The organism is Luteimonas dalianensis (assembly GCF_049339425.1).
Lineage (GTDB): Bacteria > Pseudomonadota > Gammaproteobacteria > Xanthomonadales > Xanthomonadaceae > Luteimonas > Luteimonas dalianensis.
In genome coordinates, this window is the sequence record NZ_JBMPPO010000003.1 from 220,823 (window position 1) to 329,957 (window position 109,135).

General features: G+C 71.0%; 112 protein-coding genes and 2 pseudogenes (2 of these 114 cut by a window edge). 57 read left to right on the plus strand and 57 right to left on the minus strand.

Annotation, left to right across the window (positions count from 1 at the left end; genetic code table 11):
• The 3 genes in view from ACOZ90_RS05525 to ACOZ90_RS05535 are tightly spaced (at most 26 nt apart) and all read left to right on the plus strand, a layout consistent with a single transcriptional unit that may run on beyond the window.
• A protein-coding gene (locus tag ACOZ90_RS05525) for a 3-hydroxybutyrate dehydrogenase (protein WP_422892642.1) crosses the window boundary here: on the plus strand, window positions 1–416 show its 3' portion. The gene continues 370 nt to the left of window position 1, outside the view; the window shows 416 of its 786 coding nt (coding positions 371–786); its start codon lies off the left edge, out of view; the stop codon is at window positions 414–416.
• The gene (locus ACOZ90_RS05530; RefSeq protein ID WP_422892643.1) at window positions 413–1,594 is read left to right on the plus strand and encodes a patatin-like phospholipase family protein; all 1,182 of its coding nucleotides are present in this window, start codon (window positions 413–415) and stop codon (window positions 1,592–1,594) included. The genes ACOZ90_RS05525 and ACOZ90_RS05530 overlap by 4 nt, the downstream gene beginning before the upstream one ends.
• Before the next feature lie 26 nt (window positions 1,595–1,620).
• Window positions 1,621–2,919 (plus strand): MFS transporter, encoded by a 1,299-nt coding sequence (locus ACOZ90_RS05535; RefSeq protein ID WP_422892644.1) that lies wholly within the window; start codon window positions 1,621–1,623, stop codon window positions 2,917–2,919.
• A 6-nt stretch (window positions 2,920–2,925) separates the two neighbouring features.
• On the opposite strand, the gene ACOZ90_RS05540 is transcribed toward ACOZ90_RS05535, so the two are convergent.
• Complete coding sequence (locus tag ACOZ90_RS05540; RefSeq protein ID WP_422892645.1) at window positions 2,926–3,372, minus strand: CopD family protein; 447 nt, start codon at window positions 3,370–3,372, stop codon at window positions 2,926–2,928.
• Window positions 3,373–3,479: 107 nt separating this feature from the next.
• Between ACOZ90_RS05540 and ACOZ90_RS05545 the strand changes: the two genes are divergently transcribed.
• Together ACOZ90_RS05545 and ACOZ90_RS05550 are read left to right on the plus strand one after the other, a co-directional pair.
• A complete protein-coding gene (locus tag ACOZ90_RS05545) occupies window positions 3,480–4,073 on the plus strand; it encodes a class I SAM-dependent DNA methyltransferase (protein WP_422892646.1) in 594 nt (197 codons plus the stop codon).
• A gap of 99 nt (window positions 4,074–4,172) precedes the next feature.
• On the plus strand, window positions 4,173–5,501 hold the full coding sequence (locus ACOZ90_RS05550) for a polyhydroxyalkanoate depolymerase (RefSeq protein WP_422892647.1): 1,329 nt from the start codon (window positions 4,173–4,175) through the stop codon (window positions 5,499–5,501).
• A 21-nt stretch (window positions 5,502–5,522) separates the two neighbouring features.
• On the opposite strand, the gene ACOZ90_RS05555 is transcribed toward ACOZ90_RS05550, so the two are convergent.
• Window positions 5,523–6,431 carry a sensor domain-containing protein gene (locus tag ACOZ90_RS05555; protein WP_422892648.1) on the minus strand — a complete coding sequence of 303 codons (909 nt, stop codon included), beginning with the start codon at window positions 6,429–6,431 and terminating at the stop codon, window positions 5,523–5,525.
• Window positions 6,428–6,805, minus strand: coding sequence for a PadR family transcriptional regulator (locus ACOZ90_RS05560; protein WP_422892649.1), 378 nt, complete (start codon window positions 6,803–6,805; stop codon window positions 6,428–6,430). Before ACOZ90_RS05560 ends, ACOZ90_RS05555 begins: the two co-directional genes overlap by 4 nt.
• 409 nt (window positions 6,806–7,214) lie before the next feature.
• On the opposite strand from ACOZ90_RS05560, the gene ACOZ90_RS05565 reads away from it, so the two are divergent.
• Both ACOZ90_RS05565 and ACOZ90_RS05570 read left to right on the plus strand, forming a co-directional pair.
• On the plus strand, window positions 7,215–8,132 hold the full coding sequence (locus ACOZ90_RS05565) for a peptidylprolyl isomerase (protein ID WP_422892650.1): 918 nt from the start codon (window positions 7,215–7,217) through the stop codon (window positions 8,130–8,132).
• An 82-nt stretch (window positions 8,133–8,214) separates the two neighbouring features.
• A complete protein-coding gene (locus tag ACOZ90_RS05570) occupies window positions 8,215–8,508 on the plus strand; it encodes a hypothetical protein (protein ID WP_422892651.1) in 294 nt (97 codons plus the stop codon).
• A 23-nt stretch (window positions 8,509–8,531) separates the two neighbouring features.
• On the opposite strand, the gene ACOZ90_RS05575 is transcribed toward ACOZ90_RS05570, so the two are convergent.
• The 10 genes from ACOZ90_RS05575 to ACOZ90_RS05620 all read right to left on the minus strand — a co-directional run bounded on the left by ACOZ90_RS05575 (window position 8,532) and on the right by ACOZ90_RS05620 (window position 22,095).
• Window positions 8,532–9,374, minus strand: coding sequence for a DUF4349 domain-containing protein (locus ACOZ90_RS05575; protein WP_422892652.1), 843 nt, complete (start codon window positions 9,372–9,374; stop codon window positions 8,532–8,534).
• 81 nt (window positions 9,375–9,455) lie between these two features.
• Window positions 9,456–11,261 (minus strand): carboxypeptidase regulatory-like domain-containing protein, encoded by a 1,806-nt coding sequence (locus ACOZ90_RS05580; protein WP_422892653.1) that lies wholly within the window; start codon window positions 11,259–11,261, stop codon window positions 9,456–9,458.
• The gene (locus ACOZ90_RS05585; RefSeq protein ID WP_422892654.1) at window positions 11,258–13,474 is read right to left on the minus strand and encodes a hypothetical protein; all 2,217 of its coding nucleotides are present in this window, start codon (window positions 13,472–13,474) and stop codon (window positions 11,258–11,260) included. The genes ACOZ90_RS05580 and ACOZ90_RS05585 overlap by 4 nt, the downstream gene beginning before the upstream one ends.
• On the minus strand, window positions 13,471–14,637 hold the full coding sequence (locus ACOZ90_RS05590; RefSeq protein ID WP_422892655.1) for a BatA domain-containing protein: 1,167 nt from the start codon (window positions 14,635–14,637) through the stop codon (window positions 13,471–13,473). The genes ACOZ90_RS05585 and ACOZ90_RS05590 overlap by 4 nt, the downstream gene beginning before the upstream one ends.
• A complete protein-coding gene (locus tag ACOZ90_RS05595) occupies window positions 14,634–15,530 on the minus strand; it encodes a DUF58 domain-containing protein (protein ID WP_422892656.1) in 897 nt (298 codons plus the stop codon). Before ACOZ90_RS05595 ends, ACOZ90_RS05590 begins: the two co-directional genes overlap by 4 nt.
• A 13-nt stretch (window positions 15,531–15,543) precedes the next feature.
• The gene (locus ACOZ90_RS05600) at window positions 15,544–16,551 is read right to left on the minus strand and encodes an AAA family ATPase (protein ID WP_422892657.1); all 1,008 of its coding nucleotides are present in this window, start codon (window positions 16,549–16,551) and stop codon (window positions 15,544–15,546) included.
• A 29-nt stretch (window positions 16,552–16,580) separates the two neighbouring features.
• Window positions 16,581–17,279 (minus strand): DUF4159 domain-containing protein, encoded by a 699-nt coding sequence (locus ACOZ90_RS05605; RefSeq protein ID WP_422892658.1) that lies wholly within the window; start codon window positions 17,277–17,279, stop codon window positions 16,581–16,583.
• Window positions 17,280–17,331: 52 nt separating this feature from the next.
• Window positions 17,332–18,660, minus strand: coding sequence for a TldD/PmbA family protein (locus ACOZ90_RS05610; protein ID WP_422892659.1), 1,329 nt, complete (start codon window positions 18,658–18,660; stop codon window positions 17,332–17,334).
• Window positions 18,661–18,684: 24 nt separating this feature from the next.
• Window positions 18,685–20,319, minus strand: coding sequence for a TldD/PmbA family protein (locus tag ACOZ90_RS05615; RefSeq protein WP_422892660.1), 1,635 nt, complete (start codon window positions 20,317–20,319; stop codon window positions 18,685–18,687).
• A gap of 141 nt (window positions 20,320–20,460) precedes the next feature.
• Window positions 20,461–22,095 carry a TldD/PmbA family protein gene (locus tag ACOZ90_RS05620; protein ID WP_422892661.1) on the minus strand — a complete coding sequence of 545 codons (1,635 nt, stop codon included), beginning with the start codon at window positions 22,093–22,095 and terminating at the stop codon, window positions 20,461–20,463.
• A gap of 144 nt (window positions 22,096–22,239) precedes the next feature.
• Between ACOZ90_RS05620 and ACOZ90_RS05625 the strand changes: the two genes are divergently transcribed.
• The 3 genes from ACOZ90_RS05625 to ACOZ90_RS05635 all read left to right on the plus strand — a co-directional run bounded on the left by ACOZ90_RS05625 (window position 22,240) and on the right by ACOZ90_RS05635 (window position 25,530).
• The gene (locus tag ACOZ90_RS05625; RefSeq protein WP_422892662.1) at window positions 22,240–24,594 is read left to right on the plus strand and encodes an FdhF/YdeP family oxidoreductase; all 2,355 of its coding nucleotides are present in this window, start codon (window positions 22,240–22,242) and stop codon (window positions 24,592–24,594) included.
• Between the two features lie 4 nt (window positions 24,595–24,598).
• A complete protein-coding gene (locus ACOZ90_RS05630; protein ID WP_422892663.1) occupies window positions 24,599–24,832 on the plus strand; it encodes a hypothetical protein in 234 nt (77 codons plus the stop codon).
• A gap of 95 nt (window positions 24,833–24,927) precedes the next feature.
• Entirely contained in the window at window positions 24,928–25,530 is a 603-nt protein-coding gene (locus ACOZ90_RS05635) for a nitroreductase family protein (RefSeq protein WP_422892664.1), read from the plus strand.
• Window positions 25,531–25,551: 21 nt separating this feature from the next.
• On the opposite strand, the gene ACOZ90_RS05640 is transcribed toward ACOZ90_RS05635, so the two are convergent.
• The gene (locus ACOZ90_RS05640; RefSeq protein WP_422892665.1) at window positions 25,552–26,607 is read right to left on the minus strand and encodes a GGDEF domain-containing protein; all 1,056 of its coding nucleotides are present in this window, start codon (window positions 26,605–26,607) and stop codon (window positions 25,552–25,554) included.
• A 97-nt stretch (window positions 26,608–26,704) separates the two neighbouring features.
• Here ACOZ90_RS05640 and ACOZ90_RS05645 point away from each other — a divergent pair, with 97 nt between their 5' ends.
• The gene (locus tag ACOZ90_RS05645; RefSeq protein WP_422892666.1) at window positions 26,705–27,253 is read left to right on the plus strand and encodes a LemA family protein; all 549 of its coding nucleotides are present in this window, start codon (window positions 26,705–26,707) and stop codon (window positions 27,251–27,253) included.
• The gene (locus ACOZ90_RS05650; RefSeq protein WP_422892667.1) at window positions 27,250–29,040 is read left to right on the plus strand and encodes a DUF2207 domain-containing protein; all 1,791 of its coding nucleotides are present in this window, start codon (window positions 27,250–27,252) and stop codon (window positions 29,038–29,040) included. Before ACOZ90_RS05645 ends, ACOZ90_RS05650 begins: the two co-directional genes overlap by 4 nt.
• Window positions 29,041–29,103: 63 nt before the next feature.
• On the opposite strand, the gene ACOZ90_RS05655 is transcribed toward ACOZ90_RS05650, so the two are convergent.
• Both ACOZ90_RS05655 and ssb read right to left on the minus strand, forming a co-directional pair.
• Window positions 29,104–29,601: a DUF4019 domain-containing protein gene (locus ACOZ90_RS05655; protein ID WP_422892668.1), complete on the minus strand. Its 498-nt coding sequence runs from the start codon at window positions 29,599–29,601 to the stop codon at window positions 29,104–29,106.
• A 108-nt stretch (window positions 29,602–29,709) separates the two neighbouring features.
• A complete protein-coding gene (gene ssb, locus ACOZ90_RS05660; protein ID WP_422892669.1) occupies window positions 29,710–30,192 on the minus strand; it encodes a single-stranded DNA-binding protein in 483 nt (160 codons plus the stop codon).
• Window positions 30,193–30,379: 187 nt separating this feature from the next.
• Between ssb and ACOZ90_RS05665 the strand changes: the two genes are divergently transcribed.
• The gene (locus ACOZ90_RS05665) at window positions 30,380–31,375 is read left to right on the plus strand and encodes a polyprenyl synthetase family protein (protein WP_422892670.1); all 996 of its coding nucleotides are present in this window, start codon (window positions 30,380–30,382) and stop codon (window positions 31,373–31,375) included.
• Between the two features lie 7 nt (window positions 31,376–31,382).
• Here the strand turns inward: ACOZ90_RS05665 and murD are convergent, their stop codons facing one another.
• The 6 genes from murD to ACOZ90_RS05695 form a co-directional block, all read right to left on the minus strand.
• Window positions 31,383–32,786: a UDP-N-acetylmuramoyl-L-alanine--D-glutamate ligase gene (murD, locus tag ACOZ90_RS05670; protein ID WP_422892671.1), complete on the minus strand. Its 1,404-nt coding sequence runs from the start codon at window positions 32,784–32,786 to the stop codon at window positions 31,383–31,385.
• Window positions 32,761–34,119 (minus strand): UDP-N-acetyl-alpha-D-muramoyl-L-alanyl-L-glutamate epimerase, encoded by a 1,359-nt coding sequence (gene murL / locus ACOZ90_RS05675; protein ID WP_422892863.1) that lies wholly within the window; start codon window positions 34,117–34,119, stop codon window positions 32,761–32,763. Before murL ends, murD begins: the two co-directional genes overlap by 26 nt.
• 5 nt (window positions 34,120–34,124) lie before the next feature.
• Window positions 34,125–36,725, minus strand: coding sequence for a bifunctional aspartate kinase/diaminopimelate decarboxylase (locus ACOZ90_RS05680; RefSeq protein ID WP_422892672.1), 2,601 nt, complete (start codon window positions 36,723–36,725; stop codon window positions 34,125–34,127).
• Between the two features lie 77 nt (window positions 36,726–36,802).
• Window positions 36,803–37,912, minus strand: a complete 1,110-nt coding sequence (locus ACOZ90_RS05685; RefSeq protein ID WP_422892673.1) for a DUF5694 domain-containing protein — start codon at window positions 37,910–37,912, stop codon at window positions 36,803–36,805.
• Between the two features lie 103 nt (window positions 37,913–38,015).
• The gene (locus ACOZ90_RS05690) at window positions 38,016–39,719 is read right to left on the minus strand and encodes an amidohydrolase (protein WP_422892674.1); all 1,704 of its coding nucleotides are present in this window, start codon (window positions 39,717–39,719) and stop codon (window positions 38,016–38,018) included.
• 67 nt (window positions 39,720–39,786) lie between these two features.
• Complete coding sequence (locus ACOZ90_RS05695; RefSeq protein ID WP_422892675.1) at window positions 39,787–40,221, minus strand: OsmC family protein; 435 nt, start codon at window positions 40,219–40,221, stop codon at window positions 39,787–39,789.
• 260 nt (window positions 40,222–40,481) lie between these two features.
• Here ACOZ90_RS05695 and fusA point away from each other — a divergent pair, with 260 nt between their 5' ends.
• The 4 genes from fusA (at window position 40,482) to ACOZ90_RS05715 (ending at window position 44,104) form a co-directional block, all read left to right on the plus strand.
• Entirely contained in the window at window positions 40,482–42,545 is a 2,064-nt protein-coding gene (gene fusA, locus ACOZ90_RS05700) for an elongation factor G (protein WP_422892676.1), read from the plus strand.
• A gap of 8 nt (window positions 42,546–42,553) precedes the next feature.
• Window positions 42,554–42,979: a DUF2784 domain-containing protein gene (locus tag ACOZ90_RS05705; RefSeq protein WP_422892677.1), complete on the plus strand. Its 426-nt coding sequence runs from the start codon at window positions 42,554–42,556 to the stop codon at window positions 42,977–42,979.
• 117 nt (window positions 42,980–43,096) lie between these two features.
• The gene (locus tag ACOZ90_RS05710) at window positions 43,097–43,486 is read left to right on the plus strand and encodes an HU family DNA-binding protein (RefSeq protein ID WP_422892678.1); all 390 of its coding nucleotides are present in this window, start codon (window positions 43,097–43,099) and stop codon (window positions 43,484–43,486) included.
• A gap of 186 nt (window positions 43,487–43,672) precedes the next feature.
• Complete coding sequence (locus tag ACOZ90_RS05715; RefSeq protein ID WP_422892679.1) at window positions 43,673–44,104, plus strand: hypothetical protein; 432 nt, start codon at window positions 43,673–43,675, stop codon at window positions 44,102–44,104.
• A 17-nt stretch (window positions 44,105–44,121) separates the two neighbouring features.
• Here ACOZ90_RS05715 and ACOZ90_RS05720 read toward each other — a convergent pair whose 3' ends face one another.
• Complete coding sequence (locus tag ACOZ90_RS05720; RefSeq protein WP_422892680.1) at window positions 44,122–44,622, minus strand: SET domain-containing protein; 501 nt, start codon at window positions 44,620–44,622, stop codon at window positions 44,122–44,124.
• Window positions 44,623–44,815: 193 nt separating this feature from the next.
• On the opposite strand from ACOZ90_RS05720, the gene ACOZ90_RS05725 reads away from it, so the two are divergent.
• The 8 genes from ACOZ90_RS05725 to ACOZ90_RS05760 all read left to right on the plus strand — a co-directional run bounded on the left by ACOZ90_RS05725 (window position 44,816) and on the right by ACOZ90_RS05760 (window position 53,474).
• Window positions 44,816–45,280 carry an SUF system Fe-S cluster assembly regulator gene (locus ACOZ90_RS05725; protein ID WP_422892681.1) on the plus strand — a complete coding sequence of 155 codons (465 nt, stop codon included), beginning with the start codon at window positions 44,816–44,818 and terminating at the stop codon, window positions 45,278–45,280.
• A gap of 21 nt (window positions 45,281–45,301) precedes the next feature.
• Window positions 45,302–46,783, plus strand: coding sequence for a Fe-S cluster assembly protein SufB (gene sufB, locus ACOZ90_RS05730; RefSeq protein WP_422892682.1), 1,482 nt, complete (start codon window positions 45,302–45,304; stop codon window positions 46,781–46,783).
• An 84-nt stretch (window positions 46,784–46,867) separates the two neighbouring features.
• Window positions 46,868–47,629, plus strand: a complete 762-nt coding sequence (gene sufC / locus ACOZ90_RS05735) for a Fe-S cluster assembly ATPase SufC (protein ID WP_422892683.1) — start codon at window positions 46,868–46,870, stop codon at window positions 47,627–47,629.
• A complete protein-coding gene (gene sufD, locus ACOZ90_RS05740) occupies window positions 47,626–48,864 on the plus strand; it encodes a Fe-S cluster assembly protein SufD (RefSeq protein ID WP_422892684.1) in 1,239 nt (412 codons plus the stop codon). Before sufC ends, sufD begins: the two co-directional genes overlap by 4 nt.
• Window positions 48,861–50,117 (plus strand): cysteine desulfurase, encoded by a 1,257-nt coding sequence (locus ACOZ90_RS05745; protein ID WP_422892685.1) that lies wholly within the window; start codon window positions 48,861–48,863, stop codon window positions 50,115–50,117. Before sufD ends, ACOZ90_RS05745 begins: the two co-directional genes overlap by 4 nt.
• A 9-nt stretch (window positions 50,118–50,126) precedes the next feature.
• Complete coding sequence (locus ACOZ90_RS05750; RefSeq protein WP_422892686.1) at window positions 50,127–50,666, plus strand: GNAT family N-acetyltransferase; 540 nt, start codon at window positions 50,127–50,129, stop codon at window positions 50,664–50,666.
• A gap of 23 nt (window positions 50,667–50,689) precedes the next feature.
• Window positions 50,690–51,019 (plus strand): non-heme iron oxygenase ferredoxin subunit, encoded by a 330-nt coding sequence (locus tag ACOZ90_RS05755; protein ID WP_422892687.1) that lies wholly within the window; start codon window positions 50,690–50,692, stop codon window positions 51,017–51,019.
• A gap of 190 nt (window positions 51,020–51,209) precedes the next feature.
• Entirely contained in the window at window positions 51,210–53,474 is a 2,265-nt protein-coding gene (locus ACOZ90_RS05760) for a TonB-dependent receptor domain-containing protein (protein ID WP_422892688.1), read from the plus strand.
• On the opposite strand, the gene ACOZ90_RS05765 is transcribed toward ACOZ90_RS05760, so the two are convergent.
• Window positions 53,458–54,060 carry a HutD/Ves family protein gene (locus ACOZ90_RS05765; RefSeq protein ID WP_422892689.1) on the minus strand — a complete coding sequence of 201 codons (603 nt, stop codon included), beginning with the start codon at window positions 54,058–54,060 and terminating at the stop codon, window positions 53,458–53,460. The genes ACOZ90_RS05760 and ACOZ90_RS05765 overlap by 17 nt on opposite strands.
• A 166-nt stretch (window positions 54,061–54,226) precedes the next feature.
• Window positions 54,227–54,556 (minus strand): ComEA family DNA-binding protein, encoded by a 330-nt coding sequence (locus tag ACOZ90_RS05770; protein ID WP_422892690.1) that lies wholly within the window; start codon window positions 54,554–54,556, stop codon window positions 54,227–54,229.
• Between the two features lie 203 nt (window positions 54,557–54,759).
• Between ACOZ90_RS05770 and ACOZ90_RS05775 the strand changes: the two genes are divergently transcribed.
• The 3 genes from ACOZ90_RS05775 (at window position 54,760) to ACOZ90_RS05785 (ending at window position 57,451) form a co-directional block, all read left to right on the plus strand.
• A complete protein-coding gene (locus ACOZ90_RS05775) occupies window positions 54,760–56,202 on the plus strand; it encodes a M20 family metallopeptidase (RefSeq protein ID WP_422892691.1) in 1,443 nt (480 codons plus the stop codon).
• A gap of 70 nt (window positions 56,203–56,272) precedes the next feature.
• A complete protein-coding gene (locus tag ACOZ90_RS05780; protein ID WP_422892692.1) occupies window positions 56,273–56,536 on the plus strand; it encodes a GlsB/YeaQ/YmgE family stress response membrane protein in 264 nt (87 codons plus the stop codon).
• Between the two features lie 27 nt (window positions 56,537–56,563).
• Window positions 56,564–57,451 carry a serine hydrolase gene (locus ACOZ90_RS05785; protein WP_422892693.1) on the plus strand — a complete coding sequence of 296 codons (888 nt, stop codon included), beginning with the start codon at window positions 56,564–56,566 and terminating at the stop codon, window positions 57,449–57,451.
• A gap of 67 nt (window positions 57,452–57,518) precedes the next feature.
• On the opposite strand, the gene ACOZ90_RS05790 is transcribed toward ACOZ90_RS05785, so the two are convergent.
• Window positions 57,519–58,922, minus strand: a complete 1,404-nt coding sequence (locus ACOZ90_RS05790) for a mannose-1-phosphate guanylyltransferase/mannose-6-phosphate isomerase (protein ID WP_422892694.1) — start codon at window positions 58,920–58,922, stop codon at window positions 57,519–57,521.
• An 82-nt stretch (window positions 58,923–59,004) separates the two neighbouring features.
• On the opposite strand from ACOZ90_RS05790, the gene murU reads away from it, so the two are divergent.
• Complete coding sequence (gene murU, locus ACOZ90_RS05795) at window positions 59,005–59,706, plus strand: N-acetylmuramate alpha-1-phosphate uridylyltransferase MurU (RefSeq protein WP_422892695.1); 702 nt, start codon at window positions 59,005–59,007, stop codon at window positions 59,704–59,706.
• Between the two features lie 57 nt (window positions 59,707–59,763).
• Here murU and hda read toward each other — a convergent pair whose 3' ends face one another.
• Genes hda through ACOZ90_RS05810 form a run of 3 tightly spaced genes read right to left on the minus strand, consistent with a single transcriptional unit; the run spans window position 59,764 to window position 62,734 of the window.
• Entirely contained in the window at window positions 59,764–60,483 is a 720-nt protein-coding gene (hda, locus tag ACOZ90_RS05800) for a DnaA regulatory inactivator Hda (protein WP_422892696.1), read from the minus strand.
• On the minus strand, window positions 60,480–61,643 hold the full coding sequence (locus ACOZ90_RS05805; RefSeq protein WP_422892697.1) for an AI-2E family transporter: 1,164 nt from the start codon (window positions 61,641–61,643) through the stop codon (window positions 60,480–60,482). The genes hda and ACOZ90_RS05805 overlap by 4 nt, the downstream gene beginning before the upstream one ends.
• 2 nt (window positions 61,644–61,645) lie before the next feature.
• Window positions 61,646–62,734 carry a DUF2066 domain-containing protein gene (locus tag ACOZ90_RS05810; protein ID WP_422892698.1) on the minus strand — a complete coding sequence of 363 codons (1,089 nt, stop codon included), beginning with the start codon at window positions 62,732–62,734 and terminating at the stop codon, window positions 61,646–61,648.
• 127 nt (window positions 62,735–62,861) lie between these two features.
• Between ACOZ90_RS05810 and purM the strand changes: the two genes are divergently transcribed.
• The 8 genes from purM (at window position 62,862) to ACOZ90_RS05850 (ending at window position 69,508) form a co-directional block, all read left to right on the plus strand.
• Window positions 62,862–63,899 carry a phosphoribosylformylglycinamidine cyclo-ligase gene (purM, locus tag ACOZ90_RS05815; protein ID WP_422892699.1) on the plus strand — a complete coding sequence of 346 codons (1,038 nt, stop codon included), beginning with the start codon at window positions 62,862–62,864 and terminating at the stop codon, window positions 63,897–63,899.
• An 11-nt stretch (window positions 63,900–63,910) separates the two neighbouring features.
• Window positions 63,911–64,591, plus strand: a complete 681-nt coding sequence (purN, locus tag ACOZ90_RS05820) for a phosphoribosylglycinamide formyltransferase (RefSeq protein WP_422892700.1) — start codon at window positions 63,911–63,913, stop codon at window positions 64,589–64,591.
• 9 nt (window positions 64,592–64,600) lie between these two features.
• Window positions 64,601–65,317, plus strand: a complete 717-nt coding sequence (locus tag ACOZ90_RS05825) for a DUF3108 domain-containing protein (RefSeq protein WP_422892701.1) — start codon at window positions 64,601–64,603, stop codon at window positions 65,315–65,317.
• A 2-nt stretch (window positions 65,318–65,319) separates the two neighbouring features.
• Window positions 65,320–66,051: a DUF3108 domain-containing protein gene (locus ACOZ90_RS05830; RefSeq protein ID WP_422892702.1), complete on the plus strand. Its 732-nt coding sequence runs from the start codon at window positions 65,320–65,322 to the stop codon at window positions 66,049–66,051.
• Between the two features lie 76 nt (window positions 66,052–66,127).
• On the plus strand, window positions 66,128–66,673 hold the full coding sequence (locus ACOZ90_RS05835) for a peroxiredoxin (RefSeq protein ID WP_422892703.1): 546 nt from the start codon (window positions 66,128–66,130) through the stop codon (window positions 66,671–66,673).
• Window positions 66,674–66,778: 105 nt separating this feature from the next.
• A complete protein-coding gene (locus ACOZ90_RS05840) occupies window positions 66,779–68,536 on the plus strand; it encodes a sialidase family protein (protein ID WP_422892704.1) in 1,758 nt (585 codons plus the stop codon).
• Between the two features lie 79 nt (window positions 68,537–68,615).
• Complete coding sequence (locus tag ACOZ90_RS05845; protein ID WP_422892705.1) at window positions 68,616–69,062, plus strand: guanyl-specific ribonuclease; 447 nt, start codon at window positions 68,616–68,618, stop codon at window positions 69,060–69,062.
• Window positions 69,059–69,508, plus strand: coding sequence for a barstar family protein (locus ACOZ90_RS05850; protein ID WP_422892706.1), 450 nt, complete (start codon window positions 69,059–69,061; stop codon window positions 69,506–69,508). Before ACOZ90_RS05845 ends, ACOZ90_RS05850 begins: the two co-directional genes overlap by 4 nt.
• Window positions 69,509–69,534: 26 nt before the next feature.
• Here the strand turns inward: ACOZ90_RS05850 and ACOZ90_RS05855 are convergent, their stop codons facing one another.
• From ACOZ90_RS05855 to ACOZ90_RS05880, 6 genes are all read right to left on the minus strand, one after another.
• The gene (locus ACOZ90_RS05855; protein WP_422892707.1) at window positions 69,535–69,729 is read right to left on the minus strand and encodes a hypothetical protein; all 195 of its coding nucleotides are present in this window, start codon (window positions 69,727–69,729) and stop codon (window positions 69,535–69,537) included.
• Window positions 69,713–70,231, minus strand: coding sequence for a nucleotidyltransferase family protein (locus tag ACOZ90_RS05860; RefSeq protein ID WP_422892708.1), 519 nt, complete (start codon window positions 70,229–70,231; stop codon window positions 69,713–69,715). The genes ACOZ90_RS05855 and ACOZ90_RS05860 overlap by 17 nt, the downstream gene beginning before the upstream one ends.
• A 142-nt stretch (window positions 70,232–70,373) precedes the next feature.
• The gene (locus ACOZ90_RS05865) at window positions 70,374–70,847 is read right to left on the minus strand and encodes a hypothetical protein (RefSeq protein ID WP_422892709.1); all 474 of its coding nucleotides are present in this window, start codon (window positions 70,845–70,847) and stop codon (window positions 70,374–70,376) included.
• Between the two features lie 28 nt (window positions 70,848–70,875).
• Window positions 70,876–71,232, minus strand: a complete 357-nt coding sequence (locus ACOZ90_RS05870) for a hypothetical protein (protein ID WP_422892710.1) — start codon at window positions 71,230–71,232, stop codon at window positions 70,876–70,878.
• Window positions 71,233–71,260: 28 nt separating this feature from the next.
• Entirely contained in the window at window positions 71,261–71,575 is a 315-nt protein-coding gene (locus tag ACOZ90_RS05875) for a PDZ domain-containing protein (RefSeq protein ID WP_422892711.1), read from the minus strand.
• Window positions 71,576–71,718: 143 nt separating this feature from the next.
• Complete coding sequence (locus tag ACOZ90_RS05880; RefSeq protein ID WP_422892712.1) at window positions 71,719–73,401, minus strand: serine hydrolase domain-containing protein; 1,683 nt, start codon at window positions 73,399–73,401, stop codon at window positions 71,719–71,721.
• Between the two features lie 273 nt (window positions 73,402–73,674).
• On the opposite strand from ACOZ90_RS05880, the pseudogene ACOZ90_RS05885 reads away from it, so the two are divergent.
• The 3 genes and pseudogenes from ACOZ90_RS05885 to ACOZ90_RS05895 form a co-directional block, all read left to right on the plus strand.
• Window positions 73,675–73,725: pseudogene (locus ACOZ90_RS05885) on the plus strand (hypothetical protein); the annotation flags it as partial.
• Between the two features lie 145 nt (window positions 73,726–73,870).
• A pseudogene (locus ACOZ90_RS05890) lies at window positions 73,871–74,095 on the plus strand (hypothetical protein); the annotation flags it as partial.
• A 346-nt stretch (window positions 74,096–74,441) separates the two neighbouring features.
• A complete protein-coding gene (locus tag ACOZ90_RS05895) occupies window positions 74,442–75,077 on the plus strand; it encodes a cation transporting ATPase C-terminal domain-containing protein (RefSeq protein WP_422892713.1) in 636 nt (211 codons plus the stop codon).
• A gap of 17 nt (window positions 75,078–75,094) precedes the next feature.
• Here ACOZ90_RS05895 and ACOZ90_RS05900 read toward each other — a convergent pair whose 3' ends face one another.
• From ACOZ90_RS05900 to ACOZ90_RS05930, 7 genes are all read right to left on the minus strand, one after another.
• A complete protein-coding gene (locus tag ACOZ90_RS05900) occupies window positions 75,095–75,520 on the minus strand; it encodes an MAPEG family protein (RefSeq protein ID WP_422892714.1) in 426 nt (141 codons plus the stop codon).
• Window positions 75,521–75,556: 36 nt separating this feature from the next.
• A complete protein-coding gene (locus ACOZ90_RS05905) occupies window positions 75,557–75,925 on the minus strand; it encodes a hypothetical protein (RefSeq protein ID WP_422892715.1) in 369 nt (122 codons plus the stop codon).
• 268 nt (window positions 75,926–76,193) lie between these two features.
• Complete coding sequence (locus ACOZ90_RS05910) at window positions 76,194–76,541, minus strand: YnfA family protein (RefSeq protein ID WP_422892716.1); 348 nt, start codon at window positions 76,539–76,541, stop codon at window positions 76,194–76,196.
• A 19-nt stretch (window positions 76,542–76,560) separates the two neighbouring features.
• Window positions 76,561–76,962, minus strand: a complete 402-nt coding sequence (locus ACOZ90_RS05915; RefSeq protein ID WP_422892717.1) for an MAPEG family protein — start codon at window positions 76,960–76,962, stop codon at window positions 76,561–76,563.
• 19 nt (window positions 76,963–76,981) lie between these two features.
• Complete coding sequence (locus ACOZ90_RS05920) at window positions 76,982–77,224, minus strand: hypothetical protein (protein ID WP_422892718.1); 243 nt, start codon at window positions 77,222–77,224, stop codon at window positions 76,982–76,984.
• Window positions 77,224–78,480, minus strand: coding sequence for a UDP-N-acetylglucosamine 1-carboxyvinyltransferase (gene murA, locus ACOZ90_RS05925; protein ID WP_422892719.1), 1,257 nt, complete (start codon window positions 78,478–78,480; stop codon window positions 77,224–77,226). Before murA ends, ACOZ90_RS05920 begins: the two co-directional genes overlap by 1 nt.
• 11 nt (window positions 78,481–78,491) lie before the next feature.
• A complete protein-coding gene (locus ACOZ90_RS05930; RefSeq protein ID WP_422892720.1) occupies window positions 78,492–78,728 on the minus strand; it encodes a BolA family protein in 237 nt (78 codons plus the stop codon).
• A gap of 129 nt (window positions 78,729–78,857) precedes the next feature.
• Between ACOZ90_RS05930 and ACOZ90_RS05935 the strand changes: the two genes are divergently transcribed.
• The 8 genes from ACOZ90_RS05935 to rapZ all read left to right on the plus strand — a co-directional run bounded on the left by ACOZ90_RS05935 (window position 78,858) and on the right by rapZ (window position 85,066).
• The gene (locus ACOZ90_RS05935) at window positions 78,858–79,868 is read left to right on the plus strand and encodes a KpsF/GutQ family sugar-phosphate isomerase (protein WP_422892721.1); all 1,011 of its coding nucleotides are present in this window, start codon (window positions 78,858–78,860) and stop codon (window positions 79,866–79,868) included.
• Entirely contained in the window at window positions 79,868–80,422 is a 555-nt protein-coding gene (locus ACOZ90_RS05940; RefSeq protein ID WP_422892722.1) for a KdsC family phosphatase, read from the plus strand. Before ACOZ90_RS05935 ends, ACOZ90_RS05940 begins: the two co-directional genes overlap by 1 nt.
• Window positions 80,419–80,979: an LPS export ABC transporter periplasmic protein LptC gene (gene lptC, locus ACOZ90_RS05945; RefSeq protein WP_422892723.1), complete on the plus strand. Its 561-nt coding sequence runs from the start codon at window positions 80,419–80,421 to the stop codon at window positions 80,977–80,979. The genes ACOZ90_RS05940 and lptC overlap by 4 nt, the downstream gene beginning before the upstream one ends.
• Window positions 80,960–81,478 carry a lipopolysaccharide transport periplasmic protein LptA gene (gene lptA, locus ACOZ90_RS05950; protein ID WP_422892724.1) on the plus strand — a complete coding sequence of 173 codons (519 nt, stop codon included), beginning with the start codon at window positions 80,960–80,962 and terminating at the stop codon, window positions 81,476–81,478. Before lptC ends, lptA begins: the two co-directional genes overlap by 20 nt.
• Window positions 81,478–82,197 carry an LPS export ABC transporter ATP-binding protein gene (lptB, locus tag ACOZ90_RS05955; protein ID WP_422892725.1) on the plus strand — a complete coding sequence of 240 codons (720 nt, stop codon included), beginning with the start codon at window positions 81,478–81,480 and terminating at the stop codon, window positions 82,195–82,197. The genes lptA and lptB overlap by 1 nt, the downstream gene beginning before the upstream one ends.
• A 69-nt stretch (window positions 82,198–82,266) precedes the next feature.
• The gene (locus ACOZ90_RS05960; RefSeq protein WP_422892726.1) at window positions 82,267–83,688 is read left to right on the plus strand and encodes an RNA polymerase factor sigma-54; all 1,422 of its coding nucleotides are present in this window, start codon (window positions 82,267–82,269) and stop codon (window positions 83,686–83,688) included.
• A gap of 120 nt (window positions 83,689–83,808) precedes the next feature.
• Window positions 83,809–84,138: a ribosome hibernation-promoting factor, HPF/YfiA family gene (hpf, locus tag ACOZ90_RS05965; protein WP_422892727.1), complete on the plus strand. Its 330-nt coding sequence runs from the start codon at window positions 83,809–83,811 to the stop codon at window positions 84,136–84,138.
• A gap of 52 nt (window positions 84,139–84,190) precedes the next feature.
• Window positions 84,191–85,066 (plus strand): RNase adapter RapZ, encoded by an 876-nt coding sequence (gene rapZ / locus ACOZ90_RS05970; protein WP_422892728.1) that lies wholly within the window; start codon window positions 84,191–84,193, stop codon window positions 85,064–85,066.
• Between the two features lie 126 nt (window positions 85,067–85,192).
• Here rapZ and ACOZ90_RS05975 read toward each other — a convergent pair whose 3' ends face one another.
• Window positions 85,193–85,519 (minus strand): PIN domain-containing protein, encoded by a 327-nt coding sequence (locus ACOZ90_RS05975; RefSeq protein WP_422892729.1) that lies wholly within the window; start codon window positions 85,517–85,519, stop codon window positions 85,193–85,195.
• A 2-nt stretch (window positions 85,520–85,521) separates the two neighbouring features.
• Window positions 85,522–85,863: a hypothetical protein gene (locus tag ACOZ90_RS05980; RefSeq protein ID WP_422892730.1), complete on the minus strand. Its 342-nt coding sequence runs from the start codon at window positions 85,861–85,863 to the stop codon at window positions 85,522–85,524.
• A gap of 171 nt (window positions 85,864–86,034) precedes the next feature.
• Between ACOZ90_RS05980 and ACOZ90_RS05985 the strand changes: the two genes are divergently transcribed.
• Both ACOZ90_RS05985 and mgtE read left to right on the plus strand, forming a co-directional pair.
• Window positions 86,035–86,427, plus strand: coding sequence for a PTS sugar transporter subunit IIA (locus ACOZ90_RS05985; RefSeq protein WP_422892731.1), 393 nt, complete (start codon window positions 86,035–86,037; stop codon window positions 86,425–86,427).
• 107 nt (window positions 86,428–86,534) lie between these two features.
• Window positions 86,535–87,896: a magnesium transporter gene (mgtE, locus tag ACOZ90_RS05990; protein ID WP_422892732.1), complete on the plus strand. Its 1,362-nt coding sequence runs from the start codon at window positions 86,535–86,537 to the stop codon at window positions 87,894–87,896.
• Here mgtE and ACOZ90_RS05995 read toward each other — a convergent pair.
• From ACOZ90_RS05995 to ACOZ90_RS06025, 7 genes are all read right to left on the minus strand, one after another.
• Entirely contained in the window at window positions 87,856–88,824 is a 969-nt protein-coding gene (locus ACOZ90_RS05995; RefSeq protein WP_422892733.1) for an aspartate carbamoyltransferase catalytic subunit, read from the minus strand. The two genes, mgtE and ACOZ90_RS05995, sit on opposite strands and share 41 nt — an antisense overlap.
• A gap of 10 nt (window positions 88,825–88,834) precedes the next feature.
• Window positions 88,835–89,299: a Holliday junction resolvase RuvX gene (ruvX, locus tag ACOZ90_RS06000; protein ID WP_422892734.1), complete on the minus strand. Its 465-nt coding sequence runs from the start codon at window positions 89,297–89,299 to the stop codon at window positions 88,835–88,837.
• Window positions 89,296–89,862 carry a YqgE/AlgH family protein gene (locus ACOZ90_RS06005; protein ID WP_422892735.1) on the minus strand — a complete coding sequence of 189 codons (567 nt, stop codon included), beginning with the start codon at window positions 89,860–89,862 and terminating at the stop codon, window positions 89,296–89,298. Before ACOZ90_RS06005 ends, ruvX begins: the two co-directional genes overlap by 4 nt.
• Window positions 89,863–89,871: 9 nt before the next feature.
• Window positions 89,872–90,330, minus strand: coding sequence for an FKBP-type peptidyl-prolyl cis-trans isomerase (locus tag ACOZ90_RS06010; protein ID WP_422892736.1), 459 nt, complete (start codon window positions 90,328–90,330; stop codon window positions 89,872–89,874).
• Between the two features lie 135 nt (window positions 90,331–90,465).
• Entirely contained in the window at window positions 90,466–91,089 is a 624-nt protein-coding gene (locus ACOZ90_RS06015; RefSeq protein WP_422892737.1) for a superoxide dismutase, read from the minus strand.
• A gap of 124 nt (window positions 91,090–91,213) precedes the next feature.
• Window positions 91,214–92,344: a PilT/PilU family type 4a pilus ATPase gene (locus ACOZ90_RS06020; RefSeq protein ID WP_422892738.1), complete on the minus strand. Its 1,131-nt coding sequence runs from the start codon at window positions 92,342–92,344 to the stop codon at window positions 91,214–91,216.
• Between the two features lie 12 nt (window positions 92,345–92,356).
• Window positions 92,357–93,394: a type IV pilus twitching motility protein PilT gene (locus ACOZ90_RS06025; RefSeq protein ID WP_422892739.1), complete on the minus strand. Its 1,038-nt coding sequence runs from the start codon at window positions 93,392–93,394 to the stop codon at window positions 92,357–92,359.
• 216 nt (window positions 93,395–93,610) lie between these two features.
• Here ACOZ90_RS06025 and proC point away from each other — a divergent pair, with 216 nt between their 5' ends.
• Both proC and ACOZ90_RS06035 read left to right on the plus strand, forming a co-directional pair.
• On the plus strand, window positions 93,611–94,477 hold the full coding sequence (gene proC, locus ACOZ90_RS06030; protein WP_422892740.1) for a pyrroline-5-carboxylate reductase: 867 nt from the start codon (window positions 93,611–93,613) through the stop codon (window positions 94,475–94,477).
• Between the two features lie 198 nt (window positions 94,478–94,675).
• The gene (locus tag ACOZ90_RS06035; RefSeq protein ID WP_422892741.1) at window positions 94,676–95,050 is read left to right on the plus strand and encodes a DUF4426 domain-containing protein; all 375 of its coding nucleotides are present in this window, start codon (window positions 94,676–94,678) and stop codon (window positions 95,048–95,050) included.
• A 57-nt stretch (window positions 95,051–95,107) separates the two neighbouring features.
• On the opposite strand, the gene ACOZ90_RS06040 is transcribed toward ACOZ90_RS06035, so the two are convergent.
• The gene (locus ACOZ90_RS06040) at window positions 95,108–95,908 is read right to left on the minus strand and encodes a cobalamin-binding protein (protein ID WP_422892742.1); all 801 of its coding nucleotides are present in this window, start codon (window positions 95,906–95,908) and stop codon (window positions 95,108–95,110) included.
• Window positions 95,905–96,507 (minus strand): pyridoxamine 5'-phosphate oxidase, encoded by a 603-nt coding sequence (gene pdxH, locus ACOZ90_RS06045; protein WP_422892743.1) that lies wholly within the window; start codon window positions 96,505–96,507, stop codon window positions 95,905–95,907. The genes ACOZ90_RS06040 and pdxH overlap by 4 nt, the downstream gene beginning before the upstream one ends.
• 17 nt (window positions 96,508–96,524) lie before the next feature.
• On the opposite strand from pdxH, the gene ACOZ90_RS06050 reads away from it, so the two are divergent.
• Window positions 96,525–97,349: a kinase gene (locus tag ACOZ90_RS06050; protein WP_422892744.1), complete on the plus strand. Its 825-nt coding sequence runs from the start codon at window positions 96,525–96,527 to the stop codon at window positions 97,347–97,349.
• Here the strand turns inward: ACOZ90_RS06050 and ACOZ90_RS06055 are convergent.
• Window positions 97,330–97,533 (minus strand): dodecin family protein, encoded by a 204-nt coding sequence (locus ACOZ90_RS06055; protein ID WP_422892745.1) that lies wholly within the window; start codon window positions 97,531–97,533, stop codon window positions 97,330–97,332. The genes ACOZ90_RS06050 and ACOZ90_RS06055 overlap by 20 nt on opposite strands.
• Window positions 97,534–97,665: 132 nt before the next feature.
• Here ACOZ90_RS06055 and ACOZ90_RS06060 point away from each other — a divergent pair, with 132 nt between their 5' ends.
• From ACOZ90_RS06060 to hemE, 4 genes are all read left to right on the plus strand, one after another.
• Window positions 97,666–98,238 carry a shikimate kinase gene (locus ACOZ90_RS06060; protein ID WP_422892746.1) on the plus strand — a complete coding sequence of 191 codons (573 nt, stop codon included), beginning with the start codon at window positions 97,666–97,668 and terminating at the stop codon, window positions 98,236–98,238.
• Entirely contained in the window at window positions 98,235–99,332 is a 1,098-nt protein-coding gene (aroB, locus tag ACOZ90_RS06065) for a 3-dehydroquinate synthase (protein WP_422892747.1), read from the plus strand. Before ACOZ90_RS06060 ends, aroB begins: the two co-directional genes overlap by 4 nt.
• A 71-nt stretch (window positions 99,333–99,403) precedes the next feature.
• Entirely contained in the window at window positions 99,404–99,661 is a 258-nt protein-coding gene (locus tag ACOZ90_RS06070) for a hypothetical protein (RefSeq protein ID WP_422892748.1), read from the plus strand.
• Window positions 99,662–99,703: 42 nt separating this feature from the next.
• Complete coding sequence (hemE, locus tag ACOZ90_RS06075) at window positions 99,704–100,765, plus strand: uroporphyrinogen decarboxylase (protein ID WP_422892864.1); 1,062 nt, start codon at window positions 99,704–99,706, stop codon at window positions 100,763–100,765.
• A gap of 8 nt (window positions 100,766–100,773) precedes the next feature.
• Here hemE and ACOZ90_RS06080 read toward each other — a convergent pair whose 3' ends face one another.
• The 3 genes from ACOZ90_RS06080 to ACOZ90_RS06090 form a co-directional block, all read right to left on the minus strand.
• Window positions 100,774–101,901, minus strand: coding sequence for a metallophosphoesterase N-terminal domain-containing protein (locus ACOZ90_RS06080; protein ID WP_422892749.1), 1,128 nt, complete (start codon window positions 101,899–101,901; stop codon window positions 100,774–100,776).
• 216 nt (window positions 101,902–102,117) lie between these two features.
• Window positions 102,118–105,627 (minus strand): ATP-binding protein, encoded by a 3,510-nt coding sequence (locus ACOZ90_RS06085; RefSeq protein ID WP_422892750.1) that lies wholly within the window; start codon window positions 105,625–105,627, stop codon window positions 102,118–102,120.
• 79 nt (window positions 105,628–105,706) lie between these two features.
• A protein-coding gene (locus ACOZ90_RS06090; protein WP_422892751.1) for a hybrid sensor histidine kinase/response regulator crosses the window boundary here: on the minus strand, window positions 105,707–109,135 show its 3' portion. The gene runs 108 nt beyond the window's last position; only the last 3,429 of its 3,537 coding nucleotides appear in the window; its start codon lies beyond the right edge, outside the window; it ends in the stop codon at window positions 105,707–105,709.

Sequence of the window (109,135 nt, forward strand, 5' to 3'; positions counted from 1 at the left end):
AATGCATGAAGGACATGCAGGCCCGCGGCGAGGGCGGCGCGATCATCTACATGGGGTCGGTGCACTCGCACCTGGCCTCCAAGCTCAAGGCGCCCTACGTCACCGCCAAGCACGGCCTGCTCGGCCTGTGCCGCACCGTGGCCAGGGAAGGCGGCGAGCACGGCATCCGCGCCAACGTGATCTGCCCCGGCTTCGTGCGCACCCCGCTGGTCGACAAGCAGATCCCCGAGCAGGCGCAGGAGCTGGGCATCAGCGAAGAGGACGTGGTGAAGAACGTCATGCTCAAGGACACGGTGGACGGCGAGTTCACCACCGTGGACGACGTCGCCAACGTCGCGCTGACCCTGGCCGGGTTCGAGACCAACGCCCTGACCGGCCAGAGCATCGTGGTCAGCCACGGCTGGTTCATGCAGTGAGCCCGCGGCTGCCGGAGATCTGCGAGCGGGTCGAACGCTACCCCACCGTCGCCCTGGTGCTGCAAGGCGGCGGCGCCCTGGGCGGCTACCAGTGCGGCGTCTACCAGGGGCTGCACGAGGCCGGGATCCGGCCGAACTGGTTCTCCGGTATCTCCATCGGCGCGATCACCGCCGCGATCCTGGCCGGCAACCCGGTGGACGCGCGCGTCGAACGCCTGCGCGGGTTCTGGGAGCTGATCGCCGAGCCGGCCGGCCCGCTGTCGCCGCTGGTGGCGGCGGTGCGCGGCACCGTGGCGGCCTTCCCCGAGGACGGCAACGTCCTGTCCTGGGCCCGTGACATGGGCGCGACGGGGGCGATGCTGCAGGGCCAGCGCGGCTTTTTCACCCCGCGCATGTTCTCGCCGTTCCTGTTCACCGACGGTAGCCCGCAGGCCACCAGCTTCTACGACACCACCCCGCTGCGCGAGACGCTGGAGCGCTTCGTCGACTTCGACCGCATCAACAACGACAGCGGCGTGCGCCTGACCGTGGGCGCCGCCGGCATCACCAGCGGCAACTTCCGCTACTTCGACAGCGAGCAGGAGAACATCCGGGTCGAGCACATCCTCGCCTCCGCCGCCCTGCCGCCGGCGTTCCCGGCGGTGGAAATCGACGGCGAGTGGTACTGGGACGGCGGCATCGTCTCCAACACCCCGCTCGAATACGTCCTCGGCTGCTACCCGCACACGGACACCCTGGCCCTGCAGGTGGATCTGTGGAGCGCGCGCGGCGAGCGCCCGCGCACCATGCTCGACGTGCTGGAACGGATGAAGGACATCCGCTTCTCCAGCCGCACCCGCCACGGCACCCGCATGGTGGAGCTGGAACAGCAGCTGCGCGGGGCCCTGCACGAGCTGATCACGCACCTGCCCGAGCGCAAGCTGCCGCCGCACCTGGACAAGGTGTTCGCGCCGTACCTGGACGACCGGGTCTTCAACGTCATCCACCTGATCTACCAGTCCAAGTCGCACGAGCAGCAGCACAAGGACTACGCCTTCGGCAGCATCCCGCTGCGCGAACACTGGGAGACCGGCCTGCGCGACATGGCCAGCACCCTGGAGCGCCCGGAGTTCTTCGACCTGCCCGACCGCGACATCGGCGTGGCCACCCACGACGTCCACCGCCTGACACGCCGCTGAGCGCCCGGCTGGGGCAGACTTGGGGGATGACGGCCTCCCTCCGGATCTACCAGCGCCTGGTCAAGGCGGATCGCTCCAGCCAGGACGGCGGACAGCAGCGGGCCACCGCCCGCAACGGCCTGCGCCAGGTGGCGGCCAGCGCCCTGCAGGCGATCGGCGACCAGGTGGTCAACGCCAAGACGGTGCTGCCGTGGCTGCTCGCCTCGCTCGGCGCGCCGTCGATGCTGATCGGGCTGCTGGTGCCGGTACGCGAATCGGGCTCGATGCTGCCGCAGGCGGCGCTGACGCCGGTGATCAGGCGAATGCGGCCGCGGCGCAGGGCGTGGGTGGCCGGTGCGGCCGGCCAGGCGGCGGCCACGGCGGTGATGGCCTTCGCCGCGGCGACGATGGACGGCACCGCCGCCGGGGTGGTGATCCTGGTGGCGCTGGCGGGGTTCGCGCTGGCGCGCTCGCTGTGCTCGCTGGCCGGCAAGGACGTCATGGGCGACACCATTCCCAAGGGCGAGCGCGGGCAGATCAACGGCGTCGGCACGGCGCTCTCCGGCGCGCTGGCCATCACCCTGGGGCTGGCGATCCGGCTGCTGGGCGGCGACGACGTCTCGCCGCTGGTACTGGCCGGCCTGCTGGCGGGCGCGGTGCTCGCGTGGGTGCTTGCCTCGGTGGTGTATGCGGGCGTGCGGGAGCCGGCGCCGTCCGCGCCCGCCGGGGATGAAGGCGACCAGCCGGGCTGGCTGCAGGCCTCCTGGCAGCTGCTGCGCAGCGACGCGCCTTTCCGCCGCTTCGTGCTGGCGCGCACGCTGTTGCTGGTCTCGGCGCTGAGCCCGCCGTTCGTGGTGGCGCTGGCGGCCGGCGTGGGCGGGCTGGGCCTGGCCGGGCTGGGGCCGTTCGTGATCGCCCAGGGCCTGGCGAGCCTGGTGGGCGGCAAGCCGTTCGGCACCCTGGCCGACCGCTCTTCGCGCAGCCTGATGATGTGGGGCGCGGGCGTCGCCGCGGCGGTGGTGGCGCTGTTCCTGGCCCTGCTGGAGGTGCCCGGCATGCGCGCGCAGTGGTGGCTGTACCCGGTGGTGTACCTGGTGCTGGTGCTCGTCCACACCGCGGTACGCGTGGCTCGCAAGACCTACGTGGTGGACATGGCCGAAGGCGACCGGCGCACCGCCTACGTGGCCGTGGCCAACACCGCCATGGGCGCGCTGCTGCTGGTGATCGGCGGCCTGTCGGGCGCGCTGGCCACGCTGGGCGCGGAGGTGGCGCTGGGCTTCCTGGCCCTGCTGGGCGTGGTCGGCGTGTTCGTCAGCCGCGGCCTGCCCGAAGTCAGCCGCGGCTGAGTCCGCTCAGAACGGCTTGGCCAGCACCAGCCAGATCACCGCCAGCAGCAGGAACACCGGGATCTCGTTGAACCAGCGCAGCGTGCCGGAGGCGGGCAGCCTGCCGCCCTTGTCCAGGCCCTTGAGCCAGCGCCCGGCCACGATGTAGTGGGCGAACATCAGCGCCACCAGCAGCAGCTTGGCATGCATCCAGCCGCCGGAGACCATGGTCGGATAGTCGGGGATCACCCGGTAGCCCAGCCACAGCACCAGCCCGAGCACCACCGCCAGGCCGAACATGACGTGGCCGAAGCGGTACAGCCGCCGGCCCATCAGCACCAGCCGCGCGCGCACCTCGCCCGCATCACCGGCCTCGGCCAGGTTGACCAGGATGCGCGGCAGGTAGAACGCCGCGGCCACCCAGGCCATGACGAACAGCAGGTGGAAGGTCTTCGTCCAGACGTAGGCTTGCATTGCACGGCTCCATTGATCAGCCGGCAAGGATCGCACAACTGGCCGGACACGCGGCCCGGCGTGCGCGCCGCACTCCTACAATGGGCGGCTTTATCGGGGGCAGCATCATGGAAAAGCAGTACGACCGCGCCTACTTCGACCGCTGGTACCGCGGCGGCGGCATCGGCGGCGCGCAGCGGCTGGCGCGCAAGGTGGCGCTGGCGGTGGCCACGGCCGAATACTGGCTGGAACGGCCGGTGCGCAGCGTGCTCGACATCGGCTGCGGCGAAGGCGCGTGGCGCGCGCCGCTGCTCAGGCTGCGGCCGAAGCTGCAGTACATCGGCTTCGACAGCAGCCAGTACGCGGTCGAGCGCCACGGCGCCCGGCGCAACCTGCACCTGGCCCGCTTCGCCGACTTCCAGCACCTGCGGCCGTGCCCGCCGGTGGATCTGCTGGTGTGCTCGGACGTGCTGCACTACCTGCCGGCGCGCGAGATCGACGCCGGGCTGGAGGGCCTGGCCGAGCTGTGCGGCGGCGTGGCGTTCCTGGAGACCTTCACCCGCCAGGACGAGACCGAGGGCGACGATGACGGCTTCATGCGCCGCCCGGCGGCGTTCTACCGCAAGCGCTTCGAATCGGCGGGGCTGCGGCCGCTGGGATCGCACTGCTGGCTGTCGCCGACGCTGGCGCCGGGGGCGATGGCGCTGGAGCTGGCAACCTGAACAGGCGCCACGGCGCGGCCGTGGCCGGATTCACGTGGCGGCAGCGGCGATCGTTTATTCTGCAGCGCAGCAATCACTGCCAAGGCATCGTCCCAACGCATGTTCCTGTATCAATATCACGAGCTCGGCCGGGCCATGACCGCGCCGCTCACCTACTGGGCCGAGGCCAACGCCAAGGTCTTCTCCGCTTCCACCAGCTGGCTGTCTTCCGTCCCCGGTTCCGACCGGCTGGCGGCGGCCAACGAGCTGTTCTACCGGGTCGGCAAGGACTACGAGAAGCCGGAGTTCGCCATCCACCAGGTGGAGAAGGACGGCCACGACGTGCCGGTGGTTGAGAAGGTCATCGTCGAGAAGCCGTTCTGCCGGCTGCTGCGCTTCAAGCGCTACACCGACGATGCCGAGAACATCCTGGGCATGAAGGATCAGCCGACGGTGCTGGTGGTGGCGCCGCTGTCCGGCCACCACTCGACCCTGCTGCGCGACACGGTGCGCACCCTGCTGCCCGACCACAAGGTGTACATCACCGACTGGGTCGATGCGCGCATGGTGCCCAAGGAGGCCGGCGGCTTCACCCTGGACGACTACGTGGCCTACGTGCAGGAGTTCATCCGCGTCATCGGCGCGGAGAAGCTGCACGTGATGGGCGTGTGCCAGCCGGTGGTGCCGGTGCTGGCGGCGATATCGCTGATGGCCTCGCGCGGGGAAGCCACGCCGCTGTCGATGGTGCTGATGGGCGGCCCGGTGGACGGGCGCAAGTCGCCGACCGCGGTCAACAACCTGGCCACCGAGAAGCCGCTGTGGTGGTTCGAGAACAACGTGATCCACCAGGTGCCGGCGAACTACCCGGGCAAGGGCCGCAAGGTCTATCCCGGGTTCCTGCAGCACATGGGCTTCATGGCGATGAATCCGGAGCGGCACTTCATGTCGCACTGGGACTTCTACCAGAACCTGGTCAAGGGCGACCTGGACGACGCCGCTTCGCACCGCCGCTTCTACGACGAGTACAACGCGGTGCTGGACATGCCGTCCGAGTACTACCTGGACACGATCCGCATCGTGTTCCAGGACTTCCTGCTGCCGCGCGGCGAGTGGGACGTGGCCGGCGAGCGGGTGGATCCATCCGCGATCTCGGGCACCGCGCTGATGACGATCGAGGGCGAGCTGGACGACATCTCCGGCCAGGGCCAGACCCACGCTTCGCACGGGCTGTGCAGCACGATCCCGGATGACAGGCGCACGCAGGTGACGATGAAGGGCGTCGGCCACTACGGCATCTTCAGCGGCCGCCGCTGGCGCACCCAGGTGTATCCGAAGGTGCGCGAGTTCATTGCCGCCAACACGCCGGCCGCCGCGGCCAACGGCGCCGCCGACAAGCCGGCCCGCAAGACCGCAGGGCGCGCGGCCGGCAACGGCAAGGCCGGGCGCTGAGCCTCCCGCGGCCGGCGCGGATCAGGCGCCGGCCGAACTCTTGACCAGCAGGTGCTTGGCCAGCTGCCCGTGCAGGCGGCCGATGCCGCGTGCCAGGTGCAGGGTGAGGAACAGCAGGGCGATGCCGGCCACGGCGGCCAGGGGCAGCAGCCACGGGGCGTCGGCGACCAGGTCGATGCCGCCCATCCACACGTGCATGTTCACTCCCGGCAGCAGCGCCAGCGGCGAGGCGGCAAGCGAGACGCCGGTGCTGACCAGGGTGACGGCGATGGTGAAGTAGACGATGCCCAGCGGCAGCATCAGCAGCATGTACAGCAGGGTGCTCCAGCTGCGCGGGTCGGTGAACATGTCGCCGATGCGCTGCCAGATGCTGCGTCCACGCACGCTGTAGAGCGGCCTGCGCGGCATGCGCTCGCCGAGCATGACTTCCACCAGCCGGCCTTCGACCAGCGACAGCACGCGCACGGAGCCGAAGAACAGGATGACGAAGGGGATGCCGATGATGAGGATGGCAAAGCCCAGCGACATGGCGACGCCGGCGACCACCCAGGTGAAGTAGAAGACGCCGGTGGCCAGGGCCAGCACCATGTAAAACAGCGAGGCGTAGGCGCGCGGGTCGGCGGCGACGCCGAAGAAGCGGCCAAGCGCGGATTTGCGTTCGGCGGGTTTTGGCGGGCGCAGGGCTGTCTGCACCTTGACCTCGGTGTCGCGGTAGATGTCGGCGACTTCCTCGGGGGCGCCGTAGCTGGAGGCGACGGCGGCGATGACTTCGGCTTCGCTGCTGCCGGGGTTTTCGGCAAGCTCGGAGCGCAGGTATTCCTCGGCGTCGTAAAGGGCGTCCTGGATCAGGGCCGGGTCGGCGCCGGCAAGTTCGCGGCGCAGCTGGGCGAGGTATTCGGGGATGTTGGTGGGCAGGTCTCGGGCGTTCATTGATTCACTTCCTCCAGGACGGAATCGACGGCGTCGCGGGTGGCGTTCCAGGCCCTGGCGCGATGCTCCAGGCTGCGGCGGCCGGTGTCGGTGATGCGGTAGTAGCGTCTTGGCGGGCCGGCGTCGGACGGTGCGGTGTGGCTGGCGAGCAGGCCGGCGGTTTCCAGGTTGCGCAGGACGGGGTAGAGGGCGCTCTGCTTGCCGGCCAGGACGCGGTCGCCGAGGGCTTCCAGGCGTTTGGCGATCTGGTAGCCGTACATGGGTTCGGGGGCGGCGGCGAGGACGGCCAGCAGGACGAGCGAGACGGTGCCGGTGCTCAGTTCCTTTTCGAACTTGCGCAGCTGGAGTTCGTCGTCGGCGGGGATGTCGGGCATGGCTCCTCCGGGCTTGAGGGCAGACTATTCATAAGTTCTGTATAGCGAATGTGCCAGTAGTCATTTGGCGGGGGTTTTCTTGGCTCGCTGCTCCGGGTGGGAGGATCGTTGTCGCGGAGGGGTCTGGCCGCGGTAGCGCTATGCGGGACACGCCGTGAATCCCCGCTTCGCGGGCCCGGCCCTCCGGCATAGCCTCCGGGCGTTCGCCTGCGCGCGAAGCAGTGCTTCGCAAACGCGCAGGCTCACCCATGGAGGCTTGTCGGCGCCGTCCATGGCGCCGACAGTCCCGCATAGCGCTACCGCGGCCAGACCCTTTGATGCGCGCGGCCATCTGCCGGAGTGCGGGTTTCCACACACTGGGGGCTTCTCTGGGAGAGAATCGGAGGCCGTACTTGATCCGGATGACCACATGACGCCTCGCTGCCTGCACTTGCCCGCCCTGCTCGCCCTCGCCTGCGCCTTTGCCGCCGCGCCCGTGGTGGCTGACGAGCCGCCGGCGCTCTCCATGGGTGAACTGCTGGAGTCGTCCAGTCCGGAAGATTGGCGGGAGCCGAAGCCGGAGGACACGCTGTACCTGGAGCTGGAGTCGGGCCGGGTGATCATCGAGCTGGCGCCGGAGTTCGCGCCGGAACATGCGCAGAACCTGCGGACGCTGGCGCGGGAGCATTTCTGGGACGGGCTGGCGATCTACCGGTCGCACGACAATTTCGTGGTGCAGTGGGGCGATCCGGGGGCCGAGGGCGAGCGGCGGTCGATCGGGAGTGCGCGCGATGCGCTGCCGGCGGAGTTCGAGCGCGGTGCAGAGGGGGTGGCGTTCCACCGGCTGCCGGATGTGGACGGGTGGGCGCCGGAGGTGGGGTTTGCGTCGGGGTTCCCGGCGGCGCGGGATCCGCAGGCGGGCGTGGCGTGGCTGGCGCACTGCTACGGGATGGTGGGTGCTGGGCGCGGGATGGAGGCGGATTCAAGCATTGGAACCGAGCTGTACGCGGTGACGGGGCAGTCGCCGCGGCAGCTGGATCGGAACATCACCCTGGTCGGCCGGGTGGTGCACGGGATCGAGTTGCTGAGCCCGATGCCGCGGGGCCCGGGGCCGCTGGGGGTGTTCGCGGACGCTGACCGGCATACGCCGATCCGGTCGGTGCGGCTGGCATCGGAGGTTCCGGTGGCCGAGCGCACTCGGCTGGAGCTGCTGCGCACCGATACGCCGCTGTTCGATGCGGTGGTGGAGTCGCGCCGCAACCGCCGCGACGACTGGTACCTGCGGCCGGCCGGGCACATCGATCTGTGCAACGTGCCGCTGCCGGCGAGGATCGTGGACGGGGGCTGAAGCACCTCCGGGGGCCATCACGGGGGCTTAGCCTTTGCGCGCATAGCCTGCGGCTGCCACTCCCCCACAGCGAGAAACCTGCATGGCCCTGCTGCGCATCCGCCTGACCGGCGACGAGGACGCCGTTCGCGGCATCATGAACCTGCTGCAAAGCATCGACGGCATCGAGCATGTCGAGGAGGTCGCGGATCTGATGCCGCGCCTGGATGACGAGGATTCCAGTTCGGCGGGCCTGCACGATACGCACGGGCCGGAGACGCACGAGATCGAGGTGGACGCGCCCAACCCCTCCACCGCGCGCAAGGTGCGCGAGGCGGTGGAGGCGCTGGCCTTCGACCTGGACGCGGTGGTGGAGTTCGAGGAAGACGAGGACTGACCTTCCCGGGGCGCCTTGCGCGCCTACGGGGCGCTGCGGCGGCGCCTGCGGATGGCGCGGATCACGGCCACGAGCACGACCAGCGCCAGCACCACGGGCGTGAGCAGGGCCGCAGTCCGGATCGTCCACGCGGTGCCCAGCGAGAGCAGGCTGACCACGTCGCGCAGCGCCTGGCCGACCTCGCTGCGGCTGGTCTGCACGCTGGGCGGCTGGAAGTTGAGGGTGAGCAGCTGGGTGTTGATCCGGCGCCGGTACTGGGCGTCGCGCTGGGCCGCCGATTCCAGCTGGGCCTCGACCGAGGCGATGCGCTCGGACAGCGAGATCATGTCGCCGACCGCCAGATCCGGGCGCTGCTGGAACTGCTGCAGCCGCTCCATCTCGCGCTGCAGCCGATCCTGCACCTGGGCGTTGTCGCGCACCGCCACGGCGAGATCCTCGGCGTGGGTGCTGCGGTTGCCCAGGCGGGCATCCTCGCCTGCGAGCGCGATCATCGGCTCCACGCCGTCGGGCACGATGCGCAGGGTGGCGCTGGCCGAGGGGCGCTCGCCGCCCTGCTGGTTGACGTTGAGCACGACGCAGGCGCCAAAGCGTGATTCGGCGCAGGCGGCCTGCACTTGCTGCAGCCTGCCGGGGATCAGGTCGGCGGGCAGCTGGATCCCGGCGTGGTGCTCGTAGGCGAGCATGGCCGACAGGTCGTGGCCGCCGTCGGCGACGTCCGCGGCGGATTCTTCCCGGGCAACCATCTTCGCGGCGGGAGCCGCGGCGCCGTACGACGCGGACTCGGCCGACGACGGGCCGGAGTCGCCGCACGCGGCCAGGCCCAGCATCACCAGCGTTCCCAGCAGGGCAATCGATGCCTTTCGCATGTTCATCTCCATGGTGGACAGCCTCGCCAACGGCGCGCGGCGGGCAATGGGGTCAGGCTTGCGAAAGCCTATACCAGGCCGTCAGCGGGCGGGGCGGCGGCGTTCGAGCCACCACAGCAGCCCAGAGGCGGCCAGCCAGGCGAGGAACCACGGCCAGGACGGGCCGCGGCGGGTGGGCGTCGAACCAGCGGCGGCGGCAGCGGTGCCGCCCTCCCCGGCCAGGCGCACGGTGCCCTCGCGCAATTCGGCGGCGGCCAGGCCCGGGGCGGCATCGGCGGCAAGGATGTGGAAGGGCCAGCTGCGATCGCCGGCGTGCAGGCGGTGCCATCCGTCCGCCTGCGGCCAGAAGGCGGCGCACCTGCCCGGGCCTGCGGCGGGGTCGAGCTGCAGCACCGTGCGCGTTCCGTCCGGTGCGCTGATCGTCGCCTCTTCCTCCGGCAGCCCGCACACCGGCGTGCGCCGGCCGGCGCGCGGCATGGATTCGAAGCCGGGCGCGTCTTCCAGGGCCGGACGCGCCAGCGAGGCGACCGCCGCGCTCCACAGGCCGCCGTGCAGGTCGCCGCGTCCGGCCAGGGCCAGGCGGTGGCTGTCGAGCAGAGTCCACAGGCCGATGCGGCCGCGGCCCCGGGCACGCCACCAGGCGAACACCGCGTCCGTTCCGGGCACGCTCATCGGGACGGCGTCAACGGCCCCGGGCTGCACCGCCCGCCGGAGCAGTTCCGGCGCAGCCTGATCCGCCAGCGCCGGATCAAACGGGGCGTCGGCACTGCCCGGGCCCATGCGCGCGCGCAGCACGCCGGCATCCGCGATCACGGCCAGATCGACCGGAGCGGTTCCGCCATCGTCGCCCAGCGCCATGCCCAGGTCAGCCAGCTGCGCGCGGACGGCGGCAGGCACCGCGCCGCCCAGGCGCACCAGCACGCCGGTGCCGGCATCCAGCGCCTGGGCCAGCGCGCTGCGCCGTGCGGCGCCAAGCGTGCCCAGCGCGCGCTCGTCCAGGATCACCAGGTCGTACTCGGCGAAGCCTTCCGCGGTGGACGGCGCGGGGCCGTCGCCCAGGCCGACGCCGCGGCCGACGGCGACCTCCACGTGCAGCTCCAGCCCGGCGTCCTCGGCCCAGCGGCGCAGGTGGCGGAATTCGGGGCCGGGCGCGCCGGCCAGCAGCAGCACGCGCGGGGTCGGCCCGGCGACGACCTCCAGCGGCACCGGCACCGGGTCGGCTTCACGCCCGTCGGCATCCAGCACCTGCAGCGGGAAGATGGCCAGCCCGGGCGCCCTCGCGTAGCCGCGCAGATGGAACGCGCCGGCGGCATCCAGCTCGGCCGCATCGACCACCTGCCCCGCCGGATCCAGCAGCCGCACCTGGCCGCCTTCCATCGCGTTGATGCGGCCATGCACGTCGAAGGCGGTGCCGGGCGCCGCGCGCGCGGGCGCGTGCAGTTCGACAAGGCCGGGCGGCAGCGGCGGTGGTTCGAACCCGAGCGCACGCCCGCGGACTGCCTCGCGGTCGCGCGGATCCAGGCCCTGGCCGAGCACCTGCAGCCGCGCGGTGTCCGGGTGCCGCCGCAGCGCGGTGGCCAGATCCGGCACCGGCTCGGCGTCGAGCGTGCGCGGCGCTTCCGGCAGCGCCACCACGATCCCGCCCGCGGCCTGCACCGCCGGAGCGTCGGCACCGGCGGTAAGCACCGTCATGGTGCCCGCCTCGACCGCCAGCCTGGGCGGCATGAAGGTGAGGTACAGCAGGCCCGCGCACAGCGGCTGCAGCAGCAACAGCACAGGCAGCTTCCAGCGCGGGCCGGGCACGCGGCGCTGCCAGAACAGCAGCCGCACCCACGCCACCAGCACGGCGAGGGCAAGCACCAGGGCGAGTGCGATGTCCGGATTCATGGCTGCTCCTCCGCCTGCAGGGCTTCCAGGTAGCGCACGCCGGCCTCGTCCGCACCGGCACGGCGCAGGGCCCGGGGCGCGGGCCGCTGCAGCTGCCTCCACACCTGCGCGCGCAGTTCCTGGCGGCACGATGCGCAGGCCGGCTCGTTGCGCAGCCTGTCCAGCGCGGCGGCCAGCGCAAGCGGATCGTCGATGTGATCCCGGTTGCGGGCCAGCCAGGCCTCGAGCGCCTCCAGGTCAACCGCGTCCGCGCCCTGCCCGCCGGCCAGCCCGGCCCAGGCGTCCTCGAGCACGCCGCTGGGCTCCGGCCGCGACGACGGTGCCAGCGGACGGCGGCCGATGCCGTCGCGGTCACCGCCCAGGCGCCGGCTGTGGTCGATGGGCGGCAGCTGCGAGCCCGTCCGGGCCAGGTAGATGCGGTCGGCTTCGCGCACCTGCTGGATGAACGCCAGCGCGCGGTAGGCGTAGGGCAGCGCGCGCGCCGGATCGCCCTGGCGCAGGGCCAGCTCCGACTGCCACATCTCGCCCAGCGCGCGGCGCAGGGTCTCGCGGGTGCGCGGATCGAGCAGGGTCGCGGCCTCGGGCAGGTCGTGCAGGTGGGCGTACTGTTCCAGCACGCCCTCCATGCTGCCGAAGGCGGCGCCTTCGCGCGGCTGCTGGCCGTCATCGTGGTCGTGCAGATCCAGCACGCCGGCGTGGACATCACCCTCGTCGTGTCCATGTCCGTCGTCGGCAGGTTCGGCGGGCTCCTGGCCCAGGTCGTCGATGGGCAGCAGGGTGGCCGCGGGTTCGGCGTCATTGGTCGGCGGCACTTCCGGCCCGCCCTCGGTCTCCTCGCCCATGAACTGCCCGTAGCGCAGCCGCAGCACGTGCTGGTCGACGCCCAGCGCATCGGATCGGGACAGGAACCGATCCGGCTCCAGCGTCGGCCGCTGCTCCAGCAGCGCCTCGGCGTCGATGATGATCTGCCGCTGGCTGCGGAAATAGGCCGGCAGCACCTCGCGCGCCAGCCCTTCCAGGCCGTCGACGTCGGGCGGCGGGGGCGGCGGCCAGCGCAGGATCAGGCTCGGGCTGCGCGCCGTATGCGGCCGCGGCGCGCGGTTGTCGCGCACCTCCAGCCGCGCCACCAGATCCTCGCCGCGCTGGATGCCCAGCGCCACGGGGTCGAGGGTCACGTCGAAACGCCGCCGAGTGGCCGGGCCGCTGCCGCGCACGCCGCGGCTGCTTTCGGTGAAGGTGATGTTCTCGCCGGTGCCCTGGGCCAGGGTGATGTGCAGGCGCGCATCGGCGGCGACGCCGTAGTCGTCGCTCGCTTCGAACGACAGCGCCCAGCGCCGCTGGCCCGCGGCCATCGTGGTCAGGCTCTGCTCCGGTGCCAACACCCGCACCGCGGGCGGCGCGTCGGCGACGGCGTCCAGGCGGTGCAGCGGCGGCGCGGGCCGGGCCGGCGCGCCGGCGGGGACGATGCGGTACAGCGTGGATTCGGCCAGTGCGTGCGACGCCGACCAGCCGTCCTCGCCACGCTCCAGGGCGATGCTTTCACCATCATGGAAGACCAGCTCGGCGGCATCCGGCTCCGGCTCGAAGCGCAGCGTCCAGGCCAGGCGCGAGCCCTGCGGCGCCTGCGCGTCCAGGCTCTCCGCGTCGTGCGCTTCCAGCCCCGTATAGGCCGGCGGTTCGATCGAGAGCTTCCACGCCACCAGCCGGGGAGCGCCGGGCACGGAGGCCGCCGCCGGCGCCGCGCGCATCCCGTCGCGGTCGACGGCCGAGGGCCAGAGCAGCGCCGCGGCAATGACCAGCAGCGAGGCGGCGGTGGCGACGGCGATCCTCCGCCGCGGCCATCCGGGCCGCAGGTCGGGCATCGGCGCTTCGGCCAGGCGCACGCGCAGGCGCTCGCGCTGCAATCGCTGCAGCGTCGAGATCTCGCTGCGGTGGGCGAACAGCAGCCCCGCGCTGTCCTCCATGTCCGGGCGCGCCGCGTCCAGGCGCCGCGCCAGCCAGCGCGTGTCGATGCGCCGCGCGCGCCAGGCGATGCAAGCGATCACAACCACCAGCCCGGCCAGGCCGAGCAGGAACGCAAACCCGGAACCCCCGATCCGCCCGCCGGCGACCGCCAGCGCCAGCAGCGGCGGCAGCGCGACGCAGGCCGCCGCCAGCACCACCCGCAGCCGGGCCGCGTGCAGCGTGGAGCGCAGGCGATGGGCGGCGCTCATGCCGCCACCTCCCGCCGGCGCGAGGTGGCCACCCAGCGTTCGACCAGCAGGACGAGGGTGATCAGCAGGGCGAGCCACGGCCGCAGGTCACGCGGCGGCGACGGATACCCGGCTGCGCCCGTTTGCGGCGCATGGCCGGACGCGACCACCGCGGCAGGGGCCGGAGCGGACTCCACCAGCACCTCGCGCAGGCGGCGCGGAAAATCCGCCTCCAGCAGCTCCGGCATCTGCGCCGGCTGCAACGGCCGGGTGAAGCGCATCAGCCGGCCGCTGCCAAGCGGGCCGCCCTCCACCAGCACCCGGCCGCGCGCGTCGCGCCAGAGGGCCACGTGGCTGCCCGCAAGCTGCGCGTCGGCGGCGGCATCCAGCAGGACGGTGCCGCCGCCCTCCGCCCATTCGATAACCTGCGCCGGGACTTCGCCGGCCACCAGCCACAGCAGGTGCGAACCGTCGCCTTCAACGGGTAATTCCGCCGGCCCGGCGCGGAAGGTGGCGTCCGGCTGTTCGCCATCCGCGTACCAGGACAGCGCGGCTGCCTGCAGGTAGCGCAGCGCCGGGGCGCGATCCGCATCGTGCCGCACCTGCAGGGCCGGCGGCTCCGGCTCCAGAGGTTCGGGCGCGGCCATCGCACCGCCCAGCACGCGCCACTCGACCGGGCGCGAGAGCACCGGCCGCTGCGCATCCATGCCCTCCAGCCGTTCGGGTACCGCGACGGTCAGCGCCGCTCCTTCCGGCAGCTGCGCATCCAGCTCGCGCAGCAGGCTGGCCACCGCCAGCGGGCCGTCGGGCGCAGGCTGGCCGAGATCCGGGAATCCGGGCGCCAGCCAGCGCGCGGGCGCATCGGTGCCCGCGGCCAGCGCCTGCACGGCATCGGCCTCCACGCCGGGCACGGCCGCGACCACGTGCGTCACCGTCTGCTCGCCCAGCAGCACCGGCCGCGCCAGCCACAGCGCAAGCAGGGCGATGAGCAACAGCCGCAGGGCCAGCAGCAGGAGCTCCTCCAGCCGGATCCGCCGCTGCGGCCGGGCCTCGCTGCGCAGCCAGCGCAGCGCGGCGAACACGGTCGGCTGGCGCTGGCTGCGCCGCGCCAGGTGAATCAGCACCGGCAGCAGCAGCGCGCCCAGCGCCGCCAGCGCGGCGGGCAGCAGCAGCGCCGGGGTCATGGCCGCTCCGCAGCGTCGGCGCCGCCTAACAGCCGCCGCAGCGGCAGATCCAGCGGCTCGTCGAGCACGTATTCCACGTGGCGGATGCCGACGGCATTGAACCGCGCCTGCAGCTCGCGCCGGGCCTGGCCGAAGCGCTCAAGGAAGCCTTCGCGCATGGCCGGGCCGTCGCCGGGCAGCTCGTCGCCTGTCTCCGGGTCGCGGAACAGGCGTCCGTCGCCGAAGTCGAAATCGCGCTCGCCCACGGTCAGCAGCTGGATCGCCAGCACCTCGCGCCTGGCCGCGGCCAGGCGTTCGGCCAGCGTCGCGGTCGTCTCGTCGAAGAAGTCGCCCAGCAGGACCACCACGTCTTCGGGCCCGACCCGCTGCCACAGCGGCGCCAGCCGCTCCGGCGCCACCGGCCCGCCGCGTGCGCCGGCATCCTCCAGCGCCATCAGCAGCCGGTCGCGCTGGCGGATCCCGGCGGCGGCGGGCAACAGGGAGAGGCGCCCATCGCCGGCCAGCACCAGGCCGAACGGATCCCCCTGGGCCAGTGCGATCTCGAACATGCTTGCGGCCAGCGCTTTGGCCGCGTCCAGTCGCGACCAGTCCGGCCGCTCCTCGTCCGCCTGCGCCATCGACGCGCTCATATCCAGCAGCACCCAGATGGTGAGCTGGCTCTCGCGCTCGGCTTCGCGCACGAAGAAGCGGTCGCTGCGCGCGTACAGTTTCCAGTCGATCCGGCGCAGCTCGTCACCCGGCTCGTAGCCGCGGTACTGCACGAACTCCATGCCGGCGCCGCGGCTGCGGCTCCTGTGCAGGCCGAAGCCGCGGCCGCCCGCGGCGCGCCGCGAACCGATGCGCAGCGTGCGCAGCCGGGCGCGCACCTCGGGCGGGATCGGATCCCAGGCCATCGCCGCGTCCGGTTCAGCCGGCCGCGGTGCCCGGCGCCGGCACCTCGCGCAGCAGCGCGGCAATCACGTCGTCGGCGTGCACCTGCCCGGCCTCGGCCGCGAATGAAAGCAGCAGGCGGTGGCGCATCACCGGCGCCGCCAGCGCGGCCACGTCATCGCGGGTGGCCGCCAGCCGGCCATGCAGCAGCGCGCGCGCCTTGGCCGCCAGCACCAGCGACTGTGCCGCGCGCGGCCCGGCGCCCCACTGCACGTAGCTGCGCACCGCCTCCGGCGCGTCCTCGCCCGGCCGGCTGGCCCGCACCAGGCGCACGATCCATTCCATCAGGTCTTCGCCCACGTGCACCTGGCGCACCAGCGCCTGCAGCCTGAGCACCGCGGCCGCATCCATCACCTGCGGCACGGCGGCGTCGGCAGTGCCGGTGGTGCGGGCCACGATCGCCAGTTCCTCGGCCTCGTCGGGGTAATCCAGCCGCAGCTGCAGCAGGAACCTGTCCAGCTGCGCCTCGGGCAGCGGATAGGTGCCGCCCTGCTCGATCGGATTCTGGGTGGCCAGCACGAAGAACGGCTCGGGCAGGCGGTGGGTCACGCCGGCATAGCTGACCGTGCGCTCGGCCATCGCCTCCAGCAGCGCCGCCTGGGTGCGCGGCGGGGTGCGGTTGAGCTCGTCGGCAAGCAGCAGGTTGGTGAACACCGGGCCCTTCTGGAAGCGGAAGCTGCGGTGGCCGGTGCCGTGGTCTTCTTCCAGCAGCTCGGTGCCCAGGATGTCGCTGGGCATCAGGTCGGGGGTGAACTGCACGCGCCGGAACTCCAGCTCCAGCGCCTGGCCCAGGGTGCGCACCAGCAGGGTCTTGCCCAGCCCGGGCACGCCTTCGAGCATGCAGTGGCCGCCGGCGAGCAGGGCTACCAGCAGCTGTTCAACGATTTCGCCCTGCCCCACCACGGCCTGGCCGATGGCCTCGCGCAGGCGAACCAGGTGGCCGGACAGGTCTTCGATGTCGGCTTCGGTGAGTGCTTTGTTCATGGGGTTGGATTCAATGGGGGAATGCGCGCTCACGCGGTGAGCGCATAGATGACGATGTTGACCGCGAACTTCGTGTTGTCCTCGGCCAGGAAGCGCTTGTTGCGCCAGTCGAAGTCCCACTCGCAGCCGTAGTCCTTGTTGCTGTAGAGCACGCCCAGGCGGCCGTCGATGGTGATGCCCTTGAGGTAGTCGTGCACCAGGTCGTCGCCCCAGCCGTTGAGCTCGAAGCTGGTGGTGGGCGGGCCGTCGGGGAAGCGGAAGAAGCTGCTGTACAGGGCGTGGCTGTTGGGCAGCTTGCGCAGCGCGTCATTGCCGAAGATCGACGCCATCTGCGCTTCGAACGACTTGGCGAACAGGCCATCGATGTCGTGATTGCAGTCATCCACGAACACGAAGCCACCGTTGCGCACGTAGCGCTCGAAGTTGCGCCGCTCGGCCGGGTTGAACTCCACCAGCTTGTGCCCGGCCAGGTAGCAGAACGAGGCGCCGAGCATGCGCGGATCGGCCAGGTCCAGCACCTGCTCCTGCGGATCCACCCGCAGGTTGGTGTAGTCGATCAGCGACGTGATGACGTTGGACGGCATGCGCGCGTCCACGTCCCAGTTCCCCGACTCGTAGCGCAGGCGGGTGAAGCGGAAGTCGTAGCCGCCCGCGGCGCGCAGCGGGCCCGGCAGCATCGCCGCGCCCGCGGCACCCAGCATCAGCTTCAGGAACTGCTTGCGATCCATGCCGCTATTGTATGGGCGCGCCCCTGGCGCGCCCGTCACGACCGGGCATGGTTCAGACTGCGTCGGACAGCGAGGTGAAGGTGAAGTCGCGCAGGCGCATCGGCGGCAGCAGCATCGACATCCAGCCCTCGCCCACCCGCACCGGGCGGCCGAGCTCGTCGATGTTGTTGAGCATGATCACCGGCGACTCGTTGAAGCGGAAGTTCTTCACCGGGTAGCGGATCTGGCCGTTCTCGATGTAGAAGGTGCCGTCGCGGGTCAGGCCGGTCAGCAGCACGGTCTGCGGATCGACCATGCGGATGTACCAGGTGCGGGTCACGAGGATGCCGCGCTCGGTACCGGCGATCAGGTCGGCGGTGGAGGCGTCGCCACCGGACATGATCAGGTTGCCCGGCCGGCCGGTCGCCTGCTGGCCCTGCTGCTGGGCCCAGTAACGCGAGTAGTTCAGCGACGCCACCTTGCCGTCCTGGATGATCGGCATGCGCTCGCGCGGCAGGCCCTCGCCGTCCCACGGCATCACCGGCACGTCCTCGTTCCACGGGTCGGCGATCACGTTCACCCGCGGGTCGAACAACTGCTCGCCCAGGCGGTTGCCGCCGCCGCGCTTGGACAGGAAGCTGCGGCCCTCGTCGGCGCTGCGCGCATCGAAGAAGCGCATCATGAACGACACCAGCCCGGCCACCGCGGCCGGCTCCAGCACCACCGTGTACTTGCCCGGCTCCAGCGCGCGGGCCTCGGCCGAGGCGCTGGCCTTGCGCATCGCCACCGCGACGTCGCGGCCGGCGTTGAACTCGCTGGCATGGCGCAGGCTGCGGCCGACCCAGCCCGAGCCCTGCCCGTCTTCGGTGCGCACGGTGCAGGTGTAGTCGAAGCTGGTGCCGCGCTGGTAGCCGAAGTTGCCGTTGCTGTTGGCGAACGCGGTGAAGCTCTGGCCATCCTCCAGGAAGCCGGCGGCCACCAGGCCCTCGGCCCGGCACGGCCCGATGGAGTCGGCCGCCACGCTGGCCCGGAACTCGGGCGTGATCGCCGCGGTGGACTCGCTGAAGGTCGGGCTCGGGCGGTATTCCTGCGGCCCGATCGCCGGCATGAACTCCGGGTTTTCCGGTGCCAGCCGCGCCAGATCCTCGGCCCGGCGCACCACGCGCTCAAGGGCCTCGTCGCTGAACTCGTTGATGGTCGCCGTGCCCACGCGCTTGCCGAACGCCACCTGCACGGACAGCTCGGCGTTGCCGACCTCGCCGCTGGTGGACACGTTGTTGCGGGCGAAGCGGATGTTGCCTTCCAGCGAGCCGCTCAGGTTGGCGGTGCACTCGTCGGCCTGCGACAGGCCGACGACCTTCTCGAGAATGGTGCGGGCCTGCTCTTCGGTAAAAATGGTCATGTCCTGGTATCTCCGTGGTGCCGGTCAGCCGAGCGAGCGGGCGGTATTGATGACGTTGATGCCGTCGAAGCGGGCGGTGGACGAGCCGTGCGAGACGGCCGACACCTGCGAGGGCTGGCCCTTGCCGTCGAAGAACGAGCCGCCCAGGCGGTAGTCGGACTCGTCGCAGACCGCGCTGCAGGCGTTCCAGAACTCCGGGGTGCGGATCTGGTAGGCCACGTCCTCGATCATGCCGGTGATCTCGCCGTCCTTGATCTCGTAGAACAGCTGGCCGCCGAACTGCGCGTTGTAGCGCTGCTGGTCGATGGAGAACGAGCCGTCGCCGATGATGTAGATGCCGTTCTCGACGTCCTTGATCATGTCCGCCACCGAGAGCTTCTCCCGGCCCGCGGCCAGCGACACGTTGGGCATGCGCTGGAACTGCACCGTCGACCAGGAGTCGGCGTAGCAGCAGCCGTCCGACGCGTCCTTGCCCAGGATGTGGGCCTGGTCGCGGATGGTCTGGTAGTCGACCAGGATGCCGTCGCGGATCAGATCCCAGCGCTTGCACTGGACGCCTTCATCGTCATACGCCACGGCGCCCAGGCTGCCGGGCTGGGTCTTGTCGGCGAAGATCGTGACCAGGTCGCTGCCGTACTGGAAGCCTTCCTCCCGCTTGTCCAGGGTGGCGAAGCTGGTGCCGGCGTAGTTGGCCTCGTAGCCCAGCACCCGGTCCAGCTCCAGCGGATGGCCGACCGACTCGTGGATGGTCAGCCAGGTGTGCGAGGGGTCGAGCACCAGGTCGTAGCGGCCCGGCTCGACCGAGGGCGCGGTGAGCTTCTCGCGCGCCTGCTTCGCCGCCGCCACCGCGTCTTCCAGCATGTCGTAGGAGTGGCCGTAGTTGACCACGCCGTTGGGCGAGGTGAATTTCTGCGCCGGGTCACCGTCGAAGTACTCGTAGCCCAGGCCCATCGGCGAGGACAGCCCGGCGCGGGTGCGGAACTTGCCGCTGGCCTTGTCGATGGCCGTCACCGTCATCGGCGCCCAGATCCGGTGCACGTCCTGATCGATGTAGGAACCGTCGGTGGAGGCGAAGTACTTCTGCTCGTTGACCGCGAACAGGGTCGAGTTCACGAAGTCCGCGCCCGCGTTCATCGCCGCCGCGTTCACGCCCAGCAGCAGGTCGACCTTCTCCTTGACCGGCACCTCCATCGCGTTGCGGCCGATCGGCGTGCGCCAGCTCACCTCGCCCACGCCGCGCACCGGTGCCAGCTGCACCGGTTCGTTCTGGATGCCGGCGTTGGCCTTGGCGATGGCCGTGGCCTGGCGCGCCGCCTGCGCCACCGCGTCGGGGGTGAGCGCGTTGGTCGCGGCAAAGCCCCAGGCGCCGTCGGCGATCACCCGCACGCCCACGCCGGTGGATTCGGCGTTGACCACGTTCTGCACCTTGTCCTCGCGGGTCATCACGAACTGGCGCAGGTAGCGGCCGATGCGTACGTCGCAGTAGCTGGCCCCGGCACCGGTGGCCGCCTGCAGGCCCGAATCGGCCAGGCGCTTCTTGAAGGCGGGGTCAAGGCTGGTCAGCAGCTCGTCGGCGGCAACCGCCGTGCCGAGCCAGGAAGGCAGGACCAGCCCGCCGAGTCCAAGGCCGCTCAGGGCCAGGAAGTCACGTCTGTCCAAGACAGGTCTCCCGATGTTGGCCGCGCACGTCTGGATGGCGGCCGGGGATGGATGGGGGCGAAATGGATGCATGACGCCGTGCGCCATGACGTCCCCGATTCTTGCCGCCGCCCCGGGGAGCGTCAAATGACTTTTGGCACATCAGCCCAGGCTGCGCGCGGTGTTGATCACGTTGATGCCGTCGAACCGCGTGGTCGCCGAGCCGTGCGACACCGCGGACACCTGCGAAGGCTGCCCCTTGCCGTCGAAGAACGACCCGCCCAGGCGGAAATCGCGCTCGTCGCAGATCGCGCTGCAGGCGTTCCAGAACTCCGGCGTGCGGATCTGGTAGGCCACGTCCTCCAGCATCCGCGTCACTTCGCCGTTCTTGATCTCGTAGTACAGCTGCCCGCCGAACTGCGCGTTGTAGCGCTGCTGGTCGATCGAATACGAACCGCGGCCGTGGATGTAGATCCCGTCCTCGACCCCTGCGACCATCTCCGCCACCGTCAGCGGCTCGGCGCCCGGCGCCAGCGACACGTTGGGCATGCGCTGGAACTGCACCGTCGACCACGAATCGGCGTAGCTGCAGCCATCCGACGCATCCTTGCCCAGGATGTGCGCCTGGTCGCGGGTGGCCTGGTAGTCCACCAGCATCCCGTCCTTCACCAGATCCCAGCGCTTGCACTTCACGCCCTCGTCGTCGTAGGCCACCGCGCCCAGGCTGCCCGGCTGGGTCTTGTCGGCGAAGAAGTTCACCCGCTCGCTGCCGTACTGCAGCCCTTCGCGCATCCGCTCCAGGGTGGCGAAGCTGGTGCCGGCGTAGTTGGCCTCGTAGCCGAGCACGCGGTCGAGTTCCAGCGGGTGGCCGACGTTCTCGTGGATGGTCAGGAACAGGTGGCTGGGATCGAGCACCAGGTCGTAGCGGCCCGGCTCGACCGAAGGCGCCGACAGCTTCTCGCGCGCCTGCCTGGCCGCCGCCACCGCGTCCTCGCGCATGTCATAGGAATCCGTATAGGCGACCACGCCGCCGGGCAGCTCGATGCGCCCGGCCGGGTCGGCATCCAGGTATTCGTAGCCCATGCCCATCGGCGCCGACAGCCCGTCGCGGGTGCGGAACTTGCCGGTGTCCTTGTCCACCGCGGTGACGGTGAACGGCGCCCAGATCCGGTGCACGTCCTGGTCGATGTAGGAGCCGTCGGTGCTGGCGAAGTACTTCTGCTCGTTGACCGCGAACAGGCGCGAGCTGACGAAATCGGCGCCGGCATCGGTGGCCGCGGCGTTGACGCCCAGCAGCAGCGCCACCTTCTCCTCCAGCGGCACTTCCATCGCGTTGCGGCTGATCGGCGTCTGCCAGGCCACCTCGCCCACCCCGCGCAGCGGGGCCAGCTGCACCGGCTCGTTCTGGATCCGCGCATTGGCCTTGGCGATCGCCGTGGCCTGCCGCGCCGCCCGCGCGATCGCGTCGGCGGTCATCTCGCGGGTGGCGGCAAAGCCCCAGGCGCCGTTGGCGATCACCCGCACGCCCACGCCGGTGGACTCTTCGTTGACCACGTTCTCGACCTTGTCCTCGCGGGTCATCACGAACTGGCGCAGGTAGCGCCCCACCCGCACGTCGCAATAGCTGGCGCCGGCACCGGTGGCCGCTTCCAGGGCCGAATCGGCAAGCCTGCGCTTGAACGCGACGTCCAGCGTGGTCACCAGTTCTTCGGCCGCGATTGCGCGGCCCATGAAGGGCGGCAGCACCAGGGCGCCAAGCCCGAGACCGCCCATGGTCAGGAAATCACGTCGATGCAAGGCCCTGCTCCAGATGCTGCTGACCGCCGATCCTTGCACGGTGCCGCCCGCCGCCGCATGGGTCAAACGGCATGGGCGCCCGGCGCGGATGGACTTGCCCCGGCCGCCGCGGGAAGATGGGGCCGGCACAGTGAAGCATCCGGAATGAGCGGAAAGACGATCCATAAATTCGACGGCCCGGCGGGCGGCTGGCCGTCGCTGCGCAGCGTGGCCGCGCACCTGCGCAAGGAAGACGTGGCGGTACGCGGCGCCAAGACCCTGCTGTCGATGAACCAGCCGGACGGCTTCGACTGCCCCGGCTGCGCCTGGCCGGACCGCGACCACACCTCCACCTTCGAGTTCTGCGAGAACGGGGCCAAGGCGGTCGCCACCGAATCCACCCGCCACCGCGCCGGGCCGGAGCTGTTCGCGAAGTACACCGTGGCCGAGCTGTCCGGCTACAGCGACCACTGGCTGGAGGGCCAGGGCCGGCTGACCACGCCGATGCGCTACGACGCCGGCAGCGACCGCTACCTGCCGGTGGACTGGGACGAAGCGTTCGCGCTGATCGCCCGCCACCTCAACGGCCTGGACTCGCCGGACGAGGCGGTGTTCTACACCTCCGGGCGCACCAGCAACGAGGCCGCGTTCCTGTACCAGCTGTTCGTGCGCGAGTTCGGCACCAACAACTTCCCCGACTGCTCGAACATGTGCCACGAGCCGTCCGGCGTGGCGCTGGGCGAGCAGATCGGCGTGGGCAAGGGCACGGTGTCGCTGGCCGACTTCGAGCAGGCCGACGCGATCTTCATCTTCGGCCAGAACCCGGGCACCAACCATCCGCGCATGCTCGGCGAGCTGCGCGAAGCCGCCAGGCGCGGCGCGGCGATCGTGTCCTTCAACCCGCTGCGCGAGCGCGGGCTGGAGCGCTTCGCCGACCCCAAGGACGCGGTGGAAATGCTGCACGGCGGCTCGACCCGGATCTCGTCGGACTACTTCCAGCTCAAGATCGGCGGTGACCTGGCCGCAGTGAAGGGGATCATCAAGCACGTGCTGGAGCGCGACGCCGCGGAGACCGCCGCGGGCCGGCCCTCGCTGCTCGACCGCGAATTCATTGAGGCCCACACCAGCGGCTTCGAGGCCTTCGCCGCCGACGTCGCGGCCGAATCCTGGGACACCATCACCGCCGAGTCCGGCCTCACCGAAGCCGAGCTGCGCCTCGCCGGCGACGCCTTCCTCGCCGCCGAGCGCCTGATCTGCTGCTGGGGCATGGGCATCACCCAGCACCTGCACTCGGTGGCCACGATCCAGATGATCGGCAACCTGCTGCTGCTGGGCGGCCACCTCGGCCGCCCCGGCGCCGGCGCCTGCCCGGTGCGCGGGCACAGCAACGTGCAGGGCGACCGCACGATGATGATCTGGGAGAAGCCACCGCAGGCGTTCCTGGACCGGCTGCGGGACGTGTTCGGATTCGAGCCGCCGCGCGAGCCGGGCCACGACACCATCGGCGCGATCCAGGCGATGGGCGGCGGCCGGGCGAAGGTGTTCTTCGCCATGGGCGGCAACTTCGCCGCGGCCACGCCCGACACCGCCGCCACCCACCGCGCCCTGCGCAACTGCGCGCTGACGGTGCACGTGGCCACCAAGCTCAACCGCAGCCACCTGGTGCACGGGCGCGATGCGCTGATCCTGCCCTGCCTGGGCCGCACCGAGATCGACGTGCAGGCCGCCGGACCGCAGCAGGTCACGGTGGAGGATTCGATGAGCATGGTGCACCTGTCGGGCGGCATCAACGCGCCGGCCGATCCCGGGCTGCTGTCCGAGCCGGCCATCGTGGCGCGGCTGGCCGAGGCCACCTTGGGCGAGCGCAGCCGGGTGCCGTGGCGCCGGCTGGTGGAGGACTACGACCGCATCCGCGACCTCATCGCGGAGGTATTCGACGACTTCCACGACTTCAATGAACGCGTGCGCGTGCCCGGCGGCTTCCGCCTGTCCAACGGCGCGCGCGAGCGGCGCTGGAACACCGCCGACGGGCGCGCGGGCTTCAAGGCCCACCGGGTGCCGGTCAACACCCCGGCCCACCGCGCCCGCGCGGCGCGCGAGGGGCAGCCGGTGTTCGTGCTCAGCACCGTGCGCTCGCACGACCAGTACAACACCACTGTCTACGGCCTGGACGACCGCTACCGCGGCGTGACCGGCGAGCGCCGGGTGCTGTTTGCCAACGCCGCCGACATCGCCGCGCTGGGCATGGCCGCGGGTGACCGCGTGGACCTGGAAAGCCTGGGCGAGGACGGCGCGCAGCGCATCGCGAAGGGCTTCCTGCTCGCCGCCTACGACATCCCGCGCGGCTGCCTGGCGGCCTACTACCCCGAAACCAACGCGCTGGTGCCGCTGTCCAGCTTCGCCGAGCGCGCGCGCACGCCAACCTCCAAATCCATCCCGGTGCTGGTCCATGCGCACCGCCCGGATGCCGGCGCCACCCGCCCGAGCCAGCGTGACATCCCCGCCGCCGTCGTTGGCTGAGCGGGTGCTGGCGGAACTGGCCGTCCATCCCGACGGCCTCTCCCTGCCCCGCCTGCGCAAGCGCCTGGACGTGCGCATGAGCCTGCTGATGCGCACCCTGGCCTGGCTGGGCGAGGACAGCATCGGCGGCGTGCAGGGCGCCGGCCTGGTCAGGCTGGAGCAGCGCGGCGGAGCCGAAACCGTGCAGCTGACGGATCACGGCCTCGCCGAGGCCGGCCGGACGCAGCGTTCCAGCTGACGCGGCGGAACGATTGTTCCCACCGGTGGCGGGAATCGGGCCCGATGCGCCCAATAAACTCGCAGGCAGACCTGAACCGCCCACAAGGACGCCCCATGACCGACAACCGTTTCCTCGACATCGCGCGCAAGCGCCGCACCCAGTACGCCCTGGGCAATGACCTGCCCATCAGCCAGGATCAGGTGACCGGCCTGATCCAGGAAGCGATGCGCCAGGCGCCCTCCTCGTTCAACTCGCAGAGCTCGCGGGCGCTGATCCTGCACGGGGCGCAGAGCGTGAAGTTCTGGGAGATCGTGAAGGACGAGCTGCGCAGGATCGTCCCCGCCGACGCCTTCCCGACCACCGAAAAGAAGATCGACGGCTTCGCCGCGGGCGCGGGCACGGTGCTGTTCTACGAAGACCAGGAGCCGGTGAAGGCGCTGCAGGAGCAGTTCCCCCTGTACGCCGACAACTTCCCGGTCTGGTCCGAGCACGCCACCGGCATCGCCCAGTACGCGGTGTGGATGACCCTGGCCGAGGCCGGCATCGGCGCCAGCCTGCAGCACTACAACCCGCTGCCGGACGCCGCGGTGGCCGCAGAGTGGAACATCCCCGGCAGCTGGGTGCTGCGCGCGCAGATGCCGTTCGGCAGCCATGCCGGCGAGATCGGCGACAAGACCTTCATCGACGACGACAAGCGCTTCCGCGTCGCTGCCTGACGCCATGGGCCAGCGCGGCCCTCAGCCGGACACAACCCGGTTGCGGCCGCGGCGCTTGGCCTCGTACATCGCGGCGTCCGCCCGGGCAAGCACGTCTTCCGGCGTGCTCCCGGGCCCCCCGCCGGCGACCCCGATGCTCACCGTGACCGGAAGGCCCGCCGGCAGGTTCGCGATCATCTCGCGCAGGTATTCGCACTGCAGCGTCGCCTCCCGGACGTCCGATCCCGGGAACAGCAGCACGAATTCCTCCCCGCCCATCCGCGCCACCCGGCCGCGCGCCGCCAGCTGGTCGCGCAGCGCCCCGGCCACGGCCTGCAGCACCCGGTCGCCCTCGGTGTGGCCGTGGACGTCGTTGATGGCCTTGAAGTCGTCGATGTCGCACACCGCCACGCAATAGCGCTGGCCGCTGACCGCCACCTCCTCCAGCGCCACCGAGAACGCGCGCCGGTTGTGCAGGCCGGTCAGCGGGTCGGTACGGGTGAGCTCGGTCAGGTCGGCATTCTGGCGCTCCAGCTCCTCCTGGTGCAGGCGCAGCTGCTGCTCGTACCACTCGCGCTCGTCCAGGTGGTAGCGCAGCTCCACGGCCAGCCGGTGGGCTTCGATCAAGCGCGAGGCCTGGCGTGACAGCGCCTCCAGCGCCTGCAGCTGGTCGGGCGCCAACTTGCGCGGCTCCCGGTCCATGACGCAGAAGCTGCCCAGCGGCAGCCCGTCGGGATCCAGCAGCGGGGCCCCGGCATAGAAGCGGACGGCCGACTCCCCGGTCACGAAGCGGTTTTCACGGAAGCGCGGGTCCTGCAGCGCGTCCTCGACCACCATCGTCACCCGGGGCTCCAGGATGGTGTGGGCGCAGAACGCCTCGTCGCGGGCTGTTTCCTCCACCTCGATGCCAAGCCGCGCCTTGAGCCACTGCCGCTCCGCGCCGATCAGGCTGACCATGGCCATGGGCACGTGGCAGATGGCGGCGGCGACCCTGATCAGGTCTTCGAAAGCCTCGTCGCTCTGCGTATCCAGGATCCGGGAGCGCTGCAGGGCGCTGAGGCGTTCGGCTTCGTTGTCGGGACGTGCGGGAGGGCGCATGGGCAAGCCGGAGCGGAAACACCGCACATTATCGGTGATCGTGCGCCTGCAGCGGGATTGACCGTAAGATCGTCCCTGGCGCAAGCAGGGAAGGGTGATGGTCGCGATCGTCGTGGTGCTACTGGCCGTCGTGGCCTGGGCGGTATTCATCTACAACCGGCTGGTGCGGCTGCGCAACCAGGTGCGCACCGCCTGGGCCGACATCGACGTGCAGCTGACCCGCCGCCATGACCTGGTACCGCAGCTGGTGGCCGCGGTGCGCGCCTACGCCGGCCACGAGGCGGCGGTGCTGGAAGCGGTGACCGAACTGCGTGCCCGGGCGCTGGCGCAGCCGGGGCCGGAGAAGCTGGGCGAGGTGGAGTCGGCGCTGGAGCAGGCCATCGGCCGGCTGTTCGCGCTGCGCGAAGCCTATCCGGAGCTGAAGGCCAACGAGAACTTCGCCCGGCTGCAGCAGGATCTGGTGGATGTGGAGGAGCACCTGCAGTACGCGCGCCGCTTCTACAACGGCGCGGTGCGCGACTACAACGACGCTACCCAGCGGTTTCCGGATCTGGCCGTTGCCCGCGGTTTCGGCTTCGACGGCGCCGAGTTTTTCCAGGCCGGCGCGGCCGAGCGCGCCGCGCCGGCGGTGGAGCTGCGCCGGTGACCCGCCTGCTGGCGCTGCTGCTGGCACTCGCCTGGATCCTGCCGGCGCAGGCCCAGGAGCGGGCCGGCGAGAGGATCCTGGGCTACGACGTCGACATCGCGATCCAGACCGACGGCAGCCTGGACATCACCGAGACAATCGCGGTGCGGGCGGAAGGACGCAGCATCCGCCGCGGCATCACCCGCGACTTCCCCACCCGCTACCGCGACCGCCACGGCGACCGGGTCGTGGTGGACTTCGACGTGGTCGAGGTGCTGCGCAACGGCCGGCCCGAGCCATGGTTCACCGAGCGGCGCTCCAACGGGGTGCGCATCAACACCGGCAACGACGATTTCCTGCCGGTTCCCGCCGAGCACGTCTACACCCTGCGCTATCGCACCACCCGCCAGCTCGGGTTCTTCCAGGAACACGACGAGCTGTATTTCAACGCCATCGGCCACGGCTCCATCCTGCGGGTCGAGCGCGGCAGCGTGACCGCGCGCCTGCCGGCACCGGTGCCGGTTGCCGCCATGCAGGTCGAGGCCTACAGCGGGTATCAGGGCGCGCGCGGCCAGGCCTTCGACTCCAGCCGGCCCGAGCCGGGCGTGGCCCGCTGGGAGCTGACCGCGCCGCTGGCCCCGCAGCAGGGCCTGACCGTGGTGCTGGGCTTTCCCAAGGGCGTGGTGGCCGAGCCCGGCCCCCTGCAACGGCTGGCCTGGCGGCTGAAGGACAACCGCGCCGGCATCGTCGCCCTGGCCGGGCTGATCCTGCTGCTGGTGTACGCCATCGGCCGCTGGCGCGCGACAGGACGCGACCCGGATCCCGGCACCATCATCGTGCGCTATGAGCCGCCCGAGGGCTATTCGCCGGCCGAGCTGCGGGTCATGGGCCGCCGCCGCTACGACAACACCGCCTTCAGCGCCGACCTGCTGGCCGCGGCCGTGGACGGCATGGTGGCCATCCAGCGCGAGGACAGGGTCCTGCGGTCGGATCGCTGGATCCTGCATCGCAAGCGCGGCGCATCCGGCGCAACCCCGGATACACCGCCGGCCCGCCTGGTCGAACGCCTGCTCCCGGACAAGGGGGCAAGCCTGGAACTCCACCACAGGAACGCGCACACGATCCAGTCGGCGATAAGCCTGCACAACGGGCAGGTCAGCCGCCGCATCTTCCCGGCGCTGTACCGGCGCAACGGCGGCAGCCTGACGATTGCCGTGCTGATCACCATCGCCACCATCGTCGCCACCCTGGCCACCGCCATGCTCACCGGTTCCGGCCTGGCGCTCGCCATCCCGGCGCTGGTGGCGTCCGCTGTCGCCTGCGTCGCATTCGGATTCCTGATCGGCGCCCCGACTCCGGCCGGGCGGCGGCTGCTGGACGAGATCGAGGGCTTCAGGCGCTACCTGGGCGTGGCCGAAAAGCAGGATCTCCAGCGCCTGGAAGGGCCGCGCGCCGACGCCCCGGAGGAACCCGAGCTGGACGCCACCCGCTTCGAACGGATGCTGCCGTTCGCGGTGGCGCTGGACGTGGAGGACGCCTGGACGCGCAAGTTCACCGTGGCCGCCAGCGCGGCGGCGGTGGCAGCGGCCGCATCGTCGATCAGCTGGTATTCGGCCAGCGGGCGCGGCGCCGGAGTCGGCGACCTGGGCGGGATGACCCGCGCCCTGTCCTCGGGCCTGAACTCGCAGATCGCTTCGGCCGCGAACCCGCCCGGCAGCTCCTCGGGCGGCTCGTTCGGTGGCGGCGGCGGCGGCGGTGGGGGATTCTCCGGCGGCGGCGGCGGCGGGGGCGGCGTGGGCGGCCGCTGAGCGCGCACAAAACAGGACGGGGCCCGACCGGGCCCCGTCCGATTCAGCGCGTTGAACCGCGGCTCAGCGCAGGCTGTAGCCCGACAGGCGCCAGACCTGGTCTTCATCCAGCCGGAACGAGACCAGCTCGCGCACCGGCTCGGCGCTGTTGGCGAAGGTGGTCGGGAACGCCACGTTGATGTACAGGCCGGCCGGCACCTCGCCGCCCTCCTGGAACTGGGTGCGGGTGACCACGGCCTGGCCGCGCGCGGTCGGCGCGCCCAGCCGCGCCCGGTCGGCGGTGATCTGCTGGACGAAGCTGTCGCGCGGCACGATCCGCTTGACCACGTCGGTGGACAGATCCCATGCGTCGCCGACGCGGTTGGCGTCGATCATCTGCACCACCTGGGTGGCGGCGCTGGCCAGCTCCGCGTCCTGGCGCGCGAGCTGGGCCTGCTGCTCCTGGGTGAGCTGCTGCGGCTGCGCGGCCTGCTGCTGGGGCTGCGGCGCCGGCTGCTGCGCGGCCACCGTGCCCATGCATGCGGACAGTGCGACTGCCAGTGCGATCGACTTGAACTTCATCCGTGACACTCCCTGCGGTTTTGAATTCCCGAGTGTATGCCAGCCCCGGGCCACGCGCGCAACAGCCCCGCGTGCGGCTCGGCCGTGGCTGACCGGTTCAGGTGTGCATCAGAACGGGATGTCGTCGTCCGGGAATTCCTCGGCCGGCGGGCGCTGCGCCGGCTCGCGGCGCGGCTGCTCCGGGCGCTGCGGCCTGCCGCCACCGCCGCCACCGCCGCCTCCGCCACGCTCGTAGCCGCCACCGCCACCGCCATCACCACGACCGCCGAGCATCTGCATCTCGTTGGCGACGATTTCAGTGAAGTACTTTTCCACCCCGTCCTGGCCGGTGTACTTGTCGTAGCGGATCTCGCCTTCCACGTAGACCTGCGAGCCCTTGCGCAGGTACTCGCCGGCGATCTCGCCGAGCTTGCCGAAGAAGGTCACCCGGTGCCACTGGGTGTTTTCCTGGGTGTTGCCGTCGCGGTCCTTGCGCACGCTGGTGGTGGCCAGGCTGATCTTGGTGATCGCCATGCCCCCCTGGGTGTATTTGATCTCCGGGTCGTTGCCGAGGTTGCCGACCAGGATCGCCTTGTTGATGCCACGGGCCATGAAGTCTTCCTTCCGGATGGGGCCTGCGCGCGCTGCGGCAGGCCGGTGGGTTCGATTCCATTCCAGTATAGACGGCCCCGGTCGCGCCATCCGCCAACGGCCCGGGCCGGCGTAGGATTCCGCCGCACCCGGGCGTCGGGGCTCCGGGCGCCCGTATAATCCCCGATCCCCCGGTTTCCCAGACCCCATGCCCCAGGCCCAGACCGCCCCCCTGCCCGACCTGGCCGCGATCCAGGCCCTCGCCGCCGCCGACATGGCCGGCATCGACGCCCTGATCCGCCGCCGCCTGGCCTCCGACGTGGTGCTGATCAACCAGGTCGCCGAGCACATCATTTCCGCCGGCGGCAAGCGCCTGCGGCCGATGCTGGTGGCCCTGGCCGGGCGCGCCTGCGGCGGGCACGGCGCCGAGCACCACCAGCTGGCGGCGATCATCGAGTTCATCCACACCTCCACCCTGCTCCACGACGACGTCATCGACGAATCGGATCTGCGCCGCGGACGCAGCACCGCGAACGCGATCTGGGGCAACGCCGCCAGCGTGCTGGTCGGCGACTTCCTGTATTCGCGCAGCTTCCAGCTGATGGTCGAACTGGATCGGATGCAGGTGATGCGGGTGCTGGCCGACGCCACCAACCGCATCGCCGAGGGCGAGGTGCTGCAGCTGCTGCACGTGCGCAATCCGGACGTGGACGAGGCCGGCTACCTGCAGGTGATCGAGCGCAAGACCGCGGTGCTGTTCGCCGCCGGCACCCGCCTGGGCGCGCTGGCCTCCGGCGCCGACGAAGCCACCCAGCAGCGCCTGCACGACTACGGCCTGCAGCTGGGGCATGCCTTCCAGATCGCCGACGACATGCTCGACTACGCCGCCGAGGGCGCCGACCTGGGCAAGAACCTGGGCGACGACCTGGCCGAAGGCAAGGCCACCCTGCCGCTGATCCACGCCATGGCCCATTCGGATGAGCCGGTGCGCCAGCGCCTGCGCGCGATCATCGAGGCCGGCGACGCCGGCGCGATGGACGAGGTGCTGGCCGCCATCCGCGCCGCCGGCAGCCTGGAGTACAGCCACCGCCGCGCGGTCGAATACGCCGACGCCGCCGAACGCGCCCTCGACGGCCTGGCCGACAACGAGGCCGTCGCCGCCCTGCGCGGCCTGGCCCGCTACGCGGTCGAACGCGGGTACTGACTCCGGCTCAGGCGATGCCCAGGCCCGGGATCGCGGTGATGGCCTCGGGGTCGAAGCCGGCCAAGGTGGCGAAGTGGCGGCCGCGCTCGGTGTAGTTGCGGTAGGGGCCGAAGCTCGGCGCACCCGGCGACATCAGGATCACGCCGCCGCCATCGCCCAGCAGCCCGCGCGCCGCTTCCACCGCGCCGGGCAGGTCGGCGGCTGCAGCCAGCCGCATCCCCGCGCGCGCCGCGATCGGCTCCAGCACGCCGTGGATACGCGGCCCGCTGGCGCCCATCGTCACCGCGGCAAGCGGCGGATGGGTTTCCAGCGCACCCGCGAACACGCTCCAGTCCACGCCGCGCTCGTGCCCGCCCAGCAGGATCACCGCGCGCGCATCGCGATACACCTCCAGCGCCGCCCCGGCCGCCAGCGGCGTGGTGCTGATCGAATCGTTGACCCAGGCGATCCCGTCGCGCTCGCCCAGCGGCTGCAGCCGGTGTGGCAGCGGCTTGAAGTCGCCCGCCCGCGCCGCCAGCGGCAGCGGATCGACGCCGAACGCCTCGATCGCCGCCAGCGCCGCGCACAGGTTGAGCCGGTTGTGGCGGCCCGGCAGCGGTAGGCCGGCGGCGTCGAACACCGCCTCGTCACCGCGGTGGATCACCGTCCCCCGCAGGTGCCAGCCGTCCTCACGGTTGAACCACACCACGCGGCTTTCGGGCAGCTCCAGCGCCGCCAGCCGCGGATCGGCGGCATTGAGCACCGCCACCCGCGGCCTGGCTTCGGTCAGCAGCGCCAGCTTGTCGTCCACGTAGCGCTGCTCGCTGCCGTGCCAGTCCAGGTGTTCGGGATGCACCAGGGTCACTACCGCCACGTCCGGCCGCCGCCCGGAAGCAGCGACGTCGCGGGTCTGGAAGCTGGACAGCTCGAACACCCACGCCTCGGCCTGCCCGTGCAGCAGCTCCAGCAGCGGCATGCCGATGTTGCCGGCCAGCGCGGTGCGCAGCCCCGCCGCGCGCAGCAGGTGCGCCAGCAGCGCGCTGGTGGTGCTCTTGCCCTTGGTGCCGGTGACGCACAGGGTGCGCGCATCCGGCCGCGCCGCAAACCACAGCGCGGTGCCGCCCACGAACCGCGTGCCGCGCTCGCGCGCCTCCAGCAGTTCGGGGCGGTACGCGCTCACGCCCGGCGACTTCACCACCACGTCGAAGGCCGCCAGCCGTTCGGCGGAAACCTCCGTCTCCACCACCAGGCCGTCACCACCAGCCGTCCGCGCCTGCTCCGCTTCTTCGGGCACGCAGAACAGGGTCAGCGAGGCCGGGCCGTCCTGCAGTTCGCGCAGCGCCGCGAACGCCGCCCGGCCCTCGCTGCCCCAGCCCCACAGGGCCACGCGCCGGCCGGCGAGCCGGTCAATGGCCGGGATTGAATCGTCCACGCATCCGCTCCCACAGCGCCTCGGGGATCCGGTGTTCGTCCACCGGCACCAGCAGCTGCGCGATGGCCAGGTCCTCGCCCTCCAGCATCGGCGCGATCACCTTCGCGAACCGCTTCACCACCGCATCCTCACGCCACTCCGGCCGCGCCGCCAGCGCCGCCATCGCCGCGCGCGACTCGCGCGCCTCGCCCACGCACTCGAACGGCTTGTGGTCGTGGAACTCCATCAGCGCGTCATAGCCGGGCACCTGGTCCGCGTCGTCGAGCAGGTTGCGGCCGAAGATACCCACCAGCCGCGGCTTGGACATGAACGGCGCCAGCGCCAGGAACACGAAGTGGCACTTCGGGCACACCCCGCACCAGCGGTTCACCGGCCGCTCGCCGAGCAGGTGGAAGTTGCGGTTGCAGCTGGAGAAGTGCGCGTCGTAGCGGCTGGACTGGGCAAACTGCCGCGCCACCGCCAGCTCGCTGAACGGGCGCAGCAGCGAGTAGTAGCGCAGGTCGGCCGCCACGTGCCGCTGCAGGTGCCGGCCGAAATCGCGCTCGAACGCCCAGCCCTTCGACCACTGGTGGTTCACCTCGCCGGTGCCTTCGATCACGCTGCCGTAGCTGGCCGAACGCTCGTTGGAGAACACCACCTGATCCACGCCCAGCACGACCGCGGCGAAGGCCAGGATCGCCGAGTTGATCGCGGTCACCGGGATGTGGCCGTTGTACGCGCCCAGGCGGTTGTACTCGAACAGCTCCGGCGCCAGCTGGCGGCCGACGTTGAGCGTGGGCAGGTCGGTACGGCCGGCGCAGGCGCGGATCAGCTGCGACCCGCCGATCCAGGTGACGGTCTGCGCCACCCCGGCCTCGCGCAGCGCCTCGATGCTGACCAGCGAATCCTTGCCGCCGCCAATGGCCACCAGCGCGTGCTCGCGCAGCCCGGCGGCCGGCACTTCCTCGCCGCCCCGCGCGCGGTGCGGGAAGCGGATCCGCCCGTGCAGATCCAGCCCGTTGCGGTAGGCGAACTCACCCAGCCCGTGCAGGTAGACGTCGTCCAGCAGCACCGCGGTGGCCGGGTCGATCTCATACGTATCGATCCGGATCTCCTCCGGCACCGCCGCCTTGTAGTAGCTCACCCCGGCGATCAGGTGCAGCAGCCGCAGCGCGCGCTCGGCCGCCTGCGCCCGCGCGCCGTCCAGTTCGAACGGCGCCCCCGGCAGGATCACCGTCTCCACCAGCTCCGGGCCGTCGTCGAAAGCGTAGGCCAGCTCCGCCACGCCGGTGGCCGGATCGAACCCGCAGCGCACGAAGCGGAACGCCCGCACGCCGTCACGCGAGAACTCCACCGCGCTCACTCCAGGACCTCCACGCGCGGCAGTTCGCGCAGGTTGTAGGTGTTGGACATCACGAAGCCGTAGGCGCCGGTATCGGCCACCAGCAGCACGTCGCCGGGCGCGGTGGCCAGCGGCAGCGGGCGCTTCTGGCCGAGCACGTCGCCGGTCTCGCAGATCGGGCCGACCACGTCGAAGTCGGTCGTGTCCGCATCGTCCAGCCGGCTGAGGTTGGCGATGTCGTGCCAGGCCTCGTACAGCGCCGGGCGCATCAGCGCGTTCATGCCCGCGTCGCCGCCCACCCGGCGCACGCCGTGCTTCTCCACCACCTGGGTCGCGGTGAGCAGCAGCACGCCGGACTCGGCCACCATGTAGCGGCCCGGTTCGATCGCCATCCGGTAGCCCGGGTACGCCGCCTTGACCTCGGCCAGCCCGGCGCTCCAGGCGTCCAGGTCGAACGGCTCGTCCTCGGCGCGGTACGGGATCGGCAGGCCGCCGCCGATGTCGATGGTGTCGATGCTGCCGATGCGGTTGGCAATCCCGCCCAGCTCGTCGCACACCGAACGCCAGTGCTCGGGCGTATCCACCCCGCTGCCCAGGTGCGCGTGCAGCCCGTCCACGAGGATGCCAAGCCCGCGCGCGGCCTCCAGGAACTCGTCGATGCGCGCCACCGGCAGCCCGAACTTGGACGCCACCCCGCCGGTGCGCACCTTGGCGTGGTGGCCCTCGCCGCGCCCAAGATCCACCCGCATCCACAGCCGCCGGCCGCCGAACACCTCCGGCCAGCGCCGCAGCGCCTCCACGTTGTCCAGTGTCACGGTGACGCCCAGCTTGAACGCGGCCGCGTACTCGTCGATCTGCGCGAAGCTGGGGGTGAACAGCACCCGGCCGGCGTCCAGCCCCGGCACCGATGCGAACGCGTGCCGCAGCTCGCCCAGCGACACGCACTCCAGCCCGAAGCCCTCGTCCACCAGCGCATTGAGGATCAGCGGATGCGGGTTGGCCTTGATGGCGAAGAAGCGGCGGTCGACCGGCGCGATCGCGGCCAGCGCGCGGGCGCGCTCGCGCACCGTCGGCAGGTGGTACACGTAGGCCGGCGTGCCCGCGGCGGCGATCTCCAGCAGCCGCCCGCGATCGCCCTCCCACCAGCGCGGCCCGCGCACCCGCGCGGTACCCGACAGCTCGTTCCAGCGCGGCCCGAACACGCCCGGCTCGTGCACCGGCATCGCCCCGCTGGCGATCAGCTGCGCGTGCAGCGAGGCCATCATGCCTTCGGCATCGGCCTCGTCGATCACGAAGGTCAGGTTGAGGTCGTTGGAGGACTGCGAGATCAGGTGCACCCGCTCCTGGCCGAACGTGGCCCAGATCTCCGACAGCCGGTGCAGCAGCGAGCGCATGCCGCGCCCGACCAGGGTGATCGACGCGCACGGCGCGATCACCTTCACCCGGCAGCACCTCGACAGGTCCTCCGACAGCCGCGCCAGCACGTCGGTGTTGACCAGGTTCTCGCTGGAGTCGAGCGAAACGGTGACGTTGGTTTCCGACGAGCCCAGCAGATCCACCGACAGCCCGTGCGCGCGGAAGATCTCGAACACGTCGGCCAGGAAGCCGACCTGCTGCCACATGCCCACCGTTTCCATCGACACCAGCACGATGCCGCCGCGGCGGCTGATCGCCTTGACCCCGGGCACGCCGCCGGCGCCGTCGTCGATCACGGTGCCGGGCAGCTCCGGGCGCGCGGTGTCCAGGATCGCCAGCGGCACGCCCGCGTCGCGGCACGGCCCCAGCGCGCGCGGGTGCAGCACCCGCGCCCCGGTGGTGGTGATTTCCTGCGCCTCGGCGTAGTCCAGCCGCTGCAGCAGGCGCGCGTCGGGCACCTCGCGCGGATTGGCGCTGAACATGCCCGGCACGTCGGTCCAGATCTCCACCCGCTCGGCCCCGAGCAGGGCGCCGAACAGCGCCGCCGAGGTGTCCGAGCCGCTGCGCCCCAGCAGCGCGGTGCCGCCGTCGCCGTGGCGGGCGATGAAGCCCTGGGTCAGCAGCATCGGCGCGGCGGACTGGGCGTTGAAGCGCTCGCGCCAGGCGTCGTCCGCCTCGCGCCGGCCGGTAGCCGCCATCCGCCGCGTCCACTCGGCCTGGTTCGGCAGCGCCAGCGCATCCAGCCACTCGCGCGCGTCGAACCAGCCGAAGTCCAGGCCCTGCCCGCGCAGGTAGGCGGCGCCCAGGGTGGAGGACAGCAGTTCGCCCTGGGCCAGCACCTCGGCCTGCCAGTCGAGCGGCCGGGACGCCGCGCGCGGGTCGGCGCCCAGCGCCCGCAGCGCGGCCAGGCGCCCGCCCAGCACCGCGTCCGGATCCAGATCAAGCTCGGCGGCGAATTCACGATGGAGGCGATCCACCGCTTCCAGTCCGCTGCCCGTGTCCGTGGCTCCGTCGGCGATGGCCTGCAGCGCGTTGGTGGTTCCGGCCAGCGCCGACACCACCACCAGCACCCGCGCCCCGTGCAGGTCGGCACGCTCGCGCGCCAGCTGGCCGATGGTGTCCCAGCGCTCGCGCCTGGAGACGCTGGTGCCACCGAACTTGAGGACGATCCAGCGGTTCTTGCTCGGAACAATGGGGGACATCAGGGCTGAGGCCTCTTCCTACCGCCCCACAGGGGCATGCGAAACCACGCATTGTAGAGCGGCGGCGGCCGGCGTGATCACCGGCCCGCTGCGGACTCCGGAATCGGCCCAAGCACCTGCTCCACCTCCACCAGATCCACCCCGAGCATGCGGGCGAACTGGCCATCGAACCACGGCTTGTGGCTGGCCCCGACGATTGAAAGCACCCGCGCCCCGGGGCGCGGGACAAACGCGGCGCGGATATTCGCCACCATCCGCAGGTTGCGCGTCTCCCACGCCGCCACGTACATCTGGCCCCAGGGCTGGGACGGCGCATGGGCCAGCGCGGCGCCGAAATCGGACTCGGCCACCGCCTGGCGAACCTGTGGCCGGTTGAGGTGCCGGTACAGCGCCATCATGTCGCCCGACTCCACCAGCGCGCTGGAGCGTTCGGCGATCGGATCAGTCGTCTCCGACGCCGTCTCCCAGGCCGCATACAGGGCCTGGCCATAGGCTTCAACCTGCTCGTCGGCAATGCCCAGGTGGCTGCCGGTGTGGTCGTCGGTGGGGTACACGCGCGCCAGGCCAAGCCTGGCCGCCAGTCGGGCACCAATCTGGTCGCTCTCGCTGGGGTGCTTTGCTCGCCGGTGCAGCAGTTCGACCAGCGCATCGTCCAGGCCGTCGCCCGTGCGGCGCTCGTCCTGCGGCAGCTGCAGCCACTGCACCAGGGCCGACTCCGGCTCCCCGGCGGCCAGGAACAGCGATGCCAGCCGCCTGCGCTGGGCCGGCGTGGGCGCCTCGGGCCAGTCGGACAGCATCGCGGTGGCACCGGCAATCGCAGCCGGCACCTCCAGCCCGGTCGCCGCGCGGGCCGCGGCGGTGTCGAAGCAGAACCGGTCTGCGCCTTCCTGCGAGAACACCTCCGGATGCCGGCGGTACAGGTCGCACTCCATCCCCGACAGCGCCTCCACCGTGATCACGTCCGGCGCGAACGCCGCCAGCCTGTCCAGCAAGGGGTCGAGCACGTCCGGATCGAAGTCCTCGTCGAAATGCTCGGCAAGATGCGCCGACCCCAGCACCAGCACCTTGGCGCGGGGCCCGGCCATGTCGCGATCCAGCCCGGACAGATCCACCCGATCCTGTGCCTGTGCGCCCGCCACTCCCGTGGCCAGAAGCGCCAGGCCAAGTACTGCCGATTGAATCCACATGCTGCCTCCACCGGTTCGCTGTGCCGGTGGTCAGCCTATTGCGTGCACGTTCCGGCCCGCCCGTGCCATTGGCCCCTGAACGATCGGCAGGGTCGCAGGCGCCTCACCGGACCTCGTACACCGCCTCACCGTCCACCCAGGTCGCGCGCACGGTCAGCGCGTCCAGCTGCGCGGCCGGCACCTGCAGCGGATCCTCGCCCAGCACCACGAAGTCCGCGCGCAGGCCCGGCGCCAGCCGGCCGATTTCGCCTTCGCTGCGGGTCGCGTAGGCCGAACCGGCGGTGAAGCCTTCCAGCGCCTCGGCCGCGGTCATGCGCTGCTCGGGCAGCCAGCCGCCCGGCGGCTGTCCGTCGCGATCCTGCCGGGTCACCGCCGCGTACAGGCCCAGGCGCGGATCGGCCGACTCCACCGGGAAATCCGAGCCCAGCGCCAGACGCACGCCGGCGTCCATCATGCTGCGCCAGGCGTAGGCACCGACCAGCCGCTCCTGGCCCACCCGGTCGCCGGCCCAGCCCATGTCCGAGGTGGCGTGGGTGGGCTGCATGGAGGCGATCACGTCCAGCGCGAAGAAGCGCGGGATGTCCTCGACCGACACGATCTGCGCGTGCTCGATCCGCCAGCGGTGGCCGGGGCCGGCGCTGTCGCCGAGCACGTTCGCATAGGCGTCCAGCACGGCGCGGTTGCCGCGGTCGCCGATGGCGTGGGTGGTCACCTGCACCCCGCACTCGTGGGCGCGGCGGACGATGTCCTCGTAGGCGGCCGGCTCGTACGCCAGCAGGCCGTGGTTGCCCGGATCGTCGCTGTACTCCTCCTTCAGCGCCGCGCCGCGGCTGCCCAGCGCGCCGTCGGCGAACAGCTTGATGCCGTGCATCCACAGGCGGCCGCCGTCGTGGGTGTACAGGCCGTTGCTGCACAGGTCGGCGAAGGCATCGCCGTCGCCGGCAGCGTAGGCGGCCACCCGCAGCGGCAGGCGCCCCTCGTCGGCGAAGCGGCGGAACAGGGCCAGGTCGGCGCGCGAGACGCCCATGTCGTGCACGCCGGTCAGGCCCATCGATACCGCCGCGGCCAGCGCGCGCTCCAGGGCCTGCTCGCGCAGGGCCTCGTCCTGCTCGGGAATCGCACGCTCGACCAGGGCGCGGGCGCGGCCACCGACGAACACGCCGCTCGCCTGCCCGTCCACACGCTCGATGCGGGCGCCCTCGGGATGCCAGTCCCCGGCCAGCGGCCGCGCGCCCTCCACCGCTTCGGCGCGCCGCAGCGCCTCCGAATTGCCCCAGCCGGCGTGGCCGTCCACGCGCACCAGCCACACCGGGCGGTCGGGGAAGGCCTCGTCCAGGTCGGCCGCGGTCGGGAACTCGCGCTCCGGCCACAGGTTCTGATCCCAGCCGCGGCCCTGCAGCCAGGCGCCTTCCGGCAGGTCGGCGGCGAACGCCTGCAGGCGCGAGATCACCTCGGCCTTGTCGAGGGCACCGGCCAGGTCGGCCGACATCAGCGAGAAGCCGTAGCTCATCAGGTGGCCGTGGGAATCGATCAGCCCCGGCACCACCACGGCGTCACCCAGATCCACCACTTCGGCGCCGGGCCAGTTCGAACGCAGGTCTTCGGCGCTGCCGACCTCCACGATGCGGCCATCGGCGTCCCACGCCATCGCCCCGGCCTGCGGGCGCGACGGATCGGAGGTGTGGATGCGCTCGGCCACCAGCAGCCGCACGCCGTCGGCGCCGGCGGCATCGGTGGAGGCATCCCCGTTCTGGGCGCAGCCCTGCGCGAGCAGGCCGGCGATGAGCAGCGGAAGCAGACGACGCATGTGGAACCCCTCGTTCCCCGGAAGCGGCGGCCACTATGCATTGCCGCCGCGCGTCGCCGCAAACGCGTCAGCCGGCCAGCTCGGCGTCCAGGGTGATCGGCACCGCGCTCAGCGCCCGCGACACCGGGCAGTTCTGCTTCATGTCGTCGGCGATTTCGCGGAACTTCGCCGCCTCGATGCCGGGCACCTTGGCCTTCGTCACCAGCCGGATCGCGCTCACCGTCGGCCCGCCTTCCATCGACAGGTCGACCTCGGCGCGGGTGTCCACCGAGTCGGCGGGGTGCCCCGCCTCGGCCAGCGCGTTGGCCAGGGCCATGCTGAAGCAGCCGGCGTGGGCGGCGGCGATCAACTCTTCCGGGTTGGTGCCCTTCTCGTCGCCGAAGCGGCTGCTGAACGCGTAGCGGGTGTCCTCCATCAGGCCGCTGTCGGGGGTGCTGATGGTGCCGCGGCCGGACTTCAGGTCGCCTTCCCAGCGCGCGGTGGCCTTGCGTGAAATGCCCATGTCGTTGTTCCAGTCGGGAGAGGGCCCCCACGCTAGCGCCGGTTCCGTTACGCGGATGTGGCGTCCGCGTTGGTGCACCGCAACGGGACGCTGCACGCGCCCGCGCGCTAAGGTTCAGTCCCGCCATGACCGCCCGCCGAGCGCCCGCTCGCGCGGCAGCGCACCGACTGCGGACTGCCATGACGGCCGCCGTGCGAGCCCCGCACGGGCCCGGCCGCGCACGGCCGGGCTTCCCATCCATGCAAGGGAGGATCGGCCCCATGTCCCATTCCACGCCCGACATCCGCAACGTGGCCCTGGCAGGCCACCCCGGCGCCGGCAAGACCACCCTGTTCGAAGCCCTGCTGCATGCCGGCGGCGCCCTCCAGTCGGCAGGCACCATCGAGCGCGGCAACACCGTGTCCGACCACGACCCGATCGAGCGCCAGCGCGGCCACTCCATTGACGCCGCGCTCGCGTCCATCGACCACGTCGCGGCCGGCGGCCAGCGCGTGCACATCAACCTCATCGACATCCCCGGCTACCCGGAATTCCGCGGCCCGGCGCTCTCCGCGCTGGATGCGGTGGAAACGGTGGTGGTCGTGGTCGACGCGGTCAACGGCGTGGAACACGGCACCCGCCGGCTGATGGCCCGCGCGAAGGAGCGCAACCTGTGCCGGGCGATCGTGGTCAACCGCATCGATGCCGAAGGCGCCGACTGCGCGGCGGTGCTGGACGAGCTGCGAACGGAGTTCGGGCCGCAGGTGCTGCCGCTCAACCTGCCCGCCGACGGCGGCGCGAAGGTGGTCGACTGCTTCGACCAGGCCGGGGGCGGCAGCGACCTGGGGCCGGTGGCCGACTGGCACCAGAAGACCATGGACCAGGTGGTGGAGATCAACGAAACGGTCATGGATCGCTACCTCGAACTGGGCGAGGAAGGCCTGTCCGGCGAGGAGCTGCACGACGCGTTCGAGCAGTGCATGCGCGAAGGCCACCTGGTGCCGGTGTGCTTCGCCTCCGCACGCACCGGGGTGGGCGTGCGCAAGCTGCTGGACGTGGCCGAGCGCCTGTTCCCGCACCCCGGCGAAGGCAACCCGCCGCTGTTCCGCAAGGGCAGCGGCGCCGACGCCGTGCCGCTGGAACTGTCGCCGGATCCGGACGCGCACGTGGTCGCCGACGTGTTCCGGATCGTCAACGACCCGTTCGTGGGCAAGCTGGGCATCTTCCGCGTCTACCAGGGCACGGTGAAGAAGGACTCGCAGCTGTTCGTCGACGACGGCCGCAAGCCGTTCAAGGTCGGCCACCTGTTCCGGATCCAGGGCAAGGATCACGTCGAGATCGAACGCGCGGTGCCCGGCGATATCGCCGCCGTCTCCAGGATCGAGGATCTGCACTTCGACGCGGTGCTGCACGACAGCCACGACGAAGACCACATCCACCTGGAGCCGATCGACTTCCCGCGGCCGATGTTCGGCCTGGCCATCGAGGCCTCCAGCCGCGGCCAGGAGCAAAAGCTCGCCAACGCCCTGCACAGGCTGGCCGAGGAGGATCCGTGCTTCCACGTCGAGCACGAGGAGGAAACCAACGAGACCGTGATCCGCGGCCTGTCGGATCTGCACCTGCGCATCAACCTGGATCGGCTGAAGGATCGCCACGGCGTGGAGGTCACCACCCGGCCGCCGCGCATCGCCTACCGCGAGACCATTGGCGCCGCCGCCGAAGGCCACCACCGCCACCGCAAGCAGACCGGCGGCGCCGGCCAGTTCGGCGAGGTGTTCCTGCGCATCGAGCCGCTGCCGCGCGGCGGTGGCTTCGAGTTCGTCGACCAGGTCAAGGGCGGCGTGATCCCCGGCCAGCTGATTCCCGCGGTGGAAAAGGGCGTGCGCGACGTCATGCGCGGCGGTGCCATCGCCGGCTACCCGATCCAGGACGTGCGGGTGACCGTCTACGACGGCAAGCACCACCCGGTGGACAGCAAGGAGGTCGCCTTCATCGCCGCCGGCCGCAAGGCCTTCCTGGACGCCATCTCCAGGGCCCGTCCGCAGGTGCTCGAACCGATCGTCAGCCTCCAGGTGCAGGCGCCCGAGGCGCACATGGGCGACATCAGCGGCGGCCTGGCCGGCAAGCGCGCGCGCATCAACGGCACCGACGCCGCCAAGGGCGGGGAGATCGTGGTCAAGGCCCAGGTGCCGCTGTCGGAGCTGGACGGCTATCCCGCCGAACTGAAGTCGGTCACCGCCGGCCGCGGCCGCTACGCCGTGGACTTCAGCCACTACGAACCGGTTCCGCCCCAGGTGCAGCAGAAGCTGGTGGACAGCTGGCGGCCGCGGCACGAGGAGGACTGAGCCGGCCCGTGTCCCCCGCCTTCGCCGCCGTGCTTGCCGACGCGATCCTCGCCTTGCACGTGGGGATCGTCGCCTTCGTCGTCCTTGGCACCCTGGCCATCCTGGGCGGCGGCCCGCTGGGCTGGCGGTGGGTGCGCGGCCGCGCATTCCGCATCACCCACCTCGCCCTGATGGCCTTCATCGCCCTGCAGGCATGGCTGGGCCGGCTGTGCCCGCTGACCGAATGGGAACAGGCCCTGCGCCAGCGCGCGGGGCAGGACGCCTACGCCGGATCCTTCATCGAACACTGGCTGTCACGGCTGATCTATTTCGACCTGCCCTGGTGGAGTTTCGTCGCCGCCTACACCGTGCTCGCCGCCGTCCTGCTGGCCAGCTGGCGCCTCTGGCCACCCCGTCCGCGCGGCAACCGATCCACTGCGCGCATCGTCCGATAGTCCAAAACACCCTGTTTTTTTGCACTTTCCTATTGGCGCGGGCCCGCACATGGCCTACATTCCAGATGCCGACGTATCGGCCAGACCACTCCACCACACATCACGGAACAGGAAATCATGGCGAAGAAAGCAGTGAAGAAGGCGACGAAGAAGGCCGCCACCAAGAAGGCCGCCGCCAAGCCGGCCGCTCCGAAGGCGATCAAGGAATCGCTGACCAAGGCAGGCCTGGTTTCGCACCTGGCCGAGACCACCGGCGTTGCCGCCAAGGACGTGCGCGCCGTCCTGGCCTCGCTCGACGACACCATCGCCGGCTCGATGAGCAAGCGCGGCGTCGGCTCGTTCACCCTGCCGGGCATGCTCAAGATCACCGCCACCAAGGTGCCGGCCAAGCCGCGCCGCAAGGGCATCAACCCGTTCACCAAGGAAGAGCAGTGGTTCGCCGCCAAGCCCGCCTCGGTGAAGGTCAAGGTGCGTCCGCTGAAGAAGCTCAAGGACGCCGCCGCCTGATCCACCGATCCGGGCCGGCTTTCGCCGCCCGGATCCAGGAAGGCCGGCTCCACGAGCCGGCCTTTTTCGTGCCCGTACCGCAGGCGTTCGCCGCCCTCCCCCGCGCCTCGCTGCCGCCCGGCTGGAGCCCGCCGACGCCTCGCGTTAGCATCGCCCCGCGGCCCGCGCCGCCACGCAGGAGTCGTCATGGGCAAGCGTTTCTGGATCTGCTGCATCGTGGTCTCGGTGGCCGCGATGGTTCTCGGCCTCATCGTCCACGGCCTGCTGCTGCGCGGCGACTACGTCGCCCATGCCGGGCTCTATCGCAGCCAGGCCGAGGCCAGCGCACGCGCGCCCTGGCTGCTGGCCGCCTATGCCCTGGTCGGCTTCGCCATGACCTGGCTCTACCACCGCCTGCACGACAGCGACCAGGTGCAGCTGCGCCAGGGCCTGGCGTTCGGCCTGGCGATCGGGCTGGTCTCGTTCGTCCCCTGGCACCTGCTGGCCTACGTCGGCCAGCCGCTGCCGCTGTCACTGATGCTGCGCCAGTCGCTGTTCGATCTGGTGGCCGCCGGGCTGCTGGGAATGCTGCTGGCGTGGCTGCGGCCGCGCCGGCGCGAGCTCTCCGCGCCGGACTGACCGGCGCGCGCGAGGCCTCAGCGCTTGGGCTGGAGCATCGTCCCGGTGCAGCTGTCCGAACCGCAGCGGCAGCCCCACAGCTTCTTCAGCTTCGGCGTGTGGCGCTCGTCCAGCACGATGCCGTAGTTGTAGGTCAGCTCCTCGCCGGCGGCGATGTCGCGGACGGCCTCGATGAACACCTTGTCCTTCTCCGGCCGGCCCTTGTCGTCCTCCTCCACCACCGCCTCGCAGTTGGGATCGCAGCTGTGGTTCATCCAGCGCGCGACGTTGGCGCTGACGTTGGCGTCGATCACGTAGGTGTCGTTGAGGGTGAACAGGAAGGTGTGCCCGTTCTCCTCCTGGCCGCCGTACTCCTCGTCCACCTCGTCATGGGTGCGCAGCGCGCCCTTGTAGCGGATCACCCGCTCGCCCTTGGCGATGTCGGCGATGGCGAAGATGCCGTTGCCGTGGATCGGCGACAGGCGGGCCTCCACTTTCTTCGGCTTCTTGCTCTTCGCGGTCTTCTTGGTCTTCGCCATCAGGGATCCAGGCCGTTGGGTAAGGTAGGCCCGCTATTGTGGCCAACCCGGGCCTTCGATGCATGCCTCGGTTCACCAGCCAGCGCCACCCGGCGCTCCGGAACCTCCGGCGCCTGAACCACGAACCGCCCGGAGTTTGAGCCGCGGGCCGCCAAAGCGTACAATTTCAGTCCTGATTAAAGGACGCCCCCCGATGCTCCGCGTCACCCGCCTGACCGACTACGCCACCGTCGTGCTGACCGTGCTTGCCGCGCGGCCGGACGCGGTGCTGAGCGCGGCCGAACTGGCCGAGCGCGCGGGCCTGGAAGCGCCCACCGTGAGCAAGGTGCTCAAGCCGCTGGCCCAGGCCGGCCTGGTGGAAGGCTTCCGCGGCGCCCACGGCGGCTACCGGCTGGCGCGGCCGGCCGCCGCGATCAGCCTGGTCGAGATCGTCGAGGCCATGGAAGGGCCGCTGGCAATGACCGAATGCAGCCTGGACGACCACGAGTGCGGCATCGCCCACCAGTGCGGCGTCCGCGCCAACTGGCGCCGCATCAACGACGTGATCGCCGCCGCGCTGGGCGCGGTGAGCCTGGCGCAGATGCTTGAAGACGCGCCGATCCCCCCTTCCCCTCCCGCCGCCGCGAAGCGGATCCCCGCCCGCCTCGAAGGCAACTGAACCCCGATATCAAGGCAGCCTATGGCCACCCAGATTGAAACCCTGACCCCCGTGGAAGAGCAGCCGCTCTCCAACCCGCTGGTGCACGAGCAGCTCGGCCGCAAGTACGAGGCCGGCTTCGTCACCGACATCGAATCCGACTCGCTCCCGCCGGGCCTGGACGAGGACACCATCCGCGCCCTGTCGGCGAAGAAGGAAGAGCCCGAGTGGATGCTCGAATGGCGCCTGGCCGCCTACCGCCACTGGCTGACCATGCCGGTGCCGCGCTGGGCCAAGCTCAACATCGCCCCGATCGACCTGCAGGCGCTGAGCTACTACTCCGCGCCCAAGGGGCCCAAGTACAAGTCGCTGGACGAGGTGCCGCAGGAGCTGCTGGACACCTACGACAAGCTCGGCGTGCCGCTGCACGAGCGCGCCAAGCTGGCCGGCGTGGCGGTGGACGCGGTGTTCGACTCGGTCTCCGTGGGCACCACCTTCCAGAAGGAGCTCAGGGAAGCCGGGGTGATCTTCTGCTCCATGTCCGAGGCCATCAGGGAGCACCCCGAGCTGGTGAAGCAGTACCTGGGCAGCGTGGTGCCGGTGGGTGACAACTACTTCGCCGCGCTCAACTCGGCGGTGTTTTCCGACGGCAGCTTCGTCTACATCCCCAAGGGCGTGCGCTGCCCGATGGAGCTGAGCACCTACTTCCGCATCAACGCCAACCACACCGGCCAGTTCGAGCGCACCCTGATCATCTGCGAGGACAAGGGCCACGTCTCCTACCTGGAAGGCTGCACCGCGCCGATGCGCGACGACAACCAGCTGCACGCGGCGGTGGTCGAGCTGGTGGCGCTGGAAGACGCGGAGATCAAGTACTCCACGGTGCAGAACTGGTACCCCGGCGACGAGAACGGCGTGGGCGGCATCTACAACTTCGTGACCAAGCGCGCCGAGTGCCGCGGCGCGCGCAGCAAGGTGACCTGGACGCAGGTGGAAACCGGCTCGGCCATCACCTGGAAGTACCCCTCCTGCGTGCTGCTGGGCGACGACTCGGTCGGCGAGTTCTACTCCGTGGCGCTCACCCACCACGCCCAGCAAGCCGATACCGGTACCAAGATGATCCACGTGGGCAAGCGCACCAAGAGCAAGATCATCAGCAAGGGCATCAGCGCCGGGCGCGGCCAGAACACCTACCGCGGCCTGGTCAAGGTGGATCGCAACGCCGAGGGCGCGCGCAACTTCACCGAGTGCGACTCGCTGCTGATCGGCAAGCACTGCGGCGCCCACACCTTCCCCTACATCGAGGTGAAGAACCCGACCGCCACCCTCGAGCACGAGGCCACCACCTCCAAGATCAGCGACGACCAGATGTTCTACTGCCGCTCGCGCGGGATCTCCGAGGAAGACGCGATCAGCCTGATCGTCGACGGCTTCTGCAAGACGGTCTTCCGCGAGCTGCCGATGGAGTTCGCGATCGAGGCCAAGGCGCTGCTCGACATCTCGCTGGAAGGCAGCGTCGGCTGACCCTTCCATCCGCAGGACGGGCCCGGCCCGCAACGCAACCAGACAAGCAACCGGCGGCCCGCGCCGCCCCACGGGAAACACATCATGCTGAAGATCGAAAACCTCCACGCCAGCATCAACGGCCGCGAAATCCTCAAGGGCCTCTCGCTCGAACTGCAGCCGGGCCAGGTGCACGCCATCATGGGCCCCAACGGCGCCGGCAAGTCCACCCTGGGCAACATCCTCGCCGGGCGCGAGGGCTATGACGTCACCGAAGGCACGGTCGAGTTCGAAGGCCAGCCGCTGCTGGAGCTGGAGCCGGAAGAGCGCGCCGCCGCCGGCCTGTTCCTGGCCTTCCAGTACCCGGTCGAGATCCCGGGCGTGAACAACACCTACTTCCTGCGCAGCTCGCTCAACGCCCAGCGCAAGGCGCGCGGCGAGGAGGAGCTGGACTCCATGGCGTTCCTCAAGCTGGTGCGCGAGAAGCTCTCGGTGCTGCACCTGGACGACAAGCTGCTGCACCGCGGCGTCAACGAAGGGTTCTCGGGCGGCGAGAAGAAGCGCAACGAGATCTTCCAGATGGCGGTGCTGGAGCCCAAGCTGGCGATCCTGGACGAGACCGACTCCGGGCTCGACATCGACGCCCTGCGCCACGTCGCCGAGGGCGTGAACGCGCTGCGCTCGCCCGACCGCGCGTTCCTGGTGATCACCCACTACCAGCGCCTGCTCGAATACATCCGCCCGGACGTGGTGCACGTGCTGGCCGACGGCCGGATCGTGGAAAGCGGCGGGCCGGAGCTGGCCGAGCAGCTGGAAGAGCACGGCTACGCCTGGGTCAAGGACCGCATCGCACCGGAGGTCGCATGAGCGCCCTGCTGCAGTCGCTGGCCAGCGGCTTCGAAGGCGACGCCGGCCGCCGCGCGGCGCTTGACGCCGCGCTTGAGGACGGGCTGCCCGGGCCGCGCAGCGAGGCCTGGAAATACACCCCGCTGCGGGCGCTGGAGCGCCGCGAGTTCGCCGGCTCCGACGCGGTGGCCGAGATCGATCCGGCGCTGCTGGCCGACATCCCCGCGCCGCGGCTGGTGTTCGTCAACGGCCGCCACGCCCCGGCGCTGTCGGATCAGGCCGGCCTGGGCGACGGCATTGAAATCGGGCTGCAGGCCTCGGCCGGCCCCGACGACGGACGCTACGCCGACCGCGACGCCGTGTTCGCGCGCCTGGCCACCACCCTGGCGCGCGAGGGCGTGCAGGTGAAGGTGCCTGCCGGCGTGCAGGCGGCCGCGCCGCTGCACGTGGTGTTCGTGGGCGCGCCGCAGGACGGCGCCGAGCTGGCCTGGCACCTGCGCCACCGCATCGAGGTGGGCGAAGGCTCACGGCTGGCGATGGTCGAGCACCACATCGTGTCCGGCGACCACCGGCACCTGGACAACGCCCTGATCGAAATCGACGTGGCCGAAAGCGCCGTGTTCGAGCACGCCCGCATCCAGACCGGCGGCGACGGTGCCACCGCGTTCCTGCGCACCCAGGCCGAGCTGCACGAATCCGCGCAGTACCATCGGGTGGATCTGGAACTGGGCGGCGCGCTCTCGCGCCACGAGCTCAACGTCCGCCTGGTCGGCGACAACGCCCGGGTCGACGCCAACGGCGTGCTGCTTGCGGCCGGCCGCAGGCACCTGGATACCCGCCTGGGCATCGAGCACGTCGCCCGCGACACCTCCTGCGGCCTGCTCTGGCGCGGTATCGGTTCCGGCCGCGGCCGGGCCGTGTTCCACGGCGGCATCACCATCCAGGCCGGCGCCGACGGCACCGACGCCAAGCTCTCGAACAAGAACCTGCTGCTGTCGGCCAGCGCCGAGATCGACACCCAGCCGGTGCTGGTCATCCACGCCGACGAGGTGGAGGCCGCCCACGGCGCCACGGTGGGCCAGCTCGACGAGGGCGCCCTGTTCTACCTGCGCTCGCGCGGACTGTCCGAGCGCCAGGCGCGGATCCTGCTGACCGAAGCCTTCACCCGCGAGCCGCTGGCCGCGGTGGAAGACCCGGCCCTGCGCGAGGCGCTGGAAGCACGCGTGACGGCGGCGCTGCAGGGCGTGGCGGGATGAGCGCACCGCCCGCCGCCGGGACCGCGCCCGTCCAGTCCGGCGTGGACTGGGAGGCCGTCCGCGCCGACTTCCCGCTGCTCCGGCGCCAGGTCCACGGCAAGCCGCTGGTGTACCTGGACAGCGCCAATACCGGGCAGAAGCCGGCCGCGGTGATCGAGGCGGTGGATCGCTTCTACCGCCAGCACAACGCCAACGTCAGCCGCGCCGTCCACCAGCTGGGCAGCGAGGCCACCGAGGCCTACGAGGGCGCGCGGCGCAGGCTCGCCGGCTTCATCAATGCCCGCCCGGAAGACCTGGTGCTGTGCAGCGGCACCACCTTCGCCATCAACCTGGTGGCCTATTCGTGGGCGCTGCCGCGGCTCAAGGCCGGCGATACCATCCTGGTCTCGCGCATGGAGCACCACGCCAACATCGTGCCCTGGCAGCTGGTGGCCGAGCGCAGCGGCGCGACCATCCGCGTGGCAGAGATCAACCACGACGGCTCGCTCGACCTGGACGCGCTGCACCGGGACATGACCCCGGACGTGAAGCTGCTCGCGCTCACCCACGTCTCCAACCTGCTGGGCACCGTGAACCCGGTGCGCGAGATCTGCCGCGAGGCGCGCCGGCGCGGGATCACCACCGTGATCGACGGCTCCCAGGCGATGCCGCACCGGCCGGTGGACGTGGCCGCGACCGGCTGCGACTTCTACGCCTTCACAGGCCACAAGATGATCGGCCCCACCGGCACCGGCGCGCTGTGGGCGCGGCGCGAACACCTGGAAGCGATGCCGCCCTTCATCGGCGGCGGCGAGATGATCAGGGAGGTCAGCTTCGACGGCACCGTGTTCAATGATCCGCCGCACCGGTTCGAGGCGGGCACGCCCAACATCGCCGGCTTCGTCGGCCTGGGCGCGGCGGTGGATTACCTGGATGCCATCGGCATGGCCAACATCGAGGCCCGCGAGGCGGAGCTGCTGGCGCACCTGACCGAGGAGATGGACAAGGTCGAGGGCCTGCGCATCATCGGCCGCGCGCCGGAGAAGGCGGCGGTGGTCTCGTTCCTGGTCGAGGGCGCCCACGCCCACGACCTGGCCACCCTGCTCGATCTGGAGGGCGTGGCGGTGCGCTCGGGCCAGCACTGCGCGCACCCCCTGCTGCAGTTCTACGGCGTCGCCGCCACCTGCCGCGCCTCGCTGGCCTTCTACAATACCCACGATGAAATCGACGCCTTCATCGCCGCCCTGCACAAGGTGCGCGGCCTGCTTGGTTGAACCACGCCCATGACCGGACTGTCCTTCCGTCCCGCCACACCTGACGATATCGACGCCATCGTCGCCCTGGTCACCTCGGCCTACCGCGGCGATGCCAGCCGCGCCGGCTGGACGACCGAGGCCGACCTGCTCGACGGCGCCCGGATCGACCCGGACGTGCTGCGCGCGGACATCGAACGCGACAACAGCATCGTGCTGCTGGCCGAGGCCGGCGACGCCGCCGGCGAGGACCGGCTGCAGGCCTGCGCGCACGTTGCGGTGGAGGACGGCGGCGGCTACTTCGGCATGTTCGCCGTGCGCCCGGGCCTGCAGGGCGCGGGCACCGGCCGGACGGTGCTGGCCGAATGCGAGCGCATCGCCCGCGACGAATGGCAGCTGCCGTTCATGCGCATGACGGTGCTGGTGCAGCGCGGGGAGCTGATCGCCTGGTACCAGCGCCGCGGCTATCGCCGCACCGGCGTCTTCAAGCCCTTCCCCTACGGCGACGAGCGCTTCGGCATTCCCAGGCGCGACGACCTGCGCTTTGAAACCCTCGAAAAGGCCCTGTGACGGGCAAGGACACGACCCAACCCATGGACACCGAAGGCTGGATCCGCGTCTGCGCGACCTCCGAACTGCTCCCCGGCGAAATGCAGCTGGCCTGGGACGGCGACACCCCGATCCTGGTGTTCAACCGCGACGGCGACCTGTACGCGCTGGAAGACCGCTGCAGCCACGAGGACTTCGAGCTGTCGGCCGGTGAGTTCGACCCGGCCACCGGCACCATCGAGTGCGTGCTGCACGGAGCGAAGTTCGACGTCAGCGACGGCCGCGCCCTGTGCCCGCCGGCCTACGAGCCGGCGGTGAAGTTCCCGGTTCGCGTCCATGACGGCGCGGTCTGGACGCGCGACGACCGCGACTGAAGCCGCACCCCGGCCCTGCGGGAGCGCGCCACGGGGGTTCCTGCACGCAAGGGTGTTGAAACAGGAACGATTCGCATTACAATTCGCATCCGCCGGCGAACACATCGCCGCGCGCTCGATCCCCACAACCCGTCTCCCGCCTGTCAGCCGCCGCCAGAGCAGGTCTTCCCAGCCCCTGGAGCTGCCGCTGATGCGTTCCCGCTGCACCACCGTTGCGTTCTTCCCCCGCCGTACCGTCCTGGCCACCGCCCTGCTGCTGGCCGCCCTCCCCGCCCTCCCCGCCCTGGCCGAGCCGGCCCCCGCGCCCAACCCGGTCGACTTCGACGCCGTGGTGGTGACCGCCGCGGGCTTCGAGCAGAAGATCACCGACGCCCCTGCCAGCATCAGCGTGATCACCCGCGAGGAGCTGGAGCGCAAGCAGTTCGGCAACCTGGCCGAAGCGCTGGGCGAAGTGGAAGGCGTGGACATCGGCCAGGGCACCGGCAAGACCGGCGGCCTGAACATCAGCATCCGCGGCATGCCCAGTGCCTACACCCTGGTGCTGATCGACGGCCGCCGCCAGAACAACGGCGGCGACATCACGCCCAACGGCTTCGGGGAGACCGCCAACGGCTTCATGCCGCCGCTGTCCGCGATCGAGCGGATCGAGGTGATCCGCGGGCCGATGTCCACCCTGTACGGCTCGGATGCGGTCGGCGGCGTGGTCAACATCATCACCCGCGGCGTGGCCAGCAGCTGGTCGGGCGCGTTCGGCCTCAACCACACCTTCCACGAGAACCGCGACTACGGAGCCTCCACCGGATCCAACGTCTACCTGGCCGGGCCGCTGGCCGATGGCCTGCTGGGCCTGACCGTGCGCGGCAGCATCCACGAGCGCGGGGCGTCGGATCTGGCGTTTGACGACGGCAGCGTGGTCAGCCGCCGGGGCGCGGCCGCGGTGGAAGGCCGCAGCACCCACTGGGGCGCGCGCCTGACCCTGGCCCCCAACGAGTTCCACGAGGTATCGCTGGATCTGGATCAGGGCCGGCAGGTCTACAACAACGACGACTGCCAGCTGGGCACCCTGGACGGCTGGGGCGGCAACGCGGTCGCCGGCTGCACCGTGTCCGACGACAGCGCCAACGGCTACTCCGACGAACTGCGCTTCGACCGCACCCAGGCCGTGCTCGCCCACCGCGGCTCGCTCGAGCTGGGCCACTGGGAAAGCGCGCTGACCTACAAGACCACCGAAACCCGGGGCCGCACCATCCCGGGCACCATCGGCCAGGCGTGGGCCAACTTCCCCGGCATCGTCGGCGGCGCGCCGCGCACGCTGGAGTCCACCGACCTGATCCTGGACACCCGCCTGGTCGCCCCGGTGGGCGAACGCCACACCCTGAGCGTCGGCGGCCAGTACCAGGATGCGGAAGTGGTGGACGGCATCGCCACCGAGCGCTTCGAACGCAGCTCATGGGCGGTATTCGTGGAGAACGAGTGGCAGTTCGTGGATTCGGCCCGCCTGACCTTCGGCGGGCGCTACGAAAGCCACGACGCCTTCGGTGGCCACTTCAGCCCGCGCGCCTACCTGACCTGGGCCGCCAGCGACAGCTGGACGATCAAGGGCGGGGCCAGCCGCGGCTACCGCACCCCGTCGGTGAACCAGCTGCACGACGGCATCAACGGCGCCACCGCCCAGGGCCGCACCATCACCATCGGCAGCCCGCACCTGCAGCCGGAAACCAGCACCAACTACGAGGTCGGCTTCTACTTCGACAGCCTCGCCGGCTTCAACGCCAACCTGACCCTGTTCCACACCGACTTCAACGACATGATCAGCAGCGGCACGCCGGTGCCGAACTGCCGGGCGGCCAGCGGCCCCGGCCTGCCCGGCTGCCTGGATCTGGGCAGCGGCTTCACCCAGGACAGCTTTGCCCAGAACACCAACGTCGGCGAAGCCGCGAGCCGCGGCGTCGAGCTCGCCGCGCGCTGGGACTTTGCCCCGCGCTGGTCGATCGCCGGCAACTGGACCTGGACCGACACCGAGCAGAAGAGCGGCGCCGACCGCGGCGCGCCGTTCACCAACCAGGCCAGCCACATGCTCAACGCCAGCCTGGACTGGGAAGCCACCGACACGCTGAGCCTGTGGCTGCGGGGCGAGTACCAAAGCGAGCGCGACCGGTTCACCCACCTGCGCGAGAACCTGGGCGCAGCCGACCGCGCCATCCTCGACGGTCTGGGCCCGCTGGAATCCTGGGCCCAGCTGCACTTGGGCGGCGCCTGGCGGGCCTCCGACGCGGTCACCCTCAACGCCACCATCCACAACCTGCTGGACAAGGACTTCCTCGCCGGCGGGTACTACACGACCGACAGCGGCGATACCGGCTGGGGCTCCCACTACACCCAGATCGGCCGTGGCACCACCGGCACCCTCCAGGAAGGCCGCCGCCTGTGGCTTTCGGTCAACGTGGCGTTCTGAGCCGCAGCCGCATGGCCAACAGCTCGCCCCCGCCGTCGAGCAGGAACCGGCGGCGGGCGGGCGATGCCAGCACCGCGGCATCGCCCCGGGCCATCGGCGGCAGGCCGCTGGCCGCATCGAAGCGGGCCTGGCCGGAGAGCAGGTAAACAAGCCAGGCGTCGTGCTCGTCGGCGAAGAACAGCATCGGCCCCACCAGCGGCCGGTGCAGCACTTCGGCTTCGATCGCATCGCGGCGCCACATCAGGTTGAGCGCCACCGCCCGCCCGTCCAGGGGCTCGCCGGTCACCCGGTCTTCGCCGGCAAACCGCGTACGGCCGCCCGGTGGATGCAGTTCCTGCACCCGGTCATCGGCGAATCGCAGCCGCAGGCCCTGCCCTTCCAGCAGCACGTGCTCGCGATCGATGCCGGGGAAGGCGGAGTACGCCGCGGCCTGCTCGATCTCGGCCACGGACAGCCGCCACTGCCACTGCCCGCCGGCATCCGGCCAGGCCGTGATCGCGCGCGTCCAGCCCAGCCCGTTGCGCCAGCGTTCGCGGCGATGCTCGTTCGCGGGAAACACCTGCGCCACGGGTCGGGAAACGGACATGCGGGAAGTCTAGCGCCAGCCGCAATCCGGATCCGGAAAAGGCACCGCCCGCCCGCACCGGAGTGCGGACGGGCGGCTCTACGTCCATGTAACGGCGTCCTGCCGGTTCCTCGCGGGAGCGTCCTGCCCCCCTTTCACGCCGCGCCTGCGCGTGGCGCGGTTCGGCTCAGCGCTTCGAACCGGAGCTGGCAGCCGCGGCGGTGGCCGGCGTGGCACGCCGCTGCGGTGCGCCCACCTGGATCCGGTCGCGGTTGCGCTCGATGGTCGCCAGGCCGATGCCCTTGACCATCGCCAGCTCGTCGGCGCTCTTGAACGGGCCGTTGGCCGCGCGATGGGCCACGATCTGCTCGGCCTTGGACGGGCCGACGTTGGTCAGCACCCGCGCCAGGGTCTCGGCATCGGCGGTGTTGATGTTGACCTTCTCGCTGGCAGCGGCGCCGCCGAGCATCAGCAGCGACAGCAGGAGGCTGGCAAAAACGGTCCTGAATGCATTCATCGTCCTACTCCTTGGGTTGTGGGTTCTTCCTGACCGGGCCCCGGGCTTCATCCCCGGCCGGCAGGCACAGTGTCGGTGCCCGCCCGGGCGGATCCCATCGCCGAACCCGCCGCCGGGCGCCGGGGCACGCCGCACCGGCCCGTAGGAAAAGCCTGAACGCCAGCGCGCTAAAATGGGCGCTTCCCCGCAAAAAAGAGGGCGCCATGGATACCAGCCAGATCGACCGCTATGTCTCCGACAAGTGGGACCAGGACCTCATCCCCCAGCTCAGCGAGTACATCCGCATCCCCGCCAAGTCGCCGATGTTCGACCCGGACTGGGAGAAGAACGGGTACCTGGACGAGGCGATCAAGCTGATGGGAGGCTGGGCGAAGGCGCAGCCGATCGAGGGCATCCAGACCGAGGTGGTGCGCCTTGAAGGCCGCACGCCGGTGCTGCTCATCGAGATCCCCGCCTTCAACGGCGGCAGCGACGAGGACTGCGTGCTGCTGTACGGCCACCTGGACAAGCAGCCCGAGGTCACCGGCTGGGACGAGGACAAGGGCCCGTGGAAGCCGGTGCTGCAGGACGGCAAGCTGTACGGGCGCGGCAGCGCCGACGACGGCTACGCCATCTACAGCTCGCTGGCCGCGATCATGGCGCTGCAGGAGCAGAAGCTGCCGCATTCGCGCTGCGTGCTGCTGATCGAAGCCTGCGAGGAATCGGGCAGCTACGACCTGCCCGCCTACGTGGAGCACCTGTCCGACCGCCTCGGCACCCCGTCGCTGGTGGTGTGCCTGGACTCGGGCTGCGGCAACTACGACCAGCTGTGGTGCTGCACCTCGCTGCGCGGCATGGCCGGCGGCAACCTCACCGTCGAGGTGCTCACCGAAGGCGTGCACTCGGGCGACGCCTCGGGAATCATCCCCTCCAGCTTCCGCCTGCTGCGCCAGCTGCTCTCGCGCATCGAGGACGAGGACAGCGGCCGGATCCTCATCGACGCCCTGCACGCGGCGATTCCCGAGCAGCGCCTGGAGCAGGCGCGCCAGGCCGCCGAAGTGGTCGGCAGCGAGGTCTACGACAAGTTCCCGCTGGTACCGGGCCTGGAGCCGGTGTCCGACGACCCGGCCGAGCTGATCCTCAACCGCACCTGGCGCCCGGTGCTGTCGATCACCGGCGTGGACGGCATGCCCAGCCTGGACTCGGCCGGCAACGTGCTGCGCCCGCACACCGCGGTCAAGCTGTCCCTGCGCCTGCCGCCCACGGTGGACGGCAAGCGCGCCGGCGAGCTGCTGACCGAGGCCCTGACCCGCGACACCCCCAACGGTGCCAAGGTGACGCTGGAGCTGGAGAAGGCCGCCACCGGCTGGAACGCCCCGGCCCTGGCCCCGTGGCTGGGCAAGGCCCTGGACGAAGGCAGCCGCGAGTTCTTCGGCAAGCCGCCGGTGTACATGGGCGAAGGCGGCTCGATCCCGTTCATGGGCCTGCTGGGCGGCAAGTTCCCCAACGCGCAGTTCCTGATCACCGGCGTGCTCGGGCCGCACTCCAACGCCCACGGCCCCAACGAGTTCCTGCACATCGACATGGTCAAGAAGGTCACCGCCTGCGTGGCCAGGGTGCTGGCCGACCACCACCACGCCAGCGCCCGCGGCGAAACCGGGCGCTGAGCGCGCTCGCCTGGTCACGGGCGATCGGCTAGGCTTCCGCCGGTCGCCCGTCACCGCAAGGGGAACAGAAATGCCGCCTCCATTCGGCAGCGAAAGCTGGCTCTACGTCATCCTGCTGGGCCTGGTGGTCGGCATCCTGGCGCGGATCATCACGCCCGGGCGCAGGCGCCTGGGCATCATCCTGACCTCGCTGCTCGGCATCGCCGGCGCGCTGCTGGCCACGTGGCTGGGCCGGCAGATGGACTGGTACGCCGCCGGCCAGGCGGCCGGGTTCCTGGGCGCGCTGCTCGGCGCGGTCATCATCCTGGGCATTGCCCAGCTGCTGCGGCGCTAGCGCGCACGGCCATCTCCGGAGCCGGCCATGACGCCCCTCGCCCGCATACTGCTTGCCGTGCTCACCCTCGCGCCCCTGGTGGCAGCCGGCAGCGACCCATCGAAGCTGGATCGCGCCGCGGCCGCCGTGCAGCCGCTCGTTGAACAGGCCGCCGGCAACGGCATCCGCGTCTCGGTGGGGCTGGCCGACATCTCGGGCGGCGACGGCGGCACCCGCATCGTCGGATCGCGCGAGAGCTACAACCCGGCCAGCACGATCAAGCTGGCGCTGCTGGCCGCGGCGATGCGCCAGGCCGACCGCGGCCTGCTCAACCTGGACGCGCCGATCAGCATCTCGCCCTACATGGTGGTCGGCGGCTCGGGCGAGCTGCAGAACCAGGACATGCCCCACACCACCACCGTGGGCGAGATCACCCGGCGCATGGTGGTGCACAGCGACAACACCGCCACCAACGTGCTGCTCTACCTGGTCGGCCTGCCCACCGTGCAGGCGCTGCTGGACGACCTCGGCCTCGGGACGATGAAGTTCAACCGCCAGATGTTCCCCGGCGAGAAGATCACCCAGCCCGCCAACGTGATCGATACCGCCGACACCCTGGCCCTGCTGCAGGCGATCCACGGCGACGAGCTGCTCAGCGAGGCCTCACGCGCGCAGGTGCTGGACTGGATGCGCGCGCAGGAAGTGGACACCAAGTTCGGCGCCGTGCTGGAGCAGGACTACATTGCCCACAAGACCGGCGAAACCGGCAAGGTCACCCACGACGTGGGCTACTTCCTGGTGCCCGGCAGCGAAACCGTCGTCGCCGTGTTCACCGAAGTGGAAGCATCCGACGGCTACGCCGAGACCATGCGCATCGGCAATCCCGTCGTGCAGCAGATCGCCGTGGCGATCCACGCGGAGCTGGAGCGGAGGTAGCCGCTCCCGGTGCGGGCGGGTCGCGATGACCGGGAGGATCCATGAGTCACGCGGCCCGCCGACGCCCCTACGACCGCCCGTACACGTCCTCGTAGCGGACGATGTCATCCTCGCCCAGATAGTCGCCGGACTGCACCTCGATCAGCTCCAGCATGTCCGTGCCCGGGTTTTCCAGCCGATGCTTCGCACCCAGGGGAATGTAGGTGGACTGGTTGGCGTGCAGTTCGAACACGTCGTTGTCACGCGTCACCCGCGCGGTGCCGCGCACCACGATCCAGTGCTCGGCGCGGTGCCTGTGGGACTGCAGCGACAGCCGCCCGCCCGGCTTGACCTTGATCCGCTTGACCTGGAATCCCTCGTCCTGGTCGATCGAGTCGTAGCTGCCCCACGGCCGGTGCACCTCCCGGTGCAGCACGGCGTGGCTGCGCTGGTCGGCCTTCAGCCGCGCCACCACGTCCTTGACCTGCTGCACCCGATCCTTGCGCGCCACCAGCAGCGCGTCGTCGGTCTCCACCACCACCAGCTCGTCCACGCCCACCAGCGCCACCAGCCGCCGCGAGTACGCGTAGTTGCGGTGGCTGTCGATCGCGATGACCTCGCCATGGCGGGCGTTGCCGTCGGCGTCCTGCTCGCTGACTTCCCACAGCGCCGACCAGGAGCCCACGTCGTTCCAGCCGATGTCCACCGGCAGCACCATCGCCCGATCGGTCTTCTCCATCACCGCGTAGTCGATGGAATCGGACGGCGAGGCGGCGAAGGCGTCCCCGTCCAGGCGCACGAAGTCGCCGTCGCGGGCGGCGCCGTCGAACGCCTTGCGCACCGCCAACACGATGTCCGGCTGGAACTTCTCCAGCTCCTCCAGGTAGCGTGAGGCGCGGAACAGGAACATGCCGCTGTTCCAGTAGTAGTCGCCGCTGTCCAGGTAGCCGCGCGCAGTGTCCGCGTCCGGCTTCTCGACGAAGCGCAGCACCGGCCGCACGCCCTCGCCCGCTCCCGCCTGTATGTAGCCGAACCCGGTTTCCGGCGCGTCGGCGACGATGCCGAAGGTCACCAGCGCACCGTCTTCGGCGGCCGGAGCAGCCTCGCGCACCGCCGCCTGGAAGGCGTCCGCGTCGCGCACCACGTGGTCGGACGGCAGCACCAGCAGCAGCGGGTCGCCGCCGCCGGCCAGCGCCTGCAGCGCCGCCGCGGCGATCGCCGGCGCAGTGTTGCGCCCGGCCGGCTCGAGCACGATGGCCGCGTTCGCAACGCCCACCAGGCGCAGCTGCTCGGCGGCCAGGAAGCGGTGCTCTTCATTGGCGACCACGATCGGCGCCCCGCTGGCCAGCGGCGCAACCCGCCGCCAGGTGTCCTGCAGCATGGTCTGCTCGCCCGCCAGCGGCAGGAACTGCTTGGGATAGGCCTCGCGCGACAGCGGCCACAGCCGCGTTCCCGAGCCCCCGGACAGCAACACCACCTGCAGATTCGACATCGCCTGCTCGCCTGTGAAAGGGCGTTGAGTTTACCCTGTGGCCCGTGTACGCCCGCCACGAACCCTGGACCACGCTGAACCAATGAAGGCCCTGATCTTTGCCGCCGGGCTGGGCGAGCGCATGCGCCCGCTGACCGACACCACCCCCAAGCCGCTGCTGGAGGCGGGCGGCAAGCCGCTGATCGCCTGGCATCTGGAGCGCCTGGCCACGGCGGGAATCACCGAGGTCGTGGTGAACATCTCCTGGCTGGCCGCGCAGTTCCCCGCCACCCTGGGCGACGGCAGCCGCTGGGGTCTGTCGATCCACTATTCGCACGAAGGCAAGGTGCCGCTGGAGACCGGCGGCGGCATGTGGCATGCCCGCAACGTGCTGGGCAACGATCCGTTCATCGCCGTCAACGGCGACATCTGGACGGACTACGACTTCAGCCGCCTGCCCCGGCAGCCGCCCGGTGACGCCCACCTGGTGCTGGTCGACAACCCGGCCCACAACCCCGGCGGTGACTTTGCCCTGGACGGGGACGGCGGCGTACTCAACGACGGCGCACAGACGCTCACCTTCGCCGGGATCGGCATGTACCGGGCCTCGCTGTTCGACGACTGGCAGCGCGTCATCGGCGATGCCCCCGGCGCGGGCGAGACGCCGCCGCGCTTCCGCCTGGCCCCGCTGCTGCGCGCGGCCATCGCCGAAGGCCAGGTCACCGGCGAATACCATCGCGGCCGCTGGACGGACGTGGGCACGCCCGGGCGCCTGGCGACCCTGGACGCCGAACTCGGCCGATAGGCGCCTTGCCGCAACAGCCGGCATCGCGGAGGCCTCAGGCTCCGCGCGTATCGCCGGTCAGGAACCCGCCAGCACCTTGCGCAGGAACGGCACCGTGATCCGCCGCTGCGCGGCCAGGGACTCCCGATCCAGCCGATCCAGCAGCCCGGCCAGGCTGCCCAGGTCGCGCTCCACCCGCCTGAGCAGCCAGTCGATGGAGGCCTCGTCGATCTGCAGCCCGCGCCGCCGCGCCCGCAGCCGCAGCACCTCGCGCCGGCCGGCGTCGTCCAGCGGCTGCAGGCGGATGCGCACGCACTGCGCCAGCCGCGACCCCAGATCCGGCAGCACCAGCGGCAGCTCGGCCGCCGGCACGCGCGCGGCGTACAGCACCGCACTGCCCGCATCACGCGCCCGGTTGTGGAAATCGAACAGCGCCTGCTCGTCCGCGCGCCCGCCCGCCACCGCCTCCAGGCCGTCCAGCGCCACCAGGTCGTAGTCGTGCAGCGCCGCCAGCGCATCGCCCAGGCGGCCGGCGGCGCTGGCCAGCGGCAGGTAGGCCACCCGCCGCCCCTGTTCCTGCGCATGCGCGCACGCGGCCAGGGCGAGATGGCTCTTGCCGGTCGATCCGGGCCCGGCCAGGTACAGCCAGTCCGCAGCGCCGCCCCCGGCCAGCGCGCGCAGCTGCGCCAGCGCGCCATCAGGCGCGGCCACGAAGGTCTCCAGCCGCTGGTCGGGCGGGAACCGCAGCGCCAGGGGCAGCTGCGCCCCTCCGCCGGTACGGCCTGCCTCCCCGCTCACGCCTTCGGCAGCCCCGTGTCGTCGCCGACCACCACGATCGCCGCACCTTCCTCGCCGGGCGCCGGCTCCGGGCCGTTGTAGAGGCTGCTGGCGGTGTAGCGCTCATAGGCGAAGCTGATCAGCACGTTGGCCACCGCCGCCACCGGCAGCGCCAGCAGCATGCCCAGGAAGCCGAACAGCTGCCCGCCCGCCATCACCGCGAAGATCACCGCCACCGGATGCAGGCCGATGCGGTCGCCCACCAGCCGCGGCGTGAGCACGTAGCTCTCCAGCAGCTGGCCGGCGGTGAACACCGCCGTGCCCAGCAGCAGCAGCTGCCAGTCGATGCCCTGCGCCTGCACCAGCGCCGCCAGCAGCATCAGCAGCGCGCCCACCACCGCGCCCAGATACGGCACGAAGCTGATCAGCCCGGCGATCAGGCCCACCAGGACACCCAGCCGCAGCCCGATCAGCTGCAGGCCGATGGCGTAGAACACGCCCTGTGCCAGCATCACCAGGAACTGCCCGCGCAGGAACCCGCCCAGGCGCTCGTCCGACTCGCGGGCCAGCCGGCTCACCGTCCCGATATGGGCGCGCGGCACCATCATCGCCACCCGCGCCACCAGCGAATCCCAGTCGCGCAGGAAGTAGAACGTCAGGATCGGCAGCAGCGCCAGGTTGACCGTCCAGGTGACCACCATGAAGCCCGAGCGCTGCACGTAGCCGAGCATGGTCGAGGCAAACCCGCCCACCTGCTGCCAGTACTCGCGTACCAGATCGAACAGCCGCTGCGGATCCGCCCACGCCGCCAGGGTGATGCCGGTGCGCTGCTCGATCCACGGCACCGCCGACCCCGTGATCCAGGCACCGGTCGTGGGCAGCGCTTCCACCAGCGCCGACACCTGCCGCTCCAGCAGCGGCACCAGAATCAGCAGCAGCAGCGCCACCAGCAGCACCATCAGGGTGAACACCAGCACCACCCCGGTCACCCGCGAACGGCCGCTGCGCTGGATCCGGTCGACCAGCGGATCGCCCAGCCACGCCAGCAGCAGCGCCAGCACGAACGGCACCAGGATCGCGCCCAGCTCCATCAGCAGCCAGAACACCACCGCCAGCACCAGGCCCCACTGCAGCCGCTTGAAGAACAGCGCGATGTCGGCCACGCCGGCCGCCCGGGACATGGTCAGCGCACCAGCCGGTAGATCGGCGAGCCGGTGTCGAGCAGCACTTCCTGCTCCACCAGCACCTGCTCATCGGCCAGCTGGCGGAAGCCGGGCAGCCCGGTCAGCAGATCCAGCTCCATTTCCATCCCGCTCGCCGTCGCCCGCACCGGGCTCATGCCCTGCACTACCGGCATGCCCTGCAGGTAGCCGGACAGGCGGATGTAGTCGTTGCTGCTGTCGATACCGGTGAAGGTGACCCGGTAGCTGCCGGCCGGACCGGTCTCGGTCGCCCTGGCGTAGCGCTTGGCCAGCGCGTCGGCCGCGCCGTTGGCGCCGGAGGCCATCGCCACGCGCACGTTGGAGTCCGAGTGCGACCACTCCGACAGCACCCGGCCGTTGTCCACCATCGTCCAGTCCGAGCGCCAGCCGCCGTTCTGGCGGTACAGCTTGCCCACCAGCTGCATCGGCGGCGCGTAGCGCGCCGAGAGCCTGGCCACCGCGCCGTGGTCGCCGCGCCAGATCGCGCCCGCGGCCGCCTGCTCGGCGGCGCTGCCGCGCGGCAGGCCCAGGCCGAAGCCGCGCTCGCGGGCGCGGTCAAGCACCGGCCGCACCGCGTTGTTCTGGTTCACCGTGACCAGGCGCGGGCCGCTGCCATCGTCGATCGCCAGCCACAGCACCGGCCGCGCACGTGGCTCGGGCCACACCGGCAGCCCCAGCGCGGAGGCCAGCCCGTCCACCGCGTCCTGGTCGTAGCGGATCACCAGGGTGGTGTGGAAGGTCGGCGCGCCGCTGGCCGAGGTGCCCTCGTCCTGGCGGTAGTCGAAATGCTCCACGTAGGCCTCGGCCCGGCGCAGCTCGCGGGCCACGCCCGGCCGGCTGGTGACGCCGCTGTCGCCCGACAGCTTGCCCAGCACCTGCGACAGGCCGCGGCGGAAGCCGGAGCGGCGCTCGGCCTCGTTCTGGTTGTTCACCCGCACCTCGGCCTGGTACAGGCCCTGGGCGCGGGCGATATCGCCTTCCACGCGCTGGGCCGAGGCGGTTCCGGCGGCCAGCAGGCAGCCGGCCAGCAGACAAGCCAGCCAAGCTCCGGTTCGGGTCGCGTGCGGCATGCGTCGATTCCTGGATTCAACAGACCGCGGAATGGTGCCACAAAGCCCGTGCAGGTTTGTTCGCGGCCCGGCCCCGCGCCCCCCGCGGCTGCTAAAATCGCGGTCTGTCCCCGACCGGCGCCGCATCGTGACCAGCCCCACCCCGCTTACCTACCACGACGCAGGCGTCGACATCGATGCCGGCAACGCGTTCGTCGACCGCATCAAGCCGCTGGTCAAGCGCACCATGCGGCCCGGGGTGATGGGCGGGCTGGGCGGCTTCGGGGCCCTGTTCGACCTGTCCGGCCGCTACCGCGAGCCGGTGCTGGTCTCGGGCACCGACGGCGTGGGCACCAAGCTCAAGCTGGCCCAGCAGCTGGGCCGCCACGACACCATCGGCATCGACCTGGTGGCCATGTGCGTGAACGACATCCTGGTGCAGGGCGCCGAGCCGCTGTTCTTCCTGGACTATTTCGCCACCGGCAAGCTGGACATGGACACCGCCGCGGCGGTGGTGGAGGGCATCGCCAGGGGCTGCGAGCTGGCCGGCTGCGCCCTGATCGGCGGCGAGACCGCGGAAATGCCGGACATGTATGCGCCGGGCGAGTACGACCTGGCCGGTTTCTGCGTCGGCGCGGTGGAAAAGTCCGCGCTGCTGGACGGCAGCGGCACCCGTGCCGGCGACGTGCTGATCGGCATCGGCTCCAGCGGTCCGCATTCCAACGGCTACTCGCTGGTGCGGCGCATCTATGAGCGCGCAGGCAGCCCGGCCGACCTCGACCTGGGCGGCGTCCGCCTGGCCGACGCGCTGATGGCGCCCACCACCATCTACGTCAAGCCGATGCTGGAGCTGCTGGCCGGCCACGGCGCGGCCATCCACGCCATGGCCCACATCACCGGCGGCGGCCTGAGCGAGAACATCGTGCGGGTGATCCCGGAGGGCCTGGGCATCGACGTGGATGCCAATGCATGGCCGCTGCCGCCGGTGTTCGAATGGCTGCAGCGCGAAGGCGCGGTGGCGCGCGAGGAAATGTGGCGCACCTTCAACTGCGGCATCGGCTTCGTGCTGGCCGTGGACGCGGCCTCGGCCGCGGGCGTTGAAGCCGCGCTCGACCAGCACGGCCTGCCGCACTGGCGCATCGGCCAAGTCGCCGCCGCCGGCGCCGAACGCGTGCGCATCGGCTGAACGGCCTGCCGATGGACGCCGCCAGCGGCCGCCCCGGCCGGTTCCGCATCGCCGCCCTGGCCTCCGGCCGCGGCAGCAACCTGCAGGCGCTGATCGACGCCATGGCCGCCGGCACCCTGGACGCCGAGCTGGTGGGAGTGTTCTCCGACCGCGCCGACGCCGCCGCCCTGGATCGCGCCCGCACGGCCGGCGCCGAAGCGGCCGCGTTCAACCTGAAGGACTTCCCCACCCGCCTGGACTACGACGCCGCCCTGTTCGAAGCCGTGGACGCCGTGCGCCCCGACCTGGTGGTCTGCGCCGGCTACATGCGCCTGATCGGCGCCCCGGCGGTGGAGGCCCGCGCCGGCCTGCTGATCAACATCCATCCGTCGCTGCTGCCGCAGTTCAAGGGCCTGCACACCCACCGCCGCGCGCTGGAAGCCGGCGCTCCCGAGCACGGCGCCAGCGTCCACTACGTCAGCGCCGACCTGGACGGCGGCCCGGTGATCTCGCAGGCACGGGTGCCGGTGCTGCCGGGCGACGATGAACAGACGCTCGCCGACCGGGTGCTGGCGCGCGAGCACCCGCTGCTGGTGGAAACCGTGCGCTGGATCGCAGCCGGCCGCGTCCGGCTGGGGGAACACAGCGTTCAGGTCGACGGAGCACCTTTGCAGGCCCCGCTTCAGCTGGGATCAAACAACCGTTTTGCATGATGGCGTCCCATGCGCATCCTCCCGCTCCTCGCCGCGTTCCTGCTGGCGCTGCCCGCCGCGGCGCACGCGCAGCCGCTTGAGCCCTTCCACGCCACCTACGAGGCCTGGTACGGCGAGCGCCACGTGGGCGAGGCCAACATGCGCCTGGAGCGCAGGGAGGCACCCAACTGGGAGATCGACCTGGAGATCCGCGCCAACCGCGGGCTGATCGGCCTGGCGCGGCTGAACATGCTGCAGAGCACCGTGTTCGACGTGCACCATGACGGCGATTTCTTCCGCCCGCTCACCCAGCGCACCGTGCGCAAGGCGATCCTGTTCGGGCGCAGCGTCGACGGCATCTACAACTGGCACACGCACACCGCCCAGTGGAGCGGCGACGTCAGCGAGCGCCGCAGCCAGCCGGTGCCGCTGCAGGACGGCGACATGAGCGCGCTGCTGATCAACCTGGCGGTGATCCGCGACGCCGAGCCCGGCGCCACCCTGCGCTACCGCTACGCCGACAACGGCCGCTCGCGCGAGCACGAATACGTGGTGTCCGAAGCACCCGAGAACATCGAAGTCGCCGACATGAGCTACAGCGCCCTGCGCGTTTCACGGATCGAGGACGACGACGACGAAATGATTGTCTGGGTCGCCAGCGGCGTACCCACCCCGATCCGGATCGTGCAGCGCGACGGGGACGACACCATCGACCTGCGCCTGATCGAATACCGAGGAGCCGAATGACCATGACTACCCTCCCCCGTTCCAACAGGCCGCTGCCCGGGCGGATCCTTGCCGCCACCCTGCTGCTGGCGGCCAGCGCCGCCGTCGCCTTGCCGGCATCGGCGCTGGAGCCGTTCAACGCCGACTACACCGCCCGCTTCATGGGCATGGAGGCGGAAGGCACCATGACCCTGGAGAACACCGGCGGCGACCGCTGGGAATACCGCATGGAAGTGGCCGGCATGGGCGCGCGGATGGTGCAGAGCACCTCCTTCCAGGCCCGCGGCGAGCACTGGCGGCCGCTGGCCAGCGAGGACAGCCAGATCGGCGAATCCGGCCTGGCGGCGATGCTGGTGCGCAACAAGACCGTCCGCGCCACCTACGACTGGGACAACAACGTGGCCCGCTGGAGCGGCGATGTCGACAACGACGAGGCCGGGCCGGTGAGCCTGCGCCCCGGCGACATGGACGGCATGCTGATCAACCTGGCGGTGATCCGCGACGTCGCCGCCGGCCAGCCGCTGAAGTACCGCCTGGTCGAGGACGGCCGCGCCCGCCCGCAGGTGTTCCAGGTGGACGGCACCGAAACCATCACCGTGGCCGGCCAGCAGCACGAGGCCACCCGCGTGGTGCGCACCAGCGGCCGCCGCGAAATCACCGCCTGGATCGTCGACGGCATGCCGGCCCCGGCCCGCATCGTGCAAAAGCGCAACGGCCGCGACCACATCGACCTGCGGCTGAAGTCGCTCAACTGACGCCCGGTCGGCGGCCGGGCGCCGTTGCGTTAGGCTCCCCCATGAGGCCATCCCGCGCCGCCACCGGAGCACCCCGATGAAGTCCTTCAAGTACACCCTGATCGCGCTGGCATTCTCCGTGCTCGGCGCGTGCTCGCAGCCGGCCCAGGCCACCCTGCAGCCCGGCGACGCGGCCCCCGACTTCACCGTGCCGGCGTGGCTGGCCGGAGAGGCGTTTGAGTTCAGCCTTGCGGAAGCCCTGGCCGAGGGGCCGGTGGTGCTGTACTTCTTCCCCGCCGCCAACACCCCCGGCTGCAACCTGGAGGCCTCGCTGTTCTCGCAGAGCATCGACCGCTTCGAGGAGCTGGGCGCCACCGTGATCGGCGTGACCGCGGGCAACACCGACGAGTTGCAGGAATTTTCCGCCGACGGCGCCACCTGCGCCGGCAAGTTTGCCGTGGCCGCCGACGAGGGCGCGCGCATCGCCGCCGACTACGACGCGGTGATGGAAGGCCGCGAGATGTCCTCGCGCACCTCCTACGTGATCGACCGCGAAGGCCGCATCGCCGCCGTCCACTCGGATCGCAACCCCAGCCGCCACGTCGAAGCCATGCTCGAAGGCCTCGCCGCGCCGGGCAACTGACCGGCCACCCACGCCAGCCGCGGCCAGCCGGGCCGCGGCGGCGGGTTATGCGGCTGAAACGTGAATGGCCGATACTGGAACGCTGATCCGACCCGGCCATTCCCGATGACCCTCAACGCCCTGCGCCTGCCGCTCTCCGCCGCCCTGCTCACCGCCCTCGCAGCGCTGGCGCCTTCCGCGCCCGCAGCCGCCGCGAACCCGGCCCCAGCCGAAGCCACCGCCGGTACGGCCTGCGCCCAGACCTCCTTCCGCATCCGCTCGGACCTGCACGCGCCGCTGGACGCCGACGCCGGCTGGGCCGCAGAGGAAGGCGCCGCAGCCGTAATCCAGGCCGACCGGCCGTTCCGCATCCGCTTCGAAGTCGAGGCCGGGCCGCAGGACACCGGCGCCCGTTATTTCGAGCTGCAGTACCGCCGCAACGGCGGCGAGTGGGAGGACGTGGAGGCCGGCGACTTCCCCTACCCCTTCAACGAGACCCCGCCGGTGAGCACCGTCTCCACCCCGGCCTACGGCAACGGCGCGGTGATCGGCGACCTGCTGGGCGGCTCGCAGCTGCCGTTCGGCGGCGGCGCCGGCGTGGGCCTGGACACCCTGGCGCCCGCCTGGCGCGGCAGCGGCGTGCACGGCGAGTGGGAGTGGGCGCTGGTGATCCGCGCCTTCGCCGACGGCGCGGTGCAGCACGCCGACGGCGGCCGCTTCGAATTCCGCATGGTCGGGGAAAAGGGCTGCCTGGGCATCCCCGCCAGCCTGGCCACCGTGACCCTGCAGGTTCCGCCCGGACACATCGGCGGCACCTTCATCGAGACCCCCGGCCCCATCGGCCCCTGGCAGGCCTCCAACGGCGATCTCTATTTCATGATCGAGCCGTCGGAAACCTACAACGTGCTGATGATGATCAAGTCCAGCGACGGCGGCCGCACCTGGCGCGAGGTCGACCCGGCCAACCGTCCGCTCACCGACGACCTGGAAGGCTTCTCCAGTGCGCTGCACGAAGGCACCGTGCACATGCTGCACCAGACCTCCGACGACGTCTGGCACCACGCCTTCCACACCTCCGACCACACCGGCGCGCCCGACACCTGGGCCGTGCGCGACGAGCGCCTGGCCTCGCCGGTGGAACCGCCCACCCAGGTCGCCGCCCTGGCCGCACGCAGCGACGGCAGCCTGGTGGCGGTGTACGGGCAGGACGCGAAGCTGGAGCTCAACATCCGCTCCGCCGCCGGCGCCTGGGGCACCGCGCAGCTGATCGACCACCCCGGCGCGCAGGTGATCTCCGGCCCGATGCTGGCCACCGGCCACGACGACCGGGTGCACCTGGCCTACACCGTCGACGGCACCGCCTGGCACCGCACCGTGGCCGCCGACGGGCAGCTTGGCGAAGCGCACCAGCTCGCGACCGGCCTGCTGGCCGGCGTCGACCATGCCGTCGGCTCGATCCTGCCGCTGGCCTACCTCCCCGACAGCCGCTCGCTGGTGGTGGTCTACCGCCTGGCCAACGGTGAACTGTGGTCGCGGCGCGCCGACGGCGACGGCCGCTTCGGCGAACCGGCGAGGGTGAGCGCGCGGCGCGTCGTGCAGTCCGCGATCGATGCCGACCAGACCGGCGCGGACGTCGCGGTGGTCGGCGGCGCCGCGCACGTGCTGTTCATCGAAGAGTCCACTGGCGACGTCTACCACGTGGCCGGCACCGCCGACGGCGGCTGGGCGCCGGAACGGCTGCTCCACGGCGAGGTCGACGCGCAGTGGGTGCGCGGCAGCGAAGTGCGGCGCGCGGACGGTACGGTGGTCTACGGCCACGTGTTCGACGCCGGCTCGGACGGCGGCTCGGGCATGAACCGCTACGACGAGGTCATCGTCGACTGACGGCCCCCGGCGGTGCCCGCCCGGCGGGGCCGGCGCCGCCGTTTCCATCCCCGCGGCGCGGTGCCGCTATGATCGCGCCATGAACCGACGCACGCGCAAGCATCCACCGCGCACCTGGGTCTGGCTGATCGCAGGCCTGGTGCTGCTGGGCGCCTGGCAGCTGCTCCAGCGCGAGCAGGCAACCGCACCCGTGGCCGGCCCGGCCGTCGAGCAGGCCGGCGAAACCCGCACCCGGGCCGACCCGGCGCTGGATTTCCTGCCCGCCGAAGCCCACGCCACCCTCACCCTGATCGACCGCGGCGGGCCCTATCCGTACCGCCAGGACGGCACCACGTTCCAGAACCGCGAGCGCCTGCTGCCGCAGCGCCCGCGCGGCCACTACCGCGAGTTCACCGTCGACACCCCCGGCCTGAGCCACCGCGGCGCGCGCCGCATCGTCACCGGCGGCGACCCGCCCAGCGAGTGGTACTACACCGACGACCACTACAGCAGCTTCCGCCAGTTCGAACGGGACGGCCGCCGATGACCGACATCGAACCAGCCACCCTGATCGCCAACCCCGCCCGCGCCGGCACCTGCCTGGTGGACGCCGGCGAGCGCGCGGTGATGATGGAGGCCGCTGCCACGCTGGGCTTCATGATCGTGAGCATTGAACTTGAAGCGGCCAGCGACAAGCACGGCCTGCTGGACGCCTTCGCCGCCGCGCTGGAATTCCCGCCCACCTTCGGCCGCAACTGGGACGCGCTCGCCGACAGCCTGGGCGACCTCTCCTGGCTCCCGGCACCGGGCTACATGCTGCTGCTCGACCACCCCGCCGCCATCGGCAAGGCCGCGCCGCGCGACTTCGCCACCCTGGTCGAAACCCTCGACGACGCCGCCCGCGCCCACGCCAGCGCGGGCATCCCGTTCTGGGCGGTCATCACGACGGAACAGCCCGACCCCCCGCAAGGAAGCTCCCCTAGGCAACCGTAAAGTGGCCCGACCGGGGTGAAGCCGCCCTAGATCAGGAACCGCCCGACCGTCGGGCGAGCCTCCCTCGGCCGGCCGGGTGGCCGCAACGCCTCGACGACTTCCATCAGCTCCATCCAGGCACGGATCGGATCTTCCGGCACCGGCAGGCGCTGTACGCCACCATCCGCGACCAGCACGGCCTGGCGAATATCAGGCTCTGCCGGCTTACGCGGTGAGTTCATCGAACAGATCCTCCCGGTCGAACAGCTTGAAGTATCCCCGCACTTCATCCATGTCGATGCTTCCGCGATTGGCACGAAGGAGTGCACGGATATCGTCGAGGTCTCGCACTCTCGCCGGATCGTTCACGTACGCCTGCAACTTGAACGCAACCAGCCCTTCCGCGCCGACCACCCGAAGCCGGCCCATCGGCGTAGAGCGCTCATCAGCCTCGGCCAGGAGGCGCCGTGCGATCGGTCGATGCGCGTAGAGCAGGTCGAGGCCTTCCTCACCGCGCAGGTAATTGGCCGCGTCGCCGCTGCGGTGGATACATTGATAGCCCAGTCCCAGAAGCAGACGGTGCAGATCCTCCGCATCGTCCGCATCGACCAGGAAATCGACATCACGAGTGGCGCGCACCACGTTGTGGGCAGCCAGCGCCAGACCGCCGATCAGCGCCGGGGTACTCCGGAGCCCGGCGAACAGCGAGAGCGATTCCTTGATCTGGTCAAGCAGACTAGCCATTTCACAGGGATATTAGCGCGCTGATACGCGGCTTGACGCGATTCGCTCCACCAATGCGATGGCCGACGCGTGGAACTCAGGCGAGTTCGCGGCATTCATGTGATTCCTGCCGGGAACCACCAGAAAGAGCCGGCCGCGCCTGCTAGTCATCCTCGCGCGGTGGCCGGTTCGCGGCGACGATGAACCTTCCGAACCAGTAGGCCGCCATAGCCAGTGCAACCAGCGCCAGGCCGGCGAACCCCGCGACCTGCCTCACCGTTCCTTCCGGCCCGAACATGGCCACCAGCAGCGCGGCCACGCCGGCCGCCGCGGCCAGCTTTCCAAGCAGGATCGGGCCGCCGCCGAAGGATCGCACCCGCGCAGCGGGAGGCGGCGCGGCCGGGCCATCCGATTGCTGGTCGGCGAGCAATCCGCCTCTGGCCGACACCCCGGCACCGCAGTTCGGGCAGTCCCAGCCGCCGAAGGCGGCCTGCCTCGCGCTGGCGGGCTTGCGGAACCGCGGCAGGGTTTCATTGCAGCACGGACACTGCCTGCGCGGAAGCAGGAACCCCAGGCCCGCGACCAGCAGCCCCGCCGCAAGCCCTCCGACCAGCGCGGCCAGCAGGATGGTTTCCATCCTCAACCCTCCACATCAACAGGCTTGTTCACTGGAAAACCCCCAGCCGCTCCCTGATTTCATGGCCAAACATCGCACCCACCACGATCAGGAAGCCCAGGGCCACCCGCAGCCAGAGCGGAACCATCCGCTTGAATCCTTCGTCGACCGACCGCGGCGGATGCAGGCTGCGCAAGTGCCGCAGATGCTGCCGGCCCCGCGCCGTCACCGTCAGGTTGAGCCAGGCAGGATCCGGCCCTTTCGAAACCTGGGCCGCCGCCAGGTGCCCACCCGTCACCAGATCGCCGACGGCGGCCAGCGGCAGGCCGGAACGCTCATCGACCCGCGCGGGTATCGACCCGTCGAAAACCTGCTGCAGAACCTCCAGATGATCCCTGCTGTCCATGCTGCCTCCATGCGATGCAAGCCGACCCTCAATTGATGACAAGCTGCATGACCTCGCCATCGCGCCTGATGCTGAAGTCGAGCCTCATGCCCTTGGACAGCGACTCCCAGTACTTCATCACCTCCCTGGCCCTGCGGCCCGGAACCACCTGCTCGTTGATCTGCAGCAGCTCGTCGCCGGCCAGGAACGGACACGGTCTGTCCACATCGACAGCCGTGGCCTCCACCACGGTGACCTTTTCCAGCGTCGGATTCAGGAAGAACCCGCTGGTTTCCGGCTTGATCCGCAGCTCGCACCCGGTACCGGCGTGGGCTGAACCGGCGGCCAGCAATCCAGCGGCCACCAACAATCCCTTCAAATACATGAGAGCCTCCCTTCCCCAAGCCTGCAACGGTAGTACGGTTTACCCGCCGCCTCCAGCAACCGGATACCGTTCCGGCCGCATCACCGCACAGCAATAACAGCCGGGCACATGACCGGTGCCGTTCATTCGCGGGCGAAAGGGATCATGGCGCCGCCCTGCCTGAGTATGAGCGTCCTGGCCCGGCCCTCCTCCGGCCCGAACTCCAGCGTGGCCTCGACCACGGTGGGATAGAACACCCGCGGCGACTCGGCGAAGACCTCGACGGCCGGCTGGCCGGTGAGCTGGATCATGATGCGCTCGTCCTCCAGGAACACCCGCATGCTCATCCCGCCGGGCCCGACGTAATCGCCGACGATCTGTTCGCGCGCCGCCTGCGGCAGGTCGATGCGCGCACGCGCGGCCGGCATCGGCTCGTCGCTGCGCGCCACCCGCTCCCATTCCCCGTCGCCCTCGGACTGGAACAGCATCGCCGCCGCGTTGCCGGCGCCGTCGCGCTCGATCCTCATGCGCGTGAAGCTGTCCTTGTACAGGTAATCGTCCTCCGCGATCGGCACCAGGTCGAACGCCGGCCCGCCCGTACGCTTGGAGGTGAGCTTGCCGTCGACCACCCGCAGCACCCGCACCGCCTCCTCGTCGATCCGGTAGACGCCCTGGGCGCTGCGCAGGCTTTCGGGCGGCACGTCGGCCGCGACCTCCTCCGGGTACGGCTCGCCCAGCGCGTACGCCGCCAGCCTGCGCGCGGTCTCGCCCGGACGTGAGCCGGCGGTGCCGGCGTCGGTGTTCTGAAGCACCACCACCGTCAACCCGCTGTCGGGCAGGTACAGCAGGTGGGTCGAAAACCCGAAGATGCCGCCGCCGTGCTCGTACAGCGCCTGCCCCCGCAGCTCGCCGACGACGATGCCGAACCCGTAGCCGGACTCCCCGGCCTTGCCCGCCAGCTCCACCATCGCCGCGTGGCTGGCGGGCTGCAGCAGCCCACCCTCGTGCAGCCCGCGGTTCCAGCGCAGCATGTCGTCGACCGTGGACACCAGCGCCCCCGCCGCATGCGGCTGGGTCATGCTGAGGAAGCGCGCCCGCACCGCACCATCGCCTCCGCGGGTGTAGCCGGTGACGTGGCCGGGGATCAGCGCCTGCGACTGGTCTCCGTAGCCGGTATCGGCCATGCCCAGCGGCTCGAACAGGGCCTGCTCCAGGTATTCGTACCACGGCTGGCCGCTGGCCTCCTCGATCACCGCGCCGACCAGCACGTAGCCGGAATTGTTGTAGCGCCACTGCTCGCCGGGGGCGAAGTCCGGCTTCTCGTCCTTGAAGATATCGATCAGCGCCGCGGTGTCGAGATCCCGCCGGATCGGACCCTCCATGACCCCGGGGATGCTGGTGTAGCTGCGGATGCCCGAGGTATGGTCCAGCAGCATGCGCACGCTGACCGCATCGCCGCCCGGGTAGTCGGGCAGGAACTTCGACAGCGGATCGTCGAGCGAGAGCCTGCCCTCTTCCGCCAGCTTCAGCACCCCGGCGGCGGCAAGCTGCTTGGTGACCGAGGCCAGCCGGAACACATGATCCGCCGACAGCGGCACGCCCAGCTCCACGTTCGCCATGCCGCGCGCATCACGGAACACCACCTCGTCCCCGCGCGCCACCAGCACCGCCGCCCCGGGAGCGTTGGCATCCGGGTAAACGCCCTCAAGCAACCTGGCCGCGTAGCCCGCCAGGCCGCGGTCGGAAGAAACGACCGCAGCCGCGGCCGACGGCACCGGAAGAACCCAGGCAAATACCAACAGCATCGAAACCAGCGCAGTACGCATCAAGCAGCCCCTTCACCCGCCAAAACCCGATTGTCACCCTGTTGGCAGGAGCGCGCACGTGCGCTTGCAGGTCTTCACCATCACCGGCCGCTTCCCCGCGCAGGTCCGGCTACGCCCCCGACGCGAGGGATACTCGAGTTCGCGGAACGTCGAACCACGGGCGGGGTCAGGTTCAGTTATTGATACGTGATGGCGAAGTTGTTTCCAGTTAACTGAACCTGACCCCGTTCTGTTATCTGGTCCCCCTTAACATGGGCGGCCGAACGGCTGCGGGTGGAAGGCGCCAACGAGCTGCCCAGCGCCGGCAGGCGCTCGATCCTGCGGATCATCCTGGAAGCCGCGCGCGAGCCGATGCTGGCGCTGCTGCTGGCCGGCGGCCTGATCTACCTGCTGCTGGGCGACCGCACCGAGGCCGCGCCTGCGCCGCGAGACCCGCCGCATCGTCGCCTGGTCCGCGGCCGGTGGCAGCCTGGTCGCAACCGCCGTGGTGGTGCTGTACGGACTGCAGCACGGCGAATGGCTGGACGCGCTGCTGGCCGGCATCGCCGTGAGCATGTCGCTGCTCCCGGAGGAGTTCCCGGTGGTGCTGTCGGTGTTCCTGGCCATGGGCGCCTGGCGCCTGGGCAAGGCCGGCGTGCTGACCCGGCGCGCGGCCGCCATCGAGACCCTGGGCTCGGCCACCGTGCTGTGCAGCGACAAGACCGGCACCCTCACCGAAAACCGCATGGCGCTGGAGGAAATCTGGCTGCCGGGCGAAGGCGCCTGCGCAATCGGCAACGACCCGCGGCTCTCCGACGCCGGGCGGGCGCTGGTGCGCACCTCTGCGCTGGCCAGCGCGGTGCAGGCAACCGATCCGATGGACATCGCCCTGCGCGCGGCCCACCAGTCGATCGCCGGCGAACAGAACCCGACGGACCTGCCGCTGCACACCTGGGGCCTGCGCCCGGAACTGCTGGCGATGTCGAACGCCTGGGAAGACGGAGAAGCGGTGGCGCTCGCTGCGTCTTGGCCGGCGGATTTACGACAACCTGCGCAAGGCGATGGGCTTCATCTTCGCCGTGCACGTGCCGATCGCCGGGCTGGCGCTGCTGCCGCTGCTGCTGGGCATGCCCATGCTGCTGGGCCCGATCCACATCGTGCTGCTGGAACTGGTGATCGACCCGATCTGCGCGCTGGTGTTCGAGGCCGAGCGCGCCGAGGACGACGTCATGGACCGGCCGCCACGCAACCCGGCCGAGCGCCTGTTCTCGCTGCCGATGATTGCCTGGAGCCTGTTCCAGGGCGCCGTCGCCTTCGCGATGCTGGCCGCCGTTTTCCTCTACAACACCCACGCCGGTATGCCGGAAGTGGAAGTCCGCGCGCTGGTGTTCTTCGCCCTGATCGCCCAGATCGTGGCGCTGGTGCTCGTCAACCGGTCCTTCACCACCTCGCTGGTGGACGCCTTCAGCCGCCCCAACCCGGCGCTGCGCTACGTGGTGCTCGCGGTGGCGGCCGTCACCGCGCTGATCCTGTTCGTGCCGCAGGCCCAGCGGCTCCTGCGCTTCGGCTCCATCACCACGGCCGACATGCTGTTCGCGCTGGGCCTGGGCGTGGCCCTGCTGCTGGTGCTGGAGCTGTGCAAGCCGCTGACCCAGCGGGCCGGGCGGCGGCGCCTGGCCACCGCCGGCGCCCGCTGAGCGGCTGCCCGGGCCGCCTATGTCGCCAGGAAGGACACCGCGTACATCACCCACATCGCCACCAGCAGGAACACCCCCCCCAGGAACACCGCGAACCGGTGCATGACCTTGTTGTAGCTGCACTGGATGACGCTGTGCGCGATGCGCGTGAGCACGAACAGCCACGCCAGCGCCGGCAGCCAGGCCGGCACGTGGCCGGTGCCGATGGCCACCGCGCACAGCAGGTAGAACAGCACCGGCGCCTCGAACAGGTTGTTGTAATTGTCCGCCGCCCGCGAATCCTCCAGCCGCTTCGCCCGCTGCCCCGACAGCGCCAGCGCCTGCGGATGGATCCGCCTGCCCATCATCTCGCTCACCCGCACGCGGAGCATGCGCAGCGCGACCACGAACGTCAGAACCACCATCACCGCACAGGCGGCCACAAGATGCTGCGTTGGAGTCATGAAATGCCCTTTCTGGAAGAAGAAAATGGTCCGGGTTCACCTGCCGGCCCGGTCCACCACGTACCCGATGATCGCCCCCGCCAGCGTCGGCGCCAGCGCATAGATCGGGATGAACACAATCGCGACCCCTGCCTGGGCATCCGCGTACAGATCCAACCCGCCATGCGCGTACGCCAGGAACCCGAAGCCGAAGAGCGCCGGCCACAGCAGCGACGCGGGCCGCCGATAGAAATTGCTGGCGAACAGGATCGCGCCCCAGACGATGGCGTTGAACGCACCCAGCAAAGCCGTGCCCGCAAGCCCGGTTTCGGTGTACTGCCGAAGCCAATCGATTCCGCCCGGCAACCGCGCCACGTAGGGAATCAGGACGCCTGCGAGAACCACCACCCACCGGGCCCTGCGCATGGTCAACCATCCCTTCCCGCGCGGCTGCATGTCAGCCACCACCCTCGCGGGTGGCCACATTCCCGCCGCTGTCACGGGGAACAAAGCCCTTGTTGCGCATCGGGGAACCGGCCCGGGAAAGCTTCACTTGCACAGCAGAGTCCTCCACGCGAGGTGATACATCAACCAGCACAGCCGCGCCAGCAGCGTTCTTCAGGCAGCCAGCCAACTGGGCCTGCCCTGCGGGCACGCCGACCCCGCAGGGCAGGCCCAGTTGGCTGTGCCTCCGTCAGGCATGCCTGGCGCCAAGCATGATCACCAGCATGCCCACGATGCAGATGGCCACGCCGGCAACGTCGGTGGCCGTGGGCCGAACCGCATCCACCGCCCACAGCCACACGATCGCCACCGACACGTACACCCCGCCGTAGGCCGCATACACCCGTCCGGCCGCATGCGGGTGCAACGTGAGCAGCCAGACGAACAGCGCCAGGCTGGCCGCGGCCGGAACCAGCAGCCAGGCCGACTTGCCCTGCTTGAGCCACAGGTACGGCAGGTAGCAGCCCACGATCTCCGCCACCGCGGTGAGCGCGAACAGGCCGACGAGCCTGAAGCCTGCAAGGATGTCGGTTGGCATGGCCTTGGAGGGAAACCCCTTACCCCGTCAGTCCGCGGATGACCCCTGCAAGCGCGCCGATGAGCAGCGCCATCACCGGCAGCATCGACAGCGCGAACCCCAGCCCCCGGCTGGCCGGCGCCGCGGTATAGCTGCGCCAGTAGATCATGCGGCCCACCAGGTACACGGCCCCCGTCCCCGCCACCCACGGCGGCGGCCAGTACTTCGCCGCCACGTACAGCACCGGCAGGAACGCCACCATCAGCTCCAGCGTGTTCATCTGCACGCGCCAGGCCCGCTCGAACATCTCGTGTCCGGCCACCGCCGGCGCCTTCACCCCGTACTGCCCGCGCGCGCGCCCCACCAGCACGCTGAAGAACAACAGCTGCGCCACCGCCAGAAGCGCGACCAGATCCACGTAGTCCATAACGGTCCCTTGCATGATTGCCTGCCGGCCCGCGTCAGTCTGCCTTGCCGACCCCGCGCAGCACAAACCATGCGAACAGGCCGCACAGGACCGCCGCCGCCAGGAAGACGATGTCGCTGATGCTCATCAGCCGGGACGGCCCGAGGTACCACCGGCCCAGCGGCACATGGCCATGGCCGGCGAGGTACAGATCCAGGATGACCAGCCCCAGCGCCGCCATGACTCCGCCGGACATCGCGATGCCAATGCTCAGCAGCAGGCGCCAATACCATTTCATCAGGCGCGGGCGATTTTGGCGCCCAGGCCGGAGAGCTTGGCCTCGATGTTCTCGTAGCCGCGATCCAGGTGGTAGACGCGGTCGATGAGGGTTTCGCCTTCGGCCACCAGGCCGGCGAGGATGAGGGAGGCGGAGGCGCGCAGGTCGGTGGCCATCACCGGGGCGCCGCTCAGGGCGGGCACGCCGGTGACGGTGGCGCGGGTGCCTTCGATCTGGATGTCGGCGCCCAGGCGCATCAGTTCGTTGACGTGCATGAAGCGGTTTTCGAAGATCCGCTCGTCGATGGTGCCGATGCCGTCGGCGATGCAGTTCATGGCCATGAACTGCGCCTGCATGTCGGTGGGGAAGCCGGGGTGCGGCTCGGTGACGATGTTGACCGCCTGCGGGCGGCGGCCGCGCATGTCGATGGTGATGCGGTCGCCGTCCACGGCGGGCTCGGCGCCGGCTTCGGCGAGTTTTTCGAGCACCGCGGTCATGGTCTTGGCGCGGGTGCCGGTGGCGGTGACATGGCCACCGGTCATGGCGGCGGCGACCAGGAAGGTGCCGGCTTCGATCCGGTCAGGCAGCACGGCGTGGCTGCCGCCGGCCAGGCGCTCGACGCCGCGCACCACGATGCGACCGGTGCCGGCGCCTTCGATGTCGGCGCCCAGGGCGATCAGGCAGTCGGCCAGGTCGACGATCTCCGGCTCGCGCGCGGCGTTGTCGATCACTGTGGTGCCCACCGCCAGGCTGGCGGCCATCAGCGCGTTCTCGGTGGCGCCCACGCTGACCATGGGGAAGCGGATGGGCCCGCCCTTGAGCCGCTCGGCGCGGGCGCGGATGTAGCCGTGCTCCACCTCCACCTGCGCGCCCAGCGCCTGCATGGCGTGGATGTGCAGGTCGACCGGGCGCGAGCCGATGGCGCAGCCGCCGGGCAGCGAGACCTCGGCGGCGCCGTGGCGGGCCAGCAGCGGGCCGAGCACCAGCACCGAGGCGCGCATGGTGCGCACCAGTTCGTACGGGGCGACGTGGCCGGTGGCCGGGCACGGGTCGATCAGGAAGCGCGAATTGGCGACGTCGTGCTCCACGCCCGCGCCCAGTTCGCGCAGCAGGCGCGCGGTGGTCAGCACGTCCTGCAGGTTGGGGACGTTGGCGATTTCCACCGGGCCGTCGGCCAGCAGGGCGGCGCACAGGATCGGCAGGACGGCGTTCTTGGCCCCGGAGATGGCGACTTCGCCGTTGAGCGGCTGGCCGCCGGTGATTCGGATTTTCTTCATGCGCGGACGGGTCAGCCTTCCACCTGGTCGGGGGTGAGGGTGCGCAGGGCCAGGGCGTGGATCTCGCCGGTGTCCATGCGTTCACCCAGGGTGGCGTAGACCATGCGGTGGCGGGCCAGCGGCAGCTTGCCGCGGAAGGCCTCGGACACCACCAGCGCCTCGAAATGGACGCCGTCGGCGCCCTCCACTTCCACCCGGGCACCCGGAATGCCCTGTTCGATCAGTTCACGGATGATGTTTGCGTCCAACGTGCGCCTGCTCCGGCTTGTGAAGCCCGCCTGAGCGATCGGCCCGCGGCAGCGCGCGGGCACGGATATCGGGGGCGGGACATGCGTAAAATGAACCAGTTAGCCTAACGGAAACCGCCCCGCTTGGACATGCCCGACCCCGCAACGCAGCCGCCCATGGACACGCCCTCGCCTTCCGGTTTCGCCGAAAGCGGGCGCCGCGTGATCCGTATCGAGATGGATGCCCTGCAGGCCGTGCACGACCGCCTGGACGGCGCGTTCAGCCAGGCCTGCGAGCGGATCCTGGCCTGCAAGGGCCGGGTGGTGTGCACCGGCATGGGCAAGTCGGGGCACATCGCGCGCAAGATCGCGGCCACCCTGGCGTCCACCGGCACCCCGGCGTTCTTCGTGCATCCGGGCGAGGCCGGCCACGGCGACCTGGGCATGATCACCGATGCGGACGTGGTGCTGGCGCTGTCGTATTCGGGCGAATCCGACGAGATCCTGATGCTGCTCCCAGGCCTGCGCCGCCAGGGCAACGTGCTGGTCGCCATGACCGGCCGCCCGGAGTCCTCGCTGGCCCGTGAGGCCGACGTGCACCTGGACGTGAGCGTGCCGGCCGAGGCCTGCCCGCTGAGCCTGGCCCCGACCTCCAGCACCACCGCCAGCCTGGCGGTGGGCGACGCGCTGGCGGTGGCGCTGCTCAACGCGCGCGGCTTCACCGCGGACGACTTCGCCCGCTCGCACCCGGCCGGGGCGCTGGGCCGGCGCCTGCTGCTGCACATCCGCGACGTCATGCACGGCGGCGACGAGGTGCCGCGGGTGCGCGATGACGCGACCCTGGCCGAGACCCTGCTGGAGATCAGCCGCAAGCGCCTGGGCCTGACCTCGGTGGTGGATGCCGAAGGCCGCCTGCTGGGGCTGTTCACCGACGGCGACCTGCGCCGCACCCTGGCCGACGAGTCGGTGGACGTGCGCACGACGAGGATCGCCGACGTGATGACGCCTTCGCCGGTGACCATCGGCAGCGACGCACTGGCCGTGGAGGCCGCCCGGCTGATGGAAACCCGCAAGATCAACGGCCTGCTGGTGGTGGACGCGGGCAACCGGGTGGTGGGCGCGCTCAACATCCACGACCTGCTGCGCGCAAGGGTGGTGTGATGAACACGACCCCGACCAGCGATGCCGCCGTGCTGTCCCGCGCCGCCCGCATCCGGCTGGCCTGCTTCGACGTGGACGGCACGCTCACCGACGGGCGCATCCATTTCGACGCCCAGGGCGGCGAGACCAAGGCCTTCCACGTCCACGACGGCATGGGCCTTGCGCTGCTGCGCAAGGCCGGGATCCGGGTGGCGCTGGTCACCGCGCGCGCCAGCGCGGCGGTCGAGCGGCGGGCGAAGGAGCTGGAGATCGAGGCCCACTGCGCGGTGGCCGACAAGCTGGCGCTGGTGGAGGAGCTGTGCGCGCAGATGGGCATCGCCATGGACGAGGCGGCCTTCATGGGCGACGACCTGCCGGATCTGCGGGTGATGCGGGCGGTGGGGCTGGCGGTGGCGCCGGGCGACGCCCACCAGTGGACTGCCCGCGACGCCCACTGGATCACCGTGACCCGCGGCGGCGAAGGCGCGGCGCGCGAGCTGTGCGACCTGCTGCTGGGCGCCCAGGGTCTGGTGGAGGGCCTGCTTGAGGCCACCGTCGACGGGCGCGGCGCATGAACTGGCGCATCGGCCTTGGAGCCGTCCTGCTGCTGGCGGCGCTGGTCACCGGCTGGTCGGCCTGGAACCAGCGCGCCACGCCGGTGCTGGAGGCGGACGGCCAGGTGCGTTCGGACTACATCCTGCACGACTTCGAGCTGACCGCGCTCAGCGGCGAGGGCACCGAGGCCTTCACCCTGCGCGCACCGCTGCTTGAACAGCACCCGCAGGAGCGCACCATCCAGATCGACACCCCGCTGTTCCTGCTGCCCGACGGCAATGGCGAGTACTGGGAAGTGCGCTCGCAAACCGCGCTGGTGACCGCCGAGCACGACGAGATGCGCCTGCACGACGATGTCCGCGCCGAGGGCACCAACAACACCGGCCAGCCGGTGACCCTGGACACCGAACAGCTGAACATTTTCCCGGACACCCGCACAGCCAACAGCGCCGAGCTGGTGACCATCGAACAGCCCGGCTCTACAATCCAGGGCCGCGGCATGGAGGTCGACCTTGTCAGTAAACGCTATGAATTCCATTCCGAGGTCAAGAGCCGCTATGTCCCTTCGCGCCGCTAGCGCCCTGCTCACGCTCGCCCTGGCCGCCGTGCTCGCCGCCGGCCCCGCCGACGCGCGCCGCTCCGACCGCAACCAGCCGATGGACATCGATGCCGGCCACCAGGCGGGTTCGCTGGACGAGAGCGGCCCGATGGTGCTCTCCGGCGGCGTGGTCATCACCCAGGGCACGCTGCACGTGGAGTCCGAGCGCGCGGAAGTCACCCTGCGCGGCGGCGACGTCCAGCGCGTGGTGCTGACCGGCTCGCCGGCCACCATGCGCCAGGAACTGGACGACGGCGCGCCGATGACCGCCCGCGGCGCCAGCATCGACTACAACATCGCCAACGAGACCATGGTGATCACCGGCGACGCCCACGTGGAGCAGCCGCAGGGCAACATGGCCAGCCAGCGCATCGTCTACAACATGCAGACCGAGCGTGTGGAGGCCGGCGGCGAAGGCGCCGGCCGCGTGCGGATGCGGATCCAGCCGCGCGCCCAGCGCGAAAACGGCGGCGACTGATGCTGGCCGCCGAGGGACTGCGCAAGCGCTACCGGTCGCGCGAGGTCGTCAGCGACTTCGGGCTGACCCTGGAGGCCGGTGAAGTGGTCGGCCTGCTGGGCCCCAACGGCGCCGGCAAGACCACCTGCTTCTACATGATCGTCGGCCTGGTGCCCGCCGATGCCGGGCGCATCGTGCTGGACGGGCGCGACATCACCGGCGAGCCGATGTACCGGCGCGCGCGCCTGGGCGTTGGCTACCTGCCGCAGGAGCCGTCGGTGTTCCGCAAGCTGTCGGTGGCCGACAACCTGCGCCTGGTGCTGGAGCTGCGCGAGGATCTGGATCGCAAGGGCCTGGAAGCCGAGCTGGAAAGCCTGATGGACGAGCTGCAGGTGACCCACGTGGCCGGCCAGCACGGCGCCAGCCTGTCGGGCGGCGAGCGGCGCCGGGTGGAGATCGCCCGCGCCCTGGCCGCCAGGCCGCGCCTGATCCTGCTCGACGAGCCCTTCGCCGGCGTGGATCCGATTTCGGTCGGCGAGATCCAGCGCATCATCCGCCACCTGAAGAATCGCGGCATCGGCGTGCTCATCACCGATCACAACGTGCGCGAGACGCTTGGCATTTGCGACCGGGCGTATATCCTCAACGAAGGAAGCGTGCTGGCGCAGGGGGCGCCGGATGCACTGCTCGCGGATCCCGACGTACGCAGGGTTTACCTGGGCGAGGCGTTCCGCCTGTAGCCGTCGGCCGCGCGTAAAATGAAGGGGTGTCCGGGCCGTGCATGCCCGGACGTTGCATCATGGGGAAAGATGAAGCAACGCCTGCAGACATCGCTGGGCCAACAACTGGTGCTGACGCCGCAGCTCAAGCAGGCGCTGCACCTGTTGCAGCTGTCGTCGCTGGAGCTGGACGCCGAGATCGCCGAGGCGGTGGAGACCAATCCGCTGCTTGAATGGGACGAGCAGGCGCCGCTGGCGGCCGCCGCCGAAACCCCCGATGCAACCCCCGTCGAGGTACCGCCGGCCGACAGCCACGTGGGCTCCGACGGCGACTGGGACATCGCCCAGAGCTGGCAGTCCGGCGCCCGCGTGGGCACCGACGGCGACGACGGGGACTGGGACGCCACCGAGCGCATGAGCGGCTCGGAGAGCCTGCGCGAACATCTGGCCTGGCAGCTGAACCTGACCCAGCTGTCCCCGCGCGACCGGGTGATCGGCGAGGCGCTGATCGACGCCATCGAGGACGACGGCTACCTGCGCACACCGTTCGACGAAATCGCGGCCACCCTGGCGCCGGAACTGGTGTGCAGCCACGAGGAGATCCTCGCCGTGCTGCACCGGATCCAGCACATGGATCCGCTGGGGGTTGGCGCGCGCGACCTGTCCGAGTGCCTGCTGCTGCAGCTGGAGGTGCTGGACGACGACACGCCCGGCCGGGCCCTGGCCGAGCGCATGGTGGTGGATCTGATCGGGAGCCTGCCGCGGCTGGGCGGCGACCGGCTGGCCGAGGCGCTGGGCTGCCCGCGCGAGGACGCGGACGAGGCGCTGGCCCTGCTGCGCTCGCTCGACCCGCACCCGGGCTCGCGGATCGGCGAACTCCCCCACGACACCTACGTGGCGCCCGACTGCGTGATCTCCCGCCATGAAGGCGTGTGGAAGGTGAGCCTGGTGGAAGGCCCGCTGGGCCGGCTGGGCATCCACCGCGGCTACGAGGCGATGATCCAGCACGCCAGCGCCGCCGACGCCGGCTACCTGCGCGGGCGCCTGCAGGAGGCGCGCTGGCTGCTGCGCAACCTGCAGCAGCGGGGCGAGACCCTGCTCAAGGTGGTTAACTGCCTGGTGCGCCAGCAGTCGGGGTTCCTGGAGTTCGGCCCGCAGGCGCTGCGGCCGCTGACCCTGCGCGAGGTGGCGGCCGAGATCGGCATGCACGAATCCACGGTCTCGCGCGCGGTCTCGCGCAAGTACGTGCACACGCCCCGCGGCACCCTGCCGCTGCGCGACTTCTTTGCCTCCGGGGTCAGCACCGACACCGGCGGCCAGGCCTCCAGCACCGCCATCCAGCAGATGATCCTGCGCCTGGTGGAAGCCGAGAATCCCGGCAAGCCGCTTTCGGACGCGCGCCTGACCGAGGCGCTCAAGGCCGCGGGCGTGATGGTGGCCCGGCGCACGGTCAGCAAGTACCGCGAAGCGCTCAACATCCCCTCCTCCCACGAGCGGGTGCGGCTGGGCTGAACTGCGGGCCTCGCTGGTGGTCAAAGGATGCATGGGCGGCGGCTTGCCCGCCCCCCGCGTTCGGTTAATCTGTCCGGGCGCGACGTGAAAAACATCCGACGAAGAATGAGGAGCCTGCCGATGCGTATCGAAACCCACGGACACCAGATCGAGGTCACCCCCGCCCTGCGCGACTACGTGGAATCCAAGCTTGGCCGGCTGTCGCGCCATTTCGAGGGACAGCACTTCGACCTGCGCGCGCAGCTGAGCCTGGAAAAGCCGATGCACAAGGCCGAAGCCAACGTGTCCGTGGCCGGCAAGACCCACCACGCCGACGCCACCGGCGTGGACATGTACGCCGCCATCGACCTGCTCTACGACAAGCTGGACCGCCTGCTGGCCAAGCACAAGGGCAAGCTGAGCGACCACCACCGGGGCGAGAATCCCGCCCGCGACGGCAGCTTCGGCTGAACCGGCGGCCCCGCGGGGCCGCAGAGCCGACGTCCACCCAGGGGAACAGTCGATGACCAGCGCCACCGATTCCTCGCTGCTGATCGTGAGCGGCATGTCCGGCAGCGGCAAGTCGGTGGCGCTCAACACCCTGGAGGATCTGGGCTACTACTGCACCGACAACCTGCCGGCCGAACTGCTGCCCGACTTCGTGCGCAGCGTCGGCCAGGACGCGGGCATGCCGCGCAAGCTGGCGGTGGGGATCGACGTGCGCAACCGGCACAACGATCTGGTCAACATCCCGCAGTGGCTGTCGGCGGTGGCAGAGCTGGGGTTCAACCCCAAGCTGGTGTTCTTCGAAACCGGCGACCAGCAGCTGCTCAAACGCTATGCCGACACCCGCCGCCGGCACCCGCTCAGCCACCTGGGGCTGTCGCTGCCCGACGCGATCGCGCTGGAGCGGCAGGTGCTGCGGCCGCTGCGGCTGCTGGCCGACGCGGTGATCGACACCACCGAGTTGAACGTGCACCAGCTGCGGCGCCAGCTGATCACCGAGTTCCAGCTGTCGCAGGAGTCGTCTTTCTCGCTGCTGTTCGAGTCGTTCGCCTATCGCCACGGGGTGCCGCCGGACGCGGATTTCGTGTTCGACGCGCGCGCCCTGCCCAATCCGCACTGGGTGCCCACGCTCAAGCCGCTGTCCGGGCGCGACCAGGCGGTGGTCGATTACTTTGCCGAGCAGGAAGACGTGCAGAAGTACTTCCAGCAGGTGGCGGGTTTCCTGGACGAATGGCTGCCGAAGCTGCGCACCGATACCCGCAGCTACATCACGGTGGCGTTCGGCTGCAGCGGCGGCCGGCACCGTTCGGTGTACCTGACAGAGCGCATGGCGGCCCATGCCCGCGAAAAGGGCTGGGAAGACGTCACCACCTTCCACCGCCAGCTGGACTGAGGCCGGCTACGGCTGACCCTGGCGTTGCGGCCGGAATGTACCGGGTTGCTCCGGTGTCGCCTCTGCAACCACCGAAGGCAAGCCGCATGACCTGGCGTCACGCGGCCTCGCGCACATGGCGCGTTCCTACCGGGGGTCGGTGTTGAACTCGAGCTCGTCGGCGAAGCTCAGTTCCTGCAGCTCCTGGCGCAGGCGGCGGCCATTTTCGACGCCCAGCTCATGGGTGCGGGCGTGGATCCATTCGTCGGCCGAGTCCTTGCCGTCCTCGCGCACCCGCCGGGCGTATTCCGGCGCCATCGCATGCATGGCTTCCTGCACGCTCTGCTGCATGCGGTCGTATTCGCGGTAGAGGATCTCACGGTCGCGCTCCGTGATGGCGTCGCCATCACGGAGCCCGGTGATCGATTCGATCCACTGCTGGCGCTGGCGCCAGGCGTCGTCCCGATCAGTCATACTCAGCCAGCCAGACCCTGCTGCACGCCACTGAGGAACGTGTTGCCAAGGCTGTTGATGAGGTTGCCCGCATCGTTGTCGGGCAGGCCGGCTTCGGCCCAGGCCTCGGAGGCAGCGGGCATCAGCGTGTCGACGGCTGCATCACGGAAGGCCTGCACACCGGCTTCCACGAGGGGGCCGGCGAACGCCTGCACCAGCAGGCCCGAACCGGGAAGCACCGTATTGGCCGCACCCGCCAGCGCGGTGGTGATCAGGTTCGGCGCCAGGTCCATGACCCTGTCGACGAAATTGCCAATCATGTTGCTGGCAAAGTTGGAAATCGTGTCGCCAATCGAACCCAGCATGATGAATCTCCCAAGTCTCTGTGTGTGGGGTGTCCAGTCCGTGGTGCCGCACATCTGCCACGACTCACGTGGGCCAATCCTGAACCACCCTGCGGCCGTCCGTAAGCTGGGGCAGACCCTAGGGCTGCCGGAAGTCCCCCCGGGACACGGGTCTCTGGTAGCGTTGCGGCCATGGCAACCGGCATCCTGATCGTCACCCAGCCCGGCATCGGCCAGGCCCTGGTGGGGGCCGCCGAAGGCGTGCTGGGCCGGCTGCCGCTGCAGTGCGGCACCTTCGAAGTCCCTCACGGGACGGACCCGGACACCCTGCTCCCCGCCGCCAGCGCCGCCATGCGCCGCGTGGACGGCGGCGACGGCGTGCTGGTGCTCATCGACATGCACGGCTCGGCGGCGGCCCGGGTGGCCTCGAAGCTGGCCCATCTGGGCACGCCGGTGCGGCGGGTGGCCGGCGCCAGCCTGCCGATGCTGCTGCGGGTGCTGGACTACGCCGACAAGCCGCTGGACGAGCTGCCGGCGATCGCCGCGGCGGGCGCGCGCAACGGCGTCATCCTCGAAGACGGCTGAGCGCACGCCAACCGATGCGTGCACAAATCCGGGCAGCGGCGATAATGGGCGCATGAACGCCTGACCCCGTCGCGCCCAGTGGCACGACTCGCCAACGGAATCCTCGAATGGCCGAAGCCGCCCGCCACGACAAGACCGCGCGCCAGCTGCGCCTGCTGTCCGACGCCCTGGACAGCGGCCGCCTGGGCCCGGTACGGCGCATGGTCAACACCCTGGCGCCGGCCGAGATCGGCAACCTGCTTGAATCCCTGCCGCTCGACAAGCGCATGGTGGTGTGGGGGCTGGTGGACGCCGAGGACGATGGCGAGGTGCTGGTCCACGTCGGCGACGAGGTGCGCGAGAGCCTGATCGCGGACATGGATCCGGACGAGATCGTGGCCGCGGTCGAAGACCTGGACATCGATGACCTGGCCGACCTGGTCGAGGATCTGCCCGAAGCGGTCACCGGCCAGATCCTGCAGTCGATGGATCGCGAGAACCGCGAGCGCCTGGAGCAGGCGCTGTCCTACGACGAGGACACCGCGGGCCGGCTGATGAACCCTGAGGTGGTGACGGTGCGCGCCGACACTACCGTGGACGTGGTGCTGCGCTTCCTGCGCCTGCGCGGCGAGCTGCCCGAGCACACCGACCACCTGTACGTGGTCAACCGCCGCCACCAGCTGATGGGCTGGGTGGCGCTGCAGGATCTGGTGACGCGCGACCCTTCCACTCCGATCAACGAGCTGATCGACGACGAGCTGGAAGCGCTGCACGTGGACGAATCGGCCGAGGAGGTCGCCCGCCAGTTCTCCGACCACGACTGGGTGTCGGCGCCGGTGGTGGACGACGGCAACATCCTGCGCGGGCGCATCACCATCGACGACGTGGTCGACATCATCCGCGAGCAGGCCGAGCACCAGGCGCTGGGCGCCGCCGGCCTGGACGAGGAGGAGGATCTGTTCTCGCCGGTGCGCCGGGCGGTGCGCGGGCGCGCCCTGTGGCTGGGCATCAACCTGATGACGGCGTTCCTGGCGGCGATGGTGATCGGCCGCTTCGAGGGCACCATCCAGGAGATCGTGGCGCTGGCGGTGCTGATGCCGATCGTGGCCGGGATCGGCGGCAACGCCGCGGTGCAGGTGCTGACCCTGATGGTGCGCGGCCTGGCGCTGGGCCAGGTGGCCGCCAGCAACGCCAGGATCCTGCTGTGGAAGGAAATCCGGGTGGCGCTGATCAACGGCCTGATGATTGGCGGCCTGGTGGGGCTGGTGGCACTGGTGTGGTTCGGTGACTGGGTGCTGTCGCTGGTGATCGCCTTGGCGCTGGTGGTCACCCTGCTCACCTCCGCCCTGGCCGGCGTGGCGGTGCCGCTGCTGCTGCGGCGCATGCGCGTGGATCCGGCGGTGGCCGGCACCGTGGTGGTGACGGCGGTGACCGACGTGATGGGATTCCTCAGCTTCCTCGGCCTGGCGACGCTGATCCTGCTGCGCTGAGCAGGGTTTCCAGCACCGCCATGCGCACGGGGACGCCGTTGGCGACCTGGCGCAGCACCAGCGACTGCGGGCCGTCGGCGACGTCGTCGTCGATTTCCACGCCGCGGTTCATCGGGCCCGGATGCAGCACCACGGCGTCCGGCGCGGCGCGGCGCAGGCGCCCGGCGCTGAGGCCGTAGTCGCGGTGGTAATCCTCCAGCGACTCCACCAGCCCCTCGGCCATCCGTTCGCGCTGCAGGCGCAGCATCATCACCACGTCCACGCCTTCCACGGCCGCGTCCAGGTCATGCCCGAACCGGCAGCCATCCATCTCCGCCGCCGCCGGCAGCAGCGTCTCGGGCCCGCAGATGCGCACTTCGCCCGCGCCCAGGACGCGCAGCGCGTGCAGATCCGAGCGCGCCACCCGCGAGTGCTTCACGTCGCCGACGATCAGCACCTTCAGCGCGGAGAAGTCGCGGCCCCTGGCCTGGCGCAGGCTGAGCATGTCGAGCAGGCCCTGGGTGGGATGGGCGCTGCGGCCGTCGCCGGCGTTGATGATGGCGGTGCCTGGCGCGGCCACTTCGGCCAGCGCGGCGGCGGCGCCTTCGGCGCGGTCGCGGACGACGAAGCCGCGCACGTCCATGGCCTCGATGGTGCGCAGGGTGTCGACCGCCGATTCGCCCTTGGTGGTGGACGAGCTGGAGGCGTCGAAGTTGAGCACGTCCGCGCCCAGCCGCTGGGCGGCGCGCTGGAAGCTCAGGCGGGTGCGGGTGGAGGGCTCGAAGAACAGCGTGCACACCGCCTGGCCCGCCAGCGCGGCGCGCATGTCTTCACCGCCGTCGATGATGGCCTGGGCCCGATCCAGCAGCCCGTCCATGACGCTGCGCGGCATGCCGTCGAGGGTGAGCAGGTGGCGCAGGCGGCCGTGGCTGTCGAGCTGCAGGGACATGGGCGGGTCTCTAGGGAATGGGGGTGGCGTCGTCCGGGGCTTCCAGCCAGCGCTCCACGATGACCGCCGCGGCCACCGCGTCCAGCGCGGCCGCGTCGCGGCGGCGGCGGCTGCCCTGGGCGCGCCCGGCGGCGAAGCGCTGCGCGGCCTCGCGCGAGCTGGAGCGTTCATCCACCATCACCACCGGCAGCGCATAGCGCTCGCGCAGCTGGTGGGCGAAGCGCCGGGCACGGCGGCGTGCCGGCTGGTCGCCGTCGTCCAGGGTCATCGGGTCGCCGACCACCAGCGCGTCCGGGCGCCACTCCTCGCGCAGGCGGTCGAGGCTGCGCCAGTCCGGCCCGCCGTCGTGCACGTGCACCACTTCCAGCGCGCGGGCGCCGTGGCCGAAGCTGCTCGCCACCGCCACCCCGATGCGCTTGGCACCGACGTCGAAGCCGAGCACGGTTCCGCCACCCGGGACGGCATCGGCATTCATGCCCGGCCGGAGTAGCCGGTGAGGTGCTGCAGGTCGACGCCCAGGCGCCCCGCGGCCGCCTGCCAGCGCGCTTCCAGCGGCAGCTCGAACAGCAGGCCGGCGTCGGCCGGCACGTTCAGCCAGCTGTTCTCGGTGAGCTCGTGCTCCAGCTGGCCTTCGCCCCAGCCGGCGCAGCCCAGCGCCACCATCACGTGGGCCGGGCCTTCACCGCTGGCGATCGCCTCGAGCACGTCGCGCGAGGTGGTCACGTGCAGGCCCGGGCCGATCCGCAGGCTGGAATCGAACGCCCCCTCGCCGTCGTGGATCACGAAACCGCGCTCGGGATGCACCGGCCCGCCCGCCAGCACGTGGTGGGCGCACAGCTCGCTGTCGCCACAGGCGATGTCCATCTGCGAGAACACGTCGCCCAGGGTGTATTCGGCGGCGCGGTTGATCACCACGCCCATCGCGCCCTCGGCATCGTGCTGGCACACCAGCACCGCGGTACGGGCGAAGTTGGGGTCGGCCAGCGCCGGCAGCGCGATCAGCAGCTGGCCGGCAAGCGGGGTGGGCTCAAGGGACATGCGCCCATTCTAAGCGAGGCCGAACTGGATCTCCTCGGGCGTGGCCACGCGCACGTCGATCACCTCCACCTGGGCGCTGAACGTGCGCCCGGCCAGCGGATGGTTGCCGTCCACGGTCACCGCATCGCCCTCGACCGCGGTCACCACCACCTCCATCGGGCCCTTGGCGGTCTGCGCGTCCAGGCGCGTGCCCACCTGTGGCTGGACGCCGTCCTTGATGATGCCCAGCGGATGGGTCTGCACCAGCTCCGGGTGGCGCGGGCCGAACGCCTTCTCCGGCGGCACGGTCACTTCGAAGCGGTCGCCGGCCGAGCGCCCTTCCAGCGCCTCCTCCAGCCCCGGCACGATGCCGCCGGTGCCGTGCATGTACACCAGCGGGTCGTGGCCGCGGGTGCTGGTGATCGGGCTGCCGTCCTCGCCGGTCAGGGTGAAGTGGACGGTGGCAACGCGGCGGTGGGCGATCTGCATGTGTTCGGGCATCCATTGTCTGGCAGTCGGCCGATCTTCGCGCGGAGCCTGCGGCAGGCGCAACCACGGGCGCCCCAAAAAGAGGAAGCCGGGCAATGCCCGGCTTCCGGTGGTGCTTGCCGGCGGCGCCTGCGATCAGCCGCGGGCGGCCTGGTAGCGGCGCTCCACCTCGGCCCAGTCGATCACCTCGAAGAACGCGGCAATGTAGTCCGGGCGGCGGTTCTGGTACTTGAGGTAATAAGCGTGCTCCCACACGTCCAGGCCCAGGATCGGGGTGTTGCCCGAGCCGATGCCCTTCATCAGCGGGTTGTCCTGGTTGGCGCTGTCCTCCACCGCGACCTTGCCGTCGGCGTCCACCGTCAGCCAGGCCCAGCCGCTGCCGAAACGGCCCTTGGCGGCCGAGGCGAACTGCTCCTTGAACTTGTCGAAGCCGCCCAGGTCGCTGTCGATGCGCTTGGCGACTTCACCCTGCGGCTGGCCGCCGCCCTCGGGCGACATCACCGTCCAGAACAGCGAATGGTTGGCATGGCCGCCGCCGTTGTTGCGCACCGCCTTGCGGATGTTTTCGGGCAGCGATTCGACCTTGGCCACCAGCTCCTCGATCGCGGTGCCGTCGTGCTCGGTGCCTTCCACCGCGGCGTTGAGGTTGGCGACGTAGGTGTTGTGGTGCTTGGAGTGGTGGATCTCCATCGTCTGCGCGTCGATGTGCGGCTCGAGCGCGTCGTAGGCATAGGGAAGGTCGGGGAGGGTGTACGGCATCGGGATCTCCACGTGTGCAGGATGAACAGGACAACCATTGTCACCCGGGAGAGGTAAAAAAGGGATCAAGCCGCCGCAACACAGGGTTGCGGCGGCCCGGGCCGGGTACCGCGGGAGCCGTGGCTCAGTTGGCCTCGGCCACTTCGACCCCGTCCAGGCCCTGCGACAGGCTGCGCGCGTCGCCGCCCTGGGCCAGCTTGATGCGCAGGCGCACCTCGTTGGCGGAGTCGGCATGGCGCAGCGCGTCCTCGTAGGAGATCTCGCCGGCCTGGTAAAGCTCGAACAGGCTCTGGTCGAAGGTCTTCATGCCCAGGTTGGTGGACTCCTTCATCACTTCCTTGAGCTTGTGGATCTCGCCGTCGCGGATGTAGTCCTGCACCAGCGGGGTGCCAAGCATGATTTCCATCGCCACCCGGCGGCCCTTGCCGTCCGGGGTCGGGATCAGCTGCTGGGCCACGACGCCCTTGAGGTTGAGCGACAGATCCATCAGCAGCTGGCCGCGCCGATCCTCGGGGAAGAAGTTGATGATGCGATCCATCGCCTGGTTGGCGTTGTTGGCGTGCAGGGTGCACAGCACCAGGTGGCCGGTCTCGGCGAAGGCGATGGCGTGATCCATGCCCTCGCGGGTGCGCACCTCGCCGATCATGATCACGTCCGGCGCCTGGCGCAGGGTGTTCTTGAGCGCGTTCTCCCAGTTGTCGGTGTCGATGCCGACCTCGCGCTGGGTGATGATGCAACCCGCGTGCTTGTGCACGAACTCGATCGGATCCTCGATGGTGATGATGTGCCCGGTCGAGTTCTGGTTGCGGTAGCCGATCATCGCCGCCAGCGAGGTGGATTTACCCGTGCCGGTGGCGCCGACGAAGATGATGATGCCGCGCTTGGTCATCGCCAGGGTCTTGACGATCGGCGGCAGGTTCAGCTCCTCGATGGTCGGGATCTTGGTCTCGATCCGGCGCAGCACCATGCCCACCTGGTTGCGCTGGTAGAAGCAGCTCACGCGGAAGCGCCCCACCCCGGACACGCCGATGGCGAAGTTGCACTCGTGGGTCTTCTCGAACTCCTCGCGCTGGGCCGGCGTCATGACGTTGAGCACCAGGTCGCGCGACTGCTGCGGGGTGAGCGGGTTCTGGGTGATGGGCGAGATCTTGCCGTGGACCTTGATCGAGGGCGGCATGCCCGCGGTGATGAACAGATCCGACGCCTTCTGGTGCGCCATCAGCTTGAGGAACGAGGTGAAATCAATGCTGCTCATGATGGGCTCCGGTTACTCGAACAGGCGCTTGTCCTTGGCGTAGTCCTTGGCCTGGGCGCGCGTGACCAGGCCGCGCTTCACCAGATCCTGCAGGTGCTGGTCGAGGGTCATCATGCCCGCCGACTGGCCGGTCTGGATCGCCGAGTACATCTGCGCCACCTTGTCCTCGCGGATCAGATTGCGGATGGCCGGGGTGCCGACCATGATTTCCCAGGCCGCGGTACGGCCGCCGCCGACCTTCTTCAGCAGCGCCTGGCTGATCACCGCACGCAGCGATTCGGACAGCATCGAGCGCACCATCGGCTTCTCGCCGGCGGGGAACACGTCGATGATGCGGTCGATGGTCTTGGCCGCGCTGGAGGTGTGCACGGTGGCAAACACCAGGTGGCCGGTCTCGGCCGCGGTCAGGGCCAGGCGGATGGTCTCGATGTCGCGCATCTCGCCGACCAGGATGTAGTCCGGGTCTTCGCGCAGCGCGCTACGCAGGGCCTCGTTGAAGCCGTGGGTGTCGCGGTGCACCTCGCGCTGGTTGATCAGGCACTTCTGCGCCGTGTGCACGAACTCGATCGGATCCTCGATGGTGAGGATGTGCCCGTACTCGTTCTTGTTGATGTGGTCGACCATCGCCGCCAGCGTGGTCGACTTGCCCGAGCCGGTCGGCCCGGTCACCAGGATCAGGCCCTGCGGCTGGTCGATGAGCTGGCGGAACACCGCCGGCGTGCCGAGGTCTTCCAGCGTGAGCACTTCGGAGGGGACGGTACGGAACACCGCCCCGGCGCCGCGGTTCTGGTTGAAGGCGTTGACGCGGAAGCGCGCCAGGCCCGGGATCTCGAACGAGAAGTCGACCTCGAGGAATTCCTCGTAGTCGCGCCGCTGCTTGTCCGACATGATGTCGTACACCAGCGCGTGCACCTGTTTGTGATCCAGCGCCGGCACGTTGATGCGGCGCACGTCGCCGTCGACCCGGATCATCGGCGGCAAGCCCGCCGAAAGATGCAGGTCGGAAGCCTTGTTCTTGACCGAGAACGCCAACAGTTCGGCGATATCCATGCGTGTCCCCTGCACAGCAGTGTCGATGCGGGCCCGGGCGGCCCCATGCGCGGCCCAAGCGTACTCCCCGCCCGCAGTATAGCCCCCTACATGCGTCACAAATCCAGCCCCGTCCAGGATTCAACGCCGCCGGCGCAACGAACCGGCCATCGCCAGGGGCAGGAGCGCGCCATGCGCGCGCTCCTACAATAGGGGCCCCGCATCACGGAGCCGGACATGACCGACCTCGCCCCCGACCCCGCCCCTTCGGCCATCGCATTCATCGGCGGCGGCAACATGGCCCGCAGCCTGATCGGCGGCCTGATCGCCGGCGGCACCGACCCCGCCCAGATCCGGGTCGCCGCCCCCAGCGAATCGACCCGGCGCGGGCTGCAGCAGGACTTCGGCGTGGCGACGTTCGAAACCGCGGCCGAAGCCGTGCAGGGCGCCGGGGTGTGGATGTTCGCGGTCAAGCCGCAGGTCATGCGCGGCGTCTGCGAAGACCTGCAGGCCGCGGCAAAGGCCGGCCGGCCGGTGGCGGTGTCGGTGGCCGCCGGCATCACCTCGACCCAGATGGAACGCTGGCTGGGCGGCGACGCGGCGGTGGTGCGGGCGATGCCCAACACCCCGTCCATGCTTGGCGCCGGCGTCACCGGGATGTACGCCAACGCGAAGGTGGACGGCGCGGGACGCAGGCGGGCCGACGCGGTGCTGGCCACCGCCGGGCCGACGGTGTGGATCGACGACGAATCGAAGATGGACGCCGTCACCGCGACCTCAGGCAGCGGCCCGGCCTACATCTTCCTGCTGGCCGAGGCGATGGAGCAGGCGGCGATCGCCAACGGCCTGCCCGACGCGGCCGCGCGCACCCTGGTGCTGCAGACCATCCTGGGCGCCGCGCGGATGCTGACCGAGTCCGGCGAGGCGCCGGCGGAGCTGCGCCGCCGCGTCACCTCCCCCGGCGGCACCACCCACGCCGCGATCACCACCTTCGAGGACGGCGGCCTGCGCGACCTCGTTGCCCGGGCGATGAACCGCGCCACCGAGCGCGGCCGCGAGCTCTCCGCCGCCAACGACGAAGCCGCCCCCGGCGGCCCCCTGTAGGAGCGCGCCATGCGCGCGAGGCCGCGTAACATCGATCCACGCCGCGCGGCTCCGGCCACGACGGCCTGTCCGGAGCTTCCCCGCAAACCAGGATTCACGCGGCTTCGCGCGCATGGCGCGCTCCTACAGGGGTGCGTGGCGTTGCTGCTGGGCGGCTGTGGAGGGGCGGCGCCGCCGGAAGGGCATGCCGGCGCGACGATGGAAGAGGCCACGGTGCGCTCGGGCGACGTCAGCATCCGCGCAAGCGTGGTGCCAACCGCCTCCCTCAACCCCGTCGTGGCCAGCCGCTACGGCATCCAGTCCGGCCCCGGCGTCGTGCTGCTGCTGGTGGGCGTGCGCCAGGGCGAGGGGATGCAGGAAACCGCCCTGCCCGCCCGCATCACCGCCACCGCCACCGACCTGCGCGGCACCCGCACCCGGATCGAGCTGCGCGAGATCCGCACCGGCGAGCTGGTCGACTACGCCGGCACCGTGCGGGTGACGCCGCCGGAGACGCTGCGCTTCGAGCTGGAAGCCGAACACGCCGCGGGCGCGCCCTCCGGCCTCTCCTTCAGCCGCGACCTCTACCCGTAGGTCGGCCCCCAGCCCCGGTTCACGACCCCCGTCGGCAGGAGCGCGCCATGCGCGCTCCTACAGGGGAGAGGTGGCCCAGCGGTGGATGATGTCGGCGATGGCGCGCACGCCGTCGGTGAGGGCGGCGGGGCCGGGCTGGAGGATCAGCGGCGATTTGATCTCGTGCAGCTCGCCGTCGCGCACGGCGGGGATGGCATCCCAGCCGGGGCGCGCGGCGACCTTTTCCGGGCGGAACTTCTTGCCGCACCATGAGCCCAGGATGATGTCCGGCGCGCGGCGCACCACCTCGGCGGCGTCGGCCAGGATGCGCTGCTTGGCCAGCGGCTCGGCGGCGCGCTCGGGAAACACGTCGTCGCCGCCGGCAATGGTGACCAGCTCGGAGACCCAGCGGATGCCGGTGATCAGCGGCTCGTCCCACTCTTCCAGATAGACCCGCGGACGGCGCGGCAGCGCGGCGGCCTCGCGCGCGATCTCGTCCAGCCCGCGCTGCAGCCCGTCCGCATAGGCGTCGGCACGCGCGCCGGCACCCACCAGGGCGCCCAGCCTGCGGACGTAATCGACGATGCCGTCGACGCTGCGGTGGTTGGCGATCCACACCTCCACCCCGCTGCGCACCAGCTCGGCGGCGATGTCGGCCTGGATGTCGGAAAAGCCGATCGCCAGATCCGGTTTGAGCCTGAGGATTTCGCCGATCTTCGCGCTGGTGAACGCGCTGACCTTGGGCTTCTCCCTGCGCGCCCGCGGCGGGCGCACGGTGAAGCCGCTGATGCCGACGATCCGATCCTGCTCGCCGAGCGCGTACAGGGTTTCGGTCGGCTCCTCGGTCAGGCAGACGATGCGCTGCGGGCCGCGGCTCACGGGTACAGCATCCGCCGCGACCAGGCGCCGTCCGCGCCGCGCTCGTAGAGCTGGCGCTCGTGCAGGCGGAATTCGGCGCCGTACCAGAACTCGATCCGCTCCGGGGCCACCCGGAACCCGCCCCAGCGCGGCGGCCGCGGCACCTGGCGGCCTTCGAACTCGCGCTCGCGCTCGGCCACGCGCTGTTCGAACAGCTCGCGCGACTCCAGCGTTTCGGACTGCGCCGAGGCCCAGGCGCCCAGCTGGCTGCCGCGCGGACGCGAAGCGAAGTAGGCGTCGGCCTCGGCGTCGTCGACGATCGACACCGCGCCCTCGATCCTCACCTGCACCCCCAGCCGCACCCGCGGCCAGTGCAGCAGCAGCGCGGCGCGCGGGTTGGCCTGCAGCTCGCCGCCCTTGCGCCCGTCCAGGTGGGTGTAGAACACGAAGCCGCGCGCGTCGTGCGCCTTGAGCAGCACAGTGCGGGCCGACGGCCGGCCGTCGGCATCGGCGCTGGCCACCACCATCGCGGTGCGGTCGGGCTCGCCGGCGGCCTCGGCCTCGTCGAACAGCAGGCCGAATGTCGCCAGTGCTTCCAGGTACGGGTCGCGGTCATTCATTGGGCTATTGTGGCGGCATGTCCGCGCCACTGCACCCGGGCCACGTCAACGCGTTCGATGCCGGCTTCGTCCAGCACATCCTCGACGACGTCCTCGCCAGCGGCGCGCGCGTCTACGGCATCACCGGCCCGCAGGGCTGCGGCAAGTCCACCCTGGCCGCGCAGCTGGCCGGCGCCGCCGCCGGACGCGGCCTGCGCATGGCCGCGGTGTCGATCGACGACTTCTACCTGGATCACGAGGCCCGCCAGGCGCTGGCGCGCAAGGTGCATCCGCTGCTGGCCACCCGCGGCCCGCCGGGCACCCACGATGTCGAACTGGCCTGCAGGATCCTGGACGCCCTGCGCGCGGGCAGGCCCGCCGCGCTGCCGCGCTTCGACAAGCTCGGCGACCGCCGCCTGCCACCCACGCAGTGGCCGGTGCTGGACGGCGCGGATCTGGTGGTGTTCGAGGGCTGGTTCCTGGGCACCCCGCCGCAGGCACAGGCGGAGCTGGCCGAGCCGGTCAACGCGCTGGAGCGCGACGAAGACCCGGACGGCCGCTGGCGACGCTGGTGCAACCAGGCCCTGGCCCGCGACTACCCGCCACTGTGGCAGCGCATCGACCGGCTGCTGTACCTGCAGCCGCCGGGTTTCGAAATAGTGCCGCAGTGGCGCTGGGATCAGGAGCGGGCGCTGGGCGAGGCCGACCCCCGGCGGCGCGGCATGGGCCGCGCGGGGGTCGAGCGATTCGTCCGCCATTTCGAGCGGGTCAGCCGCCAGGCCATGCGCACCCTGCCGGGCATCGCCGGCCTGGTGGTGCCGCTGGATGCGGCCCGCCGGCCGCTTACTCCACCACGAAGCTGATGCGCAGGTTAACGCGCCACTCGGTGACTTCGCCGCCGGCGCCGCAGACCACCTTGACCTCGTTCACCCACGCGCCCTTGATGTTCTTGACCGACTCGGAGGCCTTGGCCAGGCCCTGCTTGACCGCATCCTCCATGCTCTTGGGCGAAGAGGCGTTGAGTTCGATGACTTTGGCAACGGACATGATCTGCTCCTTACAGTTGGGGAAAACCCTGGCCCGGGGGCCGGAATTGACAACGATGCACCCGCCCCCGTCATGACGGCGCGAACGCCCGCTGGCGGCCACGGCGCCGCCGGCCGCTGCTAGCATCCCCACATGCAAGCGCCCCGCAACCTCGTCCTGGTCGGCCCGATGGGGGCCGGAAAATCCGCGATCGGCAGGCGCGTGGCCGACCGCTTCGGGCTGCGTTTCGTGGATCTGGACGAGGAAATCGAGCGCCGCACCGGTGCCAGCGTCACCACCATCTTCGACTGCGAAGGCGAGGCCGGCTTCCGCGACCGCGAGCGCGCCGCCCTGACCGCCTGCCTGGAGCAGGACGGCCAGCTTGTCGCCACCGGCGGCGGCGCGGTGCTGGATGCGCGCAACCGCGCGCTGATGCGCGAACGCGGCTTCGTCGTCCACCTGCAGGTGGACGTGCCTGCCCAGCTCAGGCGCCTGGCCCGCGACCGCAGCCGCCCGCTGCTGGCCACCGGCGAGCGCGAGGCGGTGCTGCGGCGCCTGGCGGCCGAGCGCGAGCCCCTCTACCGCGAGGTCGCCCACCTGGGCTTCGATACCGGCCAGGATGCCGCCAGCGCCGCCGCCGGGCGCCTGGCGAGGGTGCTCGCCGACCGCTGGCAAGGCGCTACGGTCGGCGCCGACTCCCCTTCCCCGCAGGCACGCCAGGCATGAGCGAATCCACGCGAACGGTCACCGTTTCGGGCGAGCGCCCCTACGGCATCCACATCGGCCCCGGCCTGCTGGCCGACGGCGCGGTGCTCGCCGCCCCGGTGCGCGGCGGCCAGGCGCTCATCGTCAGCGACGACACCGTTGCGCCGCTGTACGCGGATCGGCTGGAGATCGCGCTGCGCGGGGCAAGGCCGGAGCTGGCGGTGGCGCGCTTCATCCTGCCTGCGGGCGAGGCGTCCAAGACCCTGGAGGGATTCAGCGAAGCCATCGCCGCGCTGGCCGCCCTGGGCGCCCGCCGCGACGCCTGCGTGTTCGCGCTGGGCGGCGGCGTGATCGGCGACCTGGCCGGGTTCGCCGCGGCCTGCTGGATGCGCGGCATCGACTGCGTGCAGCTGCCCACCACCCTGCTGGCCATGGTCGACTCCTCGGTGGGCGGCAAGACCGCGGTCGACCTGGCCCAGGGCAAGAACCTGGTGGGCGCCTTCCATCCGCCGCGCGCGGTGTTCGCCGACACCTCGGCGCTGCGCACCCTGCCCGCGCGCGAGCTGCGCGCCGGCCTGGCCGAGGTGATCAAGTACGGCGCGATTGCCGATGCGCCGTTCCTGGACTGGCTGGAGGCCAACGCGGCCGCGCTGCTGGCCGGCGACGACGCGGTGCTGGCCGAGGCCATCGCGCGCAGCTGCGCGCACAAGGCGGCGATCGTGGAGCGTGACCCGTTCGAACACGGCGAGCGCGCCCTGCTCAACCTCGGCCACACGTTCGGCCACGCCATCGAGACCGCGCAGGGCTACGGCGGCCTCAACCACGGCGAGGCGGTGGCGGTGGGCATGGTGCTCGCGGCCCGGCTGTCGGAACGGCTGGGGCTGGCGCCGGCCGCGGACGGTGACCGCCTGCGGGCGCTGCTGGAGCGGTTCGGCCTGCCGGTGGCGCTGCCGCCCGGACTGGAGCCGGGCCATCTGGTGGAACTGATGCGCCTGGACAAGAAGGCCCGCGCCGGCGGCCTGCGCTTCATCGGCTGGGAAGCCGCCGGCCGCGCCCGGATGCTGGCCAACGTGCCCGAAGACGCCGTCCTCGCCGTCCTCCGGGCCCCCCTGTAGGAGCGCGCACGGCGCGCTCCTACCCCGGGGCACTGGCCTCCGGCGGTACGGACAAGCCTTACAATTGGCGGATGCGCCTGCTCCTGCAACAACGCCCCGACGGCAGCGACCCGCCCAGGTTCGTGCAGCTGATGCTGCAGCCGGATCTGCTGGGCGGCTGGACGCTGGTGCGCGAAAGCGGCCAGATCGGCGGCCGCAGCACCGTCAGGCGCCAGCAATACCTGGACCAGGCCGAGGCGTTCGCCGCCCTGGAACAGGCCCGCGACCAGCAGCTCAAGCGCGGCTTCCAGCTCATGTTCGCGCAGGGCGCGGACCTCCCCCGCGGCTGAGCATCGCGCCAAGACCAAGAGAGCACGACCTTGTCCGAGACCCTGCAAAACGACCGCTTCCTGCGCGCCCTGCGCCGCCAGCCCGTTGACCGCACGCCCGTCTGGCTGATGCGCCAGGCCGGCCGCTACCTGCCCGAGTACCGCGCCAGCCGCGCCGAGGCCGGCAGCTTCCTGAACCTGGCCAAGAACCCCGACATGGCCTGCGAGGTCACCCTGCAGCCGCTGCGCCGCTTCCCGCTGGACGCGGCGATCCTGTTCTCCGACATCCTCACCATCCCCGACGCCATGGGCCTGGGCCTGTACTTCGCCGACGGCGAGGGCCCGAAGTTCGAACGCCCGCTGCGCGACGCCGCGGCGATCGCGAAGCTCGGCGTGCCGGACATGGAAACCGAGCTGCGCTACGTCATGGACGCGGTGCGGGTGATCCGCCGCGAGCTCGGCGGCAAGGTGCCGCTGATCGGCTTCTCCGGCAGCCCGTGGACGCTGGCCTGCTACATGGTCGAGGGCGGCGGCAGCAAGAACTTCTCGATCATCAAGGCCATGGCCCACAACGACCCGAAGGCCCTGCACCAGCTGCTGGAGGTCAACACGGATGCGGTGATCGCCTACCTCGCCGCCCAGCGCGCGGCCGGCGCCCAGGCGCTGCAGGTGTTCGATACCTGGGGCGGCGTGCTCTCGCCGGCCATGTACCGCGAGTTCTCCCTGCCATACATGGCCCGCATCGCGCGCGAGCTGGAGCGCGGCGAAGGCGACGACCGCACCCCGCTGATCCTGTTCGGCCGCGGCAACGGCAACTACCTGGGCGAGCTGGCCGACACCGGCGCCGAGGGCCTGGGCGTGGACTGGCTGATGGACCTGTCCGATGCCGCCCGCGTCACCGGCGGCCGGGTCGCGCTGCAGGGCAACCTCGACCCGACCACCCTCTACGGCTCACCCGAAGCCATCCGCGGCCAGGTGCGCAAGGCGCTGGACAGCTACCGCGACGGCAACGGCGGCTCGCGCGAGGGCCACGTGTTCAACCTCGGCCACGGCATGTCGCCGGACATGAACCCCGACCACGTCGCCGTGCTGGTGGAGGAAGTGCACGCCTACAGCGCGCGCTGAGCCTACGCTCAGCGCCACACTTCCCGGCGGTGACGCGGGGGCGGATGGGCTGCGCGCACCTCGAAGGTCACCACGTCGGCCCAGCTGCGGCCGTTGCGGTCGGTGGAGGTCAGGCGCAGGGTGTGGACGCCCTCGGACAGATCGGCGGGCAGCCGCGCCTGCCACAGGTGCACGCTGCGATCGGCCCAGCCCGAGGGCTGGGGAGCGCCGGTGTTGGCCGTCGCGCCGCGGCCGCCCTCCCAGCCCTGGGTGGGCACCACCCGCGCGTTGTAGGTGGGGTTGCGCCCGGCTTCGCAGAACTCGCGCCCCGCCAGCTGCATGTCCCTGGCCGTGCATGGATACACCACGTTGTCCAGGCCGACGAACAGCACCTCGCCGATCTCGAAGGCAAAGTACGCCGGCCCCCACAGCCGCCGCCAGCTGTCCATCGAATGGGCATCGTCGGGCGCATCGAAGTCGACGTCGTGGTTGCCCGGCACCGCCCACTGCGGCAGCCCGGTCACCGAGCCCACTTCAAACAGGCGATCCAGCAGGCCCAGGTCGTCGCCGGCGACGTCACCCAGGTAGATCATGCAGTCGGCCGGCCCGTGATCCCTGGCCAGCAGGTCGGCGATGGCGCTGTCGCGGAACTGGGTGATCTCGTGGTTGGAATAGACCTGGCTGTCGCCGATCGCGGTGCAGCTGAATTGCGGCGAGGCGCCGGCCAGACGGCGCAGCGGGAAGTTCACCTGTTCCGGCGCCGGGCCGGTGTCCGCGAGCCCGCCGAAGCGCAGCGCGACCGGGCTGCCGCCGGGCTTGTGCGTATAGGAGAACTGCGGGACGTTGCGCACGTCCACCGGCACCATCCAGCCCGCAGGCTGGATCACGAACAGGTCCATGTCCGCGCGAACCGGAAGCGCGTATCCGCCCTGTTCGTCGCTGCGCACCACGTCCAGTCCGTTCGAGACCAGTACCCCGGCGACGCCCGGCTCGCCGGACTGGTGGCGGCCATCGCCGTCCAGGTCTTCGAACACGACGCCTCGGATCTCCCGGGAGTCCCGCTGCCCGGCGATGACCTCCGGCGACGCGATCCACGGCGCTGCATGGACGCCGGAGGCGGCCGCGAAAAACAGGAAAAGCAGGGCCCGGATCTTCATCGTGTCATTCACCTGATCTGTATGCGCACATCGACAAGCGCAGGCAGCCGGACCTGGGCGGCGCGGGCACCATCGACGCTTGAAACATGCGCTGGAAAGCCGGCTGGCTCAGCCGCGGATCAGGACGGGACCATGCGAAGCGAATGTGTGGCCGTCATGACAGGGCTGCTTCACCGCCCATGGCCTGTTGGCCGGTGCAAACAGGAGCGAAGCCGGCTAACGCGGTTCCACCCCCGCCAGCGCGCGGGCCAGGATCGCCCCGGTCAGCGGCTTGCGCACGAAGCGGTCGAAGCCGGCGCGCATGGCCTGCGGTTCGGAATCGGCGTCGGCGCGCGCGGTGATCGCGATCAGGGTGCCGGTGTAGCCCTGGGCGCGGAACTGGCGCGCCAGCTGGTGGCCGTCCAGCCCCGGCAGATCCAGATCCAGCAGGGCCGCGTCGGGGGCCCGCTCGGCCAGCGCCGCCAGCGCCGCCAGCGCGTGCGCGGCATGGGTCACGCCGTGGCCCTGGCGCCGCAGCAGGCCGCCGATGACCTCGGCCACGGTCGGGTCGTCCTCCACCAGCAGCAGTGACAGCGGCTGCACCGGCGCGGGCGGCGCGGTGGCCGCGGTGGTGGCCGCCGCGGTGGCGGGCAGCGGCAGCTCCACTTCGAAGCGGGAACCGCGTCCGGGCGCGCTGTCGACCGAGATCCGGCCGCCCATCCCCGCCGCCAGCTCCTGGCAGATCGCCAGGCCCAGGCCGCTGCCGCCGTAGCGCACGCCGGTCTGCGGCCGTTCGAGCTGTTCAAAGCGCCGGAACAGGCGCTCGCGCTGCTCGGCATTGAGCCCCGGGCCGGTGTCGGCCACGACGAACCGCACCACGTCGCCCTCGCCGCGCTGCACGCCCAGCTCGACGTGGCCGCGCTCGGTGAACTTGATCGCATTGCCCAGCAGGTTCAGCAGGATCTGGCGCACCCGCACCACGTCGCCCAGCACCCACTGCGGCACCCCGTCGTCCACGTAGCTGCGGAACTCCAGGCCACGCTGGCCCACCAGCGGCGCGTTCATCGTCCTGCACTCCTCCAGCAGCTGGTGCAGGTCGAACGGCATGTGCTCGAAGTGCAGCCTGCCGGCCTCGATCCGGGCCAGGTCGAGCGCATCGTTGAGCAGCCTGAGCAGGTGGTCGCCGGCGTCGTGGATCGACTCCGCGTAGCGCCGCTGGCGGTCGGCCAGCGGCGTGCCCAGCAACAGCTCGCTCATCCCCAGCACGCCGGTCATCGGCGTGCGCACCTCGTGCCCGAGGGTGGCCAGGAAGCGGGTCTTGGCCATCGACGCCTGTTCGGCCAGTTCGCGCTTGTGCTCGGCCAGCTGCCACTCGTGGCGGCGCCGCAGCCGCGCGCGGTAGGCATGCGCCAGCGCCCAGGCCAGGGCCAGCGCCAGCAGCGCGAACAGGGCGATCGCCGTCGGCGTGCGCCACCACGGCGGAGCAACCCGGAAACGGAGGGTCTCCGTCCCCGACCACTGGTTGTCACCGTTGCGCGCCATCACCTCGAGCGTCCAGGCGCCGGCGGGCAGCTGCGAGAACACCCGCTCGCCGCTGGCGCCGACATCGACCCAGTCATCGTCGTAGTCGGCCAGGCGGAAGCGGTAGTGGTTGGCCGCGGGATTGCGGAACGACAGCAGCCTGGCGGTCACCCGCAGGTCGCGATCACCATGCTCCATCGTGAACGGCTGGCCGGGCGCGAACGCCGGCCGCCCGCGCACCTGTGCCGCGGTGATCACCAGGTTGGGCTCCAGCGGGATCTCCTTTGCCGCCGCCGGATCGAACACCACCAGCCCGTCCGGCGTTCCCACCAGCAGCCGGCCGCTGGCCGGGTCGCGCAGCGGCGGATTGCGCATGTCCTGGCTGGGCAGGCCGTCGCCCACCGACCAGCTGCGCACGCTCCTGTCCGCCGTATCCACCCGCACCAGTCCACGGGTGCTGGTCAGCCACACCCCTCCGCTGTCCCCGGCGGCCACGCCGCTGAAGGCAACCAGGGGCAGATGGTGGCTGGTATCCAGGTGCAGGGTCGGCTGCAGCTCAGCGCCGTCCCAGCGCCAGGCCCACATTTCGCCGGTTCCGGCGGCCCACACCCGGTCGCCGTCCACCGACAGCGCGGTCACCATCGCGCTGCCGGCGCCGGGCACGTCTTCCCAGCCGTCGCCTTCGGCGTTGAGCCGGCGCAGCCCGCGGGTGGTGCCGAGCCACGGGCGCCCGTCGGGCCCGGACGCCATCGCCTTGACGTTCTCGTCCTCATCCAGCCCGCTGCCATCGCCCTGGGTGAAGTCGGCCAGGAGCCGGCCCTCCAGGTCACGCGCCTGCAGGTGGGTTTCTCCGCCGGCCATCCACAGCCGCCCGTCGGGAGTCTCGACGAACTCGCCCACCGCCGCCCGCACCGGCACCGCATCGTGCTCCTGGCGGTCGTCCCAGCGCCGCAGCGCACCGGTGTCCGGCTCCAGCCGCGCCAGCCCGGACGAATAGCCCACCCACACGTTGCCGCGGCTGTCCTCCAGGACGCCGCTCAGCATCAGTCCCTGGCCGACATCCTCCATCACCCGCTGCACCGCGCCGGTCGCCGGATCAAAGCGATCCAGCGCCCCGCTGCTGCCCACCAGCCACACGCCGCCACCCCGTGCCGGCGACATCCCCAGCACGTTGGCATTGCCCAGCGTCGCCGGATCACCGACCCGGCGCACGTAGATGGAGAAGCGGCGCCAGGAGGCGGGCACGTACCACAGGCCGTGGCTGCTGCTGAGCAGCCACACCCCGCCCTCGCGATCCTCGATCACCTCCGACCAGTAGGGCCGGACTTCGCCGCGCGAGGACTCGCTGTACAGCGGCACCACGCTGACCGGCCCGTACGGGTCTTCGGCAAAGCCCAGGCCGGCGCGGATGTCCAGCCAGAAATCGCCGCGGCTGTCCTGCGCCAGCACCTGGTTCACCCGGCGGTCGATGTGCTCGCCCCAGGCCTCGCCGGAGCCGCTGCCGTCGGGGTGCCACCGGGCGACGCCGCCGGCGGTGCCGATCCACAGCGTGCCGTCGGGCTCGAAGGCCAGGGCGTTGATCCGGCTATCGGGCAGCAGCTCCGCCGGCACGCGCTCGAAATCGCTGCCCGTCCAGCGCGCCACGCCGTCGCGGGTGCCCAGCCACACCGAACCGTCGGGCGCGATATCAACCACGCTCACCGCAGCCGAGGGCAGGCTCCGTGGATCGTCGGCGACGGGCATGTAGCGTTCCACCTCGCCGCCGGGGTGCCGCCGGTACAGGCCGGAGCTGGCGGTGCCGAACCACACGCTGTCGTCCCGATCCACCGCCAGCGCCCACACCTGCTCGCCTTCCACCTCGGACACGCCGAGCTCCGCCGTGTCGTGGAAGCGGCCGGTGGCCGGGTCGTAGCGCAGCAGCCCGGCAAACCGGGTGCCCATCCACACCCGCCCCTGCGAATCGATGTCCACTCCCCACAGGAAGCTGTCGGCCAGGCCGTCCTCGGCCCGCCAGATGCGGAATCCGGTGCCGTCGTAGCGCGCCAGGCCGTCGGAGGTGGCCAGCCACAGGAAGCCCTCGCGATCCTCGGCCATGTCGCTGACGTTGTTGGAGGGCAGGCCGTCGGCCACCGACAGCTGCCGCGGGCGCGGAATCTCGCCGGCCGCGTGCGCGGTCGCCGTGGCCAGCATGGCCACCACCAGCAACGCCCATTTCAGGATCGACATCAGGCCGGCCTCGATCGTCCGCTCCCCCGGCCGACAAGGGTAACCCCGACGCCCGCCCGGCGAGCGGACGGGCCGTGGTTCAGGCATCCGCCGGCGCTGATCCGCCGGCCCCCGCCAGCAGGCCGGCAAGCGCCGTCGCCAGCGCCGCGCCGCCGATCGGCTTGCGCAGGAAGGCATCGCAGCCGGCCTGGCGCGCCAGCGGCTCGGCGGCCGGGTCGGCGCGCGCGGTCAGGGCCACGATCGGCCGCCGCCAGCCCTGCGCCCGCAGCTGCCGGGCCAACGCCACGCCGTCGATCCCGGGCAGGTCGAGGTCGAGCAGCACCAGGTCAAACTCGCCGCGCCGCAGCTCGGCCAGCGCGGCCAGCCCGTGGCTGGCAAGGGTGGGGGCGTAGCCCTGCTCCACCAGCAGCCCGGCCAGCACCTCGGCCACCGTCGGCTCGTCCTCCACCAGCAGCACCCGCGCGCCCTGCCCCTGCGCGGCCTGCGCCGGCTGCACGGGGGCCACGACGCGGGCCTCCGGCAGCGGCAGTTCCACGCTGAAGCGCGAGCCCCTGCCGGGGGCGCTCTCGACCCGGATCCTGCCCTGCATCTGCGCTGCCAGCTCCTGGCAGATCGCAAGCCCCAGCCCGCTGCCGCCGTAGCGCGAGGCGGTGCGCGCGCCGTCGGCCTGCTCGAAGCGCCGGAACAGGCGCGATTTCTGCTCCTCGTTCAGCCCGGGCCCGGTGTCGGCAACGGTGAAGCACACCCCGGCCGGCGTCATCGGCCGAACCGACAGCGCCACCTCACCACGGTCGGTGAACTTGATCGCGTTGCCCGCCAGGTTCAGCAGGATCTGGCGGATCCGCACCTGGTCGCCCAGCAGGCCTTCCGGCACGCCCGGATCCACGTCCACCCGCCAGGCCAGGCCGCGCCGCTGCGCCAGCGGCCCGGTCAGCGCAGCGACCTCCTGGATCATCACCCGGGGATCGAACGGCTGCGGATCCAGCTCCAGCTTGCCGGCCTCGATCCGGGCCAGGTCCAGGGCGTCGTTGACCAGCCGCATCAGGTGGTCGCCGGCGCGGCGGATGGATTCGGCATAGCCGCGCTGGCGCTCGTCCAGCCCGGTGCCGAGCAGCAGCTCGCTCATGCCCAGCACCCCGGTCATGGGCGTGCGCACCTCGTGGCCCAGGGTGGCCAGGAACCGCGTCTTGGCCTCCGAGGCGCGGTGGGCCAGCTCGCGTTCCTGGCGCACCCGCTGCATCGCCATGCGCTCGCGCACCCGGCGCCGCACCGTGGACACGACCCAGCCGCCCAACAGCAGCGCGGCAAGCACGTAGGCCGCCCGCGCCCGGCCCGTCCGCCACCACGGCGCGGCCACCTCGAAGGCAAACGTATTCGGCTCCGACCACAGGCTCATCGGATTGCGCCCCATCACCTCCAGCCGGTAGTGGCCCGGCGCCAGGGCCGGGAACACCCGCTCGCCGGCGGCGCCGGTCTCCACCCAGTCCGCGTCGTAGCCGTGCAGCAGGAAGCGGTAGCGGCTGTGGCGGGCGGAGTTGAAGCCGGCCAGCCGCGCGTGCACCCGCATCTCGTGGTCACGCCAGCCCAGGCGCAGCGGGCTGTCCGGGTCGAGCTGGCGCACGCCGTCGCGCCCGCGCACCTCGACCGTCTTGATCGACAGCGTCGGCATCGCCTCGTCGGGGCGCACCGCCGCCGGATCGAAGATCACCAGCCCGGCGCCGGTGGACATGTGCATGCGCCCGTCCAATCCGCGCGCCACCGGCGCGGTGGTGATGTCCTGCGCCGGCAGCCCGTGGCTGACCCCGAACACGTTCACCATCCGCCGCTGCGGATCCACCCGCACCAGGCCCCGGGCGCCGGTCAGCCAGACCACGCCGTCGGCGTCCACGGACATGCCGATGAAGTCCACCAGCGGCATGCCGTCCGCCGAACCCAGCCGAATCTCCGGCTCCAGCTGCACGCCATCCCAGCGGAAAGACGCCAGCGCTCCCGAACCGGCGAGCCAGACCCGCTGGTGTCCTTCCACCGCGAACAGCCCGACCTCCCCCTCCGGGGCGCCCGGCACCGGCTCCAGCTCCCGCGTGCCGGAGTTCCACAGCAGCAGCCCCGGCTCGCCGGCCACCCAGAGCGCGCCGTCGGGGCCGCGGCCGGCGTGGCTGATGTAGCGCCCGGCCTCCAGCCCCCGGCCGTCGCCGGGAACCACCCTTTCCCGGACAAGCCCGTCACGGTCGCGCGCCTGCAGGCCGCCGTAGTTGGACACCGTCCACACCAGTCCCCCGGCCGCCTGCACCAGCGCCGCGGGCCGCCCCGCCGGCACGGGATCGGACGCCTGGTCGGCATGCCACATGCGCATGCCGGCACCTGCGCGGTCATAGCGGGCCAGGCCGCCGTGGAAGCCGATCCAGACGTTGCCCGCGTCGTCCTCGAGCACGGCTTCGGGCACGTAGTCCTCGGTATCGCTGTAGACGTGCTGGACGTGGCCGCTGCCCGGATCAAGCAGATCCAGCACGCCGCTGTTGCCCACCATCCAGACGCCGCCACCGGCCGCCGGCGCCACCGCGGTGACGTCGATGTTGGCCGGGGTGCGCGGATCGTCCGGGTTGTGCGAGAGCACCGAGAACTGCCGCCAGTTCGGCGCCAGGTACCACAGGCCGGCGTCATCGCTGCCCAGCCACAGCCCGCCCTCATGATCCTCGTGCGCCGCCGACCACGCCGGCTTGACCCGGCCCTGGCGCAGCTCGCTGTAGGTGCCCACGACGTCGATGTGCCCGGCGCGGCCCATCGCCAGGCCGGCGAAGGATTCAAGCCAGTACTGCCCGCCCGAATCGCGCAGCAGCACGCCGTAGATCCGCCCCGAGCGTTCGTCCTGCTGCCAGGGCAGTGCCTGCGAGAACCTGCCGTCGCGCCCGACCACCCCCGCGCCCTGCGGCAGCCCGACCCACAGCTGGCCGTCATCGCCGGGCGCCAGCCCCAGCAGGATCGGATCGGCCGGCAGGCCCGCGACCGTCTCAAAGCCCTCGCCCGTCCAGCGCGCCAGGCCGCCGCGGGTGCCGGCCCAGAGCGTGCCGTCACCGGTGACCGCCAGCAGCGGCACGCTCGCCGACGGCAGGCTGTGCGGGTCGTCCGGATCGGGCATGAAACGCTGCATCCGCCCGTCCGGATCGATCCGGAACAGCCCCGAGCCCCCGGTGCCGAACCACACCGCACCGTCGCCGGTTCCGGCCACGCTCCAGATGATGCTGTCCCCGGCCGTATCCGGATCAACGGCGTCCATGCGCTCGAACCGCCCATGCTCGCGATCCAGCACCACCAGCCCGCCGGTGGTGGCGACCCACAGCCGGTCACCGGCATCCACGTGCAGGCCGAGCACGTGGTTGGCCGGCAACCCTTCTTCCCTGCGCCAGATCCGGAAACCGACCCCGTCGTAGCGCGCCAGCCCGTCGCCGGTTCCGATCCACAGATATCCGCTGCGGTCTTCGGCCAGCGCGTGCACCGCATTGGACGGCAG

Bases quoted from the DNA above. Each gene is read 5' to 3' on its own strand.
- ACOZ90_RS05880 (WP_422892712.1), bottom strand. From the start codon at position 73,401: ATGCGTACTGCGCTGGTTTCGATGCTGTTGGTATTTGCCTGGGTTCTT.
- ACOZ90_RS06055 (WP_422892745.1), bottom strand. From the start codon at position 97,533: ATGTCCGTTGCCAAAGTCATCGAACTCAACGCCTCTTCGCCCAAGAGC.
- ACOZ90_RS05665 (WP_422892670.1), top strand. From the start codon at position 30,380: ATGCCCCAGGCCCAGACCGCCCCCCTGCCCGACCTGGCCGCGATCCAG.
- lptC (WP_422892723.1), top strand. From the start codon at position 80,419: ATGAACTGGCGCATCGGCCTTGGAGCCGTCCTGCTGCTGGCGGCGCTG.
- ACOZ90_RS05695 (WP_422892675.1), bottom strand. From the start codon at position 40,221: ATGGGCATTTCACGCAAGGCCACCGCGCGCTGGGAAGGCGACCTGAAG.
- ACOZ90_RS05960 (WP_422892726.1), top strand. From the start codon at position 82,267: ATGAAGCAACGCCTGCAGACATCGCTGGGCCAACAACTGGTGCTGACG.
- ACOZ90_RS05580 (WP_422892653.1), bottom strand. From the start codon at position 11,261: ATGAATCCGGACATCGCACTCGCCCTGGTGCTTGCCCTCGCCGTGCTG.
- ACOZ90_RS05540 (WP_422892645.1), bottom strand. From the start codon at position 3,372: ATGCAAGCCTACGTCTGGACGAAGACCTTCCACCTGCTGTTCGTCATG.
- ACOZ90_RS05590 (WP_422892655.1), bottom strand. From the start codon at position 14,637: ATGACCCCGGCGCTGCTGCTGCCCGCCGCGCTGGCGGCGCTGGGCGCG.
- ACOZ90_RS05545 (WP_422892646.1), top strand. From the start codon at position 3,480: ATGGAAAAGCAGTACGACCGCGCCTACTTCGACCGCTGGTACCGCGGC.
- ACOZ90_RS06010 (WP_422892736.1), bottom strand. From the start codon at position 90,330: ATGCAGATCGCCCACCGCCGCGTTGCCACCGTCCACTTCACCCTGACC.
- ACOZ90_RS05725 (WP_422892681.1), top strand. From the start codon at position 44,816: ATGCTCCGCGTCACCCGCCTGACCGACTACGCCACCGTCGTGCTGACC.
- ACOZ90_RS05680 (WP_422892672.1), bottom strand. From the start codon at position 36,725: ATGTCCCCCATTGTTCCGAGCAAGAACCGCTGGATCGTCCTCAAGTTC.
- rapZ (WP_422892728.1), top strand. From the start codon at position 84,191: ATGACCAGCGCCACCGATTCCTCGCTGCTGATCGTGAGCGGCATGTCC.
- hpf (WP_422892727.1), top strand. From the start codon at position 83,809: ATGCGTATCGAAACCCACGGACACCAGATCGAGGTCACCCCCGCCCTG.
- sufC (WP_422892683.1), top strand. From the start codon at position 46,868: ATGCTGAAGATCGAAAACCTCCACGCCAGCATCAACGGCCGCGAAATC.
- ACOZ90_RS05865 (WP_422892709.1), bottom strand. From the start codon at position 70,847: ATGGAAACCATCCTGCTGGCCGCGCTGGTCGGAGGGCTTGCGGCGGGG.
- ACOZ90_RS05605 (WP_422892658.1), bottom strand. From the start codon at position 17,279: ATGGATCGCAAGCAGTTCCTGAAGCTGATGCTGGGTGCCGCGGGCGCG.
- ACOZ90_RS05790 (WP_422892694.1), bottom strand. From the start codon at position 58,922: ATGTCGAATCTGCAGGTGGTGTTGCTGTCCGGGGGCTCGGGAACGCGG.
- ACOZ90_RS05920 (WP_422892718.1), bottom strand. From the start codon at position 77,224: ATGAAATGGTATTGGCGCCTGCTGCTGAGCATTGGCATCGCGATGTCC.
- ACOZ90_RS05935 (WP_422892721.1), top strand. From the start codon at position 78,858: ATGCCCGACCCCGCAACGCAGCCGCCCATGGACACGCCCTCGCCTTCC.
- ACOZ90_RS05860 (WP_422892708.1), bottom strand. From the start codon at position 70,231: ATGGCTAGTCTGCTTGACCAGATCAAGGAATCGCTCTCGCTGTTCGCC.
- ACOZ90_RS05570 (WP_422892651.1), top strand. From the start codon at position 8,215: ATGGCCCTGCTGCGCATCCGCCTGACCGGCGACGAGGACGCCGTTCGC.
- murU (WP_422892695.1), top strand. From the start codon at position 59,005: ATGAAGGCCCTGATCTTTGCCGCCGGGCTGGGCGAGCGCATGCGCCCG.
- aroB (WP_422892747.1), top strand. From the start codon at position 98,235: ATGAGCGAATCCACGCGAACGGTCACCGTTTCGGGCGAGCGCCCCTAC.
- sufD (WP_422892684.1), top strand. From the start codon at position 47,626: ATGAGCGCCCTGCTGCAGTCGCTGGCCAGCGGCTTCGAAGGCGACGCC.
- ACOZ90_RS05995 (WP_422892733.1), bottom strand. From the start codon at position 88,824: ATGTCCCTGCAGCTCGACAGCCACGGCCGCCTGCGCCACCTGCTCACC.
- ACOZ90_RS05715 (WP_422892679.1), top strand. From the start codon at position 43,673: ATGGGCAAGCGTTTCTGGATCTGCTGCATCGTGGTCTCGGTGGCCGCG.
- ACOZ90_RS05835 (WP_422892703.1), top strand. From the start codon at position 66,128: ATGAAGTCCTTCAAGTACACCCTGATCGCGCTGGCATTCTCCGTGCTC.
- ACOZ90_RS06080 (WP_422892749.1), bottom strand. From the start codon at position 101,901: ATGAAGATCCGGGCCCTGCTTTTCCTGTTTTTCGCGGCCGCCTCCGGC.
- ssb (WP_422892669.1), bottom strand. From the start codon at position 30,192: ATGGCCCGTGGCATCAACAAGGCGATCCTGGTCGGCAACCTCGGCAAC.
- ACOZ90_RS05845 (WP_422892705.1), top strand. From the start codon at position 68,616: ATGAACCGACGCACGCGCAAGCATCCACCGCGCACCTGGGTCTGGCTG.
- ACOZ90_RS05600 (WP_422892657.1), bottom strand. From the start codon at position 16,551: ATGAACAAAGCACTCACCGAAGCCGACATCGAAGACCTGTCCGGCCAC.
- purN (WP_422892700.1), top strand. From the start codon at position 63,911: ATGGACGCCGCCAGCGGCCGCCCCGGCCGGTTCCGCATCGCCGCCCTG.
- fusA (WP_422892676.1), top strand. From the start codon at position 40,482: ATGTCCCATTCCACGCCCGACATCCGCAACGTGGCCCTGGCAGGCCAC.
- pdxH (WP_422892743.1), bottom strand. From the start codon at position 96,507: ATGAATGACCGCGACCCGTACCTGGAAGCACTGGCGACATTCGGCCTG.
- ACOZ90_RS05900 (WP_422892714.1), bottom strand. From the start codon at position 75,520: ATGACTCCAACGCAGCATCTTGTGGCCGCCTGTGCGGTGATGGTGGTT.
- ACOZ90_RS05805 (WP_422892697.1), bottom strand. From the start codon at position 61,643: ATGTCCCGGGCGGCCGGCGTGGCCGACATCGCGCTGTTCTTCAAGCGG.
- lptA (WP_422892724.1), top strand. From the start codon at position 80,960: ATGTCCCTTCGCGCCGCTAGCGCCCTGCTCACGCTCGCCCTGGCCGCC.
- ACOZ90_RS05645 (WP_422892666.1), top strand. From the start codon at position 26,705: ATGGTCGCGATCGTCGTGGTGCTACTGGCCGTCGTGGCCTGGGCGGTA.
- ACOZ90_RS06060 (WP_422892746.1), top strand. From the start codon at position 97,666: ATGCAAGCGCCCCGCAACCTCGTCCTGGTCGGCCCGATGGGGGCCGGA.
- ACOZ90_RS06025 (WP_422892739.1), bottom strand. From the start codon at position 93,394: ATGGATATCGCCGAACTGTTGGCGTTCTCGGTCAAGAACAAGGCTTCC.
- ACOZ90_RS05690 (WP_422892674.1), bottom strand. From the start codon at position 39,719: ATGCGTCGTCTGCTTCCGCTGCTCATCGCCGGCCTGCTCGCGCAGGGC.
- ACOZ90_RS05655 (WP_422892668.1), bottom strand. From the start codon at position 29,601: ATGAAGTTCAAGTCGATCGCACTGGCAGTCGCACTGTCCGCATGCATG.
- ACOZ90_RS05855 (WP_422892707.1), bottom strand. From the start codon at position 69,729: ATGAACTCACCGCGTAAGCCGGCAGAGCCTGATATTCGCCAGGCCGTG.
- ACOZ90_RS05905 (WP_422892715.1), bottom strand. From the start codon at position 75,925: ATGCGCAGGGCCCGGTGGGTGGTGGTTCTCGCAGGCGTCCTGATTCCC.
- proC (WP_422892740.1), top strand. From the start codon at position 93,611: ATGACCGACCTCGCCCCCGACCCCGCCCCTTCGGCCATCGCATTCATC.
- ACOZ90_RS05915 (WP_422892717.1), bottom strand. From the start codon at position 76,962: ATGCAAGGGACCGTTATGGACTACGTGGATCTGGTCGCGCTTCTGGCG.
- ACOZ90_RS05555 (WP_422892648.1), bottom strand. From the start codon at position 6,431: ATGAACGCCCGAGACCTGCCCACCAACATCCCCGAATACCTCGCCCAG.
- murA (WP_422892719.1), bottom strand. From the start codon at position 78,480: ATGAAGAAAATCCGAATCACCGGCGGCCAGCCGCTCAACGGCGAAGTC.
- ACOZ90_RS05770 (WP_422892690.1), bottom strand. From the start codon at position 54,556: ATGAATGCATTCAGGACCGTTTTTGCCAGCCTCCTGCTGTCGCTGCTG.
- ACOZ90_RS05840 (WP_422892704.1), top strand. From the start codon at position 66,779: ATGACCCTCAACGCCCTGCGCCTGCCGCTCTCCGCCGCCCTGCTCACC.
- ACOZ90_RS05810 (WP_422892698.1), bottom strand. From the start codon at position 62,734: ATGCCGCACGCGACCCGAACCGGAGCTTGGCTGGCTTGTCTGCTGGCC.
- ACOZ90_RS05595 (WP_422892656.1), bottom strand. From the start codon at position 15,530: ATGGCCTGGGATCCGATCCCGCCCGAGGTGCGCGCCCGGCTGCGCACG.
- sufB (WP_422892682.1), top strand. From the start codon at position 45,302: ATGGCCACCCAGATTGAAACCCTGACCCCCGTGGAAGAGCAGCCGCTC.
- ACOZ90_RS05575 (WP_422892652.1), bottom strand. From the start codon at position 9,374: ATGCGAAAGGCATCGATTGCCCTGCTGGGAACGCTGGTGATGCTGGGC.
- ACOZ90_RS05535 (WP_422892644.1), top strand. From the start codon at position 1,621: ATGACGGCCTCCCTCCGGATCTACCAGCGCCTGGTCAAGGCGGATCGC.
- ACOZ90_RS06085 (WP_422892750.1), bottom strand. From the start codon at position 105,627: ATGTCGATCCTGAAATGGGCGTTGCTGGTGGTGGCCATGCTGGCCACG.
- ACOZ90_RS05720 (WP_422892680.1), bottom strand. From the start codon at position 44,622: ATGGCGAAGACCAAGAAGACCGCGAAGAGCAAGAAGCCGAAGAAAGTG.
- ACOZ90_RS05750 (WP_422892686.1), top strand. From the start codon at position 50,127: ATGACCGGACTGTCCTTCCGTCCCGCCACACCTGACGATATCGACGCC.
- ACOZ90_RS05830 (WP_422892702.1), top strand. From the start codon at position 65,320: ATGACTACCCTCCCCCGTTCCAACAGGCCGCTGCCCGGGCGGATCCTT.
- ACOZ90_RS05640 (WP_422892665.1), bottom strand. From the start codon at position 26,607: ATGCGCCCTCCCGCACGTCCCGACAACGAAGCCGAACGCCTCAGCGCC.
- ACOZ90_RS05980 (WP_422892730.1), bottom strand. From the start codon at position 85,863: ATGCTGGGTTCGATTGGCGACACGATTTCCAACTTTGCCAGCAACATG.
- ACOZ90_RS06005 (WP_422892735.1), bottom strand. From the start codon at position 89,862: ATGTCCCTTGAGCCCACCCCGCTTGCCGGCCAGCTGCTGATCGCGCTG.
- ACOZ90_RS05625 (WP_422892662.1), top strand. From the start codon at position 22,240: ATGAGCGGAAAGACGATCCATAAATTCGACGGCCCGGCGGGCGGCTGG.
- ACOZ90_RS06070 (WP_422892748.1), top strand. From the start codon at position 99,404: ATGCGCCTGCTCCTGCAACAACGCCCCGACGGCAGCGACCCGCCCAGG.
- ruvX (WP_422892734.1), bottom strand. From the start codon at position 89,299: ATGAATGCCGATGCCGTCCCGGGTGGCGGAACCGTGCTCGGCTTCGAC.
- ACOZ90_RS05565 (WP_422892650.1), top strand. From the start codon at position 7,215: ATGACGCCTCGCTGCCTGCACTTGCCCGCCCTGCTCGCCCTCGCCTGC.
- ACOZ90_RS06020 (WP_422892738.1), bottom strand. From the start codon at position 92,344: ATGAGCAGCATTGATTTCACCTCGTTCCTCAAGCTGATGGCGCACCAG.
- ACOZ90_RS05745 (WP_422892685.1), top strand. From the start codon at position 48,861: ATGAGCGCACCGCCCGCCGCCGGGACCGCGCCCGTCCAGTCCGGCGTG.
- ACOZ90_RS05550 (WP_422892647.1), top strand. From the start codon at position 4,173: ATGTTCCTGTATCAATATCACGAGCTCGGCCGGGCCATGACCGCGCCG.
- ACOZ90_RS05825 (WP_422892701.1), top strand. From the start codon at position 64,601: ATGCGCATCCTCCCGCTCCTCGCCGCGTTCCTGCTGGCGCTGCCCGCC.
- ACOZ90_RS05985 (WP_422892731.1), top strand. From the start codon at position 86,035: ATGGCAACCGGCATCCTGATCGTCACCCAGCCCGGCATCGGCCAGGCC.
- ACOZ90_RS05760 (WP_422892688.1), top strand. From the start codon at position 51,210: ATGCGTTCCCGCTGCACCACCGTTGCGTTCTTCCCCCGCCGTACCGTC.
- ACOZ90_RS05610 (WP_422892659.1), bottom strand. From the start codon at position 18,660: ATGACCATTTTTACCGAAGAGCAGGCCCGCACCATTCTCGAGAAGGTC.
- ACOZ90_RS05765 (WP_422892689.1), bottom strand. From the start codon at position 54,060: ATGTCCGTTTCCCGACCCGTGGCGCAGGTGTTTCCCGCGAACGAGCAT.
- ACOZ90_RS05585 (WP_422892654.1), bottom strand. From the start codon at position 13,474: ATGAGCGCCGCCCATCGCCTGCGCTCCACGCTGCACGCGGCCCGGCTG.
- ACOZ90_RS05940 (WP_422892722.1), top strand. From the start codon at position 79,868: ATGAACACGACCCCGACCAGCGATGCCGCCGTGCTGTCCCGCGCCGCC.
- ACOZ90_RS05710 (WP_422892678.1), top strand. From the start codon at position 43,097: ATGGCGAAGAAAGCAGTGAAGAAGGCGACGAAGAAGGCCGCCACCAAG.
- ACOZ90_RS05870 (WP_422892710.1), bottom strand. From the start codon at position 71,232: ATGGACAGCAGGGATCATCTGGAGGTTCTGCAGCAGGTTTTCGACGGG.
- ACOZ90_RS05975 (WP_422892729.1), bottom strand. From the start codon at position 85,519: ATGACTGATCGGGACGACGCCTGGCGCCAGCGCCAGCAGTGGATCGAA.
- ACOZ90_RS05780 (WP_422892692.1), top strand. From the start codon at position 56,273: ATGCCGCCTCCATTCGGCAGCGAAAGCTGGCTCTACGTCATCCTGCTG.
- lptB (WP_422892725.1), top strand. From the start codon at position 81,478: ATGCTGGCCGCCGAGGGACTGCGCAAGCGCTACCGGTCGCGCGAGGTC.
- ACOZ90_RS06050 (WP_422892744.1), top strand. From the start codon at position 96,525: ATGTCCGCGCCACTGCACCCGGGCCACGTCAACGCGTTCGATGCCGGC.
- ACOZ90_RS05895 (WP_422892713.1), top strand. From the start codon at position 74,442: ATGGGCTTCATCTTCGCCGTGCACGTGCCGATCGCCGGGCTGGCGCTG.
- ACOZ90_RS05635 (WP_422892664.1), top strand. From the start codon at position 24,928: ATGACCGACAACCGTTTCCTCGACATCGCGCGCAAGCGCCGCACCCAG.
- mgtE (WP_422892732.1), top strand. From the start codon at position 86,535: ATGGCCGAAGCCGCCCGCCACGACAAGACCGCGCGCCAGCTGCGCCTG.
- ACOZ90_RS05910 (WP_422892716.1), bottom strand. From the start codon at position 76,541: ATGCCAACCGACATCCTTGCAGGCTTCAGGCTCGTCGGCCTGTTCGCG.
- ACOZ90_RS05775 (WP_422892691.1), top strand. From the start codon at position 54,760: ATGGATACCAGCCAGATCGACCGCTATGTCTCCGACAAGTGGGACCAG.
- ACOZ90_RS05755 (WP_422892687.1), top strand. From the start codon at position 50,690: ATGGACACCGAAGGCTGGATCCGCGTCTGCGCGACCTCCGAACTGCTC.
- ACOZ90_RS06035 (WP_422892741.1), top strand. From the start codon at position 94,676: ATGGAAGAGGCCACGGTGCGCTCGGGCGACGTCAGCATCCGCGCAAGC.
- ACOZ90_RS05560 (WP_422892649.1), bottom strand. From the start codon at position 6,805: ATGCCCGACATCCCCGCCGACGACGAACTCCAGCTGCGCAAGTTCGAA.
- ACOZ90_RS06015 (WP_422892737.1), bottom strand. From the start codon at position 91,089: ATGCCGTACACCCTCCCCGACCTTCCCTATGCCTACGACGCGCTCGAG.
- ACOZ90_RS05685 (WP_422892673.1), bottom strand. From the start codon at position 37,912: ATGTGGATTCAATCGGCAGTACTTGGCCTGGCGCTTCTGGCCACGGGA.
- ACOZ90_RS05785 (WP_422892693.1), top strand. From the start codon at position 56,564: ATGACGCCCCTCGCCCGCATACTGCTTGCCGTGCTCACCCTCGCGCCC.
- ACOZ90_RS05850 (WP_422892706.1), top strand. From the start codon at position 69,059: ATGACCGACATCGAACCAGCCACCCTGATCGCCAACCCCGCCCGCGCC.